At 28.2% G+C, this 115,343-nt stretch carries 105 protein-coding genes, 1 tRNA gene, 1 other RNA gene and 1 other annotated feature (1 of these 108 only partly in view); of the genes, 91 read left to right on the top strand and 16 right to left on the bottom strand.

Annotation, left to right across the window (positions count from 1 at the left end; all coding sequences use genetic code 11):
• The 11 genes from E5347_RS01670 to E5347_RS01720 form a co-directional block, all read left to right on the top strand.
• A protein-coding gene (locus E5347_RS01670) for a 2-oxoacid:acceptor oxidoreductase subunit alpha (RefSeq protein WP_136003946.1) crosses the window boundary here: on the top strand, positions 1-1,137 show its 3' portion. The gene continues 543 nt to the left of window position 1, outside the view; the window shows 1,137 of its 1,680 coding nt (coding positions 544-1,680); the start codon falls outside the window, past its left edge; it ends in the stop codon at positions 1,135-1,137.
• The gene (locus E5347_RS01675) at positions 1,137-2,006 is read left to right on the top strand and encodes a 2-oxoacid:ferredoxin oxidoreductase subunit beta (RefSeq protein WP_136003949.1); all 870 of its coding nucleotides are present in this window, start codon (positions 1,137-1,139) and stop codon (positions 2,004-2,006) included. Before E5347_RS01670 ends, E5347_RS01675 begins: the two co-directional genes overlap by 1 nt.
• A gap of 251 nt (positions 2,007-2,257) precedes the next feature.
• Positions 2,258-2,578 (top strand): rhodanese-like domain-containing protein, encoded by a 321-nt coding sequence (locus E5347_RS01680; protein WP_136003951.1) that lies wholly within the window; start codon positions 2,258-2,260, stop codon positions 2,576-2,578.
• Between the two features lie 141 nt (positions 2,579-2,719).
• The gene (locus E5347_RS01685) at positions 2,720-4,417 is read left to right on the top strand and encodes an FAD-dependent oxidoreductase (RefSeq protein WP_136003953.1); all 1,698 of its coding nucleotides are present in this window, start codon (positions 2,720-2,722) and stop codon (positions 4,415-4,417) included.
• A 174-nt stretch (positions 4,418-4,591) separates the two neighbouring features.
• The gene (locus E5347_RS01690; RefSeq protein WP_136003955.1) at positions 4,592-5,326 is read left to right on the top strand and encodes a glucose 1-dehydrogenase; all 735 of its coding nucleotides are present in this window, start codon (positions 4,592-4,594) and stop codon (positions 5,324-5,326) included.
• Between the two features lie 564 nt (positions 5,327-5,890).
• Positions 5,891-7,132: a peptidase T gene (pepT, locus tag E5347_RS01695; RefSeq protein WP_279230076.1), complete on the top strand. Its 1,242-nt coding sequence runs from the start codon at positions 5,891-5,893 to the stop codon at positions 7,130-7,132.
• 245 nt (positions 7,133-7,377) lie between these two features.
• Positions 7,378-8,496, top strand: coding sequence for a sensor histidine kinase (locus tag E5347_RS01700; RefSeq protein WP_168354880.1), 1,119 nt, complete (start codon positions 7,378-7,380; stop codon positions 8,494-8,496).
• An 8-nt stretch (positions 8,497-8,504) separates the two neighbouring features.
• A complete protein-coding gene (locus tag E5347_RS01705) occupies positions 8,505-9,143 on the top strand; it encodes a response regulator transcription factor (RefSeq protein WP_136003962.1) in 639 nt (212 codons plus the stop codon).
• Between the two features lie 96 nt (positions 9,144-9,239).
• Positions 9,240-10,175: an ABC transporter ATP-binding protein gene (locus E5347_RS01710; protein ID WP_136003964.1), complete on the top strand. Its 936-nt coding sequence runs from the start codon at positions 9,240-9,242 to the stop codon at positions 10,173-10,175.
• A gap of 11 nt (positions 10,176-10,186) precedes the next feature.
• Positions 10,187-11,350, top strand: a complete 1,164-nt coding sequence (locus tag E5347_RS01715) for an ABC transporter permease (RefSeq protein ID WP_136003967.1) — start codon at positions 10,187-10,189, stop codon at positions 11,348-11,350.
• Positions 11,325-12,470, top strand: a complete 1,146-nt coding sequence (locus E5347_RS01720; protein ID WP_136003969.1) for an ABC transporter permease — start codon at positions 11,325-11,327, stop codon at positions 12,468-12,470. Before E5347_RS01715 ends, E5347_RS01720 begins: the two co-directional genes overlap by 26 nt.
• 208 nt (positions 12,471-12,678) lie before the next feature.
• Here the strand turns inward: E5347_RS01720 and E5347_RS01725 are convergent, their stop codons facing one another.
• Positions 12,679-14,208 carry a flotillin family protein gene (locus E5347_RS01725; protein WP_136003971.1) on the bottom strand — a complete coding sequence of 510 codons (1,530 nt, stop codon included), beginning with the start codon at positions 14,206-14,208 and terminating at the stop codon, positions 12,679-12,681.
• Between the two features lie 133 nt (positions 14,209-14,341).
• Between E5347_RS01725 and E5347_RS01730 the strand changes: the two genes are divergently transcribed.
• The 15 genes from E5347_RS01730 (at position 14,342) to E5347_RS01795 (ending at position 27,203) form a co-directional block, all read left to right on the top strand.
• The gene (locus E5347_RS01730) at positions 14,342-14,797 is read left to right on the top strand and encodes a hypothetical protein (protein ID WP_136003973.1); all 456 of its coding nucleotides are present in this window, start codon (positions 14,342-14,344) and stop codon (positions 14,795-14,797) included.
• A gap of 3 nt (positions 14,798-14,800) precedes the next feature.
• Complete coding sequence (locus E5347_RS16755) at positions 14,801-14,974, top strand: DUF6019 family protein (RefSeq protein ID WP_168354881.1); 174 nt, start codon at positions 14,801-14,803, stop codon at positions 14,972-14,974.
• Between the two features lie 2 nt (positions 14,975-14,976).
• Positions 14,977-15,498, top strand: coding sequence for a GNAT family N-acetyltransferase (locus E5347_RS01735; RefSeq protein WP_136003975.1), 522 nt, complete (start codon positions 14,977-14,979; stop codon positions 15,496-15,498).
• Positions 15,499-15,501: 3 nt separating this feature from the next.
• A complete protein-coding gene (gene lepB, locus E5347_RS01740) occupies positions 15,502-16,098 on the top strand; it encodes a signal peptidase I (RefSeq protein ID WP_136003977.1) in 597 nt (198 codons plus the stop codon).
• Positions 16,099-16,467: 369 nt separating this feature from the next.
• Entirely contained in the window at positions 16,468-17,196 is a 729-nt protein-coding gene (locus E5347_RS01745; RefSeq protein WP_136003979.1) for a GntR family transcriptional regulator, read from the top strand.
• A gap of 16 nt (positions 17,197-17,212) precedes the next feature.
• Complete coding sequence (locus E5347_RS01750) at positions 17,213-18,010, top strand: HAD family hydrolase (protein ID WP_136003981.1); 798 nt, start codon at positions 17,213-17,215, stop codon at positions 18,008-18,010.
• Between the two features lie 22 nt (positions 18,011-18,032).
• The gene (locus E5347_RS01755) at positions 18,033-18,902 is read left to right on the top strand and encodes a carbohydrate ABC transporter permease (protein ID WP_243109699.1); all 870 of its coding nucleotides are present in this window, start codon (positions 18,033-18,035) and stop codon (positions 18,900-18,902) included.
• Complete coding sequence (locus E5347_RS01760) at positions 18,902-19,726, top strand: carbohydrate ABC transporter permease (protein WP_136003983.1); 825 nt, start codon at positions 18,902-18,904, stop codon at positions 19,724-19,726. The genes E5347_RS01755 and E5347_RS01760 overlap by 1 nt, the downstream gene beginning before the upstream one ends.
• A 32-nt stretch (positions 19,727-19,758) precedes the next feature.
• Positions 19,759-21,111, top strand: coding sequence for an extracellular solute-binding protein (locus tag E5347_RS01765; RefSeq protein ID WP_136003985.1), 1,353 nt, complete (start codon positions 19,759-19,761; stop codon positions 21,109-21,111).
• Positions 21,104-22,027 carry a nucleoside hydrolase gene (locus E5347_RS01770; RefSeq protein WP_136003988.1) on the top strand — a complete coding sequence of 308 codons (924 nt, stop codon included), beginning with the start codon at positions 21,104-21,106 and terminating at the stop codon, positions 22,025-22,027. The genes E5347_RS01765 and E5347_RS01770 overlap by 8 nt, the downstream gene beginning before the upstream one ends.
• Positions 22,024-22,905, top strand: coding sequence for a sugar phosphate isomerase/epimerase family protein (locus E5347_RS01775; RefSeq protein WP_136003990.1), 882 nt, complete (start codon positions 22,024-22,026; stop codon positions 22,903-22,905). The genes E5347_RS01770 and E5347_RS01775 overlap by 4 nt, the downstream gene beginning before the upstream one ends.
• 224 nt (positions 22,906-23,129) lie before the next feature.
• Positions 23,130-24,239: an ABC transporter ATP-binding protein gene (locus tag E5347_RS01780; RefSeq protein ID WP_136003992.1), complete on the top strand. Its 1,110-nt coding sequence runs from the start codon at positions 23,130-23,132 to the stop codon at positions 24,237-24,239.
• A gap of 170 nt (positions 24,240-24,409) precedes the next feature.
• Positions 24,410-25,693, top strand: a complete 1,284-nt coding sequence (locus tag E5347_RS01785; RefSeq protein ID WP_136003994.1) for a Gfo/Idh/MocA family oxidoreductase — start codon at positions 24,410-24,412, stop codon at positions 25,691-25,693.
• A gap of 122 nt (positions 25,694-25,815) precedes the next feature.
• Entirely contained in the window at positions 25,816-26,607 is a 792-nt protein-coding gene (locus tag E5347_RS01790; RefSeq protein WP_136003996.1) for a lipid II flippase Amj family protein, read from the top strand.
• A gap of 218 nt (positions 26,608-26,825) precedes the next feature.
• A complete protein-coding gene (locus E5347_RS01795) occupies positions 26,826-27,203 on the top strand; it encodes a VOC family protein (protein WP_136003998.1) in 378 nt (125 codons plus the stop codon).
• Between the two features lie 87 nt (positions 27,204-27,290).
• On the opposite strand, the gene E5347_RS01800 is transcribed toward E5347_RS01795, so the two are convergent.
• Positions 27,291-28,601, bottom strand: a complete 1,311-nt coding sequence (locus E5347_RS01800) for an aspartate kinase (RefSeq protein ID WP_136004000.1) — start codon at positions 28,599-28,601, stop codon at positions 27,291-27,293.
• 414 nt (positions 28,602-29,015) lie between these two features.
• On the opposite strand from E5347_RS01800, the gene nrdD reads away from it, so the two are divergent.
• Both nrdD and nrdG read left to right on the top strand, forming a co-directional pair.
• Positions 29,016-31,136, top strand: a complete 2,121-nt coding sequence (nrdD, locus tag E5347_RS01805) for an anaerobic ribonucleoside-triphosphate reductase (protein WP_136004002.1) — start codon at positions 29,016-29,018, stop codon at positions 31,134-31,136.
• A gap of 12 nt (positions 31,137-31,148) precedes the next feature.
• Positions 31,149-31,649 (top strand): anaerobic ribonucleoside-triphosphate reductase activating protein, encoded by a 501-nt coding sequence (gene nrdG / locus E5347_RS01810; protein WP_136004004.1) that lies wholly within the window; start codon positions 31,149-31,151, stop codon positions 31,647-31,649.
• A 118-nt stretch (positions 31,650-31,767) separates the two neighbouring features.
• On the opposite strand, the gene E5347_RS01815 is transcribed toward nrdG, so the two are convergent.
• Positions 31,768-33,069, bottom strand: coding sequence for a dicarboxylate/amino acid:cation symporter (locus E5347_RS01815; RefSeq protein ID WP_136004007.1), 1,302 nt, complete (start codon positions 33,067-33,069; stop codon positions 31,768-31,770).
• A 315-nt stretch (positions 33,070-33,384) separates the two neighbouring features.
• Here E5347_RS01815 and E5347_RS01820 point away from each other — a divergent pair, with 315 nt between their 5' ends.
• Positions 33,385-39,627 (top strand): Ig-like domain-containing protein, encoded by a 6,243-nt coding sequence (locus E5347_RS01820; RefSeq protein WP_168354882.1) that lies wholly within the window; start codon positions 33,385-33,387, stop codon positions 39,625-39,627.
• A gap of 459 nt (positions 39,628-40,086) precedes the next feature.
• Positions 40,087-45,978 (top strand): 5'-nucleotidase C-terminal domain-containing protein, encoded by a 5,892-nt coding sequence (locus E5347_RS01825; RefSeq protein WP_136004009.1) that lies wholly within the window; start codon positions 40,087-40,089, stop codon positions 45,976-45,978.
• A gap of 95 nt (positions 45,979-46,073) precedes the next feature.
• Here the strand turns inward: E5347_RS01825 and ytaF are convergent, their stop codons facing one another.
• A complete protein-coding gene (gene ytaF / locus E5347_RS01830; RefSeq protein WP_136004011.1) occupies positions 46,074-46,697 on the bottom strand; it encodes a sporulation membrane protein YtaF in 624 nt (207 codons plus the stop codon).
• Between the two features lie 152 nt (positions 46,698-46,849).
• Here ytaF and E5347_RS01835 point away from each other — a divergent pair, with 152 nt between their 5' ends.
• The 3 genes from E5347_RS01835 (at position 46,850) to ssrS (ending at position 47,813) form a co-directional block, all read left to right on the top strand.
• Positions 46,850-47,119 carry a DUF1292 domain-containing protein gene (locus E5347_RS01835; RefSeq protein ID WP_136004013.1) on the top strand — a complete coding sequence of 90 codons (270 nt, stop codon included), beginning with the start codon at positions 46,850-46,852 and terminating at the stop codon, positions 47,117-47,119.
• Positions 47,120-47,156: 37 nt separating this feature from the next.
• A complete protein-coding gene (locus tag E5347_RS01840) occupies positions 47,157-47,555 on the top strand; it encodes a hypothetical protein (RefSeq protein ID WP_136004015.1) in 399 nt (132 codons plus the stop codon).
• 68 nt (positions 47,556-47,623) lie between these two features.
• A non-coding RNA gene (gene ssrS, locus E5347_RS01845) (6S RNA) lies at positions 47,624-47,813 on the top strand.
• 153 nt (positions 47,814-47,966) lie between these two features.
• Here ssrS and E5347_RS01850 read toward each other — a convergent pair.
• Positions 47,967-48,170: a Spo0E family sporulation regulatory protein-aspartic acid phosphatase gene (locus E5347_RS01850; protein WP_136004017.1), complete on the bottom strand. Its 204-nt coding sequence runs from the start codon at positions 48,168-48,170 to the stop codon at positions 47,967-47,969.
• Between the two features lie 348 nt (positions 48,171-48,518).
• Here E5347_RS01850 and E5347_RS01855 point away from each other — a divergent pair, with 348 nt between their 5' ends.
• From E5347_RS01855 to E5347_RS01870, 4 genes are all read left to right on the top strand, one after another.
• The gene (locus E5347_RS01855) at positions 48,519-48,710 is read left to right on the top strand and encodes a DUF896 domain-containing protein (RefSeq protein WP_136004019.1); all 192 of its coding nucleotides are present in this window, start codon (positions 48,519-48,521) and stop codon (positions 48,708-48,710) included.
• 12 nt (positions 48,711-48,722) lie between these two features.
• On the top strand, positions 48,723-49,631 hold the full coding sequence (hprK, locus tag E5347_RS01860) for an HPr(Ser) kinase/phosphatase (protein ID WP_136004021.1): 909 nt from the start codon (positions 48,723-48,725) through the stop codon (positions 49,629-49,631).
• Between the two features lie 25 nt (positions 49,632-49,656).
• Positions 49,657-51,051, top strand: a complete 1,395-nt coding sequence (locus E5347_RS01865) for an aminopeptidase (protein ID WP_136004024.1) — start codon at positions 49,657-49,659, stop codon at positions 51,049-51,051.
• A 243-nt stretch (positions 51,052-51,294) separates the two neighbouring features.
• The gene (locus E5347_RS01870) at positions 51,295-51,546 is read left to right on the top strand and encodes a phage holin (RefSeq protein ID WP_136004026.1); all 252 of its coding nucleotides are present in this window, start codon (positions 51,295-51,297) and stop codon (positions 51,544-51,546) included.
• Positions 51,547-51,677: 131 nt separating this feature from the next.
• On the opposite strand, the gene E5347_RS01875 is transcribed toward E5347_RS01870, so the two are convergent.
• Positions 51,678-52,514, bottom strand: coding sequence for a PHP domain-containing protein (locus E5347_RS01875; protein WP_136004028.1), 837 nt, complete (start codon positions 52,512-52,514; stop codon positions 51,678-51,680).
• 182 nt (positions 52,515-52,696) lie between these two features.
• Between E5347_RS01875 and E5347_RS01880 the strand changes: the two genes are divergently transcribed.
• From E5347_RS01880 to folK, 7 genes are all read left to right on the top strand, one after another.
• Positions 52,697-53,290, top strand: a complete 594-nt coding sequence (locus E5347_RS01880; protein ID WP_136004030.1) for an anthranilate synthase component II — start codon at positions 52,697-52,699, stop codon at positions 53,288-53,290.
• The gene (gene pabB, locus E5347_RS01885) at positions 53,283-54,653 is read left to right on the top strand and encodes an aminodeoxychorismate synthase component I (RefSeq protein ID WP_136004032.1); all 1,371 of its coding nucleotides are present in this window, start codon (positions 53,283-53,285) and stop codon (positions 54,651-54,653) included. Before E5347_RS01880 ends, pabB begins: the two co-directional genes overlap by 8 nt.
• Before the next feature lie 179 nt (positions 54,654-54,832).
• Positions 54,833-55,576, top strand: a complete 744-nt coding sequence (locus E5347_RS01890) for an aminotransferase class IV (protein WP_136004034.1) — start codon at positions 54,833-54,835, stop codon at positions 55,574-55,576.
• Between the two features lie 11 nt (positions 55,577-55,587).
• Positions 55,588-56,142: a GTP cyclohydrolase I FolE gene (gene folE / locus E5347_RS01895; RefSeq protein WP_136004036.1), complete on the top strand. Its 555-nt coding sequence runs from the start codon at positions 55,588-55,590 to the stop codon at positions 56,140-56,142.
• A 22-nt stretch (positions 56,143-56,164) separates the two neighbouring features.
• Positions 56,165-56,638: an HD domain-containing protein gene (locus tag E5347_RS01900; RefSeq protein ID WP_136004038.1), complete on the top strand. Its 474-nt coding sequence runs from the start codon at positions 56,165-56,167 to the stop codon at positions 56,636-56,638.
• Between the two features lie 16 nt (positions 56,639-56,654).
• Positions 56,655-57,464 carry a dihydropteroate synthase gene (folP, locus tag E5347_RS01905; RefSeq protein ID WP_136004040.1) on the top strand — a complete coding sequence of 270 codons (810 nt, stop codon included), beginning with the start codon at positions 56,655-56,657 and terminating at the stop codon, positions 57,462-57,464.
• An 8-nt stretch (positions 57,465-57,472) separates the two neighbouring features.
• Positions 57,473-58,294 carry a 2-amino-4-hydroxy-6-hydroxymethyldihydropteridine diphosphokinase gene (gene folK / locus E5347_RS01910; protein ID WP_136004043.1) on the top strand — a complete coding sequence of 274 codons (822 nt, stop codon included), beginning with the start codon at positions 57,473-57,475 and terminating at the stop codon, positions 58,292-58,294.
• Between the two features lie 32 nt (positions 58,295-58,326).
• Here the strand turns inward: folK and E5347_RS01915 are convergent, their stop codons facing one another.
• Positions 58,327-58,818, bottom strand: coding sequence for a DUF4883 family protein (locus tag E5347_RS01915; RefSeq protein ID WP_136004045.1), 492 nt, complete (start codon positions 58,816-58,818; stop codon positions 58,327-58,329).
• A 120-nt stretch (positions 58,819-58,938) separates the two neighbouring features.
• Between E5347_RS01915 and E5347_RS01920 the strand changes: the two genes are divergently transcribed.
• A complete protein-coding gene (locus E5347_RS01920; RefSeq protein WP_136004047.1) occupies positions 58,939-59,385 on the top strand; it encodes a hypothetical protein in 447 nt (148 codons plus the stop codon).
• A 134-nt stretch (positions 59,386-59,519) separates the two neighbouring features.
• Positions 59,520-60,542 (top strand): pyruvate kinase, encoded by a 1,023-nt coding sequence (locus E5347_RS01925; protein WP_136004049.1) that lies wholly within the window; start codon positions 59,520-59,522, stop codon positions 60,540-60,542.
• 279 nt (positions 60,543-60,821) lie between these two features.
• Here E5347_RS01925 and E5347_RS01930 read toward each other — a convergent pair whose 3' ends face one another.
• Complete coding sequence (locus E5347_RS01930) at positions 60,822-62,951, bottom strand: tetratricopeptide repeat-containing sensor histidine kinase (RefSeq protein WP_136004052.1); 2,130 nt, start codon at positions 62,949-62,951, stop codon at positions 60,822-60,824.
• Between the two features lie 141 nt (positions 62,952-63,092).
• Between E5347_RS01930 and E5347_RS01935 the strand changes: the two genes are divergently transcribed.
• On the top strand, positions 63,093-63,812 hold the full coding sequence (locus tag E5347_RS01935) for a hypothetical protein (protein ID WP_136004054.1): 720 nt from the start codon (positions 63,093-63,095) through the stop codon (positions 63,810-63,812).
• 188 nt (positions 63,813-64,000) lie between these two features.
• Here E5347_RS01935 and E5347_RS01940 read toward each other — a convergent pair whose 3' ends face one another.
• Positions 64,001-64,216, bottom strand: coding sequence for a hypothetical protein (locus tag E5347_RS01940; protein WP_136004056.1), 216 nt, complete (start codon positions 64,214-64,216; stop codon positions 64,001-64,003).
• Between the two features lie 346 nt (positions 64,217-64,562).
• Here E5347_RS01940 and E5347_RS01945 point away from each other — a divergent pair, with 346 nt between their 5' ends.
• The gene (locus tag E5347_RS01945; RefSeq protein WP_136004058.1) at positions 64,563-66,245 is read left to right on the top strand and encodes a methyl-accepting chemotaxis protein; all 1,683 of its coding nucleotides are present in this window, start codon (positions 64,563-64,565) and stop codon (positions 66,243-66,245) included.
• Between the two features lie 87 nt (positions 66,246-66,332).
• Complete coding sequence (locus E5347_RS01950; RefSeq protein ID WP_136004061.1) at positions 66,333-66,689, top strand: phage holin family protein; 357 nt, start codon at positions 66,333-66,335, stop codon at positions 66,687-66,689.
• A 188-nt stretch (positions 66,690-66,877) separates the two neighbouring features.
• On the opposite strand, the gene E5347_RS01955 is transcribed toward E5347_RS01950, so the two are convergent.
• A tRNA-Leu gene (locus tag E5347_RS01955) sits at positions 66,878-66,961 on the bottom strand.
• A 235-nt stretch (positions 66,962-67,196) separates the two neighbouring features.
• On the opposite strand from E5347_RS01955, the gene E5347_RS01960 reads away from it, so the two are divergent.
• The 24 genes from E5347_RS01960 to E5347_RS02075 all read left to right on the top strand — a co-directional run bounded on the left by E5347_RS01960 (position 67,197) and on the right by E5347_RS02075 (position 90,831).
• Entirely contained in the window at positions 67,197-67,889 is a 693-nt protein-coding gene (locus E5347_RS01960) for an iron-sulfur cluster assembly scaffold protein (RefSeq protein ID WP_136004063.1), read from the top strand.
• Positions 67,890-67,909: 20 nt separating this feature from the next.
• Positions 67,910-68,908: a GGGtGRT protein gene (locus E5347_RS01965; protein ID WP_136004065.1), complete on the top strand. Its 999-nt coding sequence runs from the start codon at positions 67,910-67,912 to the stop codon at positions 68,906-68,908.
• A gap of 654 nt (positions 68,909-69,562) precedes the next feature.
• Positions 69,563-71,263 carry a peptide ABC transporter substrate-binding protein gene (locus E5347_RS01970; protein ID WP_136004067.1) on the top strand — a complete coding sequence of 567 codons (1,701 nt, stop codon included), beginning with the start codon at positions 69,563-69,565 and terminating at the stop codon, positions 71,261-71,263.
• A gap of 83 nt (positions 71,264-71,346) precedes the next feature.
• A complete protein-coding gene (locus E5347_RS01975) occupies positions 71,347-72,300 on the top strand; it encodes an ABC transporter permease (RefSeq protein WP_136004069.1) in 954 nt (317 codons plus the stop codon).
• Positions 72,301-72,316: 16 nt separating this feature from the next.
• Entirely contained in the window at positions 72,317-73,234 is a 918-nt protein-coding gene (locus E5347_RS01980; protein WP_136004071.1) for an ABC transporter permease, read from the top strand.
• Positions 73,235-73,248: 14 nt separating this feature from the next.
• Positions 73,249-74,295, top strand: coding sequence for an ABC transporter ATP-binding protein (locus E5347_RS01985; protein ID WP_136004073.1), 1,047 nt, complete (start codon positions 73,249-73,251; stop codon positions 74,293-74,295).
• Positions 74,288-75,253: an ABC transporter ATP-binding protein gene (locus E5347_RS01990; RefSeq protein WP_136004075.1), complete on the top strand. Its 966-nt coding sequence runs from the start codon at positions 74,288-74,290 to the stop codon at positions 75,251-75,253. Before E5347_RS01985 ends, E5347_RS01990 begins: the two co-directional genes overlap by 8 nt.
• 22 nt (positions 75,254-75,275) lie before the next feature.
• Positions 75,276-75,632: a hypothetical protein gene (locus E5347_RS01995; protein ID WP_136004077.1), complete on the top strand. Its 357-nt coding sequence runs from the start codon at positions 75,276-75,278 to the stop codon at positions 75,630-75,632.
• A 141-nt stretch (positions 75,633-75,773) separates the two neighbouring features.
• Entirely contained in the window at positions 75,774-76,052 is a 279-nt protein-coding gene (locus E5347_RS02000) for a hypothetical protein (RefSeq protein ID WP_136004079.1), read from the top strand.
• Positions 76,053-76,126: 74 nt separating this feature from the next.
• A complete protein-coding gene (locus tag E5347_RS02005; protein ID WP_136004081.1) occupies positions 76,127-77,011 on the top strand; it encodes a LysR substrate-binding domain-containing protein in 885 nt (294 codons plus the stop codon).
• A 99-nt stretch (positions 77,012-77,110) separates the two neighbouring features.
• Complete coding sequence (locus E5347_RS02010; RefSeq protein WP_136004083.1) at positions 77,111-78,145, top strand: YeiH family protein; 1,035 nt, start codon at positions 77,111-77,113, stop codon at positions 78,143-78,145.
• A gap of 115 nt (positions 78,146-78,260) precedes the next feature.
• Complete coding sequence (locus tag E5347_RS02015) at positions 78,261-79,475, top strand: NADP-dependent isocitrate dehydrogenase (protein ID WP_136004085.1); 1,215 nt, start codon at positions 78,261-78,263, stop codon at positions 79,473-79,475.
• Between the two features lie 271 nt (positions 79,476-79,746).
• Positions 79,747-79,908, top strand: a complete 162-nt coding sequence (locus tag E5347_RS02020) for a small, acid-soluble spore protein, alpha/beta type (RefSeq protein ID WP_136004087.1) — start codon at positions 79,747-79,749, stop codon at positions 79,906-79,908.
• A 349-nt stretch (positions 79,909-80,257) separates the two neighbouring features.
• Positions 80,258-80,959, top strand: a complete 702-nt coding sequence (locus tag E5347_RS02025; RefSeq protein ID WP_136004089.1) for a TVP38/TMEM64 family protein — start codon at positions 80,258-80,260, stop codon at positions 80,957-80,959.
• Positions 80,960-81,232: 273 nt separating this feature from the next.
• Positions 81,233-81,934 carry a response regulator transcription factor gene (locus E5347_RS02030; RefSeq protein WP_136004091.1) on the top strand — a complete coding sequence of 234 codons (702 nt, stop codon included), beginning with the start codon at positions 81,233-81,235 and terminating at the stop codon, positions 81,932-81,934.
• On the top strand, positions 81,909-84,077 hold the full coding sequence (locus E5347_RS02035) for a sensor histidine kinase (protein WP_136004093.1): 2,169 nt from the start codon (positions 81,909-81,911) through the stop codon (positions 84,075-84,077). The genes E5347_RS02030 and E5347_RS02035 overlap by 26 nt, the downstream gene beginning before the upstream one ends.
• A 370-nt stretch (positions 84,078-84,447) precedes the next feature.
• The gene (locus E5347_RS02040; protein WP_136004095.1) at positions 84,448-85,374 is read left to right on the top strand and encodes an ABC transporter substrate-binding protein; all 927 of its coding nucleotides are present in this window, start codon (positions 84,448-84,450) and stop codon (positions 85,372-85,374) included.
• Entirely contained in the window at positions 85,364-86,074 is a 711-nt protein-coding gene (locus E5347_RS02045; protein WP_243109701.1) for an ABC transporter ATP-binding protein, read from the top strand. The genes E5347_RS02040 and E5347_RS02045 overlap by 11 nt, the downstream gene beginning before the upstream one ends.
• The gene (locus tag E5347_RS02050) at positions 86,067-86,813 is read left to right on the top strand and encodes an ABC transporter permease (RefSeq protein WP_136004097.1); all 747 of its coding nucleotides are present in this window, start codon (positions 86,067-86,069) and stop codon (positions 86,811-86,813) included. Before E5347_RS02045 ends, E5347_RS02050 begins: the two co-directional genes overlap by 8 nt.
• A gap of 372 nt (positions 86,814-87,185) precedes the next feature.
• Positions 87,186-87,857 carry a response regulator transcription factor gene (locus tag E5347_RS02055; protein ID WP_136004100.1) on the top strand — a complete coding sequence of 224 codons (672 nt, stop codon included), beginning with the start codon at positions 87,186-87,188 and terminating at the stop codon, positions 87,855-87,857.
• A 1-nt stretch (position 87,858) separates the two neighbouring features.
• Positions 87,859-89,055, top strand: a complete 1,197-nt coding sequence (locus E5347_RS02060; RefSeq protein ID WP_136004103.1) for a sensor histidine kinase — start codon at positions 87,859-87,861, stop codon at positions 89,053-89,055.
• A gap of 152 nt (positions 89,056-89,207) precedes the next feature.
• Positions 89,208-89,432 carry a hypothetical protein gene (locus tag E5347_RS02065; protein WP_136004105.1) on the top strand — a complete coding sequence of 75 codons (225 nt, stop codon included), beginning with the start codon at positions 89,208-89,210 and terminating at the stop codon, positions 89,430-89,432.
• 7 nt (positions 89,433-89,439) lie between these two features.
• Positions 89,440-89,892 carry a metallophosphoesterase family protein gene (locus tag E5347_RS02070; protein WP_136005824.1) on the top strand — a complete coding sequence of 151 codons (453 nt, stop codon included), beginning with the start codon at positions 89,440-89,442 and terminating at the stop codon, positions 89,890-89,892.
• 174 nt (positions 89,893-90,066) lie between these two features.
• Complete coding sequence (locus E5347_RS02075) at positions 90,067-90,831, top strand: hypothetical protein (protein WP_136004108.1); 765 nt, start codon at positions 90,067-90,069, stop codon at positions 90,829-90,831.
• Between the two features lie 160 nt (positions 90,832-90,991).
• Here E5347_RS02075 and E5347_RS17155 read toward each other — a convergent pair whose 3' ends face one another.
• The gene (locus E5347_RS17155; RefSeq protein WP_279230078.1) at positions 90,992-91,117 is read right to left on the bottom strand and encodes a hypothetical protein; all 126 of its coding nucleotides are present in this window, start codon (positions 91,115-91,117) and stop codon (positions 90,992-90,994) included.
• 430 nt (positions 91,118-91,547) lie between these two features.
• On the bottom strand, positions 91,548-91,961 hold the full coding sequence (locus tag E5347_RS02080) for an EamA family transporter (RefSeq protein WP_136005825.1): 414 nt from the start codon (positions 91,959-91,961) through the stop codon (positions 91,548-91,550).
• Between the two features lie 323 nt (positions 91,962-92,284).
• Here E5347_RS02080 and E5347_RS02085 point away from each other — a divergent pair, with 323 nt between their 5' ends.
• The 8 genes from E5347_RS02085 to E5347_RS02120 all read left to right on the top strand — a co-directional run bounded on the left by E5347_RS02085 (position 92,285) and on the right by E5347_RS02120 (position 100,301).
• Positions 92,285-92,959, top strand: coding sequence for a response regulator transcription factor (locus tag E5347_RS02085; protein WP_136004110.1), 675 nt, complete (start codon positions 92,285-92,287; stop codon positions 92,957-92,959).
• Positions 92,956-93,978 (top strand): sensor histidine kinase, encoded by a 1,023-nt coding sequence (locus E5347_RS02090; RefSeq protein ID WP_136004113.1) that lies wholly within the window; start codon positions 92,956-92,958, stop codon positions 93,976-93,978. The genes E5347_RS02085 and E5347_RS02090 overlap by 4 nt, the downstream gene beginning before the upstream one ends.
• Before the next feature lie 26 nt (positions 93,979-94,004).
• Entirely contained in the window at positions 94,005-94,460 is a 456-nt protein-coding gene (locus tag E5347_RS02095; protein WP_136004116.1) for a GNAT family N-acetyltransferase, read from the top strand.
• 93 nt (positions 94,461-94,553) lie between these two features.
• Entirely contained in the window at positions 94,554-94,805 is a 252-nt protein-coding gene (locus tag E5347_RS02100) for a kinase to dihydroxyacetone kinase (RefSeq protein WP_136004118.1), read from the top strand.
• Between the two features lie 289 nt (positions 94,806-95,094).
• Entirely contained in the window at positions 95,095-95,865 is a 771-nt protein-coding gene (locus E5347_RS02105; protein WP_136004121.1) for an ABC transporter ATP-binding protein, read from the top strand.
• Positions 95,855-97,834 carry an ABC transporter permease gene (locus E5347_RS02110; RefSeq protein ID WP_136004124.1) on the top strand — a complete coding sequence of 660 codons (1,980 nt, stop codon included), beginning with the start codon at positions 95,855-95,857 and terminating at the stop codon, positions 97,832-97,834. The genes E5347_RS02105 and E5347_RS02110 overlap by 11 nt, the downstream gene beginning before the upstream one ends.
• 139 nt (positions 97,835-97,973) lie before the next feature.
• Positions 97,974-98,729, top strand: a complete 756-nt coding sequence (surE, locus tag E5347_RS02115) for a 5'/3'-nucleotidase SurE (protein ID WP_136004126.1) — start codon at positions 97,974-97,976, stop codon at positions 98,727-98,729.
• Positions 98,730-100,301: a chloride channel protein gene (locus tag E5347_RS02120; protein ID WP_425350408.1), complete on the top strand. Its 1,572-nt coding sequence runs from the start codon at positions 98,730-98,732 to the stop codon at positions 100,299-100,301.
• Positions 100,302-100,535: 234 nt separating this feature from the next.
• Here E5347_RS02120 and E5347_RS02125 read toward each other — a convergent pair whose 3' ends face one another.
• On the bottom strand, positions 100,536-101,303 hold the full coding sequence (locus tag E5347_RS02125; RefSeq protein WP_136004131.1) for an N-acetylmuramoyl-L-alanine amidase family protein: 768 nt from the start codon (positions 101,301-101,303) through the stop codon (positions 100,536-100,538).
• A gap of 150 nt (positions 101,304-101,453) precedes the next feature.
• Between E5347_RS02125 and E5347_RS02130 the strand changes: the two genes are divergently transcribed.
• The 7 genes from E5347_RS02130 (at position 101,454) to E5347_RS02160 (ending at position 108,694) form a co-directional block, all read left to right on the top strand.
• The gene (locus tag E5347_RS02130; protein WP_136004134.1) at positions 101,454-102,020 is read left to right on the top strand and encodes a TetR/AcrR family transcriptional regulator; all 567 of its coding nucleotides are present in this window, start codon (positions 101,454-101,456) and stop codon (positions 102,018-102,020) included.
• 23 nt (positions 102,021-102,043) lie between these two features.
• Positions 102,044-102,844: a rhomboid family intramembrane serine protease gene (locus E5347_RS02135; RefSeq protein ID WP_136004136.1), complete on the top strand. Its 801-nt coding sequence runs from the start codon at positions 102,044-102,046 to the stop codon at positions 102,842-102,844.
• A gap of 454 nt (positions 102,845-103,298) precedes the next feature.
• Positions 103,299-104,072 (top strand): DUF4116 domain-containing protein, encoded by a 774-nt coding sequence (locus E5347_RS02140; RefSeq protein ID WP_136004138.1) that lies wholly within the window; start codon positions 103,299-103,301, stop codon positions 104,070-104,072.
• A gap of 20 nt (positions 104,073-104,092) precedes the next feature.
• Positions 104,093-105,178, top strand: coding sequence for an AAA family ATPase (locus E5347_RS02145; protein WP_136004140.1), 1,086 nt, complete (start codon positions 104,093-104,095; stop codon positions 105,176-105,178).
• Between the two features lie 11 nt (positions 105,179-105,189).
• Positions 105,190-106,533 (top strand): vWA domain-containing protein, encoded by a 1,344-nt coding sequence (locus E5347_RS02150; RefSeq protein WP_136004142.1) that lies wholly within the window; start codon positions 105,190-105,192, stop codon positions 106,531-106,533.
• A 262-nt stretch (positions 106,534-106,795) separates the two neighbouring features.
• The gene (locus E5347_RS02155; RefSeq protein WP_136004144.1) at positions 106,796-107,461 is read left to right on the top strand and encodes a hypothetical protein; all 666 of its coding nucleotides are present in this window, start codon (positions 106,796-106,798) and stop codon (positions 107,459-107,461) included.
• A 363-nt stretch (positions 107,462-107,824) separates the two neighbouring features.
• Positions 107,825-108,694, top strand: a complete 870-nt coding sequence (locus E5347_RS02160; RefSeq protein ID WP_136004146.1) for a methionyl aminopeptidase — start codon at positions 107,825-107,827, stop codon at positions 108,692-108,694.
• A 282-nt stretch (positions 108,695-108,976) separates the two neighbouring features.
• Here E5347_RS02160 and E5347_RS02165 read toward each other — a convergent pair whose 3' ends face one another.
• The gene (locus E5347_RS02165; RefSeq protein ID WP_136004148.1) at positions 108,977-109,309 is read right to left on the bottom strand and encodes a HesB-like protein; all 333 of its coding nucleotides are present in this window, start codon (positions 109,307-109,309) and stop codon (positions 108,977-108,979) included.
• A 399-nt stretch (positions 109,310-109,708) separates the two neighbouring features.
• On the opposite strand from E5347_RS02165, the gene E5347_RS02170 reads away from it, so the two are divergent.
• Both E5347_RS02170 and E5347_RS02175 read left to right on the top strand, forming a co-directional pair.
• Positions 109,709-110,452, top strand: a complete 744-nt coding sequence (locus E5347_RS02170) for an rRNA adenine N-6-methyltransferase family protein (RefSeq protein WP_136004150.1) — start codon at positions 109,709-109,711, stop codon at positions 110,450-110,452.
• 271 nt (positions 110,453-110,723) lie between these two features.
• Entirely contained in the window at positions 110,724-111,242 is a 519-nt protein-coding gene (locus E5347_RS02175) for a TVP38/TMEM64 family protein (RefSeq protein WP_425350431.1), read from the top strand.
• A gap of 35 nt (positions 111,243-111,277) precedes the next feature.
• Here E5347_RS02175 and E5347_RS02180 read toward each other — a convergent pair whose 3' ends face one another.
• Both E5347_RS02180 and leuS read right to left on the bottom strand, forming a co-directional pair.
• Entirely contained in the window at positions 111,278-111,553 is a 276-nt protein-coding gene (locus E5347_RS02180; protein ID WP_136004154.1) for a hypothetical protein, read from the bottom strand.
• 171 nt (positions 111,554-111,724) lie between these two features.
• Positions 111,725-114,175, bottom strand: coding sequence for a leucine--tRNA ligase (gene leuS / locus E5347_RS02185; RefSeq protein ID WP_136004157.1), 2,451 nt, complete (start codon positions 114,173-114,175; stop codon positions 111,725-111,727).
• A 54-nt stretch (positions 114,176-114,229) separates the two neighbouring features.
• Positions 114,230-114,430: a binding site (T-box leader), on the bottom strand.
• A 542-nt stretch (positions 114,431-114,972) separates the two neighbouring features.
• Between leuS and E5347_RS02190 the strand changes: the two genes are divergently transcribed.
• The gene (locus E5347_RS02190) at positions 114,973-115,341 is read left to right on the top strand and encodes a CoA-binding protein (RefSeq protein WP_136004159.1); all 369 of its coding nucleotides are present in this window, start codon (positions 114,973-114,975) and stop codon (positions 115,339-115,341) included.
• Positions 115,342-115,343: the final 2 nt, after the last annotated feature.

Genomic DNA, 115,343 nt, shown 5'->3' on the forward strand with positions numbered 1-115,343 from the left:
TTATTAATAGATGGTAATAATGCCATAGCATTAGGAGCACTAGCTGGTGGTTTAAACTTTTACTCAGCTTATCCTATGACACCTGCTACTAGTATAATGACTTATTTAGCAAAAAGACAAGTTGATACAAATATAGTAGTAGATCAAGCAGAAGATGAAATAGCTGCAATTAACTTTGCAATTGGAGCATCCTATGCAGGGGCTAGAGCAATGACAGGTAGCTCTGGTGGAGGAGTATCACTTATGGTTGAAGCTTTTGGACTAGCTGGAATAACAGAAACACCAGTTGTAGTTGTTGACTCACAAAGACCAGGACCTGCAACAGGCCTTCCAACTAGAACTGAACAAAGTGATTTAAGCTTTCTTTTAACTGCTGCACAAGGTGAATTTCCAAGGGCAGTAATTAGTGTTAGAAATGCAGAAGAGGCTTTTTATAAAACTGTTAAGGCCTTGAATTTGGCAGATAAATATCAAACATTAGTAATATTATTAACAGATCAATATTTAGCTGATTCTACTGTTATCATACCTAAGTATGATTTAAGTAAGGTTAAAATAGAAAGTTATATAGATGATGGTAATGATTTATTAGATGGGGAAGAGTATAAGAGATATAAAATTACTAGCAATGGAATTTCTAAAAGAATGATACCAGGAAATGAAAAGGGACAAACAGTATTAGTAGATAGTGATGAGCATACAGAGGAAGCACATATCACTGAGGAAGCTGAAGTAAGAAATGCCCAAATGGAAAAGAGAATGAAAAAATTAAATTTACTTAAAGAAGAAATGGAAGAACCTGAACTTATTGGTAATGAAGATTTTGAAATTTTATTAGTAGGTTTTGGTTCCACTTATGGGGCATTGAAAGACGCTATTGAAGAGTTAAATAAAAAATCTAAAAAAGTATCAGCTTTAAGTTTTGGAGATTTATATCCATTACCTGAAAAGAGTTTAAGAAAATACTATTCAGAGACAAAGAAGATAATAAATGTAGAACAAAACTATCTAGGACAGCTTGGAAAGTTAATAACACAAGAAACAGGAATATTAATGAATGGTAGTATTTTGAAATATGATGGAAGACAATTAAATGGAGAAGATATAATAGATGCTTTAGAGAAGGAGGGGATTTAATGCTAGACTTAAATATATATAAAAGTAATGATGAAAATGCTTGGTGCCCTGGATGTGGAAACTTTGGGATTTTAATTGCTCTTAAAGAAGCACTAGCAGAACTTTCATTAAAGCCAGAAGATATTGTGATGGTTTCAGGAATAGGTCAAGCTGCTAAAACCCCCCATTATATTAAGGCTAATGGATTTAATGGATTGCATGGAAGAGCATTGCCGCCAGCCCAAGCTATAAAGATGGTAAATAAGAATTTAAAAGTTATAGTTACTAGTGGCGATGGAGATTCCTATGGGGAAGGTGGAAATCATTTTATCCATTGTATAAGAAGAAATGTAGATATGCTTCATATGGTTCACAATAATCAAATTTATGGATTAACTAAGGGACAGGGATCTCCAACTACAGGAAAGGGTCATGTTACATCAATGCAATTTGAGGGAGTATATGTAGAACCTTTAAATCCTATAGCTCTTGCAATTAGTGCTGGTGCCACCTTTGTTGCTAGAAGTTTTTCAGGTGATAAAGTACATTTAAAAGAAATGATTAAAGCTGCAATAAATCATAAAGGATATGCTTTATTAGATGTAATGCAACCTTGCGTAGTTTTTAATAAGATTAATACTTTTAAATGGTATAAGGACCGAATATATAAATTAGATGATAGCTATGATTCTAGTAGTAAATTTAATGCTTTAGAAAAGGCAGAAGAATTTGGAGATGAAGGCATTCCTATAGGGATTATATATGAAGATAAAACAAAGAAAAGTTATGATGAGCTTCATCCAGTATTAAACTCAGGGCTTAATTTAATAGATAGAAAATGGGAGCCTAAGGATACTGAAAAATTAATAGATGAGTTCTTATTTAATTAAGAATTAAAAATATAGAGGTAGATATTATAAATTGAGAATATCTATCTCTTTTTTTATTCTTTAGCAAATTATAATTTTTAAAAACTTAGGATAACTTTAATTATTGTTTGAAACACATAGTATAGTAGGCTTTATATAAAAATAATCTATAAAAACTACAAAAAGTTATCTCTTGTGATTAAGTCACATAACTATTTAAGAATATAGGGTACAATTAGTATAAGTTAAAAATTAATTTAGGAGATGATAAGATGTTTGGTTTATTTAATAAGAACTCAGCAAAAGTTATAAATGTAAATGATATTGATAATTTAATAGGGAAAATTGATTTAATAGATATTAGAGAACCCTTTGAATATAGAGGGGGAAGTATAAAAACAGCAAAGAATATTCCAATGGGGCAGCTTTTAGAAGAGCCAGAGAAGTACTTGGAAAAAAATAAAGAATACCATATCGTTTGTCAATCAGGTGGTAGAAGTCAAAGAGCTTGCAGTAAATTAACAGGTTTAGGATTTGATGTAGTAAATGTTGCAGGTGGAGTTGGCTCATATGCAGGAAGTAAGAGAAAATAGCAGAAAAAGATAAGAAAAGTTATCTTTTTAATGAAGAATGAAAAATTAAGAATGAAGAATGTAGGAGAAAACTCCTGACAGAGTTTTTTTAGTTAAGATTATTTGTAATTGTTAATTATTAATTGAAAAGGGTGGTTTTTAATGAAAAAAATATTAATAGTAGGTGGAGTAGCTGGTGGAGCTTCAGCAGCAGCTAGATTAAGAAGACTTAGTGAAGAAGATCAAATAATAATGTTTGAAAAGGGGCCTCATGTATCATTTTCAAACTGTGCCCTTCCATATCATTTAAGTGGAGTAATAGAAGAGGCTGATAAACTTGTACTTATGAGTCCTGAAAAGTTTAAAGCACAATATAATATTGAAGCTAGAGTAAGTAGTGAAGTTCTTTCTATAGATAGAAAAAATAAAGAAATAGAAGTAAAGAACTATTTAACTGGAGATATTTATAGAGAAAGCTATGATAAGTTAATTTTATCTCCAGGAGCAAAACCAATAGTACCTAATATACCAGGAATAGATAAGGTTAATGTATTTACTATAAGAAATGTTGTAGATATTGATAAGTTAAATAGATATGTTAAAGAACTTGAAGCAAAGGATATAGCTGTAATTGGTGGAGGTTTTATTGGAGTTGAAGCTGCTGAAAACTTAAGAGAAGCTGGATATAATGTTTCCTTAATTGAAGCCATGGATCAAATATTAAAACCTTTTGATTATGATATGGTTCAAATTCTACATAAGGAAATGTACGATAAGGGAATTAACTTAATAGTAGGAGATAAGGTAGAAAACTTTGAAGAAAATAAAGTAGTTTTAAATTCAGGAAAGAAAATTACAGCTAAGGCTGTAGTTATGGCTATTGGAGTTTTACCTGAAATAACTTTGGCTAAGGAAGCAGGCCTTGAAATTGCACAAACAGGGGCTATTAAAGTAGACAGCAATTATAAAACTAGTGATAATGATATTTATGCAGTTGGAGATGCTATTGAAGTTTATAATGCATTGACTCATTCTATGACAAAGCTATCATTAGCTGGACCAGCTCTTAAGCAAGCAAGGTCAGTTGCGAATCATATTAATGGAAAAAAAGGTATTAACAAAGGTTATATTGGTTCTTCAGCAATTAAGGTATTCGATTTTAATGCAGCATCAACTGGCTTAAATGAAGGATTAATTAAAGCTTTAAATATGAATATAAATTATGATATTGTAAGATTAATTACTAATGATAAAGTGGGTATTATGCCAGATGCAAAGCCACTGCATTTTAAATTAATATATGAAGTTCCAACAGGAAAAGTTTTAGGGGCTCAAGCTATAGGTAAGGGTGATGTAACTAAGAGAGTAGATATAATAGCTACAGTTATTAAATTAGGTGGGACAGTAGAAGACTTAAAAGACTTAGAGTTAAGTTATGCTCCACCATTTAGCACAGCAAAAGATGTTGTAAATTATGCTGGATATATAGCATCAAACCTTTTAGAAGGAGACTTTAAGCAAGTTAATGTAGATAAGGTAAGAAAATTAGTTGAAGATAAGGCTTATATAGTAGATGTAAGAGAAGTTAGGGAATTTGAAAATGGACATATTAAAGGAGCTAAGAATATTCCATTAAGTCAATTAAGAGATAGAGTAAATGAGATACCAAAGGATGTTCCAGTTTACTTACATTGTAGAACTGGACAAAGAAGTTATAATGCGGCATTAGCACTTCAAAACCTTGGATACAATAATGTGTCTAATATAACAGGAAGTTTCTTAGGTTTATCTTATTATGAATATTATAATGATATATTAACCGGAAGAGAACCAATAGTAACAAAGTATAATTTTAAATAAATATAAGATTCTTAAGGTGCTGTCGCACAATGAAAAATTAAGAATGCATAATGGGAAAAAAGTTGTTGAACTACTATTTTAGTGAGACAACTTTTTCTATAAAAATAAATGGATAATAATTATCGTATAATAATTATTATAAATTTTTTGGATTTAAATAAGGAGGATTTATTAATGGAACGTTTAAAAAATAAAGTAGCTATTATTACAGGGGGGGCACAAGGTATGGGTGCATCTCATGTAAGATTATTTGTAAGTGAAGGTGCAAAAGTTGTTTTTACAGACTTAAATGAAGAGGCAGGTAGAATATTAGAAGAAGAAATGGGTGCTAATGTAAGATTTATTAAACATGATGTTACCAATGCTGAAGGATGGGATAAAGTTGTAGAAGAAACTGAAGAAATATTTGGACCTGTTAATATTTTAGTGAACAATGCTGGAATAGCTATGAATAAATCTATTTTAGAAATGACTGAAGGGGAATATAGAAAAATTGTAGATATAAATCAAATATCTGTTTTTCTTGGAATTAAAGCATTAGTTCCTTCTATGAAGAAAGTGGGAACAGCTTCAATAATAAATATTTCATCTATGAATGGAATAGTAGGTGGAGCAATTGGTTACACAGATACTAAGTTTGCAGTTCGTGGAATGACAAAGGCAGCAGCACTACAATTATCACAGTTTGGAATAAGAGTTAACTCAGTACATCCAGGTGTGATAGAAACACCAATGGTTACTGAAGGAGACTCATATGAAGCAATTAAGCAGCTTGCTAAACAAATTCCAATTAGAAGAATGGCTAAATCTGAAGAAGTTTCAAATTTAGTTCTTTATCTTGCTTCAGATGAATCAAGTTATTCAACAGGATCTGAATTCATTGTAGATGGTGGATTAACTGCAATGTAGATTAAGTCAAGATATCTAAGTAATTAAGCATTGATTTACTATAAAAAGATTATATAAATTACACATTTAACTTTCTTTTAGGAAGAATGAATTAATAGATATGATAAATAAATTAGTAAGTATATAAAATAATATATTTATAAGAATTTTATATAAAATAAATAAGAAAAGCTTAGCGTTAAATCACTAGGCTTTTCTTTATGAGGAATACTAATTAGCGAAGGAACTTAATGGTGTCTGATAGTAGTAACTATATAGTTTAAAATAGAGACCTATCATGATAGGTAAGCTAAAAAAAGTATCCCTTCTTATCTGAGGAGGTTTGAAGAATATAAAGATGAATATATGATTACTACTAATGGAGAACTTATATAATAAAGAAATCTAAGTTTTAATAATTATTGATACAAATATTTCATAAAAATGTGCTAAAATATAGTGTATAAGATAATATATGTAAGTATAATTTTTACTTTTTAGGAGACTATATTTGTATTAATTTATAGGTAAATAAATTTATAGAGTAAAATATAGGATTGTCTTAAAGAAAATATAAATAAGAAAATGGAGAGTGACATTATGAAAAAAGTAGAAGAAAGATTTTTAGAATATGTAAAAATAAATACAAAATCAGATGAAACAACTAGAGTAACGCCAAGTACTAAGGGACAATTAGTATTAGCTGAGAAGTTATGTAATGAGTTAAAAGAATTAGGATTAAAAGATGCAAGAATTAGTGAGTTTGGATATGTTTATGCTACATTAGAGAAGAATTGTAATAAAGACATACCTACAATTGGATTTATAGCTCATATGGACACAGCACCAGATTATAGTGGAGAAAATGTTAATCCTCAAATAGTAGAAAATTATGATGGAGGAGATATAAAATTAAATGATTCAGAAGTATTATCTCCAAAGTTTTCACCAGAATTAAAGCAATATGTAGGTCAAAGATTAATTACTACAGATGGAACTACACTTTTAGGGGCAGATGATAAGGCAGGACTCGCTGAAATAATGACAGCAGTTGAATACTTAATTAATCATCCAGAAATAGAACATGGAGATATAAAAATAGGATTTACACCTGATGAAGAAATTGGTGAAGGTGCTGATCACTTCGACGTTGAAGGCTTCGGAGCAGACTTTGCTTATACTATGGATGGAGGAAGAATAGGTGAACTTGAATTTGAAAACTTTAATGCAGCAGGATTAAAAGTTAAAATCAAAGGAGTTAATGTTCATCCAGGCTATGCTAAAGATAAGATGTTAAATTCTATAATGGTGGCTAATGAATTCATAAATAGTCTTCCATTAGATGAAGTTCCTGAAAAGACAGAAAAGTATGAAGGATTTTATCACTTAACAGATATTGAAGCAACTGTTGAAAATACTACTTTAAGCTATATTATTAGAGACTTCTTTACAGAGACTTTTGAAGCAAGAAAAAATAAGATAAGAGAAATTGAAAAAGAATTAAATAAAAAGTATGGAGAAGGTACAGTAGTAGCTGAAATTAAAGACCAATATAATAATATGAAGGAAAAAATAGAACCTGTAATGCATATAATTGAAAATGCAAAAGAAGCAATGATTGAAGCTAATGTAATTCCTAATATTAGACCAATAAGAGGAGGAACTGATGGAGCTAGATTATCATTTATGGGACTTCCAACTCCTAATATTTTTGCAGGTGGAGAAAACTTCCATGGTAAGTATGAGTATGTACCGGTGGAATCTTTAGAAAAAGCCGTAGAAGTTATAGTTAATATAGTAAAAAGATACGGAAGTGCTAGCGCATAATAAAGAATGAAAGAATTAAGTAATGAAAAAATGAAAAAGTTAAAAAGGAAGATTTGAGGAGAAAACTCCCCTAGTGGGAGTTTTTTTAGTAAAAATATATTATTATAAAGCTATTAAAGTTTTTATAAATCTGATTTTATCCTACTTTCTAGTAGATTAATATTTATTAAATTATTTTAGTAATTTGGAATAAATTACATCATCAATTGTTAATTGTTAACTACTAATTGTTAATTGCCAAAGGGGTGTTTATTATTAATAGCTATGATATTTATATTTTAATTAAATTAGTGTTAAGCTTGTATGTAGCATGGACAAGTATAGAAAACAATGAGATTAACTTGTTAGTAGTTTTATTTATATTAATTTATATAATAGTTATTTTTATAAAAGGAATGGTAATTAAATATGACCTTTTATATAAGGGGTTATTTATTATAGAAGCTGTCTTATCAATTTTCTTTACTACTAGATATATAAGTTCTGCTGTGTTAATGATTTGTATGCTAATTTCTGAGTATTTTATTAAAGAAAAAAAGAGAATATATATAGGTGTTCTTTTGTCTATAGCACCATTAATTATTGTAATAAATGATAATAGTATAAAAAATATACTAGTGATTTTAATTGTTAATCTAGGTTTAGTAGTAAGTCATGAAATGAATACAAAGAAAATTAAAGACTTAGATAGGGTACAAGAGGAGCAGAGAAAGTTAATTTATAACTTGCAAAAGAAAATGGTAGATGAGCGTAATTTACAAGATCAAATACTGCATACTGCTAGATTAGAGGAAAGAAATAAGATTTCTTCTAGACTTCATGATAAAATTGGACATACTATTTCTGGTACCTTACTTCAATTAGAAGCTAGTAAGTACGTATTGGACAATGACAAAGAAAAGGGATATTCTATGTTAGATACTTGTATTGATAATTTAAGAAATGGTATGGAAGAAATAAGGATGACATTAAGAAATATAAAGCCTGCAGAAGAAGAACTTGGTATAAATAGAATTAGAAAAATTCTAGATGAAAAAATAAAGGATACTAATATCAAAGGAAAAGTTTCTTATTGTGGCGACTTAGATAGAATTTCAGCTAATATATGGATAGTATTTATTCAAATAATTACAGAGTTAACGACAAATGCTATAAAATATTCTAAAGGTAATTTAATTTTAGTTAATTTAGAAGTGTTAAATAAGATTATTAAATTAGAAGTTAAGGATAATGGTAGTGGTTGTAGTAATATTAAAAAAGGTATTGGACTTCGTAATATAGAAGAAAGTGTAAGTAAATTAGATGGGAAAATAATAATAAATGGTGAAGAGGGCTTTGGTATTATAATTTTAATTCCATATTAGGGGGAATTATGAGTATAAGGTTAGTAATTGCTGATGATGATGTTTTAATTAGGGAAAGTTTAAAAATAATTTTATCCTATGATAAGGAAATAGAAGTAATAGATATTTTCGAAAATGGAAAGGATCTAGTTGACTTTTTATTAAAAAACACAATAGATATTGCATTAGTAGATGTTAGAATGCCTATTTTAAATGGGGTAAAAGCAACATATGAGATAGTTAAGAATACTAAAACAAAGGTTGTAATATTAACTACCTTTGATGAGGATGAATATATCAGAGAAGGTATAAGAAATGGTGCAATGGGATATTTACTAAAAAATACTAAACCTGATAAAATAATTGAAACTATAAAAATTGTTAATAATGGAATAGCAGTGATACAAGAAGAAATTTTAAATAAGCTTAGTAGTAATATGATGGACAAGGATAATGGAAAAGAAAAAATAGATAAAAGCTTGTTTACTGAAAGGGAGCTTGAGGTAATGGAAGCAATAGCAGAGGGACTAAGTAATAAGGAAATTTCTAAAAAACTTTTTATTTCTGAGGGAACAGTAAAAAATTATATAACTTCAATATTACAAAAAACAAACTTAACTCATAGAACTCAAATTGCCATTTATTATATAAAAGGCTTTATAAAATAATATGACTTTTGTCATGGATAAGAGGTGACCTTTGCTAGATTTTTTAGCAAGGTCTTTTTTATATAATAAAATCAAGAGGTATGGAGGGGTAAAAAAATGAATGTTATAGAAATTAAAGATTTAGTAAAAAAGTATGATGACACAATTGCGGTGGATAATATTAATTTATCTATTGAAGAAGGGGAAATCTATGGAATACTAGGACCAAATGGAGCAGGGAAAAGTACAATAATAAGTTTAATTTGTTCTCTACTGCATCCAAGTATAGGAGAAATCAAGATTTTAGGAGAAGATATTAAGAAGAAATCATTAAAAGTAAAAAGACATATAGGACTTGTGCCACAAAATCTAGCTGTATATAAGGATTTTACAGCATATGAAAATGTTAAATTCTTTGGAGAACTTTATGGATTAAGAGGTAAGGTACTTGAAGATGCTATAGATGAAGCATTGGAGTTTACTGGGCTATCTGATGTAAGAAAGAAGAAGGCGAAGGAGTATTCAGGGGGAATGCTAAGAAGGCTTAATATAGCTTGCGCAATAGTTCATAATCCTAAGATATTAATTATGGATGAACCAACAGTAGGTATAGATCCACAATCAAGAAATAATATTATGCAAGCAGTTAAGAAGTTAAATAAAAAAGGGGTAACCATTATTTACACTACTCACTATATGGAAGAAGCAGAAAGTTTATGTACTAAAGTTGCAATTATAGATAAGGGGAAAATAATAGTTGAAGGCACTAAAGAAGAGCTTAAAAATATAGTAAGTGATAAAAAGATTTTAAATATTGGAGTAGATGATATTTATAAGGTTAATATTGAAAAGTTAAGAAATATAGAAGGAGTAATAGATATTTCTATTGATGATAATAGTGTAATAATTACTTCTTCAAAGGATGTAAATAATTTAACTAAGATATTAAAAGAAATTTCAGATGAAAGTTTAAAAATTAATGATTTAGGCTTTAAAGAAATAACACTAGAAACAGTATTCTTATCATTAACAGGGAAAAAATTAAGAAATTAGGGGGAGATAGTATGATAGCGATAATTAAGGCGACAATCTTAAATTGCATTAGAGATAGAAAAAACCTATTTTTTATGATACTCTTTCCTATATTTTTAATTTTCATTGTTGGGAGTACTTTGTCATCTTACTTTAATAGTATGGATAACTCAGTATTTGTAAGTGATTTTAATATATACTACCTAAATGAAGGTGACAAAAAAATAAATGAAGTTTTTGATACATTTAAAAGTGTAGTAGAGGAAAGTAAAGATATAGAAGATATAAGTATAAAAGAAGTAAGAAATATTGATGATGGGAAAAAAGAAGTAAGAGTTAATAGAGCAGTATTATTGCATTTAAAGGGGGATTCTATAGATATTTATTCTAATGATAAATCATTTATTAAAAACTCTTTAGTTTACGGTATATTAGAAAGTATTACAGACAGGTATAATGCAGTTACTGAAGTTTACAAAATTAATCCTATGAAGGCTGGAGAAATAATTAGTAGTACTGAAGAAATAAACTTTATTAAGTCTAATGATGTACCCTATGAAAAAAGTCCTAGCTCTATGGACTACTATGGTGTCGCAGAAATTGGCCTTATGATGTTTTATTTTGTTAGTTATCCTTTATTTTTATTAAAGGAAGATAAATTAAATAATATTAAAGATAGAATAAAATTATCAGGACTATCTTTAAATAAATATTATTTATCATCATTTATAGGATTTTTTATTTTTTCATATTCAGTGGCCTTAATAAATTATATATTGAGTAATATTTTATTTGATATAAATTATGGTGAGAATTTATTAATAATGCCATTTGCTATGATACCTTTCTTAATAATTGTAAATGGAGTTGGTATATTAATACCACTAATATTTAAAGAGGATAAGGTGGCTAATACTGTTATACAGAATGTAATTATTCCTGTACTAACTTTTTTAGGGGGCGGTTATATTGCTATATATGGTGAACTTGAAGGTATTTTTAATTTAATAACCAATATATCTCCATTAAGATGGTTTAATAGCAGCATTTTTAGAAGTATATATTCAGGAAATAATAGTTTATTAGTAGACTGGATGATTTTTGGATTTGCAGTTTTAGTTATATTAATTATATTGATTTTCTTTATTTCAAAGAAGGAGGAGAGTAACAATGAGAAATATATTAGTGTTAATTAAGAATAATTTAAAAATAGATATATTAAAGAATACTTTTGGATTTTTAGTTTCATTGTTTGCCCCTATTTTAATATTGTTTATTATGTTAAAAATTATAAGTGGTAATTCAGGATACTTAAATATAGGAATAGTAGATAATGATAGTAGCAAAACTACAAAGGTTATTATTGAGTCATTGAAAAATCAAGATGGATATAATGTTAATGATATAAATCAGGATAATATAGATAATTTATTTTCAGAGAAAGCTATAGATGTGGCTATTGTATTTAATAAAGGTTTTGAAAATAATATTATAATTAATGGGAAAGATGAAATTAATGTTACATCAGTTGAAAATGATGGAGTAGGAGATTTGATAAAGGAACTCCTTAATAGAGAAATGTTGAATATAAGAGATATTTCTTTAGCTAGCAATAAAGATAAGGATGTTTATTATAATGGACTAATTAATTATAGTAATAGTACATCTGTAAATGTTACTAAAGAAAGTTTAAATGATTTATATAAAGAATATTCCTCTAGTCAAATGTTTGTAGGATTTTTAATCATGTTTATGCTTATTAGAGGAATGAGAACTGCATATAGAATATTTGATGAAAAAAGAGAAAATATATATATGAGAATATTTATGGCTCCAGTAAAATCATCCGAGTATTACTTGGCAGATATTATAAGTGGGTATATTTCTGTACTGATACAAGTAGTTTTAGGTATTATAAGTATAAATATTCTTAATGTTGAAACCGGTCTAAGTAATATTCAGTTATTTATAATATTAGCCTTAGTAGGATTAGTTTCAATAAGTTTGGCTTTATGCTGTAGTGCCTTTGCAAGTAATAGGACAGAAGCATCTAATATATTTAACTTTGCTAATATGTTTTTCTTAATGGTTGGAGGAGCTTTTGTACCATTAGAAATAATTCCACCAATAATAGAAAAGGTATCTTATTTTACTCCAGTAAGGTGGGCAATGGAATCTATATCAGCTATTCAGCAAGGAGCTCAGTTTAGTGAAGTATATAAGTATTTATTTATTATTATATTATTTGCAGCAACTTTCTTTGTAATAGGTGCATACAAGACAGCTAAGGAAGAAAAGAAAATCTTAATAAACTAGGGAGTGCTGGCGCACAATGAAGAATTAAAGAATGAAAAAGTAAGAGATAAAAGATATGAGGTAATAGATAAAAGGTAAGAGGTAAGAAGTGGGGAAAACTTTTTTTTGGAGTTTTGGAAATTTGATTAATGAGAGGCTGCAGATGCATCCTCTCATTAATAGTTTTTGTAAGATTTAAAAACTTTTTATTACTAGCTTTTATATAATTTTAATCATCTATTTCTTCAAGATTAGTTATTTCAATAGCATTTTCATTATTTGCTGAATTGGCTTTAGAACGTATATCTTTTTCTGATAAGTTAGGTGAAACTTCGTTTATTATTGAAGATGGATTTATATTTAGGTTATCCTTATTAACAAAATTTTTTAAAGCACTAGATAAATCTATTCCTGTTAAATCCTTTAAAACTTCAAATCCATTAGCGGCTACATCAGTTACTATTTTTGAAACCTTTGAAGCTCCTTGGCTTCCACCATTATCTATAACAGTTAATTTATCTATTTGTTCTAGTGGACTTGCAACTTCCTTCATTACATCAGGTAATCTATTTACTACCATTTCAACTATTGCTGCTTCTCCGTATTTAGCCATAGCTTCAGCTAATTTATCTTTAGCTTCAGCTTCGGCAAGCCCCTTAGCTTTGATTGCTTCAGCTTCAGCAAGTCCCCTTGCTCTTATAGCATCAGCCTCAGCAAGAGCTTGTAATTTTTTAGCATCAGCTTCTGCTTTTGCCTTTACCCTTATAGCTTCAGCTTCAGCCTCTGCTTCTCTAATTGCTTGAATTTTATGAGCTTCAGCAGCAACTTCTACCTCATATTTTCTTGCGTCTGCAGGCTTTTTAACCTCAGCAATTAATTTCTTTTCTACAACTATAGCTTCCTTTTCTGCAAGAGAAGCTTGTTGTTCAGCTAATAATGCATTATTTTCAGCTTCTTGTAATTTATAAGCTACGTCAGCATTAGCCTTTGCTTTATCTTGCTCTGCTCTAAAAGATTCTAGCTTGATTTTTTTATCTCTTTCACTTTGAGCTATTTCTGTTTCAGATTCAAGCTTTGCCTTTTGTCCTTCTCTAGTAGCTACGGCAGTTTTTATTTCAGTATCTCTTTTTCTTTCAGCTTCTGCTATATCTGCTTCGGACTTAGCAGCTGCAATTTGAGGCTTAGCTCTATTTTCTAAGTAGCCTCCTTGAGTACTAATTTTTAATATTGTATAAGAAATTAACATTAATCCCATGGAACCAAGTTCATTTCTAATATCATCTTCAATTCTTTGCTCAAAAGATGATCTGTCTTCGTTAATTTGTTCTACTGTTAAAGTAGATACTATCCCCCTAAGTTTACCTTCTAATATTTGTTCAACTATAGTTCTAATAACATTAACAGTATTTTTTTCGCCTCCATTAGAAAATTGCTCAACTGCTTTTAAAACATTTTCAGCGTCGTTTCTAACCTTAACAACAGCAGTACCAACGATATTAACAAATATACCTTGTTTTGCAGGTGCCTCACTTACATCTGTAGTCATAGATATATTTTCTAATGAAATAGTTGAAGATGTTTCTAATAGGGGAATCATTAATCCTCCTCTTCCTAATAGAACTCTTTTTCTTAATCCCGTAATTACCATAGCCTTATCTGCTGGAACCCTCTTCCAGAAAGATAAGAATAATATTATTATTACTAAAGCAATAATAATATAAGGTAAGTACTCCATAACAGCACTTAAAACATTATCCATAAGTATCCTCCCAATTATAAATTATCAATACAATTTTATCATAAGTTTATAAAAATACCAAAAATAAACAGAGGAAAATTTAAAAAATTTAAATGATAGTGTATAATAATCATTAAGAAGAAAGGAGAGTAATATGAAGTTTAAATTTAAATATTTTATTATGTCAGTATTGATTATTTCTGTAGGATTATATATTTACGCTATATTCCCTAGAAGTGGGACTATTTACGAGTTAGTTCTTGATAAATATAATAATGCAGAATTTTCAACTATAAATATAAGTGTTAATAACAAAGAATATAAATTCAAGGATAAAAATGAAATAAATATTTTTATGGATAAACTAAAAAGTATAAAAATAAAAGAAGGTAAGATTAAAGAAGATATAAAAAGTGAAACTAAAGTTAGAATGTATTCAGAAAACTTTTCTGAAAAGGTAGGGTTCACAGTTTTTGATAATAAATATTTAAAGTTTTATGGTAGTGAAAATGGAAGGTATAAAACTACAATTTATAAAATTGTAGAAGAAACAAATATAAATGAATTAATAAATAATATTAAGGGTGGAATTGAGGTTAAGGAGGAATAATTTATGGAAATAATTGCAATGATATTAGTTTATACAATACCTGCTATTATATTATATTTTATAATTAAATTTGCAGTGAAAAATGCAATAAAAGAAAGTATGGAAGATGTAGAAAATAGTATAAAGAAGTCAATAAAAAAAGTTTTAAATGAAAGAGAGTTTAAAATAGGAGAGTAAATATGGATATAAACTTAAGAATATTGAAAATAGAAGATACAAATGAATATTGGGAAGTTGGATTTAAAAATCCAGATAAAGATATGTTCTATTATACAGGGACTACCCATTATCCAACTAAAGAAGAAATAACAACTTTTATAGAGAAAAGTACTAGCGATGATGAAAGAAGGCATTTTCTTATTTGTAGTAAGGAAAATAATATATTAGGTGAAGTAGTTCTTATGGATATAGATGATGAATATAGAAGTTGCGGCTTTAGAATTGCCATATTTAATAAAGAAAATTTTAATAAGGGAATTGGATATAAAGCTACAAAGGAAGCTTTAAAAGTTGCATTTAATGAAATGAATTTACATAGGGTAGAGCTAGAAGTTTTTGATTACAACCCAAGGGCTAAAGCAATGTATGAAAAAGCTGGGTTTAAAGAGGAGGGAGTAAAGCGAGATGCATTATATATAAATGATGAATTTCATAATGTATATATAATGTCTATTTTAAAGAAAGAATTTATGGAGGGATGATAATTGAAATTTAAAACATTAATAAAAGAATCTAAAGGTATTGCTATTACTGTAGTGGGAAGTTTAATAATAGCATCATTAATAAATACCAAGGTTTTTGCTATGGCTAGAGTAGAACATGAATCTATGGAAAATACCCTTTATAGTGATGAAAGACTATTATTAGATAAGTTAAGTTATAATTTTGAAAATCCACAAAGAGGAGATATAATAGTTTTTCTTAATAATGAGGAAAAAGGAAATGTTTTAGAAGAAAGCTATATATTTATGAAAGAAGTTGCTTCATTAAAACATGTTACAGATACAAGAGTAAGATATGTAAAAAGGGTAATTGGAGTGACAGGAGATGAAGTTGATATAAGGAATGGTTATGTATATGTAAATGGTGAAAAGTTAGATGAAGCCTATGTAAAAGGTGAAACTTATAATAAAAATATCTCTCTTCCATTAAAAGTGAATGAAGATGAATTATTCGTATTAGGTGATAATAGGGAAGTTAGTATAGATAGTAGAAGTTTTGGTGTTATCAAAATAGGGCAAGTTGAAGGAAGAGCTTTACTTAGGGTATCTCCAATGGAGAGGTTTGGATCTATAGAATAAGAATTAAAATGTTAATTTTATAATTTGTAATTTGTAATTGAACTGTGTCCTTTTTATGTTTAATAAAAAGGACATACAGTTCAATTTAATTTTATAACTAGAATAAAATTTATTAAAATAAAATTAAAATTTTACATAGATTTAATGTATTTTGTAAAAAAGGATGGTATTATATTATAGTAACTCAATAATATTTAATTCATATTATTTAAAGGTATTATTTCGCGACAACATGGCCTGCCAAGTTTTAAAATTATCATATTATACTGTTTTAGAATAATATATAATTTCATTACAACATGGCACGCCATGTGGAGGTATTATTTATTAACAGACATTCAATATTAATTTAAAAGGAGACTTAAGTAAATGTCTAAAAATATAGCTATGTATAAAGTTATAAGGGAAAGTATAGTACAAGATATCCTTAGTGGGGTTTATGAGAGTGGGGATATGATTAATGGGCAAGATTATTATGCAAAGATATTTAATGTAAGTAGAGCAACTGTTAGGAGAGCTATCGATGATTTAGTAGAAAAACAAGTGCTTTATACAGAAAAAGGGAAGGGAACTTTCGTAAGTAAAATGCGTAATAATAAAGAGCGTGAAAGAAGAAAGTTATCATTCAGTGAGTCACCACGTAAGAAAACCCATAAATTTGAAGCCGTTATTGATGCTATGAATTATCAAAAGGCAGACCATAAAATTGCAAAGCAACTACAAATAAATGTAGGAGATGAAATTGTTAAAATACAAAGAATTAGAAAAGTTGATGGAATAGCAGAAAACTATCAGACTAGTTATCTTAATTGTGAGTTGGTATCTGATATAGATTTTAAATCAGAAGATTTAAATAATAAATCTTTATTTGAATTATTAAGAGTAAAATCTAATCTAATTCCTAAATACTCTGATGAGGAAATAAGAGCAATTTCTTGTCCGAAGGAAATTGAAGGAAAGTTACCAATTGAAGAAGGAGAACCAATATTATTTATTAAAAGAGTTACATACACAGAAGAAAACAAAGTGATGGAATATTGTGAGGACTATGAGTGCTCTGATATTAAAGGACTTAAAGTAAGAACTTTTACATCATAGAAGAGGAGGTAATAATATGGATATTAAGCTTATAGTAAGCGATATCGATGGAACTTTAATAGATACAAATGAAGAGTTAAAAGAAGATTTTCATAAGCTTAAGAACTTTGTAAAAGAAAATAAAATACCTTTTACATTAGCTACTGGGAGATGTTATGACGAGGTTTATGATTTTATTAATGAATTTGAAGTAGATTTACCTATAGTTGTAAATAATGGAGCAGGAGCTGTAAAAGATGGAGAGTTTATATGGGAGACTACAATGAAAGCCAGTATTTTAAGACAAGCTATAGAATATGCTGATGAGCTTGAGATGGTAATTGTAACTAGTGATGGTATATCAAACAAATCATATAGACATAATGATTACATAAGAAATCAAATTGAGAAGTTTGGAAGATATGAAGAGATATACAAGCCTGAAGGTGGAGAATGGGATACTGCAAATATACAAAAGCTCTTAATAATAGATCCATTACCAGAGGGGCGTATTGATTCCGTATTAGAAAAGTTAGAACCATATAAAGATATGTTAAATATCGTTAAATATAATGACAGATCTGTAGATATTATGCCTGCATCTACGAATAAAGCTGAAGGTGTACTTAATATAGCAAAAATTTTAAATATAGATTTAAAGAATATTATGGCTATTGGAGATGCAAAAAATGATATAGAGATGATAAATATGGTTGGTGTTGGAGTTGCAGTATCAAATGCAGATCCAAAGCTAAAAGAAGTAGCAGACTATGTATGTGATTATCCTAATGCAGGTGGTGTGCTACAAGCAGTTAAGAAATTCTATAAGTTATAAAATGGAGTGTGACAAAAGTAGAATGAACAAAAATAAGACTTTTATAAAAAAGATAGAACCATATTTATGGTTAACACCTGCTTTTTTACTATTCGTGGTATTTGTATTTTATCCATTTATAAAAACACTTGTAAATAGTTTTTTTATAGTAGATAGATTTGGAAATTTACATGAATATGTAGGTTTTGATAATTTCAAATATGTATTAAAAGATGAAAACTTTATAAAATCAATTGGAAATACAATTTGGTTTGTAATATTAACAGTACCTATTTCTAAAGTATTTGGCCTTTTACTAGCATTATTAGCTAATAAAAAGAGGAAAACATCTGTTTTTTATGAGACAAGCTTTGCGATACCAATGGCAATGGCTTCTTCAGTAACAGCTATGATATTCCAACTTTTATATGTTCCATCTCTTGGATTTATAAATGGATTTTTTGGAATAGATGTACAATGGCTAAATGATCCTAAAGTAGCAATGATAGCTCTAGCTATAATTCAAATTTGGTTATCTACAGGATATGCATTTATCTTTATGCTATCTGCTGTAAGAAGTGTACCAGAAGAATTAATAGAAAGTGCTGATTTAGAAGGTGCTTCTGCATTACAAAAAATTATAAAAATATATTTACCAATAACATCACCAACAATGTTCTATTTGATAATAACAGATTTAGCATATGGAATGATGATGATGAGTTTAATGAGTATATTAACTAATGGTGGGCCTTATGGTTCAACTCAAACAGTAATACAATACATATATAATCAAATAACAGGAATAGGAAACTTTACTGATGCTAATCCGGCAGCAATAATAGCCTTTATCATTACGTTTATATTTACAATGATAGGATTTGCTTGGGAAAAGAAAGGGGTAAAATATTAATGAAAAGAAAACAATTGAATGATTACTTTATTCAAATTATTTGTATAATTGTAGCATTAATTATACTTTTTCCAATACTATATGCAATTTCTGTTTCATTTATGGAAGCAGAGGATATATTATCAAATCCACCTAATTTATTACCTAATACTGTAACATTTGAGAATTACATAACAGCATTTATGAGAACTGATTTAATTAGATATATGTTTAACTCATTTGTAGTAGCATTAATAGTTAGTATTTCAAGAGTAATCATTGGTATGATGGCAGCCTTTGGTTTTTCATTTTTTGAATTTAGATTTAAGAAAGTATTATTTATGCTAACTATGACAACACTTATGATTCCACCTGATGTTCTTATAGGTTCTAACTTCCAAACTATTTCTAAGTTAGGTCTTGTAAATACATACTTAGGTATGTCATCAATATTCTTAGTTTCTGCTGCTAATATATTTTTATTTAGACAAAATTTCTTAACTTTTTCAAAGAGTTTAAGAGAAGCAGCAGCTATAGATGGATGTGGAAATATTAAGTTTTTCACTCAAGTGTTAATTCCTATAACTAAACCTATTTCAGTTACAATATTTATTTCTTCATTTGTTAACATGTGGAATCAATATGTATGGCCAATGTTAGTTACAAATCAAAATGAAATGCGTACTATTCAAGTAGGTATAACGATGTTAAAGGATAGAGAATCATCTATATTTGGTCCAGTAATGGCAGGGGCAGTAATAGCATTAATTCCAACAGTGATTATATTTATATTATTCCAAAGAAAAATTGTTTCTGGAATGATGTCAGGTGCTGTTAAAGAATAAAACTATTGATTTGAGAGGACGTAGAACAAAAAATGAAAAGATTAGTAAGTTTCATTCTGTTAATATCAATATTATTAACAGGATGTTCGATTAGTTCAAAAGAAAGTGAGACTGATTCTGATGGTATTACTGAAATAACATTTTGGCATTCAATGGATGGTGTTTTTGGAGATATAGTTAAGGAACAAATTGATGAATTTAACAATACCATAGGAAAAGAAAAAGGCATAAAAGTAACTGGAGTTTTTCAAAGCTGGCCTGGAACAACATCTTTAATGACAGCTATGTCAGCAGATGATATTAAAAATATGCCAGATGTAATTCAGTTATATGGTGAAAATGTAGATATGATACGTGATTATGAACGTACAGTTTGGGCAGAAGATTTTATAAATAATGAATCATCTACAATAAAGAAAGAAGATTTAATAGCAAATACAGTTACTGCTCAATCAATTGATGGAAAAATGATTGGTGTACCTTATACAGCATCATCATTAATGCTTTATTATAATATGGATTATTTAAAGGAAGCTGGGTTCAGTGAGCCACCCAAAACTATAGCTGAAATGGCTGATATGATGATAAAGATATCAGAAAAGACGGAAGCGGAAAATGGTCTGAATGTGGCTATTAATCAATATGAATTAGAAAGCTTTATATCAATTCAAGGTGAAAATGGAACATATTTCGGAAATAATGAAAGTGGTCATAATAAGCATATGACTGAATTCTCTGAGGAAGGTAAAGAAGCGCTTAAAAACTTCTTATCAGAGTGGGAGAAAGTTATAGAGACTGGAGTATATAAGCCAGTAACAGATAGTATAAATGAAGAGTTTTCTAAAGGACTTCATGCTATGACGATAATGACAAGCTCTCGTATTCCAACAATAGAAAAATTAGTTGGAGATTCATTTGAATGGGGTGTTACTTCAATTCCAACAGTAAATGAGGGAGATGTAGTGGGAGCATATCCTAGTGGTTCAGGACTATATATAATGGATAGAGAAAGTGAAGCTAAAAAGAAAGCTGCATGGGAATTTGTTTCTTATATGGCATCTAAAGAAGCACAAGTAAAGTGGGTAGGAAGAACTGGTTATACTCCGGTTAATATACACGTACAAGAGTTAGATGAGTACAAAAAGGCAGTAGAAGTAGAACCAAGGTTACAAAATGCTATGAATAATTTAAGGAACACACCAAATACTGTAGTTCCATCCTTTACTCCAAATTCTAATGCAATAGGAACTATAATTAAGGATGCAATGAGGGCTTTTGGTTCAGGACTAACAACTAAGGAAGAAGCCTACGATAAAATAGTAGATGGAATAGCAAAATCTATTGAAGTTTATTATCGTGCTAACCCGGTAGGTAGAAATGACTAAGCTAGAAAAGCATAAAGTAATTATAGATTGTGATCCTGGTGCTGATGATGCATTAGCAATAATGCTAGCATTAAACTCTGAGGAAATAGATGTTATAGGAATTACTACAGTAAGTGGTAATTCCCCTCTTGAGATATGTACTCAAAATGCTTTAAATATAATAAACTCTTGTAATAGAAAAGATATTCCTGTTTTTGCTGGTGAAGATAGACCAATAAAAAGAGATATTGAATTTACAGATGAATACTGTGGTAAAAATGGTGTATGTGAATATGAGTTTAGAAAAAGTGACAAATTAGTACAGAAAGAAAATGCAATTGATTTTATATATGATAGTGCTGCTAGGGAAGAAAAACTTACTATTATATCAATAGCTCCTATGAGTAATATTGCAAAAGCTTTAATTAAGTATCCAGATCTTAAGGATATGAATATTGAAATTATAACTATGGCTGGATATTACAAGGTAAATAGTAGTCTTAATGTTAAGCGTAGTGAATGGAATGTACTAGTAGATCCGGAAGCTTTTGAAATAGTATGTAACTCAGGTATTCCTATGTACAGCCTAGGACTTGATGTTAGTTCTAATTTAAAAAATGAATATATAGATGAAATTATAGAAAAGGGTACTAAAAGTGAAAAAATGGAGTATTTAATTCATGCTAAAGATTTTTATTTAAGCAGGAATTTAACTCCTAAAAGCTTATTAGTTGACTCATTACCTGTAGCTTATATTATAGATAAATCTATAGCAAAGTTTAAAGCCGGAAATGTTACTATGCAATATAAAGAGAAAATAGATTGCGATATTATTAAATTTAACTCATATAAAGATAAAGCAAATATATATGCAGCATATGAATTAGATTTAGACCGTTTTGTAAAAATTTTAATTGAAAGGATATTTAACAAATGAAGTTAGCGACATCTACCAATATAGTATGTGATAGACCGGATGGAAGTGTATTTCCATTACCTAAAACTTTAGAATTAGCAAGTGAGGCTGGATTTAAAAGATTTGATATGAACTTCTGGGATTGGGCCCTTCCTCATTCTCCATTTTTAACTGATGAATGGGAGAAGTGGATTCATGAAGTGGCTAATTCAGTAGCGAAATTAGGAGTAGAATTTGGACAGTGTCATAGCTATACATTTAATTTTTTAAATCCTAATTTATCTGAAGAAGAATATAATTATCACCAAATGCTTACAAAGAGATCTCTAGAATGCTGTAGCGTATTGGGATCAAAATTATGTGTAACTCATCCAGACACAGATTTTCAAGCCATGGATTTGGTTAAAAGCTCAAAGGTTAAAAATATTGAATATTTTAAGGGATTATTAGACTATGCATCAAAATTTAATATGAGTCTTGCTTTAGAAAATATGTGTGATTTTAGCATAGCTCCTAAACGTAAATACGGTGCAACACCAGAAGAATTAGTAGATTTTGTAGATGAATTTAATGATTCTAGAATAGGAATTTGTTGGGACTTTGAGCATGCTGATATTATGAAGCAGGATCAAAGAAAATCACTTCTATATATGGGGGATAGACTTAAAGCAACTCATGTATCAGATACACATAGCTCTACAGATACAGATCTTATGCACGTGATGCCTTTATTTGGAACTGTAGAATGGAAAGAGGTTATGAGAACTCTTAGAGAAATTAATTATAAAGGCGATTTCAGTTTTGAAGCACATAACTATGCAAATAGACTTCCAGATGAGCTTTTACCAGCAGCTTTAAGGTTAAGCTACGAAATTGGCGAGTATTTAATGAAGTTATAAAGTGATTCTTATCTTCAGGGGGAGTTTTCTTAAAAAGTAGAGAACCAAAATCTTGCATTTTGTGTGAATCACTTTCACAGAGTACAGGAATACCCCGTGCTCCACCTGAAGGTTAGAAGAACTAATCCAGGCGCGTAGCAGTGCTTAGCTCCCACTTGTAGAAGGGGGAATGTTAGCAATGGTAGCGATTGGATAAATAATTATAAAAAACTAAGGAGAAAAAAATGTCTAGCGTAACGTTAAAAAATATTTGTAAATCATATAATAAAAATGTTCAGACTGTAAAAAATATTAATATAGATATTAAAGATAAGGAATTTATAGTTTTAGTAGGACCATCTGGTTGTGGTAAGTCTACTACACTTAGAATGATTGCTGGACTTGAAGAAATAACTTCAGGTGAACTATATATAGGAGATAAATTAGTAAATGATATTCATCCTAAAGATAGAGATATAGCTATGGTTTTCCAAAACTATGCATTATATCCTCATCTATCTGTTTATGAAAATATGGCTTTTGCATTAAAGATTAGAAAAACTCCAAAAGATGAAATAGATAAGAAGGTAAGAGAAGCAGCAAGAATACTTGATTTAGAAAAGGTACTAGATAGAAAACCTAAGGCTTTATCAGGTGGACAAAGACAAAGGGTAGCTCTTGGACGTGCTATTGTAAGAAATCCTAAAGTATTCTTAATGGATGAACCTTTAAGTAACTTAGATGCAAAGCTTAGAACTTCTATGAGAGCAGAAATAAGCAAATTGCATAAAACTCTTAATAGTACATTTATATATGTTACACATGACCAAGTAGAAGCTATGACTATGGCAGATAAAATAGTTGTACTTAAAGATGGTGAAGTGCAACAAATGGCTACGCCTAAAGAGATTTATAGCAATCCAAGTAATATGTTCGTTGCAGGATTTATTGGATCACCTCAAATGAATTTTATAAATGTAACTATAAAAGAAATAAGGGGAGAACTATATGCAGTTAATTCTTATTTAAATATAGCTTTAACTACTGAAGCAGGGAAAGTTCTTACTGAAAAAGGATATATAAATAAGGAAGTTATTCTTGGAATAAGACCAGAACATATTAAGAATGATGAAGCTTTTATAAATGAGAATGAAGATACTACTTTTGAAGCCTTAGTAGATTTTAATGAGTTAATGGGTTCAGAAACTTATTGCTACTTAAAAGCTGGTAATTCATCTATCACTGCTAAATTTGATGGGAATTTTAATGTTAAACCAGGTGATAGGATAAAGCTTGCTATAGATAAAAGACCAATTCATATATTTGATAAAGAAACGGAACTTACTATAGTTTAATTAAATAAAAAATAATGAAAAGCTATTATTTTATGGGTTAAAAAACCTTAAAATAATAGCTTTTTATTTATTTTTTTTATTAAGGTGTTATAATTAGATTATATTTTTTAATTCCAATTAATTACATGTAATACTAAAATTTCAGTAAGAATATAGGGGGAAGAGGTATTATGAGATATATAAAAGTGGCTCTTATAGGAGCTGGATCTAGAGGAAGGCATGCTTATGGAAACTATGTATTAAATAATCAAGATAAAATAAGATACGTAGCTGTTATAGAGCCGGATGTTAATAAGAGAATGGCTTTAGCAGCGGAACATAATATAAATTCGCAAATGTGTTTTGAAGATGAGGAGGATTTCTTTAACTTAGGTAAAGTATGTGATGCTATAATAATTGCACATCAGGATAAGCAACATTATAAGACTGCAATTAAGGCCCTGAATTTAGCTTATGATGTGCTACTTGAAAAACCTATTACACCAGATGCTTTTGAATGTATGGATTTAGAAGAATGTGCAAACAGAAATGGTGTAAATCTTATGGTTTGCCATGTATTGAGATATACAGAGTTTTATGAAAAAATTAAGGTGTTATTGGATAAAAAAGTAATTGGTGATTTAATTGGGTTTGATCACAAAGAGAATATTGGACACTATCATATGGCTCATAGTTTTGTAAGAGGAAATTGGAGAAATTCTAATGAAACATCACCTATAATATTGGCTAAAACTTGTCATGATATGGACATTATAACATGGCTAGTTAATGATGAATGTACAGCAGTTTATTCAAGTGGGAACCTAGATTACTTTAAAAAGGAAAATGCTCCAAAAGAAAGTGCTATGAAGTGTTTGGAATGTAATTTAAATGAAGAGTGTATTTTTTCAGCAAAAAGAGTCTATTTAGATAAGTGTAGAAATGCTTGGCCTGTTAATACAATTTGTGCTAATCCCACTTATGAGAATGTTAAAGAAGTGCTAGATAAAACAAATTATGGAAATTGTGTATGGAAGATTGAAGACAATGATGTTTGTGATAATCAAGTAGCAGTAATGGAATTCAAAAATGGTGTTAGAGGAACTTTTACTGTTACAGCCTTTACACATAATCAATTTAGGGAAACTATGCTTTTTGGAACAACTGGATCTATTTATGCAAATACAAGGGATAATGAGATAATAATTAGGCAGCATGGAATAGATGAAGGTGCAGAATCTTGCATCACTGTAATAAAACCTAAAGCAATAGTAGGTGGTCATGGAGGCGGAGATGTAGGGTTGATGGAGGACTTTATAAATGTAGTTAATGGCTCTGTAAAAGAACCTAGAACAAGTGTAAAGCAATCTATACAATCTCATCTAATGTCATATGCTTGTGAAAAGTCTAGATTAGAAAAAAGAAGAGTAGAAATAGAAACCTTTAAAAAAGAAATTAAGGAAGGCAGAGTATAATAGTAATTAAATTATTGCGAATATATTACAATTTCAAAATCCCATTTAAGTAATAGAATTAAATAGGTATAATTATTATTACTATAATTTTCATATAATATGAAAAATTAAGGGGTGTATTTATGGATACTCAAATAATAATTGTATTAGTTTTAAATTTTTTTATTTCTATAATTGGAACCTTAGCTTACTCTGTAAGATTAGTTGGAGTTAGAACAGGTAAAATAGCAGTTACCTTTGCAGTATTTAATGTATTAATGTTAGTGTCAAGAACAGCAGTTACATTTCAAAGCCCATTATTAACAAAGTTTGTAGAAAGCAACACAAGTAGTAATGAATTAGTGATGGTGTTTAATTATATAATAATAATTTCAGGAATAGCATCTATTATTGGAGCTTTTTTAATACCCACATTTCAACAAATGTTTAGTAAAGCTGTAAATCATTTTTCTGTTGAGAGATCTATACCTAAATTAATTATACATAGTTTCTCAAAAACAGGAGTTAGATATATGAAGGACAGTATAGCAATACCTGTAAAGGAGAGTTTAACTAGTATTAATTTAAAGAATCTTCCTAAGAGTATCTTATTTTATAATTTTATTTCAGTAGCAATAATTACTGCAGGGGCCTTTGCACCTATTTATGCCGGAAGTATAGCACCGGAGTTAAGGGCTACTTGTCTTTCTCTTTCACCAATTATTAATGGAACAGCAACAATACTTACTTCTATTTTTATTGACCCTCATCTATCTATTATGACAGATGATGTAGTTGATGGTAAATGTAGTGAGGAAGACTTTAGAGGATGTGTTGTAGCTATGGTTGGAAGTAAAGTAGTTGGAACCTTTGCAGCTTTAGCGTTATTTATACCAGCTGCACATATTATTGCTTTTGTTGCAAACTATATTTAAGATAAGTGAAATTGAAAATTATTATTGAATTTATTAATTTAAGTTATATAATATAATTACTTTCATAATTTGAATTTTAAATACTTATATTTAAGAGTCAATTTTAAAAAATATATTTTATGATTTGATGCTATATAGGATTAAAATTGATAATAAGTAAAGTGTTATATGTAATTGCTCAATATAATTATAAGAAACAGCAAATAGGAGGAAAACAAATGATTAGAAAAATAGGAAAAATAACATTATATGTAAGTGATCAAGAAAGTGCTAAAAGATTCTGGACTGAGAAATTAAATTTTGTAGTAAAATTTGAGCAAGCAATGGGTCCTAATATGAAATGGATAGAAGTAGGTCCAAGTGAAGATGAATTTACAACTTTTGTTTTATATAATAAGGAAATGATGAAAAAACAAAATCCAAGCACAAATGTTGAGCACCCTTCAATTATTTTAAGTACTGATAATATAGATAAAACTTATGAAGAAATTAAGAACAAAGGTGTAAAAGTAGGAGAAATAATGAAAATGCCATATGGTTCTATGTTTAATTTCTTTGATGAAGATGGAAATCAATATTTAGTAAGAGAAGATTAATCATTTATATAAATAAGAATAGCTATATGAAATTTATAATTAAATAAATTTCATATAGCTATTTTATTATTATTTATTTAAATTCCTTTAGTTAAAGGCATTATATATAGAATTAATTCCTTTTTCAAAATCATCATTTTCTATGCCTATCAGAATATTTATTTCACTTGAACCTTGGTCAATCATTCTAATATTAACATTAGATTCACTTAATGATGTAAATATTTTAGCAGCTATGCCTTTATTTGAAGACATACCATTACCTACAGTAGCAATTAATGCCATGTTAGGATGAACTAAAATAGAGTCAGGATTGCATGTCCTCTTTATTTCATCAACTATTATTTCAGTTTTATTCATAAGCTGTGAATCTGAAATTACAACACAAACTGAATCTATACCTGAAGGCATATTTTCATAAGAAACACAGTTTTGTTCTAATATAGATAGGACTTTTCTGCAGAATCCCAGTTCTGAGTTCATCATTGCCTTTTCAATAGATATTACAGTGAAATCTTTTTTACCTGCAATTCCTTTAATAGGATTATTAAAATCAGGTTCCATATATTTAACTATTAGAGTTCCTGGATCTTCTGGTATATTAGTGTTCTTAATATTAATAGGTATACCAGCATCCCTTACAGGAAAAACAGATTCTTCATGTAGTACAGATGCTCCCATATATGAAAGCTCTCTTAGCTCTCTATAAGTAATTTTATTAATTTGCTTTGGATTCTTAACTATCCTTGGATCTGTCATTAAGAATCCAGAAACATCTGTCCAGTTTTCATATAAATCAGCATTAATACTTGCTGATACTAAGGCGCCAGTTATATCAGAACCACCTCTAGAAAATGTTACAATATTACCATCTATATCAGAACCATAAAATCCTGGTATAACAGCCTTTCTACCATTTTCAAGCGCTTTTCTTAATGAAGTATAAGTTAGATCCCTATCAATACTTCCATATTTATTAAAGAAAATTACATCTTTAGCATCAATAAAATCAAAGTCAAGATAATTTGCAAGAATAATACCATTTAGATATTCGCCCCTACTTGCAGCGTAACCTTTTGATGCACCATTTTCTATATCTTTTTTAATCTTGTCTAAATAACTACCAATATCTAATGAGAGATCTAATTTTGATACTATTTTTTTATATCTATTAGCTATTAAGTCAAAAACATCATCTAGTGGAATACTAGACTCAATATGACTTTGACAAAGATAAAGTAAATCTGTAACTTTAAAGTCTTTAGAGTGTCTTTTGCCTGGTGCTGAAGGTACAACCACCCTTCTATTAGAATTAGATAAGATGATATTTTTTACCTTCTTAAACTGATCAGCATCAGCTAAAGAACTTCCCCCAAATTTTGTAACGATTGTATTCAATTTTATAGCCCCCTTATAAATTGTATTTATTATATATTAGCAATTTTTTAACAAAACCTCAAATGAAATTTATTAAATTATTAGACAATTATTAATATTTTTAATTTTAATCAATTAAATATTAACTTTATATAGAGAAATATTATCAATACGATAATTAGCAAATGAAGTAGCAGAGTATCAATTAAAGTAAAAAGAAAAGACATAATAATTTCAATAATTTAAAGATTCAACAAGTTACAACAGAAAAATATAAAATACAAAAAGATAATAATTAGAGAGAAAGTTAAGTTTAAGAAGAAAACTTTCAAATTTATATCTCTTTTTTAAAATAACGAAGGTTTTGTTATTATTAATTAAATTTTATAGATGATATAATTAATAAGATAGATAATTAAGGGGAGTGGAAGTTGGATGAAGGTAATAAAAAGAGATGGTAGTATAGTAGATTTCGACAAAAGAAAAATAAGAGAAGCCATTAGTAAGGCCATGAAAAACGGAAGTGGAATCTATTTAGGGGATATAGCTAAGCTTATAGCTAGCGATGCTGAAAAGTACTTTTACAAAAGTGGTGAAACTCCAACAATATATAAAATAGAGGCTTATGTATATGATAGGCTTGTACATTACGGACAAAAAGTAACTGCTAAATCATATGAAGGATATAGAGCAGTACAAGAGTTCAAAAGAAATACTAATACAACAGATGAAAGTATTTTATCTCTTTTAAATAAAACTAATGAAGATGTAATAAAAGAAAATTCTAATAAGAATTCAGTAATAGCTGCAACTCAAAGAGATTTGATAGCAGGAGAAGTATCAAAGGATATATCAAGAAGGAGATTAATTCCATCTCATATAGTTCAAGCTCATGATGAAGGTGTTATTCATTGGCATGATATGGATTATAGTTTATCTCCTATTTTTAATTGTTGTTTAATTAACTTAGAAGATATGCTAGAAAATGGTACTGTAATTAATGATAAATTAGTTGAAAGTCCAAAATCATTTAGTACTGCTTGCACAGTAACTACTCAAATAATTGCACAGGTATCTAGTAATCAATATGGCGGACAAAGTATTACTGTAAAACACTTAGCAAAGTATCTAAAAGTTACAGAAGATAAGGCATATAAACATTATTTAGAACTTTTAGGTGACGAGGAGCTTGCTAGAAAGTTAGCTTTAGACACTAAAATGAAGGAGCTTAGAGACGGAGTTCAAACAATTAGATATCAATTATCAACATTACAGACTACTAATGGTCAAGCGCCATTTAGTACTATATATCTAGAAATAGAAGAGGGACACCCTTACGAAGAAGAAATGGCTTTAATTTGTGAAGAAATGATTAAGCAAAGATTAGAAGGGATGAAAAATTATAAAGGGCAGGAAATTGGTGAAGCCTTTCCTAAGCTTATCTACCTTTTAGATGAACATAATTGTCTTGAAGGTGGAAAATATGATTATATAACTAAGTTAGCTGCAAAATGTACTGCAAGAAGATTAGTTCCTGATTATCAATCAGCAAAAATTATGAGAGAAAACTATGAAGGAAATACCTTCCCACCAATGGGATGTAGATCTCATTTATCACCTTGGAAGGATGAAAATGATAACTATAAGTGGTACGGAAGATTTAATCAAGGGGTAGTAAGTATTAATTTACCTCAAATAGGAATTATTGCTGATAAGGATATGGAATTATTCTGGGATATGCTAGATCAAAGGTTAGAATTATGTAAAGAAGCTTTATTGACTAGACATAGAATGTTACTTGGAACAAAATCAGATGTTTCTCCAATTCATTGGCAACATGGAGCAATAGCAAGACTAGAAAAAGAAGAGAGTATAGATAGATTATTAAAAGATGGATATTCTACACTATCATTAGGATATGTTGGTATTTATGAAATGGTTCAAGCGATGCTTGGAGTAAGTCATACTACGAAAGAGGGGGAAGAATTTGCACTTGCTGTAATGAAACATATGAATGAGGCTTGTCAAAAGTGGAAGGATGAAACTGGTTTAGGATTTAGCTTATATGGAACTCCAGCAGAAAATTTAATTTATAGATTCTGTAGAATAGATAGAAGTAAGTTTGGAGTAATACCTAATGTAACAGATAAACTATATTATACTAATTCTTATCATGTTCATGTATGTGAAGAAATAGATGCCTTTAGCAAACTTAAGTTTGAATCTCAATTCCATGGAATAAGCTTAGGTGGATGTATATCTTATGTTGAAGTACCTGATATGAGTAAAAACTTAGATGCTGTTGAACAAGTTATTAATTTTATATATCATAATATTCAATATGCTGAAATAAATACTAAACCTGATGTATGTTATAAATGTGGATATACTGGAGAAATTAAGCTTGATGAAGATTTAACATGGTATTGTCCTTCATGTGGAAATAGGGATGAATCAGAAATGCAGGTTATGAGAAGAACTTGTGGATATATTGGAACTAATTTCTGGAATAAAGGTAGAACTGCAGAAATTGGTGATAGAGTATTACATTTATAAGGATGATTTAGTATGAATTATGCTAAAATAAGAAAATTTGATGTAAGTAATGGGCCTGGAGTTAGAACTACATTATTTGTAAGTGGATGCACTAATAATTGTGAAGGATGCTTTAATAGAGAGTTACAAGATTTTAATTATGGTGACAAGTGGACGAAAGAAAAGGAAGATGAATTCCTTTCCTTTGTAAAAAATGAAAATGTAGTTGGAGTAAATATTTTAGGTGGAGAGCCAATGGATCAAGTAAAGGATAAGGATTTACATAATTTACTTAAAAGAATTAAAGAAGAAACTAATAAAAGCATATGGCTATGGTCAGGGTATATATATGAAGATATTATTAGTAATTCAAATAAAAATGAAATATTAACTTATGTAGATGTATTAATAGATGGTAGGTTCCAGCTTGATAAGAGAAATATTTCTCTAAAATATAGAGGTTCAAGTAACCAAAGGGTTATTGATATAGCTAAAAGTAGAGAACATAATAAAGTTATAGAACTTGAAATATAATATTAGGCTGTCCCAAGGGCAGCCTAATTAATTTAAAAGAATTATTTGATTTTTAAAGCTCCAAAGTCGCCTTGGCGATTTTGGAGCTTTAAGTTTTATATATAAAACTACATATTATTTAACAATCTGTAGTTTTAAGTATGTCATCAGCTAGTATATCTGTATTAACCTCACTAGAATAATATTTACTAGTATCAAAGGAGTTTTCAGACTTACTTATAATAATAGTGCAAATACAATCTCCCATAGTATTAACTGTACTTCTACACATATCTAATATTCTATCTATACCAAGAATTAGGCCTATTCCTTCTATTGGTAAACCAACAGATTGCAATACCATTGAAAGCATTACCATACCTACACCAGGAACTCCAGCAGTTCCAATTGAGGCTAAGGTAGCAGTGAGAATAATGGTTAAAATAGCAGGTAAACCTAAGTCTACGTTATATACTTGAGAAATAAAAATTGCTGCAACTCCTTGCATAATAGCAGTACCATCCATATTAATAGTACAGCCCAATGGAATTGTAAAAGATGAAATAGAATTATCAACTCCCATTTCATTAACTGTTTCTAAAGTAACTGGTAATGCAGCATTACTAGAAGCAGTTGAAAAAACTATTGAAGCAGGTTTAATAAATTTCTTTAAAAATGGTTTTATACTTAACCTTGTAAAAAGTTTGAACATACCTCCGTATACAAAAACAGAATGGATAAGTAGGGAAAATAAAATTACAAACATATATTTTATTAAAGGAATCATTGCGTTAAATCCCATAGTCGCAAAAGTATTGGTCATTAAAGCAAATACCCCAATTGGTGCAAAGGACATAACTATTTGAACAATTTTCATAATAACTTCATTTAATGATTCAAAAGCATTTTTAACTATTTCAGCTTTTTTACCAACTAAGCTTATTGCAATTCCTAATAATATTGAAAAGAATATGATTTGAAGCATATCTCCATTAACTAAGGAAGCAATAGGGTTTGTAGGTATTATATTAACTAGAACATCTATAAAAGAATTATTTTGAGAAATCGTTGGCTCAGTTACTAAAAGATGTGACATATCTAAGCCAATGCCAGGTTTAATAGTTAATGAAAGAATTACTCCTATAGTAATAGCTATACAAGTGGTTGAAATATAAAATATAAAGGTTTTCACTCCAACTCGTCCTAGCTTTCTTATGTTATCAGCAGAAGCAGCTCCACAAGTTAATGATACAAATACAAGAGGAACAACCATCATTTTTATAGAGGATAAAAAAATATTTGATAAAACCTTTACAAATCCGTTTAAGATAATAGTGTCTTTAATAAAATCAGATCCTATCCTTTGGACTAATATGCCAAAGACTGCTCCTAAAAACATAGCTAAGAATATTTTTTTTGTTAAGCTTAATTTTTTTTTCATAAAAACTCCCTTCAATTTTATTGCCTTAATTTACCATAGTAATATTATGATATAAATTTTAAAGTTTGACAAGCTCTTTTTTAAAATAAGTTGTCAGATTAGAAAAAATTTATATATAGTGTTATAAAATGTAAAACTATATTTTAAATTTCAAATTTTTGTAAGTTTCTATAAGAGGATTTAAATATATGGACAAAAACATAATAATCATTTAATATATATTATATGGAAAATATTTCCTTAAAAGATTTTAATATAGATTATGGAAACGTTTTCTAAGTTCTTTGAAAATTTAATAAAAGGAGGATTATTATTATGAGGGGAAATAGCTTTTTGAAGCACAAGTCTAAACTAGCTATATTTACAGTATTAATGTTTTTATTAACACTTATACCTATACCTAATATTGCTGTTAAAGCTAATACTGCTACAACAGAAAAGGTGAAAATAAGGTTTTTAAAAGATGATGCTGACTATACTGGCTGGAATATATGGGCTTGGTGGTCAGGAAACGAAGGAAAAGAGGTAAGTTTTACTCATGAAGATGAACAAGGGGTTTTTGCTGTACTGGAAGTTCCAAATGATGATGAGTTTGGATTTATTATAAGAAAAGGCGAGTGGGAAGCAAAGGCAACTTCTAATGTTATATATGACTTATCAAAGGGACCTAGTGAAGTCATAGTAACTGCTGGAAAAATAGATAAGGATAATCCAGAACCAAAGAATATAGAATACACAAATTTATATAAAGACTTTGATAAGATTAATATTAAGGTTAATTATAATAGATCAGATAAAATTTATGAGGGCTGGCAATTATGGAACTGGGTAGTTGGTGGACAAGAGGGTTCAGATGATACAGTAATGAACTTTAGTGAAACCAATGATTATGGTGGAATTGGGAATTTAAGCTTTAATAATATAACTAAAAATGATAAACAAGTAGGAGTTATAGTTAGAAAGGCTGATTGGACAAAAGATAGTGGAGATAAATTTATAGATTTAGCCTATTTAGATTGTAATGGTAATTTAGAAGTTTATTATAAACAATTAGATAATACAACTTACTATTTAGAACCTAAAATTGAGGAATCTGATATAGTAGCTGATGAGCTTATAAATCAAAATGGTGGTGATAATACTTGGTATATTCCTGGCTTGTTTGGGAATTGGAATAATTCAAGTAATGAAGTTAAAATGAAGCATTTAGTAGATGGATTTTATCAATATTCAGTAGTATTACCAGCAGGAAAGCATGAATTTAAAATTGCAAAGAATGGAACTTGGGATGGATTTTCTGATAATGGAAATAATTTTATAATTAATTTAGAAAAAACAACTAAAGTTAATTTATATGTTAATGATGAATTAAATGAAGCACGAATTAATATTCCAGGAGTTAATAATTTAAAAGAGTATATTCCAGAATTAAGTAATGAAAAATGGCCAAGGTTAGTTGGAAGTTTACAACATGTATTTGGAGAAAATGATTGGTCACCAGAAACTGCAAAGCAAATGTTTGTAGATTACTATTTCGATGGAAGTATTTATAAGATTCAAAGAGAATTACCAGTAGGAAAATTTGAGGCTAAGGTAGCTTTTGGTCCAAATTGGGATGAAAGTTATGGTGCAGGAAATGATAATTTAATAATCAATACTTTAGATAAAGATGATGTAATATTTACTATAGATTATAAGGGAAATAAGAATTTAACACATAACTACACACCTAAAGAAGGAAATTATGATGGAATTATAGATAAGTCAAAGATAATATTTGATTCAAGAAGTATAACTTATAAAAAACCTTTTGGAGCTATTAAAGAAGAATCAGAAGATTTAACACTTAGAATTGGTGTTGCAAAAAATGATGTCCAAATGGCTAAGGTTGAGCTTACTGATGGTAATGGAGTAGCAAAAAACTATGATATGAGAAAAGCAACTACCATAGGGGAAACAGATTACTATGAAGTTACAATACCTAAAGTAGATTTTATTGGCATTGGTATATGGGGATATAAATTCATTCTTGTAGATGGTGTAACTAAAATTGAATATGGTGATGATAGCATGAGTGGAGGTGCAGGCTCAGCAGTTGATGAAGGTGCACTTCCATATAATTTAACAGTTTATGATAAAGATTATAAAACTCCAGATTGGATGAAAAATGCTACAGTATATCAAATATTCCCAGATAGATTTTTTGATGGAAATAAAGAAAATAATAGAGCAAAACTTATAGATGGTTATCGTGGATATACTATGAAGGATGGAACTATAGTTCCTTTTGATCTTCAATACTTTGATGGAGGATTAGAAAATGATCCAGCTAAAGATAAGGTTTGGGGAAGTTGGAGTGACTACCCTGAAAATCCTAGACAATCAACTCCTGAAAATAAACCATATTATCCTAATGCTAAAACAGATGATGTATGGTCAAATGAATATTATGGAGGAGATATTCAAGGATTAGAAGAAAAGCTTGATTATTTAAAATCTATTGGAATTACAGCTATTTACTTAAATCCAGTAGCTTGGGCTTCATCAAATCATAAGTATGATGCCACAGATTATAAGCATTTAGATCCTATGTTTGGAGAACCTATTTATAATAAGGATGGAGATCCAACTTCAGGATTAAATTATGAAAAAACTAGGGCAGCTTCAGATAGAGTTTATCAAGCATTTGCAGATGCAGCTGATGAAGTAGGAATTAACCTTATTGCTGATGGTGTATTTAATCATGTTGGCGATGATTCAATTTACTTTGATAGATATGAAAAGTATCCTGAAATTGGGGCTTATGAATACTGGAAGAGAGTTTGGGACAAGGTTAATGATGGAAAGGCACAAAAAGATGCTGAAAAAGAAGTTATTAAAGAATATGAAAGTCAAATTAATCCTTTAACAGGTAAGAAATACTCTTATCCAGAAGATTTTAATTACACAACATGGTTTAAGGTTGAAAATAAGTGGGTAGTTAAAGATAAGGATGGAATTAGCTTAGAAGAAAAATATCAGCATTATCAATATGAAGGTTGGTGGGGGTATGATTCATTACCAGTAATGGAATCAAAGGAACCACAAGCAGGCGATGATTTAGCCTTAGATGGTTATCATGAATGGAATAACATTGATTATAGGGAAAATGTTATAGGTTACGATTTATCAGCATTAAGTGATGGAAAAGCAGAAGAAATGATGAAAACTGCAGCATCACAAAGATGGATGTGGATGGGAGCAAGTGGATGGAGACTAGATGTTGCTCCAGATGTATCTACAGGAACATGGCAAAAATTTAGGGAATCCGTTAAATCAACAGCAGGAAGAACAGATGTAAATGGCAATATTATCGATGACCCTGTAATATTAGGAGAAGAATGGGGTGTTGCAACTCACTATTTATTAGGTGATCAATTTGATTCAGTTATGAATTATCAATTTAGGGCTGCACTTCAAAATTATATTATTAATGGAGATGCAATAACATTTAATAATGCTCTTGAAACAATTAGGGAAAACTATCCTAAAGAAGCATGGCAAGCAATGCTAAACCTTGTAGATTCTCATGATACTGTTCGTAATATAACTAAAATTGATAATCCAACTTGGGAAGAAGAAAATACAAAAATAGCTCCAGAAGCTAGTGATAGAGCTTTAAAACTACAAGAATTAACTGCAATATTCCAATTAGGTTATGCAGGTGCTCCAACTATTTATTATGGTGATGAAGTAGGGGTTACTGGTACAAAGGATCCAGATTCAAGAAGAACATTCCCATGGGAAAGAATATCTGAAGTTAGTGGAGAATATAGCGGAGTTGGAAGGTATGAAAGCTTATTTGATGTATATAAAACTGCTGCAAATGTAAGAAATGAAAATTTAGATATCTTTGCAACTGGAGATATTTATAGTGCATATGTAGAAGGAAATGTTATAGCATATGCAAGAAAGAGCGAAGATAAAGGTGGTTTATTAGTTATTAATAAGGAATCTTCTGATAAGACAATAGAAGCAAATGTAGCAGGTTTTTTACCAGATGGATTAGAATTAAAAGATGAGTTATATGGAAATATTACTGCTAAGGTTGAAGGTGGTAAAATTAAAATAACTATACCAGCAGAGACAGGATTAATGATGGTTTCAACTAATAAAATAAATAAGGTAGATAAGGTTGAAGGCTTAAAGGCAGTTGCAGAAGAGGGAAAGGTAACATTAAGCTGGGAGCCAGTAGCTGGAGCTAATAAATATAATATATATAGAACAAATTTAGAAGGACAAAGCTCAGAGTTAATTGGAAGCTCTGATAAAAATAGTTATGAAGATATAGATGTAGAAAATGGTGTTAGATACTATTATTATGTTACAGCTTTAAAAAATGGGGGAGAAAGTGAATTTAGTGATTCAGTTACAGCACTTCCTTCATATAATATTAAATCAATTTCAAAACCAAGTTCTATTAAAGATGTTATTCTTGGAATTGGGAATAAAACTGATGAAATAACTGTTAAAGTTTCTATACCAGGAATAACTGACAATGATGAATATGCTGGAAAGGATATTCCAAACTTTGAAGCTAGACTTATGTATTATAAAGATGGATCTTTATTAGAAAATGCAGATAGCACTAAATTAAGATATAAAGAAGATTCAAAGGAAGATGGCACTAAGATTTACTTTGCATCCTTTGAGCCTACGGAAGAAGGAATTTATAAATACTATGCCAAGGCTACAACAAATTCAGGAGATACTTATGTAGAATCAGAGGTATCAGAATTTAAGGCAATTAGAAATGAAGATGATAACTTAGTAGTAGAAGCACCTATTCTTAATGATATATTAGTTGAATCTAATAGAGCAAAGCTTGAATGGTCATCAAATGAAGAAAATGTTGAAGGATATGAAGTTTATCGTAAAGAAGCAGATGGTGAATATATTAAAGTAGCTGTTTTAGATAAATCAGCTAGAGAATACACTGATTTTGATGTTAGTAATGGCAAAAAGTATTCTTATAAGGTAGCAGCATATAATAAATTCTATAATAGAGCATATTCAGAAGAGAAGGATGTAACACCGACTTTAGTTATGGTTGATGTAACATTAAGACTTCATATTCCAAATTATACACCTGTTACTGATGACATCTATATAGCTGGTGATTTTAATGGATGGAATGCATCAGGTGGAAAGTTAAATGTACCAAGTGGAGCTACATCAAGAGATGTAGTAGAATATAAATTTAAAATGATGGCAGGAAAGAGTATTCAATATAAATACACTAGAGGATCATGGGATACTGAATCATATACTAGTCATAGTCGTGTAGCAAATGACACAGAAGATTATGGTAACTGGGCATATAGTTCTACAGATACTAATATGAAATTAACTGTTCAAAATCAGGGAGGTAACTCAATGGTTATTGATGATTATGTATTAGGATGGGTAGATATGCCAATGATAATTACGATGCCTAGAATATCTTATGGAGAAAATATTGAATATGAAACAACAGATGAAGAATTTACATTAAAGGCAAAAGTTCCATACGGAGTTGAATTTACTATAAATGGCGAAGATATTAATACTTTATATCCTAATGCTATGGATAGCTTTGGAAATGTATATGTTGAAGGTATTAAATTAAATCCAGGATTAAACGAGTTTAATATTCATATAGAACCAACAGAGGAGACAATTAATTTACCTTGGTACACTGATGATGGTAGAGCCTCTCAGGCAACTAGGGATGTAGTAATGAAGATTAACTATAAAACAGATGGTAGTCAGGAAGAAATAAATGTTACTGGAGTTTCATTAAATAAAACTTCTGGAGAGTTAAAAGTAAATGAAGAGCTCCAATTAATTGCTAGTATTTTACCTGAAGATGCAACTAATAAAGAAGTTTCTTGGACAAGTAGTGATGAAAAAATAGCTACTGTTGATGAAAATGGAAAAGTAACTGCAATATCAGAAGGAAAGGCTACAATAACTGTTACAACTAAGGATGGAGGATTTACAGCTAATTCTGAAGTAACAGTACTTCCAAAGGGTGAAGATGGAGGTACAGGAGGAGAACCAGAAGATATTAAGGTTACTGGAGTCTCATTAGATAAAACTTCAGGAGAGCTAAAGGTAGATGAAGAATTAAAATTAATTGCTAGCATTTTACCTGAAAATGCAACAAATAAAGAAGTTTCTTGGACAAGTAGTGATGAAAAAATAGCTACAGTTGATGCAAATGGAAAAGTAGCTGCGATATCAGAAGGAAAGGCTACAATAACTGTTACAACAAAGGATGGAGGATTTACAGCTAGCTCTGAAATAACAGTACTTCCAAAGGGTGAAGATGGAGGTACAGGAGAAGAACCAGGAGGTTCAGAAGAAAAACCGTCAGAAGTTTTACCAGGTGGTAATACTGATGAAGAAGGAACAAACTTACCTGAAACTGGTGGAAATAATCCAACTTATATCTTAATTATAGCAATATTAGTAGTTGGAGTTGGAGCTTTCTTATTCTTAAAAAATAAAAAATCAAAAGAAAATAACAATAAATAATATATAAGTTACCATAGATTTTTTACATTAAATTAAGGAAGTTAATATGTAATATACTTCAATTAGGTAATTACAGAATCAACTTATATAAAAAACAAAAAAATCGCTGATGAAAATCAGCGTTTTTTTATTATAAGCAATTATATAAATTTATTATGTAAAAATAAGATGTTTTCAAAGGAAATAATCATATAGAAGATTATACAATTTTACAAAATTTTCAATTATTAAATGATAAAATTAAGATAGTGACATCAAAAAAATTTTCTTATTACCATATTTAACAACGGGGTAACCTTTATTTAACATATAAAGTGATTATTAACTTAAATATAACTTATAAATAGTGATTTTATTGCTAGAATATCATTAAAGAATAAGGAAGTGGGGTATGCCTATGAAAGCATAGATTAAAAATTAATATAAAATATTAATATTACTAATTTAAGGGGGATTAAAATGAAAAAACTTTTAAAGAGTAAATTGTTAAGTTTATTTTTAGCATTTAGTATGATGCTGGGATTAGTTACTATTCCTGCCAAACCAGCAAATGCTGAAACTGCTACTTATGTAGTAATAAGTGAAGTTTATGGCGGTGGTGGAAATGGTGGTGCAACTTATAAAAATGACTTTATAGAATTATATAACCCGACAAGTACGGACATTGATTTAACTGGATGGAGAATTCAATATGCCTCTAAAGCTGGTAGTTTTAGTGAGCAAAATAACACTGAATTAAGTGGAGTAATAAAGTCAAGAGGATATTTCTTGATTCAAGAAGCTAAAGGTAGTGCTGGAACTGAAGATTTACCTATAGCTGATGTAATTGGTAATATTGCAATGAGCGGTACAGACTGTAAGGTAAGAATTATAGATAACAATGGAACTGTAGTAGATTTAGTTGGGATTGGAGTAGCTAACGAATCTGAAGGTGAAAAAACTGCTAAGGGCATGAGTAATAGTAAAAGTGTTCAGCGTAAGGATAATGATGGATCAGAAAACGGTGTTACTAATGGATGGGACACAGATAATAATGAAGATGATTTCTATTCAAAGGAGCCGACTCCTAGAAATTCAGAATATTCAGCTGATATAGTAGGGTTAGTTTCTTTAAAATCTGACGCAAGTATTAGTATTGAAGTAGGAGAAAAAAAGGGCGTATCTATTGCATATGAGCCTGAGAACACTACTGAAAAGGGAGTTAAATTTGAAAGCTTAAATTCAGAAGTTGCAACAGTTGATAATGAAGGTAATATTACTGGAATTAAAGAAGGGGAAACTACAATAAAAGTAACCTCAACTGTAAAAGATAACATATATTCAGAAACTAAAGTAAGTGTTAAGAAAGCTACAGATAAAATAGGACCTGAAATAACTAATGTATATCCGATAGAAAGTTCAAACATAGGAAGTATAAGAAGACCTGAAATTAAAGCTGATATTACTGACGAATCAGGAATTGACTTACTTTCAGTTAAAATGTATTTAGACTCTAAGGCTGTAAGTGCAGTTATTAATGACAGTATAATTAAGTACCAAGTAGATAAGGACTTAGAAGATGGTAAGCATACTGTTAAGATTGAAGTAAAAGATAAGCTTGGAAACTTATCAGAAAAAGAGTGGAGTTTTACAATTGGAGAAGTAGAAAAGAATCTTTATTTTGGGCAATTACACTCTCACACTAATTTATCAGATGGAACAGGAACAGTTGATGAGGCATATCAATATGCAGATAATGTTGCAGGTGTTGACTTTTTAGCAATTACAGATCATTCAAATTGGTTTGATAATGATACAAAAGCTAATATCACAGATGGATCAGCAAGTACAAAGTGGAATACTGGAAAAGATGCAGCTAACAAATATAATGTAAATGGAGAATTTGTAGCAATTTATGGGTATGAAATGACTTGGTCTGGTTCAACTGGAGGATATGGTCATATTAATACCTTTAATACTGAAGGTTTTGAAAGTAGAAGTAATAATAAGATGAACTTACAAGCCTATTATAATGTGTTAAAGACTCAACAACAATCATTAGCACAATTTAATCATCCAGGAAAGACCTTTGGTGACTTTGGCGATTTTGCATATTATGATAAAGATATAGATAATGTTATTAACTTAATAGAAGTTGGAAATGGAGAAGGAGAAATTAGAAGTTCTGGATATTTCCAATCTTATGAATATTACACAAGAGCATTAGATAAGGGATGGCATTTAGCACCAAGTAATAATCAAGATAATCATAAAGGAAAATGGGGAAATGCTAATACAGGTAGGACTGTTATTGAAGCTTCAGAACTTACTAGGGATGGTATCTATGATGCTATAAGAAATAGAAGAGCTTATGCAACAGAAGATGAAAACCTTAGAATTTCTTATGAAGTAAATGGTAATACAATGGGATCAATCTTACCTAAAACAGATAATTTAGATTTTAATATTAATATCGAAGATCTTGATAATGGAGATAATATTAAGAAAATATCTATTATTGGTGATGGTGGGAAAGTAGTAAACTCTATAGACAATGTTAATTCTAATACTAAGGAATGGAAATTCACTTTAGATAAGTCAACTAGTTCTTATTATTATGTAAGAGTAGAAGAGGCTGATAAGGATATAGCTGTAACAGCACCAGTATGGGTTGGAGAAAGAGAGAACTTTGGAATATCTACAGTCGATAAAGATAGAGATGTCATTATAGCAGGTGAAACTTTTAATATAGAAACTAATATATACAATAATGAAGGTAGTGCAATAAATAATATTAATGTTGAATATTTCAAAAATAATGAAGAAGAACCAATAAAATCAGAGGTTATAGATAGTATAGTAGCAGGGGGAACTGTTACTGCAAAGCTACCTTATAGTTTTGATAAGGCTGGGAATTTTTCATTTGTAGTAAAGGTTTCTGCAACAATAAATGGAGTTTTAAAAGAATTTAAATCTTCAATTGATATAGAAGTATTAGCTGAAAATGAAATATCTAAAGTTGTAATTGATGGAGCACATCAAAATCAATATGTTACTGGTGATTATAAAGATAAAATAAGTACTTTGACAGCACTAATGGGACAAAATAAGATAAAGGCAATTATTAATAAGGATGAAATAACAGATAAGGTACTAGAAGGAGCATCTTTATTAATACTTTCAGATCCTCAAAGTGTAGAAAAGAAGGATTACGATTTATCACCTCAGAAATATAGTGAAAATGAATTAGAGGCAATAGCTAGATTTGTGAATAGGGGAGGTAACTTAATAATTACTTCTAAGGCTGATTATGGAGATGCAAAAGGTGAGTACGGAAATGCAGCTCAAGGTAATTCAGTACTTGAATCAATTGGTGCAAAAATTAGATTCAATGATGACCAAGCAACTGATATGGATAATAATGGAGGTCAAGAATATAGATTATACTTTGATGATTATAATACTGATAGTCCATGGTTAAATGGAATTGATACTAGTAAAAAGTATAGTTTTTATAGTGGTTCAACATTAGTAATGCCAAGTGATATGTCTAATGTAGATGTATTAGTTAAGGGACATGAAACAACTTATGGAAATGATGCTGATAAACAAGGAGACAATACTCCAGTTAGTAAGGGTGAAGTTACAGCTTTAGCCGTTGAAACCCTAAGTAGTGGGACTAAAGTATTCGTTTCTGGGGCAACATTCTTTTCAAACTTTGAAATGGATGGATTAGATTATTCTAATTATCAAATTACAGAAAAAGCTTTAAGGGAATTAGCACCTTTAAACGAGATACCTGTAAGTAAAATAGCTGATGTTAGGGTAGACGAAAATCAAGATAACACACCTGATAGATTTGGAGAAACAGTAGTTGTAGAAGGTTATGTTACTGCAGCTTCAAATGCAGCAGCACCAGGAAATTCATTCTTTGATGTAATTTATGTTCAAGATGAAACAGCTGGATTAACAGTCTTTGGTGTTTCTAATTTAGATATTAAGCTTGGGCAAAAGGTCAGAATTAAAGGAAAAGTATCTTCATACCTTAATGATGCTCAAATAGCAATAAATAATGAAAATTCTGATGTTGAGATAATAGATAACAGCATTAACTTAGTAGAGCCTACTAAGTTAACTACTAAGGATAGTATGCTAGAAGAAAAAGAAGGTCTTTTAGTTAAGGTAGAGGGAAAGGTTACAAGAATTGAAGGACAAAATATATTTGTTGATGATGGTTCTGGCGAATCAAGAGTATATGTAGAAGGGTATGTTAGAAGTAGCAAAAATCCTGGCGTTGATGATGAATGGAAATTTAGAATTAAAGCTTTAGATAATATATCTGCAATAGGTCTTGCATCTGAAGATCCAGAAGGGCATAGATTAAGAGTTAGAGATTCTGGTGAAATAGAAAAGGTAAAAGCTAAGGATATAGATATTACATTATTCCATACAAATGATAGTCACGGAAGAGTTAAGAAAGATAGTAGTATAATTGGAATTGATGTAATATCAGCAATTAAAAATAATACTATAAATTCACTTTTACTAGATGCAGGTGATACCCTTCATGGATTACCTTTTGCAACATTAAAGAAGGGTGAGGATATAGTTTCATTAATGAAATTAGCAGGTTATGATGCTATGTCTCCTGGAAATCATGATTTTAACTATGGATATGAAAGATTGCTAGAATTAAGTAAGTTATCTGCTGAAGGAGAAAATGGCTTCCCAATTATTTCATCAAATGTAATGAAAGGTAATGATAATTTAATTGATTCAAATGTAATTAAAGATGTAGCAGGAATTAAGGTTGGTATATTTGGGGTAACAACACCAGAAACTGCATATAAAACTAATCCTAACAATGTTATAGGAATTGATTTTGCAGATCCTGTAGAAGCTGCAAGAAAGCAAGTAGAAGAGCTAAGGGCTAAAGGCGTAGATGTAATAGTTGCATTAGCACACGTTGGTATAGATGAGTCTAGTGAAGTAGTATCTACAATGATTGCTGATGAAGTTGATGGAATAGATGTAATAGTTGATGGACATAGTCATAGCACATTACAGGAAGGAATTACTACTAAAAATGGTACTTTAATAGCTAGCACTGGAGAATATGAAAATAACTTAGGAAAAGTAGTTATAACTGTAGATGGAGAATCAAAGAAAATAGTAACTAAAAAGGCAAGTTTAATATCTAAATCTGAAACAACTAATATTGAAGGTGATAAAAAAGTTTTAGATAAGATAGAAGATATAGATGCCGAGCAAAGTGAATTTTTATCACAGGTTATTGGAAACTCTATGGTTCATTTAGAAGGAGCTAGAGAATATTCAAGAACTCAAGAAACTAATTTAGGTAACTTAATTACAGATGCTATGTTAGATGAAACAGGAGCAGAAATAGCTATTACTAATGGTGGTGGAATACGTGATAGTATCGATGAAGGAGAAATAACTAAAGGAGAAATAGTTAAGGTTCTTCCATTTGGCAATTATATAGTAACCAAGGCATTAACAGGTGCGCAAATTAAAGAAGTGTTAGAACATGTAATAAAAGCTTATCCAGCGCCTGCAGGACATTTCCCTCATGTTTCAGGAGTAAACTTTGTCTTTGATGAAACTAGAGAAGCTGGAAATAGAATAGTTGGAATAACTGTAAATGGAAGGCCTATAGAGATGGATAAGTTATATGTAGTTGCAACTAATGACTTTATGTCTGTAGGTGGAGATGAATATCCACACTTCTCAAATGCTCCAACAATAAATGAATATAAGTCACTTGAAGAAGCTTTAGAATCTTATATTAGAAAAATAGGTAATGTTGATTATTCTATTGAAGGAAGAATTAAAGTAGGAAAAAATACAGCACCAACTATAAGTGCTGGTAATGTAACTTTAAATGTAGGAGATAAATTTAATCCATTAAAAGATGTTAAAGCCATAGATAATGAAGATGGAGATATAACTGGTTGGATTAAAGTTATAGAAAATAGTGTTGATTTAAATAAGGCTGGAGATTATAAAGTTATTTATGAAGTAAAGGATAGCCAAGGAGAAACAACTATTTTAGAAGTTAAGGTTACTGTAAATGAAGTTAAAGAAGAAGAGAAACCAGGAGAAAATCCTAATCCAGGGGAAGACCCTAAACCAGGAGAAAAACCAGGCGAAGAAAAACCTGTTACTGATAAGCCAAATCCTCCAAGTGTAAATGAACCTGGTAATAATAATAATAATAATAATAATAAAGAAAATCTACCTGAGACAGGTGGAAACAATACAATGTTAATATTATTAATGGCCATAATAGCTGTAGGGGCTGGCGGATCACTCCTAGTAAATAAAAAGAATAAGAGCATAGTTAACAAATAAAAATAAAGGGGCTGTTGCACAAACAGCCCTAATTAATTTTTCATTGTGCGACAGCTCCTTATATTCTTTTAAAGAAGAGATGTGTATATAATTTTTTAAAATGCCCTTAAAAAGGCTAAAATAATTAGCATTAATCCAGATAGCCAGGAAAGGTTAAAGTTAGTAATATCTACAAACTTTTTACCTAAATATGACCCAAATAAAATTACAATTAAGCCAATAATTAATGAGAAAATAAAAACCTCAATATAATTAATTGTTACAAGGCTACTACCAAAGCCCACAGCTAAGCTATCTAAAGATAAGGCAAAAGCTAGATAGATAGCTTCTTTAGAAGATAAATTTTTAGATTTATCAAAGTCGGCTTTTATTTCATTTGCATAGACTTGAAGTACAAAGTTAAAATCAAATAACTTAAATTTAAATGGAGAAACCTCTTTCGATTTTTTATTTATATATGATTTTAATAAACTTTCAAATAAGCGATAAAAACCTAAAAAAAATAAAACTACAAAGCTTATAACTTTTGCTATGTTCAATGAAATATAATTTTGAAGAATACCGCCAATTATTAAAGAGATTCCAAGCATAGAAGAGGAAATTATATCTATTATTAATGCAGATCTTAAAGGTATTTTAATTTTACTTGTGCCATAAGAAATACTTGCTAAGAAGGAATCTATAGATACAGATAAAACCAATATTAAAGCTTCAAACATAAAATTACCTCTAAAAAAATACTAATTTATATTATGAATAATAGGTATATAAAGTTACAAAATGTGACCTATAAGATTTATAATGAAAAAGCTAGTAATTTTTATTGTATACATATAAAATATAATGGATAATTAAAATAGGAGTGAACAGTATGGATAAAAAAGATTTAAATATAAATGAAGAAGAAAAGGTAGTTATGAGCTTTTATAATGAAGATGGTGAGAAAGTTGACTTCGAGGCAGTAGCAAGAGTTTACTTAAAAGAAGTAGAGTATCTTTTATTAGCACCATTAGAGGGTGAAGAAGACGATGTATATGTTTTTAGAGTTGATAATATTGATGGAAAAGAAGAATTAAACTTAGTAGAAGATGATAAGGAATTCTTAGCTGTTAAAAAAGAATATAAAAAGTTACTATATTAATTTTATTTTAGGATTAATTGTATTTTAGGAGGAAAATATGAAAATAAACCAAATTATAAGTATATTAGAAGAAAATCAACTTACAGAAATAGAAGAATTAAAAAATGAAGATGGAATAATATTAGTAAGATTCTTTTTTGATTTTGATGAAGATGTCCTATCAGCTGCAAGAAGCTATTCTAATGATGAAAGTGATTATGAAGAAGAAAGCAATGAATGGTATAAAGAGTTCTTTATTCCATATCTTTATGAGTATGCTAACGATGAAGTAGTTGATATAATTGAAGAAATAGTTGAGGAAGTAGATTTAGCAGGAGAAGTTATGGCTTTCCAAATGAACTCTACTAATTTTGAGTCTATGCAATTTATGGCCTTATTTACAGATGAAGATCAAGATATTACTATTGAAGATGTTGCAAAAGAGTTTATTATTTAAACCCTTCCATATGAAGAAAAATTATTCTATTGCATAAGAAAAAAATTATGATATAATTAAATCATAATTAAATCCTGAGATGTGCGCTTAGCTTAAAATATTCAACCTACATTGAATATACGGGATTTGCAATATCTAAAAGTATGCTGGGCTCCAGTAATTCACTTATGTGGCAGGAGAAAGCAAAGAGTTAGTGCGCTTAACCCACCTGCGAGTAGCAGGTATGAATATTTAAGTGACCGGCATGTTGGGAATAATATGTAATTAATACCTCTAATATGAGGTATTTTTTTTATTTAATTAATTTGGTGATAATATTAATTAAGTTCTTTAATACTTTAATTAATATTATCACCAAAGCTTAAAAATTTAGCAAAGTATATTATAAATGAAAATATTGATTGAGATTAATTAAGCAACCTTTTTAAGTTGGTTGCTACGTAGATTTTTTCGAATATGGTTTCTATAAATACATTTTTGATATTGAGAAATTAGTGTATCTAAATCTTGGGAAATATATAATATTAATTTGCTGTTAAGAGGAAGATAGTTTAATAAGAAGTTTAATAATGCTCTTTTAATTCTGATTTTTTTTCTACATTTACTTTTGCTCATTGTAGCACCCCCATCTATTTACAAAATACAATAGTTTATAACAATATTATACCAAAAAGTATAAAAATGTAAAACGAATTCTTTAGACGGATTTCTACAAATTTTTTTACATTACAAGTTTTAATTAATAATATACAGATATAGACTTATAAAATTATTGAGTAAAGAATAATTATTAAGTAAAATATCAAAATTAAAAGCATAGATTAAAAGCTACTTATAGAAAGAATATTAAATTTTAGTTAAAAAGTGTAAATAATTACATCTGAGTAATTTTAAAAGTTGATATTGAGAAAAAATGAAGGTAAAATATAAGAAAGAATTATTTTAAGAAAGGGAGTACTAAAGATGGACTACGCAAATATGAAAATGGATGATGTAATAAAAAGGATTAATGAACTTTATAAAAAAAGTAAAGAAGAAGGATTAAATGAAATTGAAAAAGAAGAGCAACAAATATTAAGAAGAAGATATATTGATAGTGTTAAAAGTAATTTTAGGGCTCAATTAGAAACGGTGGAGTTAAAGAAAAAAAATTAAAGGGTGATAGAGTTGTCAGTTAAAGTTGAAAAATTAATTAAGGATTTTGATATGGAAGTTCTGGTAGAAGGGGACAAAAATGCTGAGATTTTTGTAAATGATATTAATAGACCAGGATTACAGCTCGCAGGATTTTACAATTATTTCGCGCCAGAAAGGATACAAGTAATTGGTAAAGCGGAGTGGAGCTTTCTTGAGACTATGGGAATTGAGCTTAGAAAAAAGAGAATAAATAAGTATTGTAGCTTTAATTTAAAATGTTTAATGATTACTAGGGACTTAGAACCTCAAGAGGAATTATTAAAGGCAGCAGAAAAAAATAAAATATGGCTTATAAGAACTAGCCTAGTAACTACTAAATTTATGAGTAAATTAACAATTTACCTTGCAGATAAATTAGCGCCAGAAACTAGAATTCATGGAGTCCTAGTAGATGTATATGGAATAGGTATTTTAATTACTGGGGAAAGTGGAATAGGTAAGAGTGAAACAGCTCTTGAACTTATTAAAAGAGGACATAGATTAGTAACTGATGATGCAGTTGATATAAAAGAGGTTGATGGAGAGCTTATAGGTAAATCTCCAAGAATTACAATTGGTATGCTTGAAGTAAGAGGAATAGGAATTATTGATGTAGCATCACTTTATGGATTAAGTTCTGTATTACCAGAAAAGGACATAAAGCTTCTTATGCATTTTGAGCATTGGAAAGATGATGGGGATTATGATAGATTAGGTCTAAATGATGAAAGACAAGATATACTGGGTGTTAAGGTTAAGAAACTTAGAGTACCAGTAAGACCAGGAAGAAATATAGCAGTAATTATTGAGGCAGCTGCAGTTAATTATAGACATTCTTTAATGTCAGATGTAACTCCTGTAGATATAATTGAGAGTAGAATGGACAAAATAATAGAGTAACAAACTTTATACTAAGGAGGGTGTAATGAGTACTAGAGAAGATAAAAATAAAAAAGTATGGGAAAAATATATTGGAGAAAAGAGAGAAGAGTTATTTGAGTTTTGCAGGGGATATATAAATTATATGTCTATTTGCAAAACAGAAAGAGAATGTGTGCTTACAAGTATTAATATGGCTGAAGCTCTTGGATATAGGAACTTAGAAGACATAATTAATAATAATGAAAGATTAAAAGCTGGAGACAAGGTGTACTGTAACAATAAAGATAAGGCGTTAGCACTTTTTTTAATTGGAAAAGAGCCTATCGAGAAAGGACTAAGAATAATAGGTTCACATGTGGATTCACCAAGACTTGATTTAAAACAAAACCCATTATATGAAGATACAGGGCTTGCAATGATGGAAACCCACTATTATGGAGGGGTTAAGAAATATCAATGGGTAACTTTACCATTAGCTATACATGGGGTTGTAGTTAAAAAAGATGGAACTAAAATAAATGTTGTTATTGGCGAGGACGATAATGATCCGGTTATTGGTGTTTCAGATCTTTTAATTCATTTATCAGCAGATCAGCTCCAAAAAAAGGCAAATGTAGTAGTTGAAGGTGAAGACTTAAACTTATTAGTAGGAAGTATTCCTTTAGAAGATAAAGAAAAGGATGCTGTTAAAGCTAATATTTTAAGAATACTTAATGAAAAGTATGACTTTGATGAAGATGATTTTATATCAGCAGAAATAGAAGTTGTTCCAGCTGGTAGAGCTAGAGAATATGGCCTTGATAGAAGTATGATAATGGCTTATGGCCAAGATGATAGGGTTTGTGCATATACATCATTAATGGCACTTTTAGATACAGAAGAAGTAGATTATACTAGTGTTGTATTACTAGTAGATAAAGAAGAAGTTGGAAGTAATGGAGCAACAGGAATGCATTCAAGGTTTTTTGAAAATACTGTTTCAGAAGTTATGGATAGACTTGGAGAATATTCAAGTCTTAAGTTAAGAAGAGCATTATCAAATTCAAAGATGCTATCAGCAGATGTTTCAGCAGCTTTTGATCCAAACTATCCATCAGTTATGGAAAAGAAAAATTCTGCTTACTTTGGAAAAGGCTTAGTATTTAATAAATATACTGGAGCAAGAGGAAAGTCGGGATGTAATGATGCTAATCCTGAATACATAGCGTGGCTAAGAAATATAATGGAAGAAAATGATGTTGTTTATCAAACAGCAGAACTTGGTAAAGTAGATCAAGGTGGTGGAGGTACTATTGCATATATTTTAGCAGAGTACAATATGGAAGTAATCGACTGTGGAGTTGCTCTTCAAAATATGCATGCTCCTTGGGAAATATCAAGTAAGCTTGATGTTTATGAAACAATGAGAGGATATAAGGCTTTTTTAGAAGCAAAGTAGTATAAACAGGCTGCATAATGCAGCCTTTTTTAATTAGCAATTAACAATTAGCAATTGACAATTAGTAATTGACAATTAAGGATGTAATTTGTTCGAAATTACTGAAATAATTGTTTTTAAAACTCCATTTGGAGTTTTTTTATTCCTTAGGAATCATATTTATTAACAAAAATCATAATTTACTTCACATAATTTTAATATGTGAATATACTGTATCATAGGCAAGAGGAAGGTGATATATGTATGAATTTTGAGTGGTCAAGATTTAAAAATTATGGTTTATGGGTTTCTATTCTTGCTCTTATACCAATGATATTAAGTGCTTTTGGAGTTAAAATAGTTGCTGAAGAATATCAGGCAATAACAAATTTAGTATTATCAATATTAGTTGCTTTAGGAATATTGAATAATCCTACAACTAATTGCAAATGGTATGTTGATGATAAAAATAAGGATAGTAAAGAGAGTAATTCAAACTTACCTTCAAAGCAATAAGTTAATTTAAAAACTTGGGGTTTATGATAATATAATATATTTTCATACCCCTTTATATAAAAATTTTTCATATTATCTTAGATTATTAACTGCATATATACAGAGAAATATAAAAATAAAGTTACAAGGGATTAACCTTGTAACTTTAACCATCTTAACATATGAAGTACATTTTCATCATCTGGAATATTTACATCGCCAACATTACCATGACGTACGTCATTAGGTATTCCATGACAATCAGATCCACAAGAAATATATAAGTTTCTATCTTTAGCTATTTTTAAAAATCTTTTAGTCTCTTTAGGTTTATTTCTAAAATAAATTGCCTCAAGACCGTCAAATCCAAGATCTAATAATTCATCTATAGAAGTTTTTTTAACTAATACTGGATGAGCTAAGAAAACTAAAGCATTAAATTTTTTAAGAAGTTTAATACCTTCAGTAGTTGTAACTTTTGTAGAAGGTACATAGGCTCTGCAATCATTACCTATAAAGTTCTCAAATATATATTCGTGATCATAAGGATATCCTGCATCCATAATGGCCTTAGCAATATGAGGCCTTGCAATAGTATCTTTTCCATTAGATAATACTTTATTTATATCTATATCAATATTATGAAATTTTTTTAAGTTATCTAAAATTTTATAAGCTCTTTCAATTCTTTTTTCTTTAAAAGCATCTAATACTTTGTGTAATTCTTCATTATTGTAATTTTCTTTAGTAAAAAATCCTAGGACATGAATAGATTCTCCATTATGTTCTGTAGATAATTCAATACCAGGAATAAAATTAACTTTTAATTTATCAGATTCTATAATGGCTTCAGGAATACCTGTTAATGTATCATGATCAGTTAATGCTATATAATCTAATTTTCTGTCTTTAGCCATTATAACTATATCTTTAGGGTTATATCTACCATCAGAGCAAATTGAGTGAGTATGCAAATCACACTTAATCATTGTATCTCCTTTCAAAACATTTAATTATATAAGCCTTAATAAAGTCTTTACTTCCTCTTAAAACTCTATAGGAGTAAAAGGTGTAAATTATTTATTGAAACATATATATTGTGATATAATTTATACATTAAAGATATTTTAACACAAATACTGAATTTTTAGTACAGGACTTGGAGGATATAATGCTTTTAATGATAGATAACTATGATTCATTTGTATTTAATTTAGTTAGATATATTGAAGAATTAGGAGAAGAAGTTATAATATATAGAAACGATAAGATTACCATAGAGGAAATAAATAAACTTGACATAGATGGAATAATAATTTCACCAGGACCTAAATCCCCTAATAAGGCTGGAATATCATTAGATGTAATACATAATTTTAAAGATAAGCTGCCTATATTAGGAATTTGTCTTGGGCATCAGTGTATAGGACATTATTTTAATAGTTATATTGTAAGAGGTAAGGTACCGGTACATGGGAAAATAAGTTATATAAATCATGATAATAGTGGGCTTTTTAAGGGAGTAAAAAATCCATTAAGAGTTACTAGGTATCATTCATTGATTGTAGATAAGAATACCTTAAGTAATGAACTTGAAATAACTAGTTTTACTAATGATAATGTAATAATGGGAATAAAACATATTACATATCCTATATATGGACTTCAATTTCATCCAGAAGCTGAGATGACAGAAGAAGGACATAAGATTTTACAAAACTTTATTGATATAACTAAGACATTTAAGGAGAAAGCTAATGGTTAAAGTAAAAGAAGTAAATATTAAATTTAATTCTTTTGAAGTATATAATGTTTTTAAAAATCAAATAAACACTATATTATTAGATTCATCTAAGGCTGATGGAAGTTTATCTAAGTATTCTTTTATAGGGTTAAATCCATATTTATTATTTGAAGCTAAGGGTAATGACTGTTATATAAATAAAGAAAAAATTCAGGGAAATCCCTTTGAAGTTTTAGAAAAATTAGTTAGTAAATATAAATTTGCAATGGAAGATTATAAAGAAATACCATTACTTTCAGGGGCAATAGGATATATTTCTTATGATGCTGCAAGAGGAATTGAAGAAATACCTAATACAAGCAAGGAAGACTTTAGTATTAGTGATATTAGTTTCGCTTTTTATAAGAATATTATTATTTTTGATTTAAAGAATAATAAGCAATATATAACCTCATTAGATGGTAATGATGAAGAAATAGAAGATATATTAAGTTTAATTATTAAAAATACTGTGAAAATAGATTATAATAAAGATAATATAAAAGCTGAACTTTCAGAGGAGGACTACAGTAAGTTTTCTTCAAATTTCATCAAAGAAGAATATAAAAATGCAATAAGTAGACTTAAGGATTATATAGTAAGTGGTGATGTATATATAGCTAATATGACTCAAAGATTTACAATAGAGAATAAAGAGAATGGCTTTGATATTTATAAAAAGCTTAGAAGTATAAATAAAGCTCCTTTTTCAGCCTATGTAAACTTTGAGGATATAGAAATAATAAGTTCATCTCCAGAAAGATTTATAGAAGTTAAAGACAGAAAGGTTATTACACGACCAATCAAAGGGACAAGACCTAGGGGGAAGAATCAAGAGGAAGATCTTAAAAATAGTTTGGAACTTATAAATAGTGAAAAAGATAAGGCTGAACTATTAATGGTAGTTGACCTAGAAAGAAATGATTTAAGTAAAGTATGTAAGCCACATTCTGTTAAAGTTACAGAACTTTTTAAGCTTGAGAAATATGCAACAGTATTTCACTTAGTATCTACAGTAGAAGGAATGCTAAAGGATAATATTTCAGCTGTAAAATGTATTAAAGAATGTTTTCCAGGAGGATCTATTACAGGTACACCTAAAATTAGGTCAATGGAAATTATAGAAGAGTTAGAAGGTCTAAAAAGAAATATATATACTGGAATAATAGGATATTTCGACTTTAGGGGAAATGCTGATTTTAATATTGCTATTAGGACAATAGTGAAAAAAGATAATAAGGCATACTTTGGAGTAGGGGGAGGAATTACCTTTGATTCCATTGAAGAAGATGAATATTTAGAAACTATAGATAAGGCCAAGGCTTTAATGAAGGTTTTATTATAAAGTGATTCTTATCTTCAGATGGAGTTTTCTTAACAGGAATACCATACTCCATCTGAAGGTTAGAAGAACTAATCCAGGCGCGTAGCAGTGCTTAGCTCCAACTTATAGAAGGTGGGAGTGTTAGCAATGGTAGCAATCGGATAAGTTTTATAAGAGAAAATAAAACATGGGGTAATAAAATGAGGAATTTAATAATTAATAATGAGAAGATCCAGTTAGATAATGGATATTTCTTTGGAAGAGGGGCTTTTGAAACTATTTTAATAAAAAGTCATCCAATATTTTTAAAAGAACATATAGATAGACTAAATAAGGCAATTGAATTTTTAAATATTGGAGATACAGTAGATATAAGATATATTGAAAATATATTAGATAGATTAAATTTAAAAAATTGTGGTTTAAAGATAGTAGTAACAGAAAAAAATATTGTTTTTCAAAGTAGACCACTAACTTATACTAGTGGTGATTATTTAAGAGGATTTTCTTTAAAAATATCTGAAGTTATTAGAAACTCTACCTCAAAGATAAATAATATTAAATCAACTAATTATTTAGAGAATATTTTAGAGAGAGAAGAGGCTATAAAGAAAAATTATGATGAAGTAATTTTCTTTAATGAAAAGGGATATTTAGCTGAAGGAAGCATTAGCAATATATTTATAGTATCATCTGGAGAAATATTTACTCCTGAAGTAGAAGAAGGTATTCTTCAAGGAACAGTAAGAGAATATCTTTTAGGTAAATATCATATTACTCAGAGGAAAATAACTAGAGAAGATTTAATAAATGCAGATGAAGTATTTATAACTAATAGCTTACTTGGAATAATGGGAGTAAGTAAAATTGAAGATAAAATATTTTCAAATAATAAGGTGACAAATAAAATTAGAGAAGAGTATGAAGCAGAGATTGATGTTTAGGAGGATTAATAATGGTAGATAGAGAAAAGATAATGGAAGGCGTTAAACTTATTATAGAGGGAATAGGTGAAGATACATCAAGAGAAGGATTATTAGAAACACCTGATAGAATTGCTAGAATGTATGAGGAGATTTTTTCTGGCATTGGGCAAACGGCAGAAAAGGAATTATCAAAAACTTTTACTGTTGAAGGAAATGATTTAGTACTAGAAAAGGATATTACATTTTTCTCCATGTGTGAACATCATTTTGTACCTTTTTATGGAAAAGTTCATATAGCATACATACCTAAAGGGAAGGTAGCAGGGCTTTCAAAGTTAGCTAGATGTGTAGAGGTTTATGCTAAGAAGCCTCAGCTTCAAGAAAGATTAACTACTGAAATAGCAGATGCTTTAATGAAATACTTAGATGCTAAAGGAGTTATGGTAGTAATTGAAGGTGAGCATATGTGTATGACTATGAGAGGAGTTAAAAAGCCAGGGGCTAAAACTGTAACTACCACTTATAGAGGATGTTTCAAGGAAGATTATGAGCTTAGAAAAGAAGTGATGAATTTCATCAGGTAATATTTGGATAGAAGGTGAAGCTTTGGAAAATGTAAATAGTATTTTAAGTAATCCTAAATACAAAGAACTACTTAGAAAACTTGGTGAGTTAGAAAAAGACAGATGGTATTGTGGACATGACTTGGCTCATTTTTTAGATGTGGCAAGAATAGCATATATTACAGTAATGGAGGAAAAGTTAAACTTCAAAAAAGAAGTAATATATGCTATAGCATTACTTCATGATATAGGCAGAGTGTCAGAATATACAGAAGGTAAAGATCATCATAAGGCTAGTGTAGAAATAGCTAAGGAATTACTAGGTGAAACTAATTTTACTGTAGAAGATAAAGAGGATATTTTAAGAGCAATAGATAATCATAGAAAAGAAACTGATGATGAACTTTCTAAGCTTATTTATACTAGTGATAAGCTTTCAAGAAATTGTTTTAATTGCAGGGCATATAAGGAATGCTACTGGCAAGAAGAAAAGAAAAATAAGATAATAAAGCTTTAAATGGGGAGAGAATATTATGAAAATAGGAAATAAGAATATTGATTTAAATGAAAGAACATATGTTATGGGAATACTGAATGTAACACCAGATTCTTTTTCAGATGGTGGGAAGTATAATGAGGTTGAAGAAGCTGTTAAAAGAGCAAAAACAATGGTAGATGAAGGTGCTGATATTATAGATATCGGAGGGGAATCTACTAGACCAGGTGCTGAATATGTATCAGAAGAAGAAGAAATCAATAGAGTTATACCTATAATAAAGGCTATAAAAAAAGAATTAGATGTAATAATATCAATAGATACATATAAGAGTAGAACTGCCGAGGAAGCAATTTTAGCAGGGGCTGATATTATTAATGATGTTTGGGGATTTAAAAAAGATGAAAATATAGCTAAGGTAGCAGCTAAATATAATGTGCCTTGTATATTAATGCATAATAGAGAAAATAAACCTTATAAAAAATTAATGCATGATGTTATATATGATTTAGTTGATAGTATTAATATAGCTTTAGAAGCTGGTGTTCTAAGAGAAAACATTATATTAGATCCAGGAATAGGTTTTGCTAAGACCTATGAAGAAAATTTAATAGTTATGGATAATTTAGAGAAAATTGTAGAAATTGGATATCCTGTTTTACTTGCTACATCTAGAAAGTCTATGATTGGTTTAGCTTTAGAGCTTCCAACTGATAAAAGACTTGAAGGAACTATTGCTACAACAGTTATGGGAATAATGAAAGGATGTAACATAGTTAGGGTACATGATGTTCTTGAAAATAAGAGAGCTTGTGTAATGACAGATAAAATATTAAGAAGTAAATAGGAGACTTTATGGATAAATTATATTTAAAAGATGTTGAGATTTTTGCTAATCATGGAGTTTTTAATGAAGAAAAGTCATTAGGGCAAAAATTTATTATATCATTAGAACTAGATGTTGATTTAAGGGCTGCAGCTATTACAAATGACTTAAGTAAATCAGTTCATTATGGAGAGTTATGTCATAATATTGAAAAGGAATTCCAAAGGGAAAGTTATGATTTAATAGAAACAGCAGCAGAAAAGATTGCTGAATATATTCTTTTAAATTATTCACTAGTAAAAGCTTGCAAAGTATTATTAAAGAAACCTTGGGCTCCTATAGGTAGACATTTAGATACTGCAGCTGTAGAAGTCTATAGAAAATGGCATAAAGCATATATTTCAATTGGAAGTAATATTGGAGATAAGGAAGAAAATATAAAGACATCAATAAAGAAAATAGAAGAAATAAAAGAAGCTAAAGTTACTAAGGTATCATCAATAATAGAAACAGAACCTTGGGGCTATGAAAATCAAGATGTATTTAAAAATGTTGCTATTGAAGTTGAGACATTTTTAGAACCAAAGGAACTAATGGCTAATTTATTAAATATTGAAAAAGAAATGAAGAGGGAAAGAATAGTCAAATGGGGACCTAGAATAATAGATTTAGATATAGTATTATTTGATGATTATATAACTTCAGATGATTACGTAACTATACCTCATCCTAGAATGGAAGAAAGAGAGTTTGTCTTAAAACCATTATGTGAAATAGCCCCTAACCTTATTCATCCTTTAAAAAGAGAGAGAATTTTTAGGCTATTATCAAATTTAGAAAATAACCTATAGAAATGGTGTTATCGCACAATGTGCGACAGCACCTATTTTTTTATTTCATTACTAGCTACCTTTTTAATATACTCACAAAAATTATATAAGTTATAATAATCAGATACACCTTCCATTGAAATTGTATCTTCTTTATAAACTCCGTCCCAAGGATATATAGATAAAAGTTTATCATTATATGCATTAATTACATATTTATTATCAGAAAACTCTATTATAAGCTTATAATCAGGAGTAGAATCTTTTTCAATTTCAGCTTCGTAATTTTCATCATTTAATGTGTCTATAAACTCAGGAATTATATCATATTCACTTTTATCAACATCGTAATACTTATATATATTCATATCAAAGACTTTAATCTTATATTCCTGATTTTTAGAAATCAATTCCTTTATTTCCTCAGTATAATAATTTATCTTAGGTTTAGTACCAGGCCTTATGTATTGAGCAGTATTTAGGCTACAACCTATAAATAAGGTTGTTAATAATGTTATAAAAATTAATTTAGATAATTTTTTCATTTAAGGAAAAAGCCCTCCTATTAATTATTCATATATTAGCTTATTCCATATAAAAATACTTTAGAACATTTTAATCTCTTTGGAATAAAATGAAATAACAATAGGTTTTATGGAGCATATGTGAAATACGGATTAGATGTAAATAATAAAAATATTTTAGATGAAATTATAAACTATATAAAAGAGAGCGGAGACTTTATGGTAAATCTTTCAGAAGAGGATGTGGATTATAATAAAAATATAAACTATGGGAAAATATTAAGAAAAAAAGTTCTTAAATCTAATGTTACAAATATAGATTTTTATTTTAAAATTGAGTTTTTAGATAAAATAGAAGGTATTTATATTTATTATAGCCATACTGAAAAAATAGAGAGAGTTATTAATTCTAGTATTGGAAAGTTAATGAAAGAACCAGTTTTAATTGAAAAGAAAGAAGGAGAAAATCTATATTTATTAAAGAATATTAATGCCCTAGGTATAGTATTAAAAATTCCAGAAAAATTAATAGAGAAAGTAGAAATAATTACAATAAAAGAAATATTAAAGGATTTAAAAGAATTATGAATATTGAAGAGGTTTATTAAATGATATCCTAATAAAATAATGCTAGGGATATCATTTTTTTATATATAAATACTTGTAATAAAAACAAAGGATTCATAGTAAAGATAAGTAACAATACTTATAAGGAGAAGGCTATGAATATTATTGCAACTATTGGTCCAAAAACAATTGATAAATGGATACTTAAAGAACTTATTGAGGGTGGAGTAGATATAATTAGATTAAACTGTTCACATTTTAATAAAGATGACTTCGAAAAAGTTATAGGAAACTCTAGGGATTTAAAAAGGAATTTACATATTTTAATAGATTTGTCGGGCAAAAAAATAAGAGTATCTAAAAGTTTGAAATATATATATAAGGTTTATAATAACCAAGAAATATATTTTTGTGGTGAAGACTTTTATAGTAGCATTAGTTTTAGAGATATGAAAGAAAGAAGATATGTACCTTTAAATATAGAAAAAAAGCTAATTGAAAGAAGTGATATTAAAACTATTTCTATGAAAGATAATACTATGAATTTTGAAGTTATTTCTGTTAATGATGGAGTAATAAAAGCAAGGGTAATAAAGGGTGGTATTATTAGAGAGGGGAAAGGATGTAATATACCAGGGCTAATAGAGGAAAAGAATTATATAAGAAAAAATGATGTCGAAAATATAAATTTTGCACTGCAGAATGATACTGATATAATTTGTCAGTCCTTTGTTGAAAGTAGCGATGATATAAAACTAATTAAAGATATTATAAAAGATAAGAAAAACAAATTTAAGATATGGGCAAAAGTTGAAACTGTTAAAGGAATAGAAAATATAAATGAAATTTTAAATGAGGTGGATACTGTTATAATTGGTAGAGGGGATTTAGTACCAGAGGCAGGGATATTAGAAGCTGTAAGATTACAAGATAAAGCTATAAAGATAATAAAGGAAAATAATAAAAGAGTTATTATAGCTACACATTTATTAAATAGTATGAAAAATGGACATCTTGCAACATTACCTGAAATAGAAAGTATTTATAATTTTATCAACTTAGGAGTGGATGGTTTTTTACTTGCAGGAGAAACATCAATAGGAAAAGTACCCATAAGAACTGTAAAGTTTTTAAAGTCAGCTATAGAATATTATAATTATAAGGATATGAGGGGATGAAGAAGTATTATAATATAATAACTGCTATTTTATGGCTTATTTTAGGAGGTGCTATTATATATTTATTTTTTAGTGTATATAGATGGGCAAAATAAACTGATTATTATATTCAAGTGGAGTTTTCTTAAAAAGTAGTTTAATATTCATTTTGTAACAGTATTGACATAAAAGAATAGTATTATATAAATATAGTTGTTAGTGCTTAACAATTAGTTAATTATCCCCTTAATGAAAAATGATATCCATTAATTAGGATATCATTTTTCGTTTTGTATTTTATTAAAACAGTTCATATATATCTGAGAATTCCCTTAATATCTTCTCATCATCTATAAAGTAATCATATTTATTTTTAATATCTATATCTTTTTGATTAGGAATTGGCATATTTACTATAAATTCAGTACCATTTTTGTAATGCTCATTTATTCGTATAGTTCCACTATGAAGCTCTACTAAGGATTTAGTTATAGAAAGTCCAACACCACTTCCTTCATATTTTCTAGAAAGAGTAGTATCAACTTTATAAAATCTATCAAATAAATTATCAATAAATATATCAGGAACTCCTATTCCATCATCACGAACAATTATATCTACAGATTCATCATTACAATGTATAGTAATAAATACATTTCCATTTATATCATTAAACTTTATAGCATTAGAAAGTAAATTTAATAAGATTCTTTCAAAAGCATAAGGGTCTACTTTTAAATATAGCTTCTCAATATTAGTATCAAAGATAATATTAATATTCTTATGCTTAGCAAAAGGAACTATGGAGAATACTAAATCTTCAATAAAATGAACTATATCTAATAATACTAAGTCCAACTTACCAATTCCTGAATCTATTTTAGTTATATCAATTAAATTATTTATCAGTTTTAATATCCTCAAGCAATTTTGTTTAAGGGTTTTTTCATATTTTACAAAGCATTCCTTTATAGAATTGTCATTGTCATTTTTTAGGGTGCTCATTAATTGAATTAGTGAGTAAATAATATTAACAGGTGTTTTGAGCTCATGACTTAAGTTAGTAAAGAAATTATTATTTACTGTGTTTAATACTGATTTACTCTCAAAATCTTCAAAAATCTTACTATAGAAATTATCTATTGAATTTGCATTTATTGCTTCTAATGTATCAATAGATACCTTATAATATTTAAGTGCAGTTTTAAAATCCTTTAATGATTCATAATCTGCCGAAATTGATTTATAAAGACGAATATTATTTTTGTTTCTAACGTTTTCAGAAAAAAGGAGGGCCCTCTTATGATGTAACAATGCATTATTATAATCTTTTAGAGCCCTATATAAGTCTCCATAAGATATTTCTATCCAATATTGAAACTCCATAAAAGTAAAATCTGAATAATTACTTTTATAAACAATGGATGCAGCTTCTAAATAACAATATAGTTCATCAGCTAGAGAGTTATTTATTTTCTCGCCTGCTTCAAATAGTTTATAGTGCACATATATTAGATTATATCTTGTTAGATAAAGATCAGTATATAATGAGTCTAATTTATAAAGCTCATTTTTATATGAGATTAACAGTTTCTTAGCTTCACTTAAGTTAGGATTAGAAAGATAGAATAACTCTAACAGTTTACTATAAATCTTTGTTTTAAAGACAGAAGATAATTTATTAGAATACTTACTTAAAATTTCTTTTAACAGAATTATTCCGTCATTAAATTTATCCATAGCTAAGTAAGTAGAAGCTTGACTGTAGTAAATTAGCATTTCTATCTCTCTTTGATTGTTTTTCCTTGCAATAATTAAGGACCTCTCTAATAAGCTAAGAGCAATGGTATTTAAGTTTAAAAATTTATAATAAATTCTTCCAAGTATTAAATATGCCTGAGAAGAATAAGGGCCTTCATAATCTAATAGTAAAGAAAAAATATTATTTATATTACTATAAAGAAATTCATCAATATTATAAATTTCAAGCTTATTATATGAAACATTTAAATATAAGTAAATTAAAAGCTCATTTAAATTATTCTCCTCTAAAAAATTAATACTAAGATTTAAGTAAGTATTATGTTTTTCTATATCATTAAGTTTTAAATTGCTTAGTGTAAGCATAGTATAAACTATACCTTTAAATGAATTAGTTGAATAGAAAGTTTTACTATATAATAAATCCTCTAAGTATTTATTAGTAGCAACATATTCATTTAAATAATAATGACAAATACCTATAATTAAATTTATTAAATCTTTATCAGATTCATTAAGATTATTTTCTTTAATAGTAACTTCCATGGTTTTTAAAGTTTTTCTTATATAATTTGGAGTAATAAAAATTCTAGGAGTATAGAAAATGTTTTTTATTATATCTATATAATATGAAGTTACATAATTATTTTCTTTTTCGATTACTTCCACCAATCCACCTCCATAAAAATGTTTTATAAGGATATATTACCATAAGTTGAATAAAATGTATAATAATTTTATTTGTACAAAATGATAAATTTTGTTAATATATAGGTATAAATATGGAAAATATAGAAATGGAGAAGAATAATGAAGAGATTTAAGATATTTAAGCAACTAAAAGAATATTTAGATAAAAATATAATTTTTAAAGTAAGTATATGTATAATCTTAGTAGTTATGTTAGTAGCTGTATTGATTTCAGGGAGTATTTATTCAAAGCATTTAAATAAAAAGAACCTTTCACTTGTAGTGACAAAGAGCAATGATGGGGATTCGAATAATAAACAAGAAGAAAAAAGAAAAGAAGAAGAAAAGAAGAAGGAAGAAGAAAAAAAGGTTAAACTGCAAGAACTTAAGGATAAAATTAAGGAATTAGATGAAAATGCTGATTTAACTATTACAGAAGAAGATATTGATAAAGATATTTTATATTATGAAAAAATATATAATGAGTTATTAAAAGCAGCAGAAAAAAATGAAGAAGATAGTAGCGAAAGTAATGAATATGAAAATACATATGACCCTGGTTATAATAATTACAATAGCAATGGTTGGGGACAAGGCGAGGCCGTTACACCTCCAATAACGCCATCACCAGATAAGGAACCAGAAAAGGAACCAGAAAAGGAACCAGAAAAAGAACCAGAAAAGGAACCAGAAAAAGAACCAGAAAAGGAACCGGATAAGGAACCAGATAAGGAACCAGAAAAGGAACCAGATAAGGAGCCGGAAGATGAACTAGATCCAGGCAATGAGTCAGATTCAACACCAGATAATATTGTAAATCCTACTACGCCAGCAGTATGATAATAGTAAAAGTTCATATAAAAATAATTAAGCTATATAGTATTAAGATAAATATTTAATACTACATAGCTTATTTTTCATTTATTAATCTTTAGCCATATATACTTTTGATTTGTCTTTGAATCAGTTTCAATAAATCCATTTTCAATTATTTTATAGCTATTTTTTTCAATTTCCCACTGGGAACTTTATGTTGGAGTATTAAAAGTAGTTTTTAAATTATTAACTGTTAATTCGCCTCCGCTTGTAAATTTTCTAATATCCCCTTCTTGTGTTATTATTTGATTTAATGTATATACCCCATCTAAATCTTTAGCTGAATTTTTAAGATTTGATGCACCGATAGTAAATGATGAAATAGCTATACATATTGTTGGAATTAAAGTTTTCTTGAGATTCATCATATATTGTTCTCCCTTTTATTAATTGAAAATTTGTGACATTTAATAATTAATCTTTTATTTGATTATACCCATATAAGGATTGCTGGTAAACACAATTTACCAATAAATACAGATATTCCTTTGTTGTTTAATGTCTTTTATCCTAGAGGGGAGGAAGAAATATGGAATTGAATAAATAATCCTTTTTCATTTACTTTATTAGTTAAATTATTAAAAGTAAATTAAATATATTTTTTAGCAAAATTTTAACAATAATACAACGTGAATTTAATAGTAGAAGCTTACAATTATTAGTATTCTGTTATTATTTGGGGGGATTGAAATTAGCAACAAAAAGAAAAGAAAAATGTTAACTCAAGTAAAGATACTAATTAATATTTTAATAATTTTAATAATATTAATTGGAGTGCAAGGGATTTATGGTATATTTTTTGGTAAGAAAAATCTAAAAGATATAAATAGGGAATACGGAGCTCTTAATATTCTATCTCAAGTAGACTACAACTTTAATAATTCTGATGATATGATTCTTTCACTGATAGATGAAGGAAAGGCTTCTTCAAGAGGATACTACAAAATAAGATTTACAAATCTATATGAAGAAATAAATAAAAGTATTAGTGAGTATAGAGAAGTTACAGAATCAGATAATACAAACCTAGATGCCTTTAATAAGGCCTTTAATGAATATAATAATAGTTCTAAGAGCTTAATAAAATTAATTGATAGCAATAATTATAAAGAAGCTAATAGATTATATAAAAATACTTTAGAGGTATTAAAAAATCAATTAGTAGATGAAAATAATAAAATGATAAAGGAACATAGACAAAGATTAGATACTTTATATGTAGATTATAATAATCAATCAAAAAATATAGTTATTTTAAATATTATATGTATAGTAGTATCAATATTATTTGCTTACATATTGCTAAAAAGATTTAAAAATAGACTTACAACTCAATTAGAAAATTTGAGTAAATATACTTCTGCTTTAGGTGATGGAGATTTATCTTTTAGATTGGAAAAATATTTTGATGATGAAATTGGAAGTGTAATAGAAGAGTTAGATTTAGCTATTAATAATGTTAAAAATTTAATAGTTGATACAAAATCTATGGTTGAAGTTGGAAAAAACAATAGTGAAAGTAACTCAATAGCCTCAAATAATATTATTAATGAAGTTATTAAGGCTAAGAATAATATTTATAATATAAGTGATAAGGTAGACAATCTTAATAGTAATTGTGAAGAAGCTACTTTAAGTACAGAAGAAATAATAGAAACTACAAATTTAATAAGTAAAGAAATATTACATAATTCAAATTTAGCTACTGAAATGAATAAAAGGGCTAAAAGGATTGAAGAAAAGGGATTGATTTCAGCACAAACTGCTTTTGATATCTTTAACACCAAATCAGAAGAGATAGAAATTTCATTAGAGAAAGGAAAAGTTATACAAGATATAGATAAAATGTTAGAGATAATTAAAAATATTTCTGAAGAAGTTAATTTACTATCTATAGATGCATCAATTGAAGCAGCTAGGGCAGGAAGCAATGGAAATGGGTTTTATGTTATAGCAGAAGAAATAAGAAGGTTATCAGAAGAAACAGATGAAAATTTAAAAGAAATAAAAGAAACAGTATCTGATGTAATAAATGCATTTCAAGAAATTTCATGTAATTCTAAGGAACTTTTAGAATTTTTAAATTCTAAGGTAAGGAAGGATTATAATATATTAATAGATATATCTAGTTCCTATGGTACAGATATGGAAATTTTATCTGATGGTGCAATTAAGATATATAATATTACGAAGAGTATATTTATTTATATGAATGAGATCTGCAAATCTATTGAAGGAATAACCTATTCTACAAATAATATATTAGATAATTCTAAAGAAACTAATACTGAAATAAAATCAATAGAAGAAATAGTAAATGGATTAGGTAAGTCCATAGAAGAAGAAAATTCATTACTAAGTAAACTACAAATATCTTTAAATCAATTTGTGATTTAGATTCTAAAATTAATAAAGAATAATATATTTTTTATTTCTGTGCATACTAAATATATGCAACAAAGTTTTTATTAAGGAGGAATTTAAATGGAAGGTAAAAGTAATAGTGGAAATAGTATGCTAAACTTAATAATAAGGTTAGTATTAGTAGCAGTTGTACTAGGATTAACATCATTTTTTACTCCAGGTTTTAGTATTAGAGGAATATGGTCTTATTTAATTGCAGCAGTTGTTATAACTGTTTTAGATTATTTAATAGAACTATTTATGAAAGTTGATGCATCACCATTTGGTAAAGGAATAAAAGGTTTTGCAGTAGCAGCGATAATAATATATTTGACACAGTTTTTTGTACCAAATATGAATGTATCTATAATTGGAGCAATATTAGCATCAGTAGTTATTGGAATAATAGATGCTGTATTATCTGTAAGGGTTATGTAATATAAAAAAGTTTTGTTTTAGAATCCTAGAAATAGGATTCTTTTTATTGAAAAAATGTTTTTAGATTTTATGAAGGATAGGATTGTTAACTACATTTAAAAATACTTTATTAGTAGTAATTCTATTGTATCTTAAAGATAAAAAAACAAGCAATCAAACTTTGATTTCACAAGAGTTTGATTGCTTATTGGTGCCGGCAGAGGGAATCGAACCCTCACGGTAAAACCGCATGATTTTGAGTCATGTGCGTCTGCCAGTTCCGCCATGCCGACTTACTGCATAGTTATTATAGCAAAATAGTTATAAAATAGCAAGTAAGAAAATTTTCATAAGAAAAGGATAGATTTTTTGTAATATTATGTTGTTAGACCTTTTCACTTCTGTTATTATAGATTATAGGATAAATTTGACCTACATGGGTTATTTTTGTCCCGATTACTCTAGTGATAAGTGTTAAAAAATAAACAACGAAACTAGAGCAGTCTATAATTAGGGAGGAGATAAGATATGATGTATTCAAGAGAAGTGGAAGAAATGTGCGTTGTTGCTAAGGGACCTAATCATGGACCTGCGCCAATTCCTGTTGAAGGAAAATGGGTACAAGCTAAAGAAGTAAAAGATATTTCAGGGTTAACACATGGTGTGGGCTGGTGTGCGCCTCAACAAGGAGCTTGTAAATTAACTTTAAATGTTAAGGATGGAATAATTGAAGAAGCATTAGTTGAAACAATAGGATGTTCAGGAATGACACATTCAGCTGCTATGGCTTCAGAAATATTACCAGGAAAGACTATATTAGAAGCATTAAATACTGATTTAGTTTGTGATGCTATTAACACAGCTATGAGAGAATTATTCCTTCAAATAGTTTACGGAAGAAGCCAAACTGCTTTCTCAGAAGGTGGATTACCAATAGGGGCTGGACTTGAAGACTTAGGAAAAGGACTTAGATCACAAGTTGGTACTATGTACGGAACAGTTGCTAAGGGACCTAGATACCTTGAAATGGCAGAAGGATATGTAACTAAAGTAGCTTTAGATGCAAATGGCGAAATAATCGGATATAAATTCGTTCACTTAGGAAAGATGATGGAAATGGTTGCTAAGGGAATGGATGCTAACGAAGCTATGGAAAAAGCTACTGGACAATACGGTAGATTTGATGAAGCTGTAAAAGTTATAGATCCAAGACATGAATAATTTGAAGGGGGAACAGTATAATGGCATTATTTGAAAGTTATGAAAGAAGAATTAATCAAATCATTCCTGTATTAGAAAAGTACGGAATGAGTAAAATAGAAGATGCAAAGACAGTTTGCGATGAAAAAGGTATAGATGTTTACGAAATCGTAAAATCTACACAACCAATCGCTTTTGAAAATGCAATGTGGGCTTACACTTTAGGTGCTGCAATTGCAATTAAAAAGGGATGTACTAAAGCTGCAGAAGCTGCAGAAGCTATTGGAGAAGGTCTTCAAGCTTTCTGTATTCCAGGATCAGTAGCAGATGATAGAAAAGTTGGTCTTGGACATGGTAACTTAGGAGCTATGCTTTTAAGAGAAGAAACTAAATGTTTTGCTTTCTTAGCAGGACACGAAAGCTTTGCTGCTGCTGAAGGAGCTATTAAAATAGCTGAAAAAGCAAACAAAGTAAGAAAAGAACCATTAAGAGTTATATTAAATGGTTTAGGAAAAGACGCAGCATACATTATATCTAGAATAAATGGATTTACTTATGTAGAAACTAACTTCGATTTCTACACAAGCAAATTAGAAATAGTTAAGGAAGTTCCTTATTCTAACGGACCAAGAGCTAAGGTTAAATGTTATGGAGCTAATGATGTTAGAGAAGGTGTTGCTATAATGCATCACGAAGGAGTTGACGTATCTATTACTGGTAACTCAACTAACCCAACTAGATTCCAACATCCAGTTGCAGGAACATACAAGAAAGAATGTGTTGATCAAGGAAAGAAATACTTCTCAGTAGCATCAGGTGGTGGTACAGGAAGAACTCTTCACCCAGATAACATGGCAGCAGGTCCAGCTTCTTATGGTATGACAGATACTATGGGAAGAATGCACTCAGATGCACAATTTGCAGGATCATCTTCAGTTCCAGCTCACGTTGAAATGATGGGATTAATAGGAATGGGTAACAATCCAATGGTAGGTGCTACAGTTGCGGTTGCAGTTGCTATTGAAGAAGCAATGAAATAAGAAACAATAAGTTTGTTTACACATAAAAAAGTTTCTAACTTTATATAATAGTTCTGAAAAGAATTATAAAAGTTTAGAGAAAAGAGTCTCATATGAAATGTTAAGAATTTCATATGAGGCTTTTTTTATTTAATTAGAAGAAGAATATTATCTTTAAAATTTAATATATTTATCATAATAATAGTATTGTTAAATATATTAAATTATAAGTAGTGAAAATTAATGAAAGTAAAGAATTTTTTTACCTTTATTGATAAATTAAATCTATATTAGGAATTTATATTACTATATAGCAATATAATATATAAAAAATTGAAGAATTAGAAAAAAATATATTGACAATAAATGACTGCTAAGGTATCATATGTATAAATAAATAGGATAAAATTGGTATTATTAATAGAAGTTTAATTTAATTATTTACTTAAGTTTAAAATTTCTATTGATAAATTAAATAATAATCTTAAATATAATTAAAGAATATTATTTACAAATAAATGTACAAGCAAAATATACAATATTTTGAGATTAAAATTGTATAAGATGATGGAAAATAATAAAAAATGTCAAAAAGGAGGTTTTTGATAAAGTTTTACTGATTATTATTAATATTAAATAATATAAATTTAAAAAATATAAAAAGGGGGAAAAGTAATGAAAAAAAAGTTAATTTCTTTACTAGCAGCTGGCGTAAGTTGCATGATGCTACTTGTAGGCTGTGGAAGTAATAATCCAGGAGAAGCAGGAAGCGGAGCAGAAAAAGATAGTGAGCAAGTATTAAATACTATTTACTTTAATGTAGCAACTTTAGATGCTAACGATACTACTGATAACCAAAGTTCAACTATTCTTAATGCAGTACAAGAAGGTTTAGTAAGAATAGAGAATAACGGAGAAACTGAAGAGATAGTTGCAGCTGGGGCAGAAAGTTGGGAAACATCAGAAGATGGTTTAACATGGACATTTAAATTAAGAAAGATGGATTGGTCAGATGGAGAGCCAGTAGTAGCACAACATTATGTTGATTCTTTCCATAGAATATTAAATCCAGATAATGGTTTTGCTTATTCATTCTTAGCATATGATATAGTAGGGGCAGAAGAATACAATACAGGTAAAGGATCATTAGATGCAGTAGGAATAAAGGCTATTGATGATTACACTTTAGAATTTAAGTTAAAGCATCCATTACCATACTTTGTATCTAAGGTATCTTATACAGTATTCCACCCAATTAGATTAGATGTTATCGAAAAATTAGGTGATAAATATGCAAGTGAAATTACAGATACAGTATATAATGGACCTTTTAAGATAGAAAGTTGGGATAATGGTAACTCAATGGTATTAGTTAAAAATGATACTTACTGGGATGCAGAAAATGTATATCTTGAAAAGATCAATATGACAAATATTAAGGAGTTTGCTACTCAAGCACAATTATTTGAATCACAAGAATTAGATATATCAGGAGCTCAAACAGATTATATTGAAAAATGGTCTGAAAGAGCTGAAGCAGGAGAATTCCAAAAGCTTACTGGAGAAGATCCAGGATCATTCTACTTATACTTTAACCAAACTAGTAAGTCAGCTGATGGAATATTAAAGAATGCAAAAATAAGAAAAGCTATTGGCTTATCAATAGAAAGAGATGTTTATACTAAGGAATTAGTTGGTAGATTCGAATCAGCTTATGGATTAGTTCCAACTGCTATATATTCTGGTGAAGAAAAATATAGAGATCAAGTAGAAGGACCTTTAGCTGCTGATGCTAAAACATATGTAAATAACAAAGAAAAACTTCAAGAGTTATTTAAAGAAGGCTTAAAGGAATTAGGACTTCAAACAGATGATTTAAGCAAATATGAATTAACTTACTTAAATCAAGGTGAATCAGAATTACAAAAACAAAGAGCTGAATGGATGGCTCAACAAATTAGTGGAAACTTAGGTATTAAAATAAATGTTGAAACTCAAGGTGACTGGGGAGTTTATTTAAGTATAATGGACAAGTTAGAATATGACTTTACATTATCAGGCTGGGGAGCAGATTATAACGACCCAATGAGTTTCTTAGATATATGGGTATCAAATGGTGGAAATAACCATACTGGTTATGCTGATGCTAAATACGATGAATTATTAGCATCCGTATATAAAGAAAAAGATCAAGATAAGATAACAGAAATTTATAAAGAGTTAGAAACTAAATTAGTTAATGAAGATGCTGTTATTTCACCAGTTTATTATACTGATAAATATTCATTCTATCAAAATTATGTTAAGAATATTCAATTTACTTCATTTGGATCAGTTTATGAATTTAAACATGCATATATACAAGGGAAAAACTAATTAAAATAAAACTATAAGGCACTGTATAATGCACATCAACAAATGTTGGTGTGCATTAATTGAATTTCGAAAGGGAGAGGGTTATGGCAAAGTATGTTGTAAGAAGATTTATTGAAATGATTATAACATTATATCTAATTGGAACAGCTACATTTTTTCTTTTAGCTGCAGTTCCGGGGACAGCTATTGATAGAAAAATTCAAAAGCTACCAGAACAAACAAAGCAAATAGTTATTGCTAAATATGGCTATGATAAGCCAGTAGTTGAAAGATACTTTATTACTTTAAAAAATTATATTGTAAAAGGTGAGTTCGGAGAGTCATTAGTTCATGCTGGAGATACTATTTCAAGTATTGTTAAGAAGAAAATGCCAGTATCAGCAAGGCTTGGAATACAACAAATAGCAGTAGGAGTAACATTAGGGGTTCTTTTAGGAATTGCTGCTGCTATGAAAAGGGGAAAGATTACAGACTATACCATTCTGGTGGGAGCAATGATACTCGCATCGGTGCCTTCACTAGTACTATCACTTTTATTACAAAAGTATTTAGCCAAGGGGCCATTATTTAATTTACCTATAATAGGTTGGCCGAAAGGTGCAGATCTTTGGTTTGGAGGATGGAAATACACTGTATTACCAACTATAGCAGGAGCTGGAACATATTTAGCCTATTATGCAAGATTAATGAAAACTAGCATGTTAGATAGTATAAATCAAGATTATACACTTACAGCGAGATCAAAAGGTTTATCAGAAGTTGCTATAGTTAAAAGACATGTTCTTAGAAACTCTTTAATTCCAATAATTACAGTATTGCCAGTAGCAATATCAGGAGTAATTTCTGGATCCTTCTTTATAGAGCGGGTTTTTGCAATTCCAGGAGCTGGACAATATTTTATTCAGGCTTCTAATGATAGAGATATTCCGATACTTATGGGATTAACATTGTTATATGCATTAATTTATCTAATAACAATATTTGTTACAGATATACTTTATACAATAGTAGATCCACGAATAAGATTAGTGAAGTAAGTTGAGGTGAGGCTTTATGAAGACTTTAAAAGATAAAAGATTTGAGTTTGTAGATTCTTCTACATTAGATAGTGACTTAGTTGTAAGACCTAATATTAGTTATTGGCAGGATGCTTGGAGAAGACTTAAGAAGAATCCTGTTGCAATGGGAGCCTTATTTGTATTAATAGCAATTATTTTATTAGCTATATTTGCTCCAATTGTTAGAAATTTAGATTACCAAACAGTTGTAACTCAAAAGAAAAACTTATCCCCAAGCGGTGAATTTTGGTGGGGAACAGATGCTATGGGAAGAGATTTGTTTACAAGGGTTTGGATAGGAACAAGAATCTCTATAAGCGTAGCTATTATTGCAACTATAATAGATATAGTAATTGGATGTTTATATGGTGGTATAGCAGCATATATGGGTGGAGTAGTAGATGAAGTAATGATGAGAATCGTTGAGGTATTAAATAGTATCCCCTATTTAATAATCACATTATTAATCCTAGTTGTTTTAGGAAATGGATACTTCCAATTAATGTTAGCTTTGTGTTTAACTGCATGGACAAGCACTGCTAGAATGATAAGAGGGCAAATTCTTCAATTAAGGGAAAGTGAGTATGTTTTAGCGGCTGAAGCTTTAGGGGCATCTCCACTTAGAATAATATTAAAACACTTATTACCAAATACAATTGGACTCATAATATTAGATGTTGCATCAACAATTCCAAGTGTAATTGTTTCAGAGACAATACTTTCATTCTTAGGACTTGGATTAGATATACCAGCCTTTAGCTTAGGTTCATTATTATCAGCAGGACAACAAGCTATGGCCTTTTATCCTTATCAATTATTATTCCCTACAGTAATTTTATGTTTATTAATTCTTTCATTTAATGTTTTAGGTGATGGTTTAAGAGATGCTTTAGATCCAAAATTAAGGCAATAGGAGGTATATAAGGTATGGAAAAGTTAATTAATAAAAGTGAATCGATTCTAGATGTTAAAGATTTAAAAGTATCTTATCATACTTATGCAGGAGAAGTTCAATCTGTTAGAGGAGTATCTTTCGATGTTGCAAGAGGAGAGGTACTAGCTATAGTAGGAGAATCAGGCTGTGGGAAAAGTGTAACTGCTAGAGCGATTATGTCTTTAATATTAGGACCGCAAGGTGAAATTAAAGATGGTAGTAAGATACTTTATAATGGTGAAGATATATTATGTTATGATAAGAAAAGAATTAGAGAATTTAGAGGTGGAGAATGTGCAATGATATTCCAAGATGCACTTACATCTCTTAATCCAACTATGAAGGTTGGTAATCAAATAATAGAAAATTTAGTAGCTCATAGAAGCATGGATAAAAAAACTGCACGAGAAGAAGCAATAAGAATACTTGAATCTGTAGGAATTCCAAATGCAAAAGAAAGAATAGATCAATATCCACATCAATTTTCAGGTGGAATGAGACAAAGGGTTATGATAGCTATTGCTGTTGCTTGTGAACCGAAAATTTTGATAGCAGATGAACCTACAACTGCCCTTGATGTTACAATTCAAGCACAAATCCTTGAATTAATTAATGAGCTAAAAGATAGATTAAATACAGCAGTAATATTAATTACTCATGATTTTGGAGTAGTTGCTGGAATGGCAGATAAAATTGCAGTAATGTATGCTGGACAGATTATAGAAAGTGGTGAAAAGAGAGAAATATTCTATAATCCTAAACATCCATATACTTGGGCACTTTTGAACTCAGTTCCTAAACTAGGTTGGAAAGGGAAACAATTACTAGATACAATAAAGGGGACACCTCCTGACTTAATTGCACCACCAAAAGGCTGTGCATTTGCAGCGCGTTGTAAGTATTGCATGAATATTTGTTTAGAGGAGGAGCCAAAGGAGTATTCATTTGGGGATATACATAAAGCGAAATGCTGGTTATATAGTGAAGAGCTACCTGAGGAGATATTAGAAGAAATTATGGAGGAAAGAAAAAATGGCTAATGGAGATAATGTAATTTTAGAAGTAAAAAATTTAAAAAAATATTTCAAAATTGGAAATAAAGATATTCTAAAAGCAGTAGATGATGTTTCCTTTGCCATTAAAGAGGGAGAGACTTTAGGTTTAGTTGGAGAATCAGGATGTGGTAAGACTACTTGTGGAAGAACTGTTATTGGTTTATATGATAAGACAGATGGGGAAATCTTATATAATGGAAAGCCAATTGATGGATTAAAGGGAAAAGAAAAAAAGCAGTTTAATAAGGAAGTCCAAATAATATTCCAAGATCCATATGCATCATTAAATCCAAGAATGACTGTTGCTGATATTATATCAGAAGGAATAGATATTCATGGGTTAGCTAAATCAAAAGCAGATAAAGATAAAAGGGTTTATGAGTTGCTTGAGCATGTAGGATTAAACAAAGAACATGCAAATAGATTTGTTCATGAGTTTTCAGGTGGACAAAGGCAGAGAATAGGTATAGCTAGAGCCTTAGCTGTAGAGCCAAAGTTTATATTATGTGATGAACCTATATCAGCACTAGATGTATCAATTCAAGCGCAAATTGCTAACTTATTAATTAAATTGCAAAATGAATTAGGGTTGACTTACCTTTTTATTGCTCATGACTTATCTATGGTTAAACATATTTCAGATAGAGTAGCAGTTATGTATTTAGGTAGTATGGTTGAATTAGCAGAATCAGAAGTATTATTTAATAATCCTAAACATCCATACACAGAAGCATTAATGTCAGCTATTCCTATAGCAGATCCTGATATAGAAGAGAATAGAAGTAGGATTATGTTAGAAGGAGATGTACCTAGTCCAATAAATACTCCTAAGGGATGTAAATTCCAAGGTAGATGCAGTAAGTGTATGCAAATATGTAAAACTGAAGAACCAGAATTTAAGGAAATAGAAAAAGGACACTATGTAGCTTGTCATTTATATTAATTAGATTTTAGGAGATAAACAAGTGGAAAAATTAATTAGAGTTATTAAAGATTTTATTAAATGCATATTTGTTGGCAGTTGTATTTCTTTTGGAATTATAGTTATAGTTGGAATAATTTCATTACTAGTATCGAAATTTGATTGGAGACAATCCTTAGAAGTTGTAAGAAGTGCAATACTTATAATTGGATCATTAGGGATAGTTTTAGGCGCCCTTTTAATACTAAAGAAAAGAAAAGAAAAAGAATTGCAGTTTAAAGAGCAGTGGCAAAAAAAATATAGTGTATTTTCCTATAGAATTGTTGTAATAGTAGATAGCTTCATAATTATTTTATATGGAGGAGTTATAGACTGGCTTATAATGAGTTTTATACATTAAAAATATAATAAAGGAAATCAAGTAGTATAATAAACCTTTTAAAGAAATAATTAATATCTCTTATTGAAAATGGATTTTACTTATGGTATAATAACTTCAAGACGGAGAACAATAATATTATTAAGACAAAGAGGTATAAATATGAGTGGAAAAATAAGAACTTGGTTGTATATTATATGTGGAATAATTTTAATAGGAACAGTTGCATATTTAGCTTTTAATTTATTATTATTTTTACTTCCAATAATAATAGTATTATATATCTTTTTTAAGGTAAGAAACTATTTTAGAAAAGATAATAGTAATTCAACTAATAGTTATACTAGAGAATATAAAAAATCAGATAATGATATAGTAAGTAGTATTGATGATACTAATATGGAAGTAATTGATGTTGATTATGAGGATGTTAATAATTAGATTTGATATAGAGACTCAGCTTAGGCTAAAAATTTTTTAAGCTTAGGCTGAGTTTTTTATAGGGGGAGATAAAAGTGAATTTTAGAAAATTAAAAATATTTTATGAGACTGCCATTCATTTAAATATGACAAAGGTTGCTAAAGATATGTATATAAGCCAACCTTCTATAAGTCAAAGTATTAACGAACTTGAGCAGGATTTAAATGTAAAATTATTTGATAGAATAGGAAAAAGGTTATTCCTAACTCATGAAGGAGAAATATTTCTTAATTATGCAAGGAGAATATTAAATCTATATGATGAAGGAGTAAAAACTATTAAGGATTGTTCAGTAAATGAAGAGGGGAAAATAGTAATAGGGGCTAGCACAACTATTGGTATATATATTTTACCTGAAATAATAAAGGAATTCTCAGCAAATTTTAAGGGTGTGGAAATCTCATTAATTATTGAAAATACTAAGACTATAGAAAGATTAATACTTGAAAATAAGGTAGACTTTGCTTTTGTAGAAGGTGAAATAACTTCTGATGAAATAATTAAGGAAACAGCATGGAAAGATGAATTAATATTTATATGTGGAGATTCAAATAATTTAAAAAACTATGATTTAATTGATGGAAAGTTTTTAGAAAATGAGAAGTTTATTATGAGGGAAGAAGGAAGCGGGACTAGGGACCATGCTGAAATTTTCTTAAGAAAAAATAAGATAAAATTTAATAAGTTTTTAGAGCTTGGAAGTACAGAAGCTATTAAGAAAACAGTGGAGGCAAACTTAGGAATAGGTTGTCTATCCTATAGGGTTGTGGAAGATAGAATTAAACTTGGTAAGCTATTTAGCTTTAGAGTGAAAGAAGGAAGAATAGAGAGAGAGTTATATTTAATTTTACATAAAGATAAGTTTATTTCAAACAATATGAAAAAGTTTATAGAGTATTCTAAAAACACCCCTATATAGGTATTTAGTTATTATAATTATAAAATAATAGTATTTTGCTTTTTAGGGCATAATATCTATAATAAGTTTAGACAAAATTATAGATATTGAGGTGGGACATTGAAAGAGTTAAAAAGCATTTGTAAGGGACTATTTGTTTGTTTGATTATTGGTATTATATCTAAGTATTTAGGTGGAATATTTGAAAAAGTTGGAGCAGCAACCTTTGCCATATTTATTGGAATAATTCTTGGAAATACAGTTTTCAAGGATAAAAGTTATGATGGTGGAACTAAATTTGCAGAAAAAGATTTATTAAATTACTCCATAGTATTAATGGGAGCTAATTTAAATATTGGCCAAATTTTAGGACTTGGAGTTAATGGGTTATTATTTATTATTCTTCAAATGACATTAACTATAATTGCAACTTTTTACATAGGTAAAACTCTGAAGTTTAATAGGAAGTTTTCTCTTCTTATGGCTGCAGGAAACTCAGTTTGTGGATCTTCAGCAGTAGGGGCAACTTCTCCAGTAATAAAAGCAGAAGATGATGATAAGGTAATGTCTATTACTATAGTTAATGTTACTGGAACTATCCTAATGATATTGCTTCCTTTTATTACAATGGCACTATATAATAATGATGTTTTACACTCTTCAGCAATGATTGGTGGGATCCTTCAGTCTGTTGGGCAAGTAATAGGCTCTGCTAAATTCATATCAGAAGATGTAGTTAATTTAGCAACAGTATTTAAAATTTTAAGAATAATAATGATTGTAGTAGTTGTTATAGTTTTTGAAAAGATAAATAATAGTGAAGAGTCTAAAACTGAAAGTAAAGTTGAAGAAAATGTAAAAAATAAAGAAAAAGGCAGACTTGCTAGTAAGTTAAAGAAGATAAATATTCCTTGGTTTATTTATGGATTCTTTGTAGTATGTATTTTTTATACATTAGGTCTAATACCTGATGTAGTATCAAAAATATTTAAGTGGATAAGTGGAAACTTTGAAATTATTGCTTTAGCTGGAATAGGAATGAGGGTAAAATTTAAAGATTTAGTTAAGGAAGGACCTAAAGGCATGCTATATGGAGGATTAGTTGGTATTTGTCAAATAATTTTTGCAATTATATTAATTTCCATATTACTATAATAAAAAATAGTATTTTATAGACAAATATTTCCTTGTTATAATCATCTATATTTGTAAAACCTTAATTTATAAGTTATAATTAGTTTGTAAAAATTTATATATTGGGGGGCTAAGAATGAAAAAAATAATGATGAATACGCCATTAGTAGAAATGGACGGAGATGAAATGACAAGGATTCTTTGGGCTATGATTAAGGATGAATTGTTAAACCCTTTTATTGATTTAAAAACAGAATATTATGACTTAGGTTTAGAATATAGAAATGAAACTAATGATAATGTTACTGTTTTAGCAGCAGAAGCAATAAAGAAATATGGAGTTGGTGTTAAGTGTGCTACTATTACACCTAATGCTGCAAGAGTTAAGGAATATAACTTAAAAGAAATGTGGAAGAGCCCTAATGGAACTATTAGAGCACTTTTAGATGGTACTGTATTTAGAGCACCTATTATTATTGATTCTATTAAGCCTTATGTTAGAACTTGGGAAAAGCCAATAACTATTGCTAGACATGCCTATGGAGATGTTTATAGAGATGTTGAAATGAAAATTGAAGGTAAAGGTAAGGCTGAATTAGTATTTACGAATGAAAACGGAGAAGAACAAAGAGAGCTTATCCATGATTTTAAAGGGGATGGAGTACTTCTTGGAATGCATAACTTAAATAAATCCATTGAAAGCTTTGCAAGAAGCTGCTTTAACTTTGCAGTAGATACAAAACAAGACTTATGGTTTGCAACTAAGGACACTATTTCTAAAAAATATGATCATACCTTTAAGGATATTTTCCAGGAAATATATGATAATGAGTATAAAACTAAATTTGAAGAGTTAAATATAGAATATTTCTATACTTTAATAGATGATGCTATAGCTAGAGTAATAAAGTCAAATGGTGGATATATTTGGGCTTGTAAGAACTATGATGGAGATGTAATGAGTGATATGGTTGCAACTGCCTTTGGATCACTTGCTATGATGACTTCAGTCTTAGTATCACCTGATGGATACTTTGAATATGAAGCAGCTCATGGAACAGTTCAAAGACATTACTATAATCACTTAGAAGGTAAAGAAACTTCAACTAATTCAATAGCAACTATTTTTGCATGGTCTGGTGCATTAAGAAAAAGGGGAGAATTAGATAATAATAATGATTTAGTAGAGTTTGCTGATAACTTAGAAAAGGCTTCACTTCAAACTATTAACGAAGGGTTTATGACTAAGGATTTAGCATTATTATCAAACATAGAAAATATTACAGTAACTAATTCTGCTGATTTTATTAAAGAAATAAGAATTAGACTAGAAGCAATATATAAGTTGTAATAAAGTTTTTACATTTTATTTAATTATATTTTATACTCAAAATATTTTAGTTAGGCAATTACACAAACAACTTATATATAATTAAAAAAATATATGCTTTCAGTTGATGTAATTTACTTTCAAAACTATTTTTCACTAAAGATAAAGTAATTACTTAATATGTAGATTATTTATTGAAACATATATATAATAAATAATTATTTTAAAGCAACTTTTTTCCTAGAATAAAAAGCACCTTATATATTAAGACTATATTTGGAGGTGTTGTGTAATGGCTCATAAAAATAATAAAAATTCAAAGCAGAATAAAAAATCAGGTCAAAAAACTAAGGCGGAAGTTAAAAAGATGCAAGTTGAGACAGCTGATGAAGTAGGATATTCAAAGGAGTCTAGAAAATTAGGGAAAAATAAACCAAGAAAAGAAGACAATTAGTTTATAATAGGTCTATTGTACAATGAAAAATTAAAAATGAAGTAGTTAAATAAAAAAAGAAAGTTTTGCTTTGCAAAACTTTCTTTTTTATTTATAAAGATATTATTTATTTAAAAGATTTTGGCGCAAACTTTTACATTTATACAACTATGGAGATGATTTACATACCTTGTTATTATATTTGGAAATTTAAAAATCTTACTATTACTAATAAAAAAATAAGAATTGATTTAGAAAAACTTTAGATAAAGTAATGAAATATATTAAGATTTGGAATTTATACTAATATCATCAAAAGTATTTATTTGAAATTAGATAGATTTCTGCAACATTTAGGGGGAGCATAATTATGAATGGAAAAGTATCAATAAAAAAGTGGATGTACTTAATTTTAGCTATAGTTGGAGTTAGCGGTATAATGATTTATTTAAAGTATAGTGGAATTTTAGGATATATGTCATCAATAGAGGAATTTAAAGGATATATTGAAGGACTTGGAAGTAAAGCTTATATTGTATTTTTTATAATACAGTTAATTTCTATAATAGTTGCTCCAATACCAAGTAATTTTAGTGCTGTAGCAGGTGCCATAGTACTTGGAATGTGGGAATCATTTATTATCACAACTTTAGCCATAATAATTGGATCAGCAATTATTTTTTCATTATCAAGGATATATGGAAGAATGTTCGTTGAAAGGTTTGTAAATAAGAAACTTATAGAGAAGTATGAGAATTTAATTAACTCACCTAAAGGAGAAAGCGTAATTTTTCTAATGTTATTACTTCCTTTTTTCCCAGATGATATTATTAATTTTATAGTTGGTATTAGTAATATGAGTTTTAAAAAATATTTTGTTATACTGATGCTTACTAGACCTTGGGAGATATTACTTGCATCAGCTTTAGGATCTGCAAGTTTAGAAATGCCTTTATGGGGATGGGGAGTAATTATAATAGTATCTTATTTTATAATTGTTAAGAGTAGTAAAATAGAAGAGAAGCTAACTAAATTAATAAATAAAGAAAACAAGCAAACAATAAATAAATAAATAAATAAATAAATAAATAAATAAATAAATAAATGAGGAGCTTGGTATCCGGCGAAGGACAAACCAAGCTCCTCTTGTTATTAGCACTTTCGTACCAACTGCTAGATTATAATAACATTAAACTGAAAAATAAACAAGGACTTTTTTAGAAATTCTTTAGAATTATTTGAGGTTATTCTTTAGGAATAAAAGATATAGTTAGTTTGTAAGGAAAAGATTTCGCTTTTATCGTATAATAGTAAAGTGTTATTAAGAAAGTAAGGAGAAGGACCTATGGGATATAATGTATTAATTGTTGAAGATGAAAAAGAAATAGCAGACGCTCTAGAAATTTATTTGAAGAGTCAAGGGTATAAGGTATTTAAGGGATACAATGGCTTAGAGGGATTAGAAATTATAAATAATGAAGAAATACATTTAGCTATTGTAGATATTATGATGCCTAAAATGAACGGAATAACTATGACTATGAAGCTTAGGAAAAAATATGACTTTCCTGTTATTATGTTATCTGCAAAATCAGAAGAAGTTGATAAGATAATGGGACTTAATATTGGAGCTGATGATTACATAACAAAACCTTTCACGCCTTTAGAATTATTAGCCAGAATCAATTCTCAGCTAAGAAGATATTCTAAATATCTTAAGTTAGCTTCTTCAGGAATTGAAAAAACAAATAGCTATATTATAGGTGGCCTTGAACTTAATATAGATACAGTAGAGCTAACGGTAGATGGTAATTTAGTTAAGCTTACTCCAATTGAGTTTAAAATCTTACAATTATTAATGCAAAACCCAGGAAGAGTTTTTTCATCAGAAGAAATTTATGAAAGAGTTTGGAATGAGCAAGCAATAAATACTGATACGATTATGGTTCATGTTAGAAATATAAGAGAAAAAATCGAAATCAATCCTAAAAATCCTAAATACTTAAAGGTGGTGTGGGGAGTTGGATATAAAATTGAAAAACAATAAAAAAGGATATATTAATCTTGCTGTAGTTTTAACTTTATTATTAGTTATATCTATTACTATAGTAGGTAATTATCCTAAGGTTAGGGATATAGCAAACAGATCAGAAAGTGTTGTATTATATGATGAGTATTTTTTCCAAAGAAACCTATATGAAGGTTCTTATGCTTTATATACGGATTTAGTAGAAGCTGAAAGTGGTAAGGAAGTATCAGCAGACGAAGTATTTCTTAAGGGGATAAAAAATGAACAAAATACTAGTCAATATAATAATGTTAGGCAAAATATTAATTATGAAGTAAATAGATGGTCTTATAGATTTGAAGAAAATTATAAAAATCTAGAATACTATATGGCTAAAAAAAACTCTGATAAAGTAGTATCAAATACAAATAATAAACTAGGATTGCTTTTATCAGACAATATTGAAGCTAAGAATAAAGAAGAGATAGAGAACTACTATGACTTTTATATGGTAGCGGCCTTTGATGAGTTTGGGAATGTGAATATTATTAAGTCAAAAGGAATAAAGGAATCTACAGAAAATACATTTATAAATCTTGATAAAAATAATATATTTAATATACCGAGCAATTTAGAATTAAATGGATTAAAAGATGTATCAGTAGTTTATGGGATACCTAAAAATTTAAGATTTCAAGATCAAATAGTAAGTTATAATAACAGTTCTGACAAGTATGTATATGAAAATATAATGGTAACAATTGCATTAATTTCATTTGGGATTGCATCTATAATTGGATTGTTTTCGTTTTTGAAAAACCTTACTGGTATTAAATTAATAAATAAAATAGTGAACTTACCATTTGAAATAGTATTTATTATAGTAGGTATGGTAATAGCATGTGTAGCTATGTCCCCTGATTTAGTTTATTCTACCTTGAATAATGAGTGGTTAATAAATGCATTCATGAATGTTGGATTCTCTACAAGCTTCGTTAATCCATTATTAGATGTAGGAAATGTTATATTTTGGTTTGTTTTATTGCTTACAGTATTTGTAGCTACGCTTGTATTAAAACTCATATTTACAAAAGGACTTATTAAGTATATTAAAGAAAATACATTAGTGGGTAAATTAATAAGGATTATATTAAAAATATTTAGAAAAATTTATAATGAATTGGCTAATGTAGATTTAAATAATAAATCTAATAAAGTTATATTAAAAGTAGTTGCTGTGAACTTTCTTATTCTTTCTTTTATGTGCGCAATCTGGTTCTTTGGAATAGGAACAGCATTAATATATTCAATAGTTTTATTCTTTGTATTAAAAAAATACTTTGAAGATATAAAAGGTAAATATCAAATTTTACTTGGAGCTACTAATAAAATAGCAGAAGGTAATTTAGATGTTACTATAGATGAAAATTTAGGAGTATTTGAACCATTAAAGGATGAACTTGAGAAGATTCAAAAAGGATTTAAAAATGCAGTTGAAGAAGAAGTGAAAAGTCAAAGGATGAAGACTGAGCTTATATCAAATGTTTCTCATGATTTAAAAACTCCATTAACATTAATAATTACTTATATTGATTTATTAAAGGATGAAAATATAAGTAAGGAAGATAGGAAAAAATATTTAAGCACATTGGAAAGAAAATCACAAAGGCTTAAAAATTTAATAGAAGATTTATTTGAAATAAGTAAAGCTACAAGTAAAAATATTAAATTAGATATAGTTAATGTTGATATTGTATCTTTAATGAAACAAACTCATTTAGAACTTAGTGATAAGATTGAGGAATCTTCACTAAAATTTAAGTGGAATTTACCAGAACATAAAGTTATAGTACCTTTAGATAGTCAAAAAACTTATAGAATCTTTGAAAACTTACTTATAAATATAGTTAAATATTCTATGCCTAATTCAAGGGTATTTATAGATATCTTGGATGATGAAAATGGTGTATACGTAACTTTAAAGAATATGTCTGCAACCGAAATAGATTTTACTGAAGAAGAGATAGTAGAAAGATTTGCTAGAGGAGATAAGTCAAGGAATACTGAAGGATCAGGTCTTGGGCTGGCTATAGCAAAAAGTTTTGCAGAATTACAAGGTGGAAGCTTAAAAGTTGAAATTGATGGAGATTTATTTAAGGTAATATTAAAGTTTAATAAGTAATGTGTTTATATAAAAAGAATAAAAAGACTTATTATAGATTTTAATTATTATAATAGAAATAAATTCTGACTATAAAAGCTATAGTGTAAGGAAGTAATATAAGAAAGATGGTGTAGCAGCTTAAACTATATCATCTTTCTGTTTTTTGATTTTCTTTTAGTTTACGGACTATTAGCGTATTGTTTATATAAATGTCTTGGACATACAATATATACTAAACAATGGATTTTAATATTCGAGTTATGGATTTCTTTATATTAGATATATAGATAAGTTTATTATTTTCTTCTATATTATAGAAAAATTAGTTGAAAAATATGTATTTAATAAATATAATAGGAAGGAGAAAAGTTTGTAGGAGGTTTAACAAATGAAAAAGTTAAACAGAAAATTATCATTAATTTTAATATCAATGTTTTCTATTTTCTTAATAGGATGTGGAAATAAAGAAAAAGCAGAAGAGGTAAAAGAAGATACAACATTAAAAATTGGCTTAATGCCTGCAGTTGATACAGCCCCAATTCTTATTGCAGAAAAGAATGGATATTTTAAAGATGCTGGAATTAATGTTGAGATTGAAATTTATACTAATGCGCAAAATAGACAAAGTGCTCTTCAAAGCAATGAAATTGATGGAGCAATGACAGATTTTATTGCTGTTGCAACAAATGTAAACGGTGGCTTTGATATAAAAGCTACAACTATGACAGATGGAATGTTCCCAGTTTTATCTAATGAAGGTGCAAAAGATAAGAAAGATATTAAAGTAGGAATGATGGAAGTTAGTGTTTCTAACTATCTAATCGATAAGTGGCTTGGACAAGACTACAATGTAGAAAAGGTATTTATAAATGAAATACCTGCAAGACTTGCTGCTTTAAATAGTGGGGAAGTTGATATGAGTTTATTCCCAGAACCAGTTGCATCAAATGGTGAATTACAGGGATTAATTAAGACTGTTTATGGAATGGATGATGAGTTTTCACCAGATTGTTTAGTATTTACAGGTAAATCTATTAATGAAAAGCCAAATACAATTAAAGCTTTCCATGAAGCATATAATAAGGCTGTAGATGAAATAAACAACAATCCTGAAATAGCAAAAGATATTTTAATTGAAAAAATACCAAATACAAATCCTGAGGTTAAAGGTACTATGGTTTTACCAACATATAAAAAAGCTGCCCTTCCTAGTGATGAATATTTACAAAGTATAATAGATTGGACTGAAAAAACATTAAATAAAGATTTAAATGTTAAACCAGCTGATTTATTAGAAGGAAAGTTTGTTAAATAATATAATAAAAATTAAAGACTTATCTGTAAAGTATAATGAAGAAATAGCAATAGATAAATTAAATCTATCTATTGAAAAAGGAAAATCTTATGCTATTATAGGAAAGTCTGGCTGTGGAAAGACAACCCTGCTATATACTATGGCAGGGCTTATTTCTAATTATGAAGGGAATTTAGAAATAGAAGGTGAAACTTCATTAATACTCCAGAATTTAGGTCTTTTTAATTGGTTTACAGTATATAAAAATATAAGTTTAGGTTTAAATAAAAGTAATTTATCTAAAGAAGAAAAAGAAAAGCTGGTTAATAGGGTTATTAATGAATTAGGACTAGCTGATATAAAGCATAAATATCCTAAAGAGCTTAGTGGTGGGCAAAAGCAAAGAGTTGCTATAGGAAGAACGATTATAAATAATCCAGAAATTCTTTTATTAGATGAAGCTACTTCAGCCTTGGATTCAATTAACAAGGAAATGATTCAAGAATTATTACTTGAAATTAAGATTGAAAAGAATATTACTATGATTTTAGTTACTCATAATATTGAAGAAGCAGTTTTCTTAGGTGAAGAAATAATAGTAATGAAAGATGGTAGGATTGATAGTATTATTCCTAATAAATACTTTGGTGATAAAGATATTAGGACAAAGACTGAATATATAGAAATATGTAATAAAGTAAGAGGTAGCCTTTATGATTAAGGATAGAGTTTTAAAGTTTTTTAAAAGCTTATATGGAGCTATTATAATAATTGTTTTATGGTATTTATTAAGTTTAGGAATAGGAACTAATATGGTACCAACACCAAAGAGTACACTATTAGAGCTAATAAGACTTATGCAAAATGACTTTATATATCATATTTTATATAGTCTATATAGGATATTAGGAGCTATACTTATATCATTAATTATTGGAATTCCTTTTGGAATATTAATAGGTAGAAGCACACTTTTTGATAAAATAATATCTCCTATAGTTTACTTACTTTATCCAATACCTAAAATTGCTTTCTTACCAATATTTATGGTTATGTTTGGTATAGGTGATAAATCAAAGATAATACTTATGGTTACTATTATAGTATTTCAAATATTAATAGTAACAAGAGATGCAGTAAATGAAATAGATAATGATGTTTTAATATCTGCAAAGGTAATGAAGTTTAGTAAGGTAGATACTATAACAAAAGTAATATTACCTAGCATAGCCCCTAAGATTTTTTCAAGTCTACGAGTAAGTATAGGTATTGCTATTTCAGCTTTATTTTTCAGTGAAAACTATGCTACTAAATATGGACTAGGTTATTATATAATGAACTCTTGGTCAATGGTAGATTATAAGGGGATGTTTGCTGGAATCTTAGCTTTAAGTATAATGTCATTAATAATATTTAAGATAATAGATTTATTAGAGATAAAAATATGTCCTTGGAAATAATTTAAATAGAAGTCTGTATCAAGATTTATATAAGTAATGATACAGACTTTTTTTCTTATTAATAAAAAATTAGATATGAATTTAATTTTATTTTAAGGTTTGTGTGATAACATTTTATTAAGTAAAATATAAGTTGAAATAAAATTTTTATATTTTATTAAGTTAGGTTATATGAAGAGTATTTCAGTTATGTAATTACATAATGAACTTATATACAGATTAAAATTATATGATTTCAATTAATGTAACTTACTTTCAAAGCTATTTTTAATTTTGAATAGCATAAGTACTCAAAATACATATTAATTATTGAAATATATATAATACAATAAATCTAACTATAAAATTTAATGTTTTAATGGAGGTAATATAGTGAAACTACTTTTAGTTGAGGATGAAAAAGAATTATCTGAAGCATTAGTTGAGATATTAAGTAAAAATAAATATGTTGTAGATGCTGTGTATGATGGGGAAGATGGATTAAACTACGCTTTAACTGATATTTATGATGTTATAGTTTTAGATATTATGATACCTAAGTTAAATGGGTTAAGTGTTTTAAAAGAATTAAGAAAAAAGGAAATAACAACTCCAATAATTATGTTAACAGCTAAAAGCCAAATTGAAGATAGGGTTCAAGGACTAGATTTAGGTGCTGATGATTATTTAACTAAGCCTTTTGCAGCAGAGGAATTACTTGCAAGGCTTAGATCTATAACCAGAAGAAAAGGTAATGTTATAAATGATAATTATCTTTCTTATGGCGATGTTAGATTAGATTTAAATACTTACGATTTAGAAGTAAAGGGAGAATCTATAAGACTAACCCTTAAAGAATTTGAAATAATAAAGTATTTTATGGAGAGACCTAAGGTTGTAGTTAGTAAGGATGATTTAATCACTAAGCTTTGGGGCTTCGATGCAGAAATAGAGTACAATAATATAGAAGTATATATTTCTTTTATTAGAAAAAAACTTCAGCATTTAAATTCAAGAGTAAATATAGTTACTATAAGAGGTGTAGGATATAGGATGGAGGAGTAGTATGTTTGAAAAGTTAAAAAGGAAGTTTATTTTCATAAATATGACTCTTCTAACATTAGTTTTTATTCTTATTTTTGGAACTATATACTTAACTACTGCAGCAAATATGGATAGAGAGTTAGAAGGAGATTTAAAAGGTGCAATTCAAAATCCTAGGAAGCCTGGTCCGAATTTTAAAAATGGAAATAGTATAATTATAGATTTAGATTCAGAAAATAATGTGGCAAATGTAACTACAAATATAGAAATAGATAATACCGTATTAGAAGAATCTATATATTCTATACTTAAAAATGAAAATAAGATTGATAAAATTGATATATCTGGAAGTAGCTATGGATATTTAAAAGAACATACTCCAAAGGGGTTAAAGATTGCATTAATAAGTAGAGAGCTTCAAATTAATATGCTAAATAATTTACTAAAAGTTTTTTTGATAGTAGGTAGCATTAGTTTGTTTTTACTTTTTTACATAAGTGTTTATTTAACTAATAAAACTATTAAGCCAATAAAGGAAAGCTTTGAAAAGCAGAAGCAATTTATAGCAGATGCATCTCATGAATTAAAAACTCCTCTAGCTATAATTAGGACTAATACATCAGTAATAACATCTAATAAAGATAAAACTGTAGATAGTCAAATTAAGTGGATAAATTATATTAGTAACCAAGTAGATAGAATGGCTAAGTTAATAGATGATATGCTATCTTTAACAAAGCTAGATAGCAATAAAGTTATGGAAGAAAAATCTAGTTTTGATTTGAGCAAAGTCTTAGATAGCATATTACTAGGCTTTGAAGCAGTGGTTTTTGAGAATAATATTATTTTAGAAACAGAAATACAAAAGAATGTAGATTTGAAAGCTAAAAAGGAAGAAATAAAAAAACTATGTAGTATATTACTAGATAATGCATTAAAGTACACTAATTCTGGTGGAAGAATAGATGTAATATTATATGAAGACAAGAATAAGGTTTATCTTAAGGTTAAAAACACTGGAGATGGAATTAAGAAAGAGGATTTAGAGAAGATATTTGAAAGGTTCTATAGGATAGATACTTCAAGAGCAAGGGAAACTGGTGGATATGGATTAGGATTATCTATAGCTAAATCAATAGTTGAAAGTCATAATGGTAAAATATATGCTGAAAGTAATATTGGAAAAGATACTACTTTTATAGTTGAATTTACTCTTTAATAAAATTATTAAGGCCAAGGTGCTAATTATTTTGAGGTGAACTTATTATAATAAAGAAATAAATTTATCTATAGTGGCATTTAAACACCATAGATAATAGGGATAACAGTTATAGATATTCATAAAGAGGATAAAATAGGGAGAGAGTAATTATGAATGACAGAGAATATATAGAAAAAGAAGCAAGGACACTTTATAAATATATAGTTGAAGACAATGAGAAGTTTGATAATAATAAACAGCTATATGCAAGAATATTAAACAACATTAGGAGTACAGCTCAATGTGATATTGGTGGAATTGAAACACTAGATTTATCATTAAGTGAAATAAAAGAAATTATTAAAGCTGTAATAGAAAACTATGAAGAAAGATGATATCTGTATGAAAATAGGAATTATTTCTGATACACATAACTTATTAAGAGAAGAAGTTATACATAATCTAGAGAGTTGTAATCTAATTATACATGCTGGGGATATATGTAATAAAGATATATTAGAAAGATTAAATAATATAGCTACCACTGTGGCTGTAAAAGGAAATAATGACAAAGGGGATCTTGAGGATATATTAAAGGAAGATGAGATAGTTGAAATAGAGGGAAAAAGAATATATATAGTCCATGAAAAGAATAATATGGGAATTAATTTAGAAGAGGTTGATATTGTAATATATGGACATTCTCATAAATATAACTTAGAAATTGAGAATAATATTATATATGTTAATCCTGGAAGTTGTGGAAAAAGAAGATTTTCATTATCTTTAACAATGGCTATTATGAATATTGAAAATGGAAAAATAGATATAAAAAAAATCAATATAAATAGTTAAAACATACATATATTGCAGATTTTAAGCATTATATATAGTAAAGAGAGATTTTAATATTATTTATAATATAATAATATTAAATTGATAAAATTATATTTACGTTGTGGAAAAATAAGGAAAAATAATTTATGGTACACAAGTAATAACTGTAACAAATATTATGGAGGGGATGGTATGGTATTATCAACTAATCCGGCAGTTAGACTATACGAAATTTTAAGTAAATCAAAAGAATTTTGTAGTAACCATAGTAATAAACAAAGTAGGTCTAGATCAGTAGCATCAGTACTTTCTAAAGTTTTTGATATAGATAAAAATGATGATGAAAAAATATTTAAAGCTGTAATTCAAATAATAGGAATAATAGAAAATATAAAAAAACAAATTAATAAAATTGAAAGTAATTCAAAAGAGGAACTTATTATATCTTTAACTAATTTTGAGAAGAGGATTATGTCAATAGAGTTAGAGGAAGAAATGCACAAATTAGATATTATAATAACAAATGAAATATTAATATCTATTAATGGATTAGCTTTAGCTCTAGATGTATGTAATCAATACAAAAATATTGAGGAAGAAAATTTAATTAACTTTAAAGAAAAGATAGAAATGTTAATAGCAGATTTAAGAGAATTAGAGGTAAATGAGGAACTAAAGTCATTTATTAATAATGTACTTTATGATTTATATTATAAAATAGATGAATATAAGATGTACGGTATAGATGGATTAAAACTTTCCATTGAACAGGGGCTTGGAAGTATAATGCTTAATCAGAAGATCGGTGAAGAAGCTTCTAAAAACAGTGTATTTAAAGAAAATATTAAAAAGGTTCTAAGTTTACTTACAAGTATTAACACTACAATTTCCTTTGTTAAAAATATAATACCAATAGCACAAGGGGCTAATGAGATGGTAAATAGATTACTAGGATAGGGCTGTCGCACAAACAGCCTAAATTAAGAATTAAAAAATAAAAATGAAGAATTATTGATGTAATTCTTAAAGAATTATTGAAATTATTTTCTTTTAAAAACTCCTTCGGGAGTTTTTTTATTATTTATTCTTAATTTTTCATTGTGCGACATTACTAATTTTATTTATATGTAGTATTTGGAGAAGGTTCATTTTCCCCAAAAGGAGTTTTTTCATTAGTTTTATTTCTTACATTTTCTTTATACTTCGGAGAAGTTGGATTACTATTATTTTTCTTATTACTCATTTGAAATGCCTCCTTAATAGATAGATATCATTATTTAGACTTTCCCAATTACAAAAAAATATTTAATAATTTTAATAAAATAAATTTATACAATATAAAATTAATAAATAAGTTGTAATTATAATAATTTTATAGTAATTATAAAGATAAAAACTCAGATTTTAAATATCTCACTTAATGAAGTGAAGTAAAATTAAAATCTGAGTTTATTAGTTTAAAATAATAATATATATTTTTAATTAATAATCGACATCTATAGTTTTATATCATTATAAATTAAGAATAATTCTTTAGTAAATTATCTAAATTGAAAGAATCGATCTTTTAATTTAAGTATAAGTTGTTTATATAACTTCATATATTAATTATTTTCACCATAAAATAGAACTTCATAAAATGTAAAAATTTAATTACAACTTATATAGCAAATTTAAAGAATTAATATAAATGTGCCAATAGTAATAAATATTCCACCTACTACTGTTTTAATAGTAACAGCTTCTTTTAATATTACAAATGCAAGTACCATAGTAATTACAACACTGAATTTGTCTATTGGAACTACTTTTGAAGCATCACCCATTTGAAGTGCCTTATAATAAAATAGCCAAGATAAACCAGTTGCTATACCTGATAATATTAAGAATATCCAGCTTTTTTGAGTAATATTGCCAATTTGATTTATACTGCCATTTATCAATACTATTCCCCAAGCCATAACTAGAACTACAACTGTTCTAATAGCAGTAGCTAAATTTGAGTTTATGTTTTCAATACCAATTTTAGCTAAAATTGAAGTGAGTGCAGCAAAGAGAGCTGATAATAAAGCATAGATTACCCACATATTTGTCACCCCTTTAAGATTAATTTTCTTAAACAATATTATTTCCTCCATTTAAATGTAGTCGTTATTATTATATAATATTCTTCCATATTTTAAAAGGTTGATTGTAAAGGTGTTTTTTATAAAAGATATAATTTTGTAAAAAGCATGTTATAATTTTAATAGACAGTAAATCACTTCAATTGAAAGCATATATTATTTAATTTGTATATAAGTTCAACATGAAATTTAATATCTAAAATATTTCACAGATGAACTAATAAAATAATGTAAAGACGGTATTACAACTTATATATGTAAATACTATTAGAGGAAGGTGACATATGGGTACAAAAAGGATTTTTATTATAGAAGATGAAGAAAAAATAAGAAATGAGCTAAGCACATTTTTAAATAAATATGGATACATAACTAGTTATTCAGTAGATTTTGAAAATATAGTAGAAGAAGCTTTAAAATCTAAGTGTAATTTAATTTTATTAGATATAAATTTACCGTATTATGATGGATATTATATATGTAGAGAAATAAGGAAGAAAAGTGATGTTCCAATAATAGTAGTAACTAGCAGGGATAGTGAAGTTGATGAGCTTATGAGTATGAATTTAGGAGCAGATGATTTTATAACTAAGCCATATAATACTCAAATACTTTTAGCTAGAATTTCATCTATTTTAAGGAGAAGTTATAATAGTGTAGATTTAGATATTTTAGAATACAAGGAGCTTAAACATAATTTATCTACTAGTGAAGCTAGCTATAAAGATAAAAAGACTGAACTTAGTAAGAATGAAAGCAGAATATTGAATGTTCTTATAAAAAATAATGGAAAGATAGTTTCTAGAAATGAAATTATTGAAGCCTTATGGGAATCAGATGAATTTGTAGATGATAATACTCTAACCGTTAATATAAATAGGCTTAGAAAGAAACTCGAAGAAATTGGAGCTAATGACTTTTTAAAAACTAAGAGAGGTCAAGGTTATATTTTAATATGAATGTAGTAGATTTTTTTAAAGAAAGATTTTTATTTTTAATTTTAAGTCTAGCTACACTAGGATTTTCATTTCTACTTCTTTTTTATCTAGAGGTAGATTTATATGCAATTATATTTATTACTTTATTAAATTTAATAAGCATCTTAACTTATCATATATATGATTATTTTAATAAGAAGAAGTATTATGATGAATTAATGTCTAATCTAGATGCATTAGATAAAAAATACTTAATTTCTGATGTGATGGAGGAAGGAAGTTTTATAGAGAGTAGATTAATATATCAGATAATAAATGAAACTACTAAATCCATGAAAGACGATATTTCAGATCTTAAAATTAATAATAAAGAGTATAGGGAATATATTGAACTTTGGGTACATGAAGTAAAAACACCTATTTCAAGTTGCAAACTTATTATAGAAAATAATAAATCAGATTTAACGAATAGCATTAATGAAGAAGTTAATAAAGTTGAAAATTATATTGAGCAAGCTCTTTTTTATGCAAGAAGTAATGCTCTTGAGAAGGATTATATTATTAAGGAACTTAATCTTAAAAATATTATAAATAAGGTTGTAAGAAGGAATTCAAAGGTATTAATCCAAGAAAAAATTAAGATAGAGGCTATTGATTTAGATAAAACTATTTATACAGATAGTAAATGGATAGAATTTATTATAAATCAAGTATTAAATAACTCTATAAAGTATATGGATTATAATAAAAATCAAAATAAAATAAAGTTCTATACTAGAGAAATAGGTGAAAATATAGTTTTATATATTGAGGATTCAGGAATAGGAATGAATGAAAAAGATGTAGTAAAGGCCTTTGATAAAGGATATACAGGAGAAAATGGTAGAAGGTTTAGTAAGTCTACGGGGATAGGCTTATATCTATGTAGAAAGTTAGCTTCAAAACTTGGGCTTGGAATTAATTTAGAATCAGAAGTTAATAAAGGTACAAAGGTTGCAATTATTTTTCCTATAAATAAATATCTTATAGAGATGCAATAAAATAATTTAGGTTAAGGATAAATATTATGAAAATAAGAAGATATAAATCAGTAGATTTTAATGAAATTGCAGAGTTATTTTATAATACAGTTCATTTAATTAATATAAAAGATTACTCAAAAGAACAAGTTAATGTATGGGCAACTGGAGAATTAGATTATGAAAAATGGAATAGATCTTTAGAAGAACATTATTCTGTAGTAGCAATAGAAAATGAAATAATCATTGGATTTGGTGATATAGATGATACTGGATATTTAGATAGGCTTTATGTACATAAGGATTATCAGGGAAGAGGGGTTGGAACTTTCATTTGTAATGAATTAGAAGATAAATGTATAACTAAGAATATTCTTGTTCATGCTTCAATTACGGCAAAACCTTTCTTTGAAGGAAGAGGATACAGAGTCATAGAGGAACAGGAAGTAGAACGTAATGGTATTAAATTAATGAATTTTATAATGAAAAAAGAAAATAATTAGTATAATATTTACAGCATATGTTATAATTGAGATATAAAATCAATTAGATATTATTTAATTTTAAAGAATTAAATAAATTAAAGGAGGAGAAATATGCTTGAATTTAAATATGATACTCAATTATTAATTGAGGGAACTAATTTATCAGAAGATGGAATTAATGAATATATAACTAAGAACATAGAAGGAGATTGCTTGCTAGCAGTTGGAGATGAAGATTTAGTAAAGGTACATTTTCATACTAATACACCTTGGAAGGTTCTTGAATATTGTGCATCACTAGGAGATATCTATGACGTAGTCATCGAAAATATGGAACGTCAAGAAAATGGACTACAAGGATAGTTAAATATTAAAAACTACTTCAATAAAGAGTAAATGAAAATATTAAATATATATATAAGTTATAAAAATACTGTGATATATAATAATTATTGCAGTATTTTTTTCTTTTATAATCCAAGTGGATATATAATTTTAGGATAAGGTGGAAGAAAACAAGGGTATAAGGTAATTTAAATGTGTGCAATTTTTTAAACTTACAAAAGTGTAAGTTTAATGTTATATATATCAATGGATGAAACTTTGAAAAAGCAATAAAATAAACCTATAGTAAGAAATAGGAGGATTAAGTATGAGTAAAGAAATTTTAAAAGTTAGTAATATAGAGAAGTATTATGGAAAAAGAGGAAATATAACAAAGGCCATAGATAATATAAGCTTTACAGTTGAAGAAGGAGAATTTGTTGGGGTAATGGGTGCTTCAGGTAGTGGAAAAACTACGCTTTTAAACTGTATCTCAACTATTGACAAAGTAAGTAGTGGACATATTTTTATTTCTGGAAATGATATTACAAAATTAAATTCTAAGAAGATATCTAAATTTAGAAGAGAAGAATTAGGATTTATATTCCAAGATTTCAACTTATTAGACACATTAACAGCATATGAAAATATAGCTTTAGCTTTAACTATAATGAAAGTAAATCATAAGGAAATAGATAGAAGAGTTAAGGAAGTTGCAAAAAAATTAAATATTGAAGAAGTTTTAAATAAATATCCTTATGAAATGTCAGGAGGACAAAAACAGAGAGTTGCATCAGCAAGAGCAATAATTACTAAGCCTTCATTAATTTTAGCAGATGAACCAACAGGTGCTTTAGATTCTAAATCTGCAAAGATGTTACTTGAAAGTATGGAGGATTTAAATAAAAATCTTAATGCAACTATTATGATGGTTACGCATGATGCATATTCAGCAAGTTATGCTAAAAGAATATTATTTATTAAAGATGGTAGAATTTTTAATGAATTAATTAGAGGTAATGATTCAAGAAAGGAATTCTTTGATAAGATAATTGAAGTTATTACTCTTCTTGGAGGTGACCAAAATAATGTATTCTAAGTTAGCTTTTAGAAACTTAAAAAGAAGTTTTAAAGATTATGCAATTTATTTTTTAACATTAATTTTTGGTGTTTGTATATTTTATGCCTTTAATTCAATAGAATCCCAAGGAATAATGTTAGAACTTAGTGAAGTTCAAAAGGCCGCTTTTGGGTTAGTTGATCAAGTAATGGGATATGCTTCAGTATTTATATCCTTTGTTTTAGCATTTTTAATTATCTATGCAAATAATTATTTAATAAAAAGAAGAAAAAAAGAGTTTGGAGTATATATGACTCTAGGAATGGATAAAGGGAAATTATCTAAAATACTTTTTATTGAAACATTATTAGTTGGTGTAATATCCCTTGCTATAGGGTTAGTTTTTGGAATTATTATATCTCAAGGTTTATCATTATTAACTGCAAAGATGTTTCAAGTTAAAATAAGTCATTTTAAATTTGTTTATTCATACTCAGCTATGATTAAAACTATAATTTCATTTGGAATTATTTATGTGTTAGTATTGATGTTTAACTCAGTATCAATTGGAAAGGTACAGTTAATAGATTTATTAAACTCATCAAAGAAAAATGAAAATATAAAAGTAAGAAATGTTTGGGTTTCTGTTTTTACATTTATAATAAGCTTAGTTATGATAGGTTTAGCTTATTATAAAGTTCTTGATAATGGAGCTTCAACAATAGGTATAAATGGACCAAGTATATTACTTGGTGCTGGTGGAACATTTTTATTCTTCTTCTCTTTATCAGGATTTTTATTAAAGCTAGTGCAATCTAATAAAAGATTATATTTAAAAAACTTAAATATGTTTGTGCTAAGACAAATAAATAGCAAAATAAATACTGTATTTATATCAATGTCCTTTATATGTTTATTATTATTTACAGGTATATGTATGCTTGCAGGAGGTCTTGGAATCAGTAGTGCATTAAATTCTGATTTGAAAGATTTAACTCAACATGATTTAACTATAATAAATTATGATGGAGTAAATATTGAAGAATACTTTAAGGAAAAAGGATTAGTCTTAGGTGATTATTCTGATGATTATGTTAATTACATTAATTATAAAAGTGATTTAAAATATAATGATATTATAAAAGAAGAGGATAGAAAAGAATTAAAGGATTTATATCCAATTGCAACTAATAGTGAAGTACAAATAATTTCTTTATCAAAGTTTAATGAACTTATGAAGATGGATAATAAAAAGGAAATATCTTTAAATCCTGGAGAGTATTCAATATTTTCTGATATAAAGGAAGCTAATAAGGCCTTAAACACTGTTATAAAAGAAGATAAAGAAATTAATATAAATGGAAATATACTAAAGCCATCAGATAATAAGGTTATTGAATTAGTAGCATATAATGATATTATGAAAAATAATATTTGTACTATTATAGTAAATGATAATATTGTAAGTGATTTAACTCCATATACATCATATGTAAATATGAGTTTTAAAAATGATGATAGTAAGATAATTATTGCTAAAATTAAAGAAGTAAATAAAATAAGTGGAGATACTTACTTTGTGTCTAATGATAAAGAATCATTATTTGCAAGTTCATCAAGCATGGGAGCTACTATAGCATATTTAGGAATATATATGGGAGGTATCTTCTTAATAACATCAGCTGCTGTTTTAGCTCTGCAACAGTTATCAGAATCAACAAATAACATTTCAAGATATAACTTATTAAAGAAGATAGGTGTAGATGAAAAACTTATAAATAAATCATTACTAATACAAATAGCAATTTACTTTTTAATGCCGCTATCTTTAGCATTAATACATTCAATTGCAGGATTAGAATTTTCTAAAAGAGTAATAACTATGTTTGGAAGTATTAGCATTATGAAAAATGTATTAATAGCACTGGCAGTTTTAGTTGTTATATATGGAGGATACTTTATATCAACATATTTTGGCGCTAAGAAAAACATAAATAATTCAATATAGAGGATTATAGATTAAATTTTCAAGGATTTAATCTATAATAAAGGTGGAAGGAAAAATATAGGCCTTCCATCTTTTTTTATAATATAAAGTTTTATGGTAGTATATAATATGTGATAATACTTATTTTAGGAGGTCTAATATGAAAATATTAATTACTAATGATGATGGAATAAATGCAAGAGGGATATATGCTTTAGCAAAAGAAATAAGTAAGAAACATGAAATTACAGTTGTGGCACCAAGAGAACAAAAGAGTGCTTCAAGCCATGCTATTTCAATTCATAATCCTATAAAGATAAGAGAAGAAAAGATAGATGATGAATTTAAAGCTTATAGTTTAGTTGGAACACCAGCAGATTGTACTCAAGCAGGGTTATCATTACTTTGCAAAGAGGTTGATTTAGTTATTTCGGGAATAAATAGAGGGATAAACTGTGGAACTGATATACTTTATTCAGGGACTGTTTCAGCTGCAGTGGAAGGTGCAATATATAATGTTCCGTCTATTGCTATTTCTATGGAAGTTGATTGGGAAAGAGAAGATGAAGATTATACTAAGGCAGCTAAATGGATAAGTAAAGTGGTAGATATAGCTGAAAAAAATTACTTAAGAAATGATGTTGTATTAAATGTTAATGTACCAAATGTTGATGAAGAAGAAATAAAAGGAATTAAGGTTTGTAAGCTTGGTAAATCTACTTATAAAACAAATTATATTTTAGTAGAAGAAAATGAAGATATGATATATGAAATAAAGGGAACTAGAAATGCAATATCAGAGGATGATTCTGATTTATATTTCTTATCACAAGGTTATGTAACTTTAACACCTTTACATTTTGACTTTACTAATTTTAAGATTTTAGATGAGGTAAAAAATATATTTGAAAACTAGGTGATAATATTGGATGAAGAAAATATAGCTAAAATTTTAGAAGAAAGAAAACATATGAAGTTTAGGCTAATAATTCAAGGAATAATAATTGGATTATTAGTAGGAATAGTAATAGTTTTAAATAGAATATTAATAACTAAATTTACAGCTGTTTTTAAGAAATTTTATCTTTGGGGAAATAAGGGGATTGTTAATATATTTCTTGTATTAATAGTTTTAGCTTTTTTAGGATTAATTGTAGGATATATGAGCAAAGAAGAACCTATGATAGCTGGTAGTGGTATTCCGCAGGTTAAGGGAAGAGTATTAAATAAACTAAAATTAAATTGGCTTAGAATATTAGTTTTAAAATTCTTCGGAGGTGTAATAGCTTTATCAGCAGGACTTACTCTAGGAAGAGAAGGTCCATCTGTACAAATAGGTGCGTCAGTTGGAGAGGGAGTTGCAGAAAAAACATATAAAAGATTTCCTGTAAAAAAGGAATTCTTAATTACAGCAGGTGCTTCTGCTGGTTTATCTGCTGCTTTTAACTCACCATTATCAGGAATAATATTTGCTTTAGAAGAAATACATAGAAGTTTTTCTCCTTTAGTATTATTACCAGCAATGGCAGCTGCAATTACTGCTGATTTTGTTTCTAAAAATTTTCTAGGAATGGAGCCTTCATTAAACTTTAGCGAGTTAACAATAATGCCTTTAAAGTATTATTGGATACTTATATTACTAGGGATTTTTGTTGGTATAATGGGAGTTTTATTTTCTAAGGGAATAGTTTTATTCCAAAATATTTATGGAAAGTTTAAAAATTTAAAAATAGAAGTTAAAGTAATGATTCCATTTGTAATCACTGGAGTAGTGGGACTTTTATACCCTAGTTTACTAGGTGGCGGACATGAGTTGATAATGGATTTAACATCTAGTGAGATGAACTTGTTAGTTTTAATTATAATATATATACTTAAGTTTTTACTTCTATTAATATGCTTTGGGTCTGGGGTACCTGGAGGAATATTTTTACCTATGCTTTTACTAGGAGCTATCTTAGGTAATATAACAGGAGTAATATCAGTAGATTACTTTGGAGTAAGTGCAATTTACATAACTAACTTTATCGCTTTAGGAATGGCAGCGTATTTTTCAGCAGTAGTTAAGGCTCCTATAACAGGTATAGTTCTTATTATGGAAATGACAGGCTCCTTTAGTCATTTATTATCTCTATCAGTTGTAGTAATAATTTCTTATATTACTTCTGAATTATTAAGAAATGAGGCAATATACGAGACATTATTAGAAAGGCTTTTAAAGAAGGTTGGAGTTACTAGTAATGAAGATAACGATAAAAAAACTATATTAGAATTCGTAGTTGAAATGGGAAGTGTAGCAGAAGGTAAGTATATAAATGAAGTAGAGTGGCCAAAGGATTCCTTATTAGTTTCAATTAAAAGAGGAGAAAAAGAAATAATTCCAAGAGGATATGTAAAACTTGAAAATGGTGATTATATTGTTATTTTAGTAAACTTGGATAAGTCACCACAGGTTATAGAAGAAGTTAATAGCTTAACATTGGTTTAAAATTTGAAATTTATAAATAAAATGAAGTTTATAACTAGGGGCTTCCTTAAGAAGCCCCTTTTGTTATTGCAGAAACATAATAAATTTAACTCAAGAATTAAAAATGAATAGTTAATGATGTAATACTTAAAGAGTTACTAAAATTAATTGCTTGTAATTCTTCATTACGTGACAGTAACTAAAAACTTTTTATTTTAAAACTCCGAAAGGAGTTTTTTTCATAATTATCAATTGTTAGTTGTCAACTGCTAATTGCCTCAGTATTCCTTCCTTTAAGGCATTTGCAATCTTATCTTGATTACTATCTAATGTTAGGTATTTTTCATCTAGTGAATTACTCAAAAACCCTAGCTCTACTAAGGCTGAGTTAGCTGAATTTAATTCTAATACTGCCAATGCATCTTCTTTTTTGGCATAAGTTTTAACACCCCTATTATCAGTGTAATTTAAGTTAGACAGTGATAGTTGAATATCTTCAGCAAAGTCTTTGCTTTCTTCATCATTTAGCTTATACCAAGTTTCTATACCTTTAGCATTAGTATCATCGTAGTTACTATTACAATGTATAGAAATAAATAAATCAGATTTAAAGACTTCTGAAATTTTGATTCTTTCTTTTAAACTATCATTTGCATCATCTAACCAAGGTAAAGAGTCATTAGTTCTAGTATAAACAACTTTAATATTTTCCTTCTCTAGTAATTCTCCAAGCTTTAATGAAATACTAAGCACAATATCTTTTTCTAAGGAACCAGAAGGACTTTTAGAGCCTATGTCAAAATCACCATGTCCAGGATCTATACATACTATAAATTCTTTTTCTTTTGGAGGTGATAATGTAACTTTTCTGTTAATAAGTCCTTTGCTATTTAGAATAAAATATATAGATACGCAAAATATTAAAGTAAATAACAATGTTAAACGAAAGATTATCTTTCTTCTTCTTTTACGTTTATAAAGGAGTTTTCTTTTGTTTTCAAGGTTAAAGCCAGTGTTTTCCATGATATGCTCCTTAATTAAATTATATCTTTACATAATATAAGTATAATAAGAAAAAGATAAAAAGTAAATATATGGAAATTGAATAAGTATTATTTCATTAGTTGATAATATAGAAAGATTGATATAAACTATAGTAAAGGGGGGACTTCGATGCCTAAGATATTACAAAATGCAAGAGAAACTATATTAAAAGAAGGCTATATCTTGCTAGAAGAAAAAGGATATAATAATTTTAGCATGAGAGAGCTTGCTAATAGATGTGAAATAGGACTCGGAACTGTATATAATTATTTTGAAAATAAGATGTCTCTAGTAATGGAGATTTTTAATAATACATGGACAGAAGTAATAGAAGAATCAAGAAATATAAAAGAGAAGGATATGGAACTTGAAGAAAAAATAAAATCCATATATAAGAATTTAGAAAAGTTCTTAAAATATCATAAAGAAGTATTTTATCATATTACTAAGGAAGATAAGATAGTAAAAGAAAAAAAGGCTGATTCAGATAAATGCAAGAAGAATGATGTTATGGAAGAGTTGTATGTAATAGTAGATGAAATAATAGAAGTACATAAAGAAAATAAAGATATTACTATTAATATGGAAACTAGAAAATTAACTTCCTTTTTAATAAGCAATATGATTACTTTATCTATGAAAAACACTGAATACACTATAGACGACTTTTTATATATTTTAGTAAATAAATTATAAAGAATAAAGGGGAAGTTTATTATATGAATTGGTTAAATAAACTGGAAAGAAAGATTGGTAGATTTTATATAAAGAATTTAATGTTAATAATTATAGCTGGAACAATATTAGTATATGCTTTTACTATGATGTCTCCAGATTCTAATTTGATTGATAGAATTATTTTAGATCCATCTAAGGTAATGGAAGGAGAAGTATGGAGGTTAGTAACCTTTATCTTTGTACCATCTAGTCTTAATATTATATCTTTTATGTTTGGTGTATACTTTAATTATTTAGCAGGTACAGGACTTGAAAATGAATGGGGAGAGTTCAAATTTAATTTTTATTACTTTGTAGGTATGATATCTACAATTATAGTATCAATGATAACTGGAGCAATTGCTACAGGTTCTTATATAAATATGTCTTTATTCTTGGCATTTGCTATGATTTATCCTAATTTTCAAGTGTTATTATTCTATATAATACCTGTTAAAGTAAAATATTTAGCTATACTTGATTGGGTACTTATTGGTTTGAAATTTATAGGATTCTTAAGTATGTTTAGTATTGCTGGAATGCTTATAACTTTAGTACCAGTATTAAACTTCTTTATATTCTTCGGAAAACAAGTAGTTACAGGTACTAGAAGTAATGCAACTAATTTTAAAAGACAACAAAAATTTAAGTCTCAAGCAAGGCCAATGGAAGTACTTCATAGATGTGAAGTATGTGGTATAACAGAAGCTCAGGATCCAAAGATGGAGTTTAGATATTGTTCCAAATGTTCAGGAAAGCAATGTTATTGTATTAATCATATAAGAGACCACCAGCATAAATGATAGATAGTGAAAAATGAATAATGTATAATTAAGGTGAAAACTCAGCTATGGCTGAGTTTCTTTTTTTATTTATTCACTCTTAATTTTTTATTATGGTATAGCACCTTCTTTCTTTTTTTACTTTTTTTATGTTGTTGGAAGAAATAAAAGAGAGTAGTTATAAATAGCAGTGATGGTATATAGAAATCCTATAGAAAATTAGAATAATTTAATTGTGAAATGATTAAAAGTGTTGTTATATAAGGCAGAAAATAAAGATGTAATTGTTTAAGTATGGGATAAATAAGAACTGTTATTAAATAAGAGTAATAGTAATTATCAATTATTTATAGTATAATAAAGTTGATAAAAAATAATTATTTATCAAATATGAAATAAAAAAATAATTAAAGTATTTTTGATAGTAAAATAGATATACATATAGATTTTATTTATTAGTAAGAAGGGAAGAAAGATGGAAAGTAACGAATTAAAAAAAATAAATGATAATCCTTTATATATTAGATATATAGAAAATCCTAGTGAAGAGATTATTTTAACCGCAGTTAAGAAGAATGGATTAGCAATAAGATATGTAAATAATCCTTCAAAGGAAGCTAAAGAAATAGCTATTAGAAATAATCCTTTAGCAGTTGAATATATAGAGGACCTAGATGAAGAAAATTCAATTTTAGCTGTAAGATTATTATGGAATTCATTGAAGTATATAAAACATCCTACAGAAAAGGTTATGCTTGAAGCAGTAAATGCTAAGGGATGGGCAATTCAATTTATTGAAAATCCAACTGAAGAAATAATGCTTAAGGCAGTGAGTAAGGACTATGATTCAATAAAATATATAAAGAATCCTAGTGAAGAAGTTCAATTAGAGTCTATAAAGAAGTATTGGGCAGCAATTAAGTTTATTGATAATCCAAGTTTAGAGGCTAGACGAGCTGCTGTTATTGGAAATGAAGAAGCCATAAACTATATAAACTTTGATTTAGATGAACTTAAAGTATTAATTGGTGACAATATAAAGGTTGTAAAGTATGTTTATGATTCAATAGATGCTGACTTTGTAGTTAATGTAGTTATAGAAAAAGTAAAAGAGGAATTAATTGATGAGAAATATATTAAGGACTTTTTAGAACTTGAGATACTAGAAATGGATAAGGTTAATTTTATAAGAGAATATGGAAGTAAGAAAGCTAAGGTTTTATTAGTTGATTATAAACTTTCAAGATAAGGCGTAAGAGAGGTGATAAAATGAAATTTTCAGAAGCAATAAGTACAGTAGAATTAGTATTAGAATCAGGTAGTGTACCTTTAATTATAGGAGAAGCTGGTATAGGTAAAACTTCATTAGTAAAGAAAATATGTAGTGAAGATAATTATTACTTAGTTAATATAGATGCTAACCTTCTTAAGGAAGGTGAAATAGGTGGTCTTCCAATAGTTGAAAATGGAAGAACTAAATATGCAACTCATTATAAACTTATAGAAATAGAAAAGGCAATAAAAAATAGCAAATATAATGGTGTCTTATTATTTATAGATGAGTTAAATAGATGTGAGCATGCAGTTCAACAAGAACTTATGAACTTAATATTAAATAGGGAGATAAATGGATTTAGATTACAAGATAATGTAAGAATTGTAGCTGCAATGAATCCGTCTAATAAGTATGATGGATTTGAAGATAGTGACTATCAAGTAGTTGATATGGATAAGGCACAAGAAGATAGATTTGTTTGGCTTGAATTAACTTCTGATATTAAAGAATGGATTAAGTGGGCAATGAGTGATGAAGTAAAGGTTCATGAACATATAATTGAATTCTTATCAACATTCCCAGAATATTTAAATACTCCAAACTCAAATGAATCTATTAGAGCAACACCAAGAAGCTGGGAAAGGGTAGCTAAAGCATATAATGTTTATATTAATAATTCAAATAATTATTCAATAGATACTTTCTATAATGTAGTTAAAGGAAATATTGGTGTTAGTATAGCTACAGATTTTATAAACTATATAAAGAATATAAAGAATCCTCTAATTAAACCTGAGGAATTATATCCTTATGTTATTTTGCCAATGGATGTAAAAGAGGAATTAAGAAAAGAAAGTCATTCAAGACTATATATTTTAGCTAAAAATTCATTGAGATACTTAAGTGAAAATAATACTGAGGCAAATAGGAAATTATTCTCAGATTTATTAACATGTTATCCTAAGGATTTAAGACTTGGAATTATGAAGGAAATAAAGGGAGATGTATCATTAGAACTTTATAATGAATTATTAAATGAAGATATGTTCTTAGATGCATTCTTTGAGATATTTGGATAGAAGGTAATGCTATGACATTTGAAGAAAGAAGAGATAGTTTACTAAAACAAGCCTTAGATATTAAGGGAAATGGTAAAATATATAGTAGTTTTGAAAGAGAATTTTTTTCGTTAGTTGAAACTGTAGTAATAGAAATGCTTGAGGGAGAAGATAGTTTCTTCGGGCAGTTTCTAGTTAGAACAGAAAGAAGTATTAGATATAATATTACTTGGCCTCTAGCAACTATACCTAAGATGCAAGGATTTAAAATGTATTTTAATCCATTATTGTTTTTACTTAGTGATAAAAGAGAAATGCAAGCCTTATTTAAGCATGAAATATATCATATCATGTATGGACATCATCAAAGAGAAAAGGCTCTTAAAAATAAGTATACTACAACTGCTGTTAATTTAGCTTTAGATATATCTATAAATCAATTTATTAAGAACTTACCTATGGATAGTTATAGACTAGAAAGAGTTAATTTAGAGTATGGGGCTAATTTAAAAGAAGATTGTAGTGTAGAAGTTTATGCTGAAGAAATTGAAAAAGCAATTAAAGCAAAACTCAAGGATAATAAAAAAGCTGATAAAGATGAGATTGTTGGTGAGTTATTAGATATTTCAAAGGCTCATGATGTTTGGGAAGAAAGCAATTTAAATGATGACTCTATTAAAGATATGACTAAAAAAACAGCAATAGGATCATATAATGGTAAAGCTCCAAAGGATATTGAAGGTATTATTAAAGCTTATGGTGAAAAGGCAGAAATATCATGGCAAGATCTCTTAAAGAAAATAATACCATCCTTAAGGGCTGGGGAAAAGAAGACTGTTATGAGAAGAAATAGAAGGCAACCAGATAGGTTAGATATTAGAGGTACTTTACCTAATAGTGTGCCTGAAGTTATTGTGGCTTTAGATATAAGTGCTTCTATGAGTGAACAAGAATTTAGTAAGATATTAGTAGAGGTTTTAGAGATAACTAGAACAAGAACTAATAAGATTACATTAATTGAATGTGATAATGAAATTAGACGTGTATATGAAATTAAGTCTAAAAATGATATAAAGAAGAGATCCTTTAAGAATGGCTCTACAAAGTTTTCACCAGTATTTAAATATATAAGAGATAATAATTTAAGAAATCATGTAGTAGTTTATTTCACTGATGGTGTTGGAGAAAAGGAGCTTGAATATAAGCCTTTTAAGAAAAACACTATTTGGGTATTAACTGGAGATGAGGATTTATCTTTAAATGAACCTTATGGAGAAATAAAGAAAATTGAAACTAACGCCGTAAAGGGTGAAGGTGGTACTGCTGGATTAGATATGATAAAAGAGTATCAGCAAGAACATGGGAGATACTTTTAGGTGCTAGAGCACGATTAGAAATGAAAGAATGAAGGAATGGAAGGTTTAAGAATGAAAGAGTGAAAAGATGATGAAAAACTCCTAATGGAGTTTGAGAAAATAATCATTTTAAGTAATTTTGGAAGAATTACTTAAAATGATTCTTAATTTTTCATTCTTAAATTTTCATTTTCTAATGGTGTGTGCTGATTTTGGTGGATAAGTATAAGTAGGCTAGTATTAGTTAATAATTTATGATATAATGACTGAGTGGGGGTGCTCTATGGGATCTTATAAAATAAGTAAGAATAATAGTGTTCTGATAATAATAGGAACTTTAATCATCAGCCTGCTAATAAACGTTTACAGTTCAGTTATGAATTCACGTTATAAGTTATTAATAGGTAAAGAAACTTACAACAGTGCAAGGGAAATTAAAACTAGAAATGAAAGTGTTTTATCTTTATTAGATCAATGTATTAAAGCAAAAAGCGTCACTAATGAAGAGATGCTTGTTTTATATAAGAATTATACAGTGATTTCTAATGAGTATAATAATTTATGGTCTAAGTACAAGGATTATGGAAAAGAAGAAATTATAAGTTTTAATAAGAAATCTAAAACTTTAGATTATTCAACAGATATGCCAAATCAAGTTTATTCTAGAATAGAAACTTTACTTTTTGAATATTTGAGTTTAGAGATGAAAAATCATAATGAAAAAATTATTCTAGAGGAAAATATCCTTGAGGATTTTATTGCTATGAATAATATGTCACAGAGTCTAAATGATTTTTATACAGATTTTAATAATACCAATATAAAAGATGTAGATGAAGAAAAGAAAGAAAGCATTTACATAAAGAATGAATACTGGGTAGATATTTTAAATGGTATAAACTCAGTTGTTGAACCCTATTTAAATTATGATTATACTTTAAAAAAATAAATATTCTTACTGGATACAGTTAATAAAATATTTATATGAGTTTTATTTTGTATTTTAGTGGATATATGTAAGTTTACCATAACTAAGAAGGAAGTGAAGGGATAAGCAAGCTTACATATGTTCACTTTTTTTAGTTTTTTTATTTTAAACTGAGTTGAATTATGAAATTTATGATATATTAAATATATAGTAATAAATTATATAAAAATTAAAAGACTTATGATTTTAATTAATGTAATTTACTTGAAAATTATTTTTACCTTAAAGTTCTATAATACTAAAAAGGTAAATTTTTATTAAAATTATATTTAATAAAAGTGATTAATTGAAATATAGTTGAAGTAGTAAAAGAAAGGAGACAGTATGATTTTAAATAGAAATGATCAATGCTGGTGTAACAGTGGTAAAAAGTACAAGAAATGTCATATTGAGTTTGATGAAAAGTTAGCAGCTTATAAGGCTAAGGGACATGAGGTTCCATCAATTGATATGATAAAAAATAGCGAACAAATAGAAGGTATTAGGGAAAGTGCTAAGATAAATAATGCAGTTTTAGACTTAGTACAAGAAAAAATAAAAGTAGGAATGAATACTGAAGAAATTAATAAGTTAGTTCATGATCTTACAGTAAATAGTGGGGCAATACCTGCACCTCTAAACTATGGTGGTTTTCCTAAAAGCGTTTGTGTATCTATAAATGATGTAGTTTGTCATGGAATTCCCAGTGAAGATACCATATTAATGGATGGAGATATAGTAAATGTAGATGTATCAACAATATATAATGGTTACTACTCAGATGCCTCTAGAATGTTCATGATAGGGAATGTATCAGAAGAGGATAGTAAGCTTGTAAGAGTAGCTAAAGAATGCTTAGACAAGGGATTAGAGGCGGTAAAGCCATGGGGATTCCTTGGAGATGTTGGAGCTGCTATACAAGAACATGCTGAAGCTAATGGTTTTTCAGTAGTAAGAGCCTTTGGTGGTCATGGTGTAGGAATAGAGTTCCATGAAGATCCTTTTGTTGCTCATGTAGGTAAAAGAGGAGAAGGGATGCTGTTAGTTCCTGGAATGGTATTTACTATTGAACCTATGTTGAACCAAGGTGATTATGAAGTATTTGTAGATGAAGATGATGAATGGACAGTATTTACTGAAGATGGTGGATATTCAGCTCAATGGGAGTACACCGTTTTAGTTACTGAAGATGGTGCTGAAATAATAGCATATTAGGCAATTAACAATTAATAATTGTCAATTAACAATTAAGGAAAAAACTCCTTTTGGAGTTTTGGAAATTAGGTTGTTTTTAAAGGAGCTGTTTTTGTGACAGCTCCTTTAAAAATGAAAGAATGAAAAAATTAAAGAGTGAAAATGATTTGGGAAATGAAGTTTTGCTTTACAAGGAATTATTTTATAGAATGGAATTTTTAATATAAAAAATGAGCTATCCTTAACAGATTATAATCCGTTAATAGGATAACTCATAACTATTATGTCATAAAATTTAAAGGATTAGTGACATCCGCCACCGCAAGATCCACATCCGCCACTTTCTGATTCAATGATAGGTTTAAGAGATAATCCTCTTCCTTCATTTTCTTCAGTTGAAAGTAGCTTAAATCCACCAAATTCATCAACTAGTTTTTCCTCTACTACGAAAACAACGTCGTTAACTTTATGTGTAATGTCTCCTTCTTTAGCGTCATCTACTGTTATATTAAAAGCAGGACCACTACATCCAAATCCAGCTAAATTAATTCTAATGCTGTAGTTATCAACTTCATTTTCATCTAAGAATTCTTTAAATTCCTTGTAAGCTTCTTCGCTTATTATAATTTTATCCATATTTTCACCTTCTATTTCTAAATGATAATTTATATCACTAGTATACCATAGTGGGTATAAATATCAAGGGTTTTTTAAAAACAATAGATCAATTTTACAAATACTTATTGTTTTTATTATGCATCATAAATATAATAAGTATTATAAAAGGTGCAATAGTGCTATAGTGCAATGAAAAATAAATAATTAACAAAAAACTCCTTAGAGGGTTTTAGAAAATTATATTTTTAGTAATTATAAGTAAAATATATCAATAATAATTTATTTTTAATTTTTAATTGTACTGCTTGTGCTATAATCCAATTATCTTAAAGATTATAATAATTTATAATCTTTAAGATATGAGTTTATAATTAACTTATATAAAAGTATTAATCGGAGTAGAAGGGAGGCTTTTAATTGAAGCCTTATGATTTTGAATATATAAAAAGTAAAATAAATGAATATAATTGCTTAATATCTGCTAAAAAGATAGGAAGCTTTGAGATAAAGAATATAAAAAATCCAGGTGAATATATAGATGGATATATGTATAGAAAAAAAGGTAATCTTGATGTAAGTATTTTAGAATTACATGGACCTGATAATATTTGGATGAGAATTTCTCCAATGGAGATTGAAAGCTCCTATATGTTTATAAAATATGCTAAAGGAGTAGTAGGTGTAGTTGGATTAGGTCTTGGATATGTAGTTCAAGAACTTGCTAAGAAAGAAGAAGTTAAAAAAGTGGTTGTATATGAAAAAGAAAAGGACATAATAGACCTTTATTATTCAAGCTTTAAAGAAAATAATAAAATTGAAATAATAAATGAAGATGCATTTAAAGCTAAAGGGAAAAAGTTTGATTATTTTTACGTAGACATATATGAATATAAATTACATACTAAAGTAGTAGAGGACTTTAAGACTTTTAATAACCTTCATAATATAGAAGAATATTTCTTTTGGGGGCTTGAGCACTTTTTATTAAGTTGTAGATATGAGGAAATAGTTTGGGTATATGTACCTGAATTATGGATGGACATCAGTAAAAAAATATTTGTTGCTCTTCAAGAATCAGACCTATTAAAGCATTATAATCAATTAGATGAAACTTTAGTAAGTGAAGTGTTGAGTAAATTTAAAGTTGTTTTAGATGAATAATATATAAGTTGCAATAAAGTTTTTACATTTTATTAATTTGTATTTCATATTAAAACGTTAAGAAATTGAAATAACTTGACAACTTATATAAAAATTAAAAGATATATAAGCTTTCAATTGATGTAGTTTACTTTAAAAGTATTTTTCCTTAAAATAACATAAGTACTAAAGATGTAGATTACTTATTGAAACATATATGTCTACAAATGAAAAATAGGAGATATAAATGTTTAGTATAGAAAATATAGTTAGCTTATTAAGAGAGTATAGTATGTATTCAATTCCTATTTCCCTATTAATAAGCACTGTTATAGCATTACTAGGAGTAGTACCATCTGTTTTTGTAACTGGAGCCAATATATTGTTTTTTGGACCTCTATATGGATTTTTAATTTCTTTATTAGGGGAAACTATAGGTGGATATATAACCTTCTTGGTATATAGGTTAGGTTTTAAAAAAGGTGCAGAAGGTATAAAGCATAAACACAAGTTATTGAAATCAATAGTAGAAGGAGAAGGGAAAAGTGTTGGATTTCTAATTTTTGAAGGAAGGCTTATTCCATTTATTCCATCTGGATTTGTAACCTTGGCAGCCTCCATAAGTAATGTAAATGGATTTATATTTATTACTTCAACTTTTCTTGGGAAAATACCATCCATAGCTCTTGAGGCAGTGGTGAGTTATGATTTAATAAATATAGATCAAAATTATGCAAGATTAGGATTTACTTTAATTGCATTAGTGTTATTGTATTTAACATTGAAAAAATCAAAAATTAATAAAAAATGATATTGATCCAGAAAAGTGATTCAATATCATTTATTTTATTTAACAGTAACCAAATAAATATCTAAATGATCATTACTATTACTACTTAAGAAGCTATTAGCAACATCATCAAAGGTTAAATTAGCCTCATTAGATAAAATAACAAATGTAGTTTCAGCTTTTGCATTTGGCATAGTTCCAGTAACAGTTAATTTATATTTATAGATGTTTCCATAAGGGTCCTTATATGTTTTATTACCTGGAAATGCAAATAATAATATTACAACTAATAATAGTAGGGAGATTATAGATAGAGATATCTTTTTATTCAAATTAATCACTCCTAGTTAGTAGTACTATACCTTTATTATAACAAATATTACCATTTGAATGAAGGGGTATAACGTAAATATTATTTTATTATGACTTGAAGTTTGCCTTAGAAAAAATAGTTATAAGATAATAAAGAAAACTGAGTATCAAATTTGATACTCAGTTTTCTTTTATTTTACTACTATATTAACAAGTCTTCCTTTAATTACAATTACTTTTACAATGTTTTTGCCTTCAGTAGCAGCAACAACATTTTCGTTAGCTAAAGAAGCTGCTTTAATTCCTTCTTCATCTAAATCAGTAGGAACATTAATCTTAGCTTTTATCTTTCCATTAACTTGGATTGCAATTTCAACTTCATCTTTAACTAAAGCCTTAGGATCAAATTTTGGCCAAGCTTCATTAAAGATTGAGAAGTCTAATCCAAGTAGGCTCCATTGCTCTTCAGCAAAGTGAGGTGCAAATGGTGCTAATATCTTTAAGAAGTCTATACATGTATTCTTTAAGAATTCTAAATTCATAACATCTTCTTGAAGATATTTAGAGAATGCATTAACAAATTCCATCATTCTAGCTATAGCAGTATTAAATTGCATTTTTTCTGAATCCTCAGTAACACCTTTTATAGCATTGTGTAACCAGAAGTTTAGTTCTTTTTCAGCCTTATCTATTGTAGTCTTATTGTTTTCACCCTTTTTGATAGATTCTATAGCAGTTTCAAGATATCTTTCTATTCTGTCTACAAATCTTGCAACAGATTTAAGTCCATCATCACTCCAAGCGCCACCTTCAACATAGGCAAAACCAAACATTAAATACATTCTAAATACGTCTGAGCCATATTCAGAAATATAATCATTAGGAGAAATAGTATTTCCTTTAGATTTACTCATTTTTAATCCATCTGGTCCAAGTATTAAACCTTGGTGAGTTAAAGATTTAAATGGTTCATCAAAGTCTAAGTAGCCCATATCCCTTAATGCCTTAGTTATAAATCTAGCATATAGTAGATGCATACAAGCATGCTCTGGTCCACCAACATATTTATCTACTGGAAGCATTTTATTTACTATATCCTTATCAAAAGCAATTTCAGTATTTTTATTATCAGGATATCTTAATTGATACCAAGAAGAACAAACGAAAGTATCTAAAGTATCAGCTTCTCTCTTAGCTGGTTTTCCACACTTAGGACAAGTAGTGTTTATAAAGCTTTCACATTTTGCTAGTGGAGATTTTCCATCTGGAGCAAACTCAACATCGTATGGAAGCTCTACAGGTAATTGATTTTCTGGTACAGGTACAATTCCACAATCTTCACAATGAATCATAGGAATTGGAGCACCCCAGTATCTTTGTCTAGATACTAACCAGTCTCTTAATCTATAATTAACCTTTGCAGATCCTAATTCCTTAGAAGCTAGCTTTTCAACTATTTTTTCTTTGGCTTCTTCAGTTGTAAGTCCGTCAAATTCACCTGAGTTAACTAACTTACCGTATTCACAATATGGTAACTCATCATTTTTGCCATTTTTACTAGTAATAACTCTTTCTATTGGAAGGTTAAATTTAGTAGCAAAAGCAAAATCTCTTTCATCATGAGCAGGTACAGCCATAACAGCTCCAGTTCCATAAGTAGCTAATACATAGTCTCCAACCCAAATTGGAACTTCTTTATTGTTTATTGGGTTTACTGCATAAGAACCTGTAAATACACCTGTTTTTTCCCTAGATATAGATTGTCTTTCTATATCAGATTGTTTTTTAGCTTCTTCTTTATAGTTTTCAACTGAATCTTTATACTCAGCAGTAGTAAGCTTATCAACTAATGGATTCTCAGGTGCTAATACAACATAAGTTACACCATTTAATGTATCAACTCTTGTTGTAAATACATCAAATTTAATATCAGAATCTTTAACTTTAAATGTAACTTCAGCTCCTGTAGATTTACCTATCCAGTGCTTTTGCATAGCAACAGTTTTTTCAGGCCAATCTAAAGTATCAAGCTTTTCTAAAAGTTCATCAGCATAGTCAGTAATTTTTAAGAACCATTGAGTTAAGTCCTTTTTAGTTACTTCAGTTGAACATCTTTCACATTCACCATCAACTACTTGTTCATTAGCTAAAACTGTATTACATGATGGACACCAGTTAACAGGTGCTTTTTTTCTATAAGCTAATCCTTTTTCATAAAGTTTTAAAAATACCCATTGAGTCCATTTATAATAATCAGGGTTACATGTTATAACTTCGTTTTCCCAGTTAAACATAGCACCCATGGCTCTTAATTGCTTTTCCATAGTTTCAATATTTTTATCAGTTGAATCCTTTGGATGAATTCCTGTTTTTATAGCAAAGTTTTCTGCTGGAAGTCCAAAAGCATCGAATCCCATAGGTTGAAAAACGTTGTATCCTTGCATTCTCTTCATTCTAGCCCAAGAATCTACTGGTCCATAGTTAAACCAATGTCCAGCGTGTAATTGACTTCCTGAAGGATAAGAAAACATTTCTAGTACATATAGTTTTTCTCCCTCTTTATTTGGATCAAACTTATAAAGTTTTGTTTCTTCCCACTTATCTTGCCATTTTTTATCAATGGAAGTTCCGTATTTAGCCATAATAATCCTCCTTAAATGTAGTAAAAATAAATATAAAAAAACCCTCGATCTCAATTAAGAGACGAAGGATATTCGCGGTACCACTCTTATTAGAAAATAAAATTTTCTCACTCGATATTATAACGGGGGTATCCCGTACTTGCTTTTAACAAGTAAGCTCCTAGGCAAGTTCTTATAAAATAAACACTGTTTTACAGCAAACAACAGCTCTCTAAAGAATATTATTATAATACTACTCCTATTCATAGCATTGATTATTTAATTTTTATATAAGATAATATAGTATATATAAGATATACCTTGATAAAGAGTAAATTCTCTATTACTTCTTATATATAATTTTATTATATTAAATTATATATATTATTACATTATAAGTCAACATTTTGATAAAACTTAAAGATAAGACTTAAGGAAAAGCTTAAAGAAGGAATATAACAATATATTATTACTTTATAGGATATAATTAATAATAAGAAATTAATTATAATTTCTTAAGCATTTTTTAAATTTTAGAGTATAGTATACTATTTATAAAATTAGATTATATAAATAGTAATAAAATTTCTGCGTTTTATTAAGTTAGTTCATATTTTTAATATTTCAGTTAGGTAATTACACAAGAAACTTATATAAAAATTAAAAGCTCGATGCTTTCAATTGCTATAATTTACTTTAGAAACTATTTTTATACTTAAAATAACAGAATTGCTTAAGAGGTAGATTATTTATTGAAACATAGATTGATAAAGTTAATTAATTTAAATAAATAAAATAATGAGTTGGAGGTTAATGAAATGGATATAAGAGAAATGATAAAGTTAAATAATTGGGTTGTTATTGGAGATGTTTTAAATGAAAGTAAGTATGCTTATAAAATAATAGAAAAGTTTAAAGAAAAAGGTTATAAAGTAGCAGGAGTACATCCAAGGGGTGGAGAAAATATATATAAATCACTAAGTGATGTTCCATTTAAGATAGAGGCTATCGATTTATGTATTAATTCAAAACTTGGTATTAAATATTTAGAGGAAGCAAAGGAACTTGGTATAAAGAATGTATTGATTCAACCAGGGGCTGAAAGTGAAGAAATACTAAAGTATTGTAGGGATAATAAAATTAATGCAATAGAGAATTGTGCTTTAGTTCAATTAAGAAATAGCTAGAA

It is taken from the genome of Clostridium sartagoforme, from assembly GCF_004794105.1.
GTDB classification, from domain to species: domain Bacteria; phylum Bacillota; class Clostridia; order Clostridiales; family Clostridiaceae; genus Clostridium; species Clostridium sartagoforme_B.

Bases quoted from the DNA above. Each gene is read 5' to 3' on its own strand.
- E5347_RS02145 (WP_136004140.1), top strand. From the start codon at position 104,093: ATGAAATTTTCAGAAGCAATAAGTACAGTAGAATTAGTATTAGAATCA.
- E5347_RS01755 (WP_243109699.1), top strand. From the start codon at position 18,033: ATGAACAAAAATAAGACTTTTATAAAAAAGATAGAACCATATTTATGG.
- E5347_RS02080 (WP_136005825.1), bottom strand. From the start codon at position 91,961: ATGTGGGTAATCTATGCTTTATTATCAGCTCTCTTTGCTGCACTCACT.
- E5347_RS01965 (WP_136004065.1), top strand. From the start codon at position 67,910: ATGGCATTATTTGAAAGTTATGAAAGAAGAATTAATCAAATCATTCCT.
- E5347_RS01855 (WP_136004019.1), top strand. From the start codon at position 48,519: ATGGACTACGCAAATATGAAAATGGATGATGTAATAAAAAGGATTAAT.
- E5347_RS01795 (WP_136003998.1), top strand. From the start codon at position 26,826: ATGATTAGAAAAATAGGAAAAATAACATTATATGTAAGTGATCAAGAA.
- E5347_RS01875 (WP_136004028.1), bottom strand. From the start codon at position 52,514: ATGATTAAGTGTGATTTGCATACTCACTCAATTTGCTCTGATGGTAGA.
- E5347_RS01750 (WP_136003981.1), top strand. From the start codon at position 17,213: ATGGATATTAAGCTTATAGTAAGCGATATCGATGGAACTTTAATAGAT.
- ytaF (WP_136004011.1), bottom strand. From the start codon at position 46,697: ATGTTTGAAGCTTTAATATTGGTTTTATCTGTATCTATAGATTCCTTC.
- pabB (WP_136004032.1), top strand. From the start codon at position 53,283: ATGGTTAAAGTAAAAGAAGTAAATATTAAATTTAATTCTTTTGAAGTA.
- E5347_RS01745 (WP_136003979.1), top strand. From the start codon at position 16,468: ATGTCTAAAAATATAGCTATGTATAAAGTTATAAGGGAAAGTATAGTA.
- E5347_RS01775 (WP_136003990.1), top strand. From the start codon at position 22,024: ATGAAGTTAGCGACATCTACCAATATAGTATGTGATAGACCGGATGGA.
- E5347_RS01705 (WP_136003962.1), top strand. From the start codon at position 8,505: ATGAGTATAAGGTTAGTAATTGCTGATGATGATGTTTTAATTAGGGAA.
- E5347_RS01675 (WP_136003949.1), top strand. From the start codon at position 1,137: ATGCTAGACTTAAATATATATAAAAGTAATGATGAAAATGCTTGGTGC.
- nrdG (WP_136004004.1), top strand. From the start codon at position 31,149: ATGAATTATGCTAAAATAAGAAAATTTGATGTAAGTAATGGGCCTGGA.
- E5347_RS01760 (WP_136003983.1), top strand. From the start codon at position 18,902: ATGAAAAGAAAACAATTGAATGATTACTTTATTCAAATTATTTGTATA.
- E5347_RS02110 (WP_136004124.1), top strand. From the start codon at position 95,855: ATGTATTCTAAGTTAGCTTTTAGAAACTTAAAAAGAAGTTTTAAAGAT.
- E5347_RS16755 (WP_168354881.1), top strand. From the start codon at position 14,801: ATGGAAATAATTGCAATGATATTAGTTTATACAATACCTGCTATTATA.
- E5347_RS01925 (WP_136004049.1), top strand. From the start codon at position 59,520: ATGAATATTATTGCAACTATTGGTCCAAAAACAATTGATAAATGGATA.
- E5347_RS01780 (WP_136003992.1), top strand. From the start codon at position 23,130: ATGTCTAGCGTAACGTTAAAAAATATTTGTAAATCATATAATAAAAAT.
- E5347_RS01720 (WP_136003969.1), top strand. From the start codon at position 11,325: ATGAGAAATATATTAGTGTTAATTAAGAATAATTTAAAAATAGATATA.
- E5347_RS02150 (WP_136004142.1), top strand. From the start codon at position 105,190: ATGACATTTGAAGAAAGAAGAGATAGTTTACTAAAACAAGCCTTAGAT.
- E5347_RS02015 (WP_136004085.1), top strand. From the start codon at position 78,261: ATGAAAAAAATAATGATGAATACGCCATTAGTAGAAATGGACGGAGAT.
- E5347_RS02030 (WP_136004091.1), top strand. From the start codon at position 81,233: ATGGGATATAATGTATTAATTGTTGAAGATGAAAAAGAAATAGCAGAC.
- E5347_RS01850 (WP_136004017.1), bottom strand. From the start codon at position 48,170: ATGAGCAAAAGTAAATGTAGAAAAAAAATCAGAATTAAAAGAGCATTA.
- E5347_RS02070 (WP_136005824.1), top strand. From the start codon at position 89,440: ATGAAAATAGGAATTATTTCTGATACACATAACTTATTAAGAGAAGAA.
- E5347_RS02190 (WP_136004159.1), top strand. From the start codon at position 114,973: ATGGATATAAGAGAAATGATAAAGTTAAATAATTGGGTTGTTATTGGA.
- E5347_RS01945 (WP_136004058.1), top strand. From the start codon at position 64,563: ATGTTAACTCAAGTAAAGATACTAATTAATATTTTAATAATTTTAATA.
- E5347_RS01960 (WP_136004063.1), top strand. From the start codon at position 67,197: ATGATGTATTCAAGAGAAGTGGAAGAAATGTGCGTTGTTGCTAAGGGA.
- E5347_RS02050 (WP_136004097.1), top strand. From the start codon at position 86,067: ATGATTAAGGATAGAGTTTTAAAGTTTTTTAAAAGCTTATATGGAGCT.
- E5347_RS02020 (WP_136004087.1), top strand. From the start codon at position 79,747: ATGGCTCATAAAAATAATAAAAATTCAAAGCAGAATAAAAAATCAGGT.
- E5347_RS02040 (WP_136004095.1), top strand. From the start codon at position 84,448: ATGAAAAAGTTAAACAGAAAATTATCATTAATTTTAATATCAATGTTT.
- E5347_RS01970 (WP_136004067.1), top strand. From the start codon at position 69,563: ATGAAAAAAAAGTTAATTTCTTTACTAGCAGCTGGCGTAAGTTGCATG.
- E5347_RS02100 (WP_136004118.1), top strand. From the start codon at position 94,554: ATGCTTGAATTTAAATATGATACTCAATTATTAATTGAGGGAACTAAT.
- E5347_RS02085 (WP_136004110.1), top strand. From the start codon at position 92,285: ATGGGTACAAAAAGGATTTTTATTATAGAAGATGAAGAAAAAATAAGA.
- leuS (WP_136004157.1), bottom strand. From the start codon at position 114,175: ATGGCTAAATACGGAACTTCCATTGATAAAAAATGGCAAGATAAGTGG.
- E5347_RS01940 (WP_136004056.1), bottom strand. From the start codon at position 64,216: ATGATGAATCTCAAGAAAACTTTAATTCCAACAATATGTATAGCTATT.
- E5347_RS17155 (WP_279230078.1), bottom strand. From the start codon at position 91,117: ATGAGTAATAAGAAAAATAATAGTAATCCAACTTCTCCGAAGTATAAA.
- E5347_RS02075 (WP_136004108.1), top strand. From the start codon at position 90,067: ATGGTATTATCAACTAATCCGGCAGTTAGACTATACGAAATTTTAAGT.
- E5347_RS02025 (WP_136004089.1), top strand. From the start codon at position 80,258: ATGAATGGAAAAGTATCAATAAAAAAGTGGATGTACTTAATTTTAGCT.
- E5347_RS01915 (WP_136004045.1), bottom strand. From the start codon at position 58,818: ATGAAAAAATTATCTAAATTAATTTTTATAACATTATTAACAACCTTA.
- E5347_RS01690 (WP_136003955.1), top strand. From the start codon at position 4,592: ATGGAACGTTTAAAAAATAAAGTAGCTATTATTACAGGGGGGGCACAA.
- E5347_RS01725 (WP_136003971.1), bottom strand. From the start codon at position 14,208: ATGGATAATGTTTTAAGTGCTGTTATGGAGTACTTACCTTATATTATT.
- folE (WP_136004036.1), top strand. From the start codon at position 55,588: ATGGTAGATAGAGAAAAGATAATGGAAGGCGTTAAACTTATTATAGAG.
- E5347_RS01865 (WP_136004024.1), top strand. From the start codon at position 49,657: ATGAGTACTAGAGAAGATAAAAATAAAAAAGTATGGGAAAAATATATT.
- E5347_RS01710 (WP_136003964.1), top strand. From the start codon at position 9,240: ATGAATGTTATAGAAATTAAAGATTTAGTAAAAAAGTATGATGACACA.
- E5347_RS01825 (WP_136004009.1), top strand. From the start codon at position 40,087: ATGAAAAAACTTTTAAAGAGTAAATTGTTAAGTTTATTTTTAGCATTT.
- E5347_RS01815 (WP_136004007.1), bottom strand. From the start codon at position 33,069: ATGAAAAAAAAATTAAGCTTAACAAAAAAAATATTCTTAGCTATGTTT.
- E5347_RS02175 (WP_425350431.1), top strand. From the start codon at position 110,724: ATGTATTCAATTCCTATTTCCCTATTAATAAGCACTGTTATAGCATTA.
- E5347_RS01820 (WP_168354882.1), top strand. From the start codon at position 33,385: ATGAGGGGAAATAGCTTTTTGAAGCACAAGTCTAAACTAGCTATATTT.
- E5347_RS01685 (WP_136003953.1), top strand. From the start codon at position 2,720: ATGAAAAAAATATTAATAGTAGGTGGAGTAGCTGGTGGAGCTTCAGCA.
- E5347_RS02155 (WP_136004144.1), top strand. From the start codon at position 106,796: ATGGGATCTTATAAAATAAGTAAGAATAATAGTGTTCTGATAATAATA.
- E5347_RS01935 (WP_136004054.1), top strand. From the start codon at position 63,093: ATGAAGAGATTTAAGATATTTAAGCAACTAAAAGAATATTTAGATAAA.
- E5347_RS01730 (WP_136003973.1), top strand. From the start codon at position 14,342: ATGAAGTTTAAATTTAAATATTTTATTATGTCAGTATTGATTATTTCT.
- E5347_RS01975 (WP_136004069.1), top strand. From the start codon at position 71,347: ATGGCAAAGTATGTTGTAAGAAGATTTATTGAAATGATTATAACATTA.
- E5347_RS01770 (WP_136003988.1), top strand. From the start codon at position 21,104: ATGACTAAGCTAGAAAAGCATAAAGTAATTATAGATTGTGATCCTGGT.
- E5347_RS02165 (WP_136004148.1), bottom strand. From the start codon at position 109,309: ATGGATAAAATTATAATAAGCGAAGAAGCTTACAAGGAATTTAAAGAA.
- E5347_RS02105 (WP_136004121.1), top strand. From the start codon at position 95,095: ATGAGTAAAGAAATTTTAAAAGTTAGTAATATAGAGAAGTATTATGGA.
- E5347_RS01985 (WP_136004073.1), top strand. From the start codon at position 73,249: ATGGAAAAGTTAATTAATAAAAGTGAATCGATTCTAGATGTTAAAGAT.
- E5347_RS02140 (WP_136004138.1), top strand. From the start codon at position 103,299: ATGGAAAGTAACGAATTAAAAAAAATAAATGATAATCCTTTATATATT.
- E5347_RS01890 (WP_136004034.1), top strand. From the start codon at position 54,833: ATGAGGAATTTAATAATTAATAATGAGAAGATCCAGTTAGATAATGGA.
- E5347_RS02130 (WP_136004134.1), top strand. From the start codon at position 101,454: ATGCCTAAGATATTACAAAATGCAAGAGAAACTATATTAAAAGAAGGC.
- E5347_RS02000 (WP_136004079.1), top strand. From the start codon at position 75,774: ATGAGTGGAAAAATAAGAACTTGGTTGTATATTATATGTGGAATAATT.
- E5347_RS01790 (WP_136003996.1), top strand. From the start codon at position 25,816: ATGGATACTCAAATAATAATTGTATTAGTTTTAAATTTTTTTATTTCT.
- E5347_RS01980 (WP_136004071.1), top strand. From the start codon at position 72,317: ATGAAGACTTTAAAAGATAAAAGATTTGAGTTTGTAGATTCTTCTACA.
- E5347_RS02090 (WP_136004113.1), top strand. From the start codon at position 92,956: ATGAATGTAGTAGATTTTTTTAAAGAAAGATTTTTATTTTTAATTTTA.
- E5347_RS01950 (WP_136004061.1), top strand. From the start codon at position 66,333: ATGGAAGGTAAAAGTAATAGTGGAAATAGTATGCTAAACTTAATAATA.
- E5347_RS01735 (WP_136003975.1), top strand. From the start codon at position 14,977: ATGGATATAAACTTAAGAATATTGAAAATAGAAGATACAAATGAATAT.
- E5347_RS01835 (WP_136004013.1), top strand. From the start codon at position 46,850: ATGGATAAAAAAGATTTAAATATAAATGAAGAAGAAAAGGTAGTTATG.
- E5347_RS01765 (WP_136003985.1), top strand. From the start codon at position 19,759: ATGAAAAGATTAGTAAGTTTCATTCTGTTAATATCAATATTATTAACA.
- E5347_RS01880 (WP_136004030.1), top strand. From the start codon at position 52,697: ATGCTTTTAATGATAGATAACTATGATTCATTTGTATTTAATTTAGTT.
- E5347_RS02135 (WP_136004136.1), top strand. From the start codon at position 102,044: ATGAATTGGTTAAATAAACTGGAAAGAAAGATTGGTAGATTTTATATA.
- folK (WP_136004043.1), top strand. From the start codon at position 57,473: ATGGATAAATTATATTTAAAAGATGTTGAGATTTTTGCTAATCATGGA.
- nrdD (WP_136004002.1), top strand. From the start codon at position 29,016: ATGAAGGTAATAAAAAGAGATGGTAGTATAGTAGATTTCGACAAAAGA.
- E5347_RS01715 (WP_136003967.1), top strand. From the start codon at position 10,187: ATGATAGCGATAATTAAGGCGACAATCTTAAATTGCATTAGAGATAGA.
- E5347_RS01840 (WP_136004015.1), top strand. From the start codon at position 47,157: ATGAAAATAAACCAAATTATAAGTATATTAGAAGAAAATCAACTTACA.
- E5347_RS02095 (WP_136004116.1), top strand. From the start codon at position 94,005: ATGAAAATAAGAAGATATAAATCAGTAGATTTTAATGAAATTGCAGAG.
- E5347_RS02160 (WP_136004146.1), top strand. From the start codon at position 107,825: ATGATTTTAAATAGAAATGATCAATGCTGGTGTAACAGTGGTAAAAAG.
- E5347_RS02060 (WP_136004103.1), top strand. From the start codon at position 87,859: ATGTTTGAAAAGTTAAAAAGGAAGTTTATTTTCATAAATATGACTCTT.
- folP (WP_136004040.1), top strand. From the start codon at position 56,655: ATGAAAATAGGAAATAAGAATATTGATTTAAATGAAAGAACATATGTT.
- pepT (WP_279230076.1), top strand. From the start codon at position 5,891: ATGGAGAGTGACATTATGAAAAAAGTAGAAGAAAGATTTTTAGAATAT.
- E5347_RS01870 (WP_136004026.1), top strand. From the start codon at position 51,295: ATGAATTTTGAGTGGTCAAGATTTAAAAATTATGGTTTATGGGTTTCT.
- E5347_RS01785 (WP_136003994.1), top strand. From the start codon at position 24,410: ATGAGATATATAAAAGTGGCTCTTATAGGAGCTGGATCTAGAGGAAGG.
- surE (WP_136004126.1), top strand. From the start codon at position 97,974: ATGAAAATATTAATTACTAATGATGATGGAATAAATGCAAGAGGGATA.
- E5347_RS02065 (WP_136004105.1), top strand. From the start codon at position 89,208: ATGAATGACAGAGAATATATAGAAAAAGAAGCAAGGACACTTTATAAA.
- E5347_RS01990 (WP_136004075.1), top strand. From the start codon at position 74,288: ATGGCTAATGGAGATAATGTAATTTTAGAAGTAAAAAATTTAAAAAAA.
- E5347_RS02125 (WP_136004131.1), bottom strand. From the start codon at position 101,303: ATGGAAAACACTGGCTTTAACCTTGAAAACAAAAGAAAACTCCTTTAT.
- E5347_RS01680 (WP_136003951.1), top strand. From the start codon at position 2,258: ATGTTTGGTTTATTTAATAAGAACTCAGCAAAAGTTATAAATGTAAAT.